This window comes from Schumannella sp. GW821-FHT10F01 (genome assembly GCF_058809295.1).
Map to the genome: position 1 here is coordinate 54,964 of NZ_JBXASM010000004.1, position 110,782 is coordinate 165,745.

General features: G+C 72.9%; 110 protein-coding genes and 1 tRNA gene (2 of these 111 running past the window's edge). 56 read left to right on the top strand and 55 right to left on the bottom strand.

Annotated elements, in window-relative coordinates; all coding sequences use genetic code 11:
• Both AC1RSJ_RS06575 and dnaE read left to right on the top strand, forming a co-directional pair.
• Positions 1-448 carry the final stretch of an RluA family pseudouridine synthase gene (locus AC1RSJ_RS06575; RefSeq protein ID WP_493117543.1) on the top strand. It extends 476 nt beyond the left edge of the window, so only the last 448 of its 924 coding nucleotides appear in the window; its start codon lies beyond the left edge, outside the window; the stop codon is at positions 446-448.
• A 98-nt stretch (positions 449-546) separates the two neighbouring features.
• Positions 547-4,017, top strand: coding sequence for a DNA polymerase III subunit alpha (gene dnaE, locus AC1RSJ_RS06580; protein WP_493117716.1), 3,471 nt, complete (start codon positions 547-549; stop codon positions 4,015-4,017).
• Between the two features lie 11 nt (positions 4,018-4,028).
• Here dnaE and AC1RSJ_RS06585 read toward each other — a convergent pair whose 3' ends face one another.
• Positions 4,029-4,541, bottom strand: a complete 513-nt coding sequence (locus AC1RSJ_RS06585; RefSeq protein ID WP_493117544.1) for a hypothetical protein — start codon at positions 4,539-4,541, stop codon at positions 4,029-4,031.
• Between the two features lie 56 nt (positions 4,542-4,597).
• The gene (locus AC1RSJ_RS06590; RefSeq protein WP_493117545.1) at positions 4,598-5,116 is read right to left on the bottom strand and encodes a flavin reductase family protein; all 519 of its coding nucleotides are present in this window, start codon (positions 5,114-5,116) and stop codon (positions 4,598-4,600) included.
• A 56-nt stretch (positions 5,117-5,172) separates the two neighbouring features.
• Between AC1RSJ_RS06590 and hisD the strand changes: the two genes are divergently transcribed.
• The 3 genes from hisD (at position 5,173) to AC1RSJ_RS06605 (ending at position 8,092) form a co-directional block, all read left to right on the top strand.
• Positions 5,173-6,477: a histidinol dehydrogenase gene (gene hisD, locus AC1RSJ_RS06595; protein WP_493117546.1), complete on the top strand. Its 1,305-nt coding sequence runs from the start codon at positions 5,173-5,175 to the stop codon at positions 6,475-6,477.
• Positions 6,478-6,539: 62 nt separating this feature from the next.
• Complete coding sequence (gene nrdR / locus AC1RSJ_RS06600) at positions 6,540-7,016, top strand: transcriptional regulator NrdR (protein ID WP_493117547.1); 477 nt, start codon at positions 6,540-6,542, stop codon at positions 7,014-7,016.
• A 44-nt stretch (positions 7,017-7,060) separates the two neighbouring features.
• On the top strand, positions 7,061-8,092 hold the full coding sequence (locus AC1RSJ_RS06605) for a quinone-dependent dihydroorotate dehydrogenase (RefSeq protein WP_493117548.1): 1,032 nt from the start codon (positions 7,061-7,063) through the stop codon (positions 8,090-8,092).
• Positions 8,093-8,104: 12 nt separating this feature from the next.
• Here the strand turns inward: AC1RSJ_RS06605 and AC1RSJ_RS06610 are convergent, their stop codons facing one another.
• Positions 8,105-8,671, bottom strand: a complete 567-nt coding sequence (locus AC1RSJ_RS06610; RefSeq protein WP_493117549.1) for a DUF3043 domain-containing protein — start codon at positions 8,669-8,671, stop codon at positions 8,105-8,107.
• Positions 8,672-8,711: 40 nt separating this feature from the next.
• Here AC1RSJ_RS06610 and AC1RSJ_RS06615 point away from each other — a divergent pair, with 40 nt between their 5' ends.
• The 6 genes from AC1RSJ_RS06615 to AC1RSJ_RS06640 all read left to right on the top strand — a co-directional run bounded on the left by AC1RSJ_RS06615 (position 8,712) and on the right by AC1RSJ_RS06640 (position 14,122).
• Entirely contained in the window at positions 8,712-10,121 is a 1,410-nt protein-coding gene (locus tag AC1RSJ_RS06615; protein WP_493117550.1) for a dipeptidase, read from the top strand.
• A 40-nt stretch (positions 10,122-10,161) separates the two neighbouring features.
• On the top strand, positions 10,162-10,515 hold the full coding sequence (locus tag AC1RSJ_RS06620) for a HesB/IscA family protein (protein WP_493117551.1): 354 nt from the start codon (positions 10,162-10,164) through the stop codon (positions 10,513-10,515).
• A 132-nt stretch (positions 10,516-10,647) separates the two neighbouring features.
• Positions 10,648-11,529 carry an aa3-type cytochrome oxidase subunit II gene (gene ctaC / locus AC1RSJ_RS06625; protein WP_493117552.1) on the top strand — a complete coding sequence of 294 codons (882 nt, stop codon included), beginning with the start codon at positions 10,648-10,650 and terminating at the stop codon, positions 11,527-11,529.
• Positions 11,526-13,268 (top strand): aa3-type cytochrome oxidase subunit I, encoded by a 1,743-nt coding sequence (gene ctaD, locus AC1RSJ_RS06630; RefSeq protein ID WP_493117553.1) that lies wholly within the window; start codon positions 11,526-11,528, stop codon positions 13,266-13,268. The genes ctaC and ctaD overlap by 4 nt, the downstream gene beginning before the upstream one ends.
• Positions 13,269-13,271: 3 nt before the next feature.
• Positions 13,272-13,694, top strand: coding sequence for a cytochrome c oxidase subunit 4 (locus AC1RSJ_RS06635; protein ID WP_493117554.1), 423 nt, complete (start codon positions 13,272-13,274; stop codon positions 13,692-13,694).
• On the top strand, positions 13,694-14,122 hold the full coding sequence (locus AC1RSJ_RS06640) for a GNAT family N-acetyltransferase (protein WP_493117555.1): 429 nt from the start codon (positions 13,694-13,696) through the stop codon (positions 14,120-14,122). Before AC1RSJ_RS06635 ends, AC1RSJ_RS06640 begins: the two co-directional genes overlap by 1 nt.
• Before the next feature lie 32 nt (positions 14,123-14,154).
• On the opposite strand, the gene AC1RSJ_RS06645 is transcribed toward AC1RSJ_RS06640, so the two are convergent.
• The 5 genes from AC1RSJ_RS06645 to ctaE all read right to left on the bottom strand — a co-directional run bounded on the left by AC1RSJ_RS06645 (position 14,155) and on the right by ctaE (position 18,886).
• The gene (locus tag AC1RSJ_RS06645; protein WP_493117556.1) at positions 14,155-14,532 is read right to left on the bottom strand and encodes a GNAT family N-acetyltransferase; all 378 of its coding nucleotides are present in this window, start codon (positions 14,530-14,532) and stop codon (positions 14,155-14,157) included.
• Positions 14,533-14,653: 121 nt separating this feature from the next.
• Positions 14,654-16,288 carry a cytochrome bc1 complex cytochrome b subunit gene (gene qcrB, locus AC1RSJ_RS06650; RefSeq protein ID WP_493117557.1) on the bottom strand — a complete coding sequence of 545 codons (1,635 nt, stop codon included), beginning with the start codon at positions 16,286-16,288 and terminating at the stop codon, positions 14,654-14,656.
• A complete protein-coding gene (qcrA, locus tag AC1RSJ_RS06655; protein WP_493117558.1) occupies positions 16,285-17,364 on the bottom strand; it encodes a cytochrome bc1 complex Rieske iron-sulfur subunit in 1,080 nt (359 codons plus the stop codon). The genes qcrB and qcrA overlap by 4 nt, the downstream gene beginning before the upstream one ends.
• Positions 17,365-17,384: 20 nt before the next feature.
• Complete coding sequence (qcrC, locus tag AC1RSJ_RS06660; protein WP_493117559.1) at positions 17,385-18,197, bottom strand: cytochrome bc1 complex diheme cytochrome c subunit; 813 nt, start codon at positions 18,195-18,197, stop codon at positions 17,385-17,387.
• Between the two features lie 59 nt (positions 18,198-18,256).
• Positions 18,257-18,886 (bottom strand): aa3-type cytochrome oxidase subunit III, encoded by a 630-nt coding sequence (gene ctaE / locus AC1RSJ_RS06665; protein ID WP_493117560.1) that lies wholly within the window; start codon positions 18,884-18,886, stop codon positions 18,257-18,259.
• An 80-nt stretch (positions 18,887-18,966) separates the two neighbouring features.
• On the opposite strand from ctaE, the gene trpD reads away from it, so the two are divergent.
• The 6 genes from trpD (at position 18,967) to AC1RSJ_RS06695 (ending at position 23,961) form a co-directional block, all read left to right on the top strand.
• Entirely contained in the window at positions 18,967-20,019 is a 1,053-nt protein-coding gene (gene trpD / locus AC1RSJ_RS06670) for an anthranilate phosphoribosyltransferase (RefSeq protein WP_493117561.1), read from the top strand.
• Positions 20,020-20,100: 81 nt separating this feature from the next.
• Entirely contained in the window at positions 20,101-20,850 is a 750-nt protein-coding gene (locus AC1RSJ_RS06675; RefSeq protein ID WP_493117562.1) for a TetR/AcrR family transcriptional regulator, read from the top strand.
• Positions 20,851-20,976: 126 nt separating this feature from the next.
• A complete protein-coding gene (dhaK, locus tag AC1RSJ_RS06680; RefSeq protein ID WP_493117563.1) occupies positions 20,977-21,978 on the top strand; it encodes a dihydroxyacetone kinase subunit DhaK in 1,002 nt (333 codons plus the stop codon).
• Between the two features lie 38 nt (positions 21,979-22,016).
• A complete protein-coding gene (gene dhaL, locus AC1RSJ_RS06685; protein ID WP_493117564.1) occupies positions 22,017-22,649 on the top strand; it encodes a dihydroxyacetone kinase subunit DhaL in 633 nt (210 codons plus the stop codon).
• A complete protein-coding gene (dhaM, locus tag AC1RSJ_RS06690; protein ID WP_493117565.1) occupies positions 22,646-23,410 on the top strand; it encodes a dihydroxyacetone kinase phosphoryl donor subunit DhaM in 765 nt (254 codons plus the stop codon). The genes dhaL and dhaM overlap by 4 nt, the downstream gene beginning before the upstream one ends.
• Positions 23,411-23,412: 2 nt before the next feature.
• On the top strand, positions 23,413-23,961 hold the full coding sequence (locus AC1RSJ_RS06695) for a dihydrofolate reductase family protein (RefSeq protein ID WP_493117566.1): 549 nt from the start codon (positions 23,413-23,415) through the stop codon (positions 23,959-23,961).
• A gap of 9 nt (positions 23,962-23,970) precedes the next feature.
• On the opposite strand, the gene AC1RSJ_RS06700 is transcribed toward AC1RSJ_RS06695, so the two are convergent.
• Both AC1RSJ_RS06700 and AC1RSJ_RS06705 read right to left on the bottom strand, forming a co-directional pair.
• A complete protein-coding gene (locus tag AC1RSJ_RS06700) occupies positions 23,971-25,275 on the bottom strand; it encodes an alpha-hydroxy-acid oxidizing protein (RefSeq protein ID WP_493117567.1) in 1,305 nt (434 codons plus the stop codon).
• A 69-nt stretch (positions 25,276-25,344) separates the two neighbouring features.
• Entirely contained in the window at positions 25,345-26,139 is a 795-nt protein-coding gene (locus AC1RSJ_RS06705; protein ID WP_493117568.1) for a class I SAM-dependent methyltransferase, read from the bottom strand.
• A 31-nt stretch (positions 26,140-26,170) separates the two neighbouring features.
• Between AC1RSJ_RS06705 and AC1RSJ_RS06710 the strand changes: the two genes are divergently transcribed.
• The 4 genes from AC1RSJ_RS06710 (at position 26,171) to AC1RSJ_RS06725 (ending at position 29,571) form a co-directional block, all read left to right on the top strand.
• Complete coding sequence (locus AC1RSJ_RS06710; RefSeq protein WP_493117569.1) at positions 26,171-27,124, top strand: nucleoside hydrolase; 954 nt, start codon at positions 26,171-26,173, stop codon at positions 27,122-27,124.
• Between the two features lie 51 nt (positions 27,125-27,175).
• On the top strand, positions 27,176-28,378 hold the full coding sequence (rlmN, locus tag AC1RSJ_RS06715) for a dual-specificity RNA methyltransferase RlmN (RefSeq protein WP_493117570.1): 1,203 nt from the start codon (positions 27,176-27,178) through the stop codon (positions 28,376-28,378).
• Positions 28,379-28,384: 6 nt separating this feature from the next.
• Positions 28,385-28,618 carry a hypothetical protein gene (locus tag AC1RSJ_RS06720; RefSeq protein ID WP_493117571.1) on the top strand — a complete coding sequence of 78 codons (234 nt, stop codon included), beginning with the start codon at positions 28,385-28,387 and terminating at the stop codon, positions 28,616-28,618.
• 134 nt (positions 28,619-28,752) lie between these two features.
• The gene (locus AC1RSJ_RS06725) at positions 28,753-29,571 is read left to right on the top strand and encodes an aldo/keto reductase (RefSeq protein ID WP_493117572.1); all 819 of its coding nucleotides are present in this window, start codon (positions 28,753-28,755) and stop codon (positions 29,569-29,571) included.
• On the opposite strand, the gene AC1RSJ_RS06730 is transcribed toward AC1RSJ_RS06725, so the two are convergent.
• Both AC1RSJ_RS06730 and AC1RSJ_RS06735 read right to left on the bottom strand, forming a co-directional pair.
• Complete coding sequence (locus AC1RSJ_RS06730; RefSeq protein ID WP_493117573.1) at positions 29,555-29,776, bottom strand: hypothetical protein; 222 nt, start codon at positions 29,774-29,776, stop codon at positions 29,555-29,557. The genes AC1RSJ_RS06725 and AC1RSJ_RS06730 overlap by 17 nt on opposite strands.
• A 90-nt stretch (positions 29,777-29,866) precedes the next feature.
• Positions 29,867-30,301: an iron chaperone gene (locus AC1RSJ_RS06735; RefSeq protein WP_493117574.1), complete on the bottom strand. Its 435-nt coding sequence runs from the start codon at positions 30,299-30,301 to the stop codon at positions 29,867-29,869.
• A 149-nt stretch (positions 30,302-30,450) separates the two neighbouring features.
• On the opposite strand from AC1RSJ_RS06735, the gene AC1RSJ_RS06740 reads away from it, so the two are divergent.
• From AC1RSJ_RS06740 to AC1RSJ_RS06750, 3 genes are all read left to right on the top strand, one after another.
• Complete coding sequence (locus AC1RSJ_RS06740) at positions 30,451-30,840, top strand: RidA family protein (RefSeq protein ID WP_493117575.1); 390 nt, start codon at positions 30,451-30,453, stop codon at positions 30,838-30,840.
• 98 nt (positions 30,841-30,938) lie between these two features.
• Positions 30,939-33,125, top strand: a complete 2,187-nt coding sequence (helR, locus tag AC1RSJ_RS06745; RefSeq protein WP_493117576.1) for an RNA polymerase recycling motor ATPase HelR — start codon at positions 30,939-30,941, stop codon at positions 33,123-33,125.
• 44 nt (positions 33,126-33,169) lie between these two features.
• Positions 33,170-33,811, top strand: coding sequence for a histidine phosphatase family protein (locus AC1RSJ_RS06750; RefSeq protein ID WP_493117577.1), 642 nt, complete (start codon positions 33,170-33,172; stop codon positions 33,809-33,811).
• Here the strand turns inward: AC1RSJ_RS06750 and AC1RSJ_RS06755 are convergent.
• From AC1RSJ_RS06755 to AC1RSJ_RS06785, 7 genes are all read right to left on the bottom strand, one after another.
• Positions 33,803-34,348, bottom strand: coding sequence for a GNAT family N-acetyltransferase (locus tag AC1RSJ_RS06755; RefSeq protein WP_493117578.1), 546 nt, complete (start codon positions 34,346-34,348; stop codon positions 33,803-33,805). The genes AC1RSJ_RS06750 and AC1RSJ_RS06755 overlap by 9 nt on opposite strands.
• 131 nt (positions 34,349-34,479) lie before the next feature.
• Positions 34,480-34,926 carry an NUDIX domain-containing protein gene (locus tag AC1RSJ_RS06760; RefSeq protein WP_493117579.1) on the bottom strand — a complete coding sequence of 149 codons (447 nt, stop codon included), beginning with the start codon at positions 34,924-34,926 and terminating at the stop codon, positions 34,480-34,482.
• A 69-nt stretch (positions 34,927-34,995) separates the two neighbouring features.
• Complete coding sequence (locus tag AC1RSJ_RS06765; RefSeq protein WP_493117580.1) at positions 34,996-36,084, bottom strand: hypothetical protein; 1,089 nt, start codon at positions 36,082-36,084, stop codon at positions 34,996-34,998.
• Positions 36,071-37,045: a hypothetical protein gene (locus tag AC1RSJ_RS06770; protein WP_493117581.1), complete on the bottom strand. Its 975-nt coding sequence runs from the start codon at positions 37,043-37,045 to the stop codon at positions 36,071-36,073. The genes AC1RSJ_RS06765 and AC1RSJ_RS06770 overlap by 14 nt, the downstream gene beginning before the upstream one ends.
• A 92-nt stretch (positions 37,046-37,137) precedes the next feature.
• Positions 37,138-37,620 carry a heme-degrading domain-containing protein gene (locus tag AC1RSJ_RS06775; protein ID WP_493117582.1) on the bottom strand — a complete coding sequence of 161 codons (483 nt, stop codon included), beginning with the start codon at positions 37,618-37,620 and terminating at the stop codon, positions 37,138-37,140.
• A 5-nt stretch (positions 37,621-37,625) separates the two neighbouring features.
• On the bottom strand, positions 37,626-38,111 hold the full coding sequence (locus AC1RSJ_RS06780) for an NUDIX hydrolase (protein ID WP_493117583.1): 486 nt from the start codon (positions 38,109-38,111) through the stop codon (positions 37,626-37,628).
• A 10-nt stretch (positions 38,112-38,121) separates the two neighbouring features.
• The gene (locus AC1RSJ_RS06785) at positions 38,122-38,898 is read right to left on the bottom strand and encodes an SDR family oxidoreductase (RefSeq protein WP_493117584.1); all 777 of its coding nucleotides are present in this window, start codon (positions 38,896-38,898) and stop codon (positions 38,122-38,124) included.
• Between the two features lie 113 nt (positions 38,899-39,011).
• On the opposite strand from AC1RSJ_RS06785, the gene AC1RSJ_RS06790 reads away from it, so the two are divergent.
• The 4 genes from AC1RSJ_RS06790 (at position 39,012) to AC1RSJ_RS06805 (ending at position 41,632) form a co-directional block, all read left to right on the top strand.
• Positions 39,012-39,485 (top strand): NfeD family protein, encoded by a 474-nt coding sequence (locus AC1RSJ_RS06790; RefSeq protein WP_493117585.1) that lies wholly within the window; start codon positions 39,012-39,014, stop codon positions 39,483-39,485.
• Positions 39,482-40,411, top strand: coding sequence for an SPFH domain-containing protein (locus AC1RSJ_RS06795; protein WP_493117586.1), 930 nt, complete (start codon positions 39,482-39,484; stop codon positions 40,409-40,411). Before AC1RSJ_RS06790 ends, AC1RSJ_RS06795 begins: the two co-directional genes overlap by 4 nt.
• Positions 40,386-41,168, top strand: coding sequence for a glycerophosphodiester phosphodiesterase family protein (locus tag AC1RSJ_RS06800; RefSeq protein WP_493117587.1), 783 nt, complete (start codon positions 40,386-40,388; stop codon positions 41,166-41,168). The genes AC1RSJ_RS06795 and AC1RSJ_RS06800 overlap by 26 nt, the downstream gene beginning before the upstream one ends.
• A gap of 110 nt (positions 41,169-41,278) precedes the next feature.
• Positions 41,279-41,632 (top strand): RNA polymerase-binding protein RbpA, encoded by a 354-nt coding sequence (locus tag AC1RSJ_RS06805; RefSeq protein WP_493117588.1) that lies wholly within the window; start codon positions 41,279-41,281, stop codon positions 41,630-41,632.
• 39 nt (positions 41,633-41,671) lie between these two features.
• Here the strand turns inward: AC1RSJ_RS06805 and lnt are convergent, their stop codons facing one another.
• The 9 genes from lnt to AC1RSJ_RS06850 form a co-directional block, all read right to left on the bottom strand.
• Positions 41,672-43,294, bottom strand: coding sequence for an apolipoprotein N-acyltransferase (gene lnt, locus AC1RSJ_RS06810; protein ID WP_493117589.1), 1,623 nt, complete (start codon positions 43,292-43,294; stop codon positions 41,672-41,674).
• Positions 43,294-45,753 (bottom strand): DEAD/DEAH box helicase, encoded by a 2,460-nt coding sequence (locus AC1RSJ_RS06815; RefSeq protein WP_493117590.1) that lies wholly within the window; start codon positions 45,751-45,753, stop codon positions 43,294-43,296. The genes lnt and AC1RSJ_RS06815 overlap by 1 nt, the downstream gene beginning before the upstream one ends.
• Positions 45,750-46,505, bottom strand: coding sequence for a twin-arginine translocase subunit TatC (gene tatC, locus AC1RSJ_RS06820; protein WP_493117591.1), 756 nt, complete (start codon positions 46,503-46,505; stop codon positions 45,750-45,752). The genes AC1RSJ_RS06815 and tatC overlap by 4 nt, the downstream gene beginning before the upstream one ends.
• 52 nt (positions 46,506-46,557) lie before the next feature.
• Entirely contained in the window at positions 46,558-46,800 is a 243-nt protein-coding gene (locus AC1RSJ_RS06825; protein ID WP_493117592.1) for a twin-arginine translocase TatA/TatE family subunit, read from the bottom strand.
• A gap of 83 nt (positions 46,801-46,883) precedes the next feature.
• Positions 46,884-47,930: a helix-turn-helix transcriptional regulator gene (locus AC1RSJ_RS06830; RefSeq protein ID WP_493117593.1), complete on the bottom strand. Its 1,047-nt coding sequence runs from the start codon at positions 47,928-47,930 to the stop codon at positions 46,884-46,886.
• Positions 47,923-48,924, bottom strand: coding sequence for a helix-turn-helix transcriptional regulator (locus AC1RSJ_RS06835; protein WP_493117594.1), 1,002 nt, complete (start codon positions 48,922-48,924; stop codon positions 47,923-47,925). Before AC1RSJ_RS06835 ends, AC1RSJ_RS06830 begins: the two co-directional genes overlap by 8 nt.
• A 79-nt stretch (positions 48,925-49,003) precedes the next feature.
• On the bottom strand, positions 49,004-49,936 hold the full coding sequence (locus tag AC1RSJ_RS06840) for an FKBP-type peptidyl-prolyl cis-trans isomerase (RefSeq protein ID WP_493117595.1): 933 nt from the start codon (positions 49,934-49,936) through the stop codon (positions 49,004-49,006).
• Between the two features lie 33 nt (positions 49,937-49,969).
• Positions 49,970-50,977 carry a tRNA (adenine-N1)-methyltransferase gene (locus AC1RSJ_RS06845; protein WP_493117596.1) on the bottom strand — a complete coding sequence of 336 codons (1,008 nt, stop codon included), beginning with the start codon at positions 50,975-50,977 and terminating at the stop codon, positions 49,970-49,972.
• Complete coding sequence (locus AC1RSJ_RS06850) at positions 50,974-51,642, bottom strand: HAD family hydrolase (RefSeq protein ID WP_493117597.1); 669 nt, start codon at positions 51,640-51,642, stop codon at positions 50,974-50,976. The genes AC1RSJ_RS06845 and AC1RSJ_RS06850 overlap by 4 nt, the downstream gene beginning before the upstream one ends.
• 109 nt (positions 51,643-51,751) lie before the next feature.
• Between AC1RSJ_RS06850 and AC1RSJ_RS06855 the strand changes: the two genes are divergently transcribed.
• Positions 51,752-52,615 carry a proteasome assembly chaperone family protein gene (locus AC1RSJ_RS06855; protein WP_493117598.1) on the top strand — a complete coding sequence of 288 codons (864 nt, stop codon included), beginning with the start codon at positions 51,752-51,754 and terminating at the stop codon, positions 52,613-52,615.
• A 3-nt stretch (positions 52,616-52,618) separates the two neighbouring features.
• The gene (locus AC1RSJ_RS06860) at positions 52,619-53,086 is read left to right on the top strand and encodes a VanZ family protein (RefSeq protein ID WP_493117599.1); all 468 of its coding nucleotides are present in this window, start codon (positions 52,619-52,621) and stop codon (positions 53,084-53,086) included.
• On the opposite strand, the gene AC1RSJ_RS06865 is transcribed toward AC1RSJ_RS06860, so the two are convergent.
• Together AC1RSJ_RS06865 and AC1RSJ_RS06870 are read right to left on the bottom strand one after the other, a co-directional pair.
• A complete protein-coding gene (locus AC1RSJ_RS06865) occupies positions 53,049-53,921 on the bottom strand; it encodes an undecaprenyl-diphosphate phosphatase (protein WP_493117600.1) in 873 nt (290 codons plus the stop codon). The two genes, AC1RSJ_RS06860 and AC1RSJ_RS06865, sit on opposite strands and share 38 nt — an antisense overlap.
• Positions 53,922-53,935: 14 nt before the next feature.
• Positions 53,936-55,258 carry a M20/M25/M40 family metallo-hydrolase gene (locus AC1RSJ_RS06870; RefSeq protein WP_493117601.1) on the bottom strand — a complete coding sequence of 441 codons (1,323 nt, stop codon included), beginning with the start codon at positions 55,256-55,258 and terminating at the stop codon, positions 53,936-53,938.
• Between the two features lie 110 nt (positions 55,259-55,368).
• Between AC1RSJ_RS06870 and AC1RSJ_RS06875 the strand changes: the two genes are divergently transcribed.
• Both AC1RSJ_RS06875 and AC1RSJ_RS06880 read left to right on the top strand, forming a co-directional pair.
• Positions 55,369-55,453, top strand: a tRNA-Leu gene (locus AC1RSJ_RS06875).
• An 87-nt stretch (positions 55,454-55,540) separates the two neighbouring features.
• Positions 55,541-56,020, top strand: a complete 480-nt coding sequence (locus AC1RSJ_RS06880) for a DUF4126 family protein (protein WP_493117602.1) — start codon at positions 55,541-55,543, stop codon at positions 56,018-56,020.
• A 47-nt stretch (positions 56,021-56,067) separates the two neighbouring features.
• Here AC1RSJ_RS06880 and AC1RSJ_RS06885 read toward each other — a convergent pair whose 3' ends face one another.
• Positions 56,068-56,940: an LLM class F420-dependent oxidoreductase gene (locus AC1RSJ_RS06885; protein WP_493117603.1), complete on the bottom strand. Its 873-nt coding sequence runs from the start codon at positions 56,938-56,940 to the stop codon at positions 56,068-56,070.
• A 219-nt stretch (positions 56,941-57,159) separates the two neighbouring features.
• Here AC1RSJ_RS06885 and AC1RSJ_RS06890 point away from each other — a divergent pair, with 219 nt between their 5' ends.
• A complete protein-coding gene (locus tag AC1RSJ_RS06890; RefSeq protein ID WP_493117604.1) occupies positions 57,160-60,942 on the top strand; it encodes an SCO7613 C-terminal domain-containing membrane protein in 3,783 nt (1,260 codons plus the stop codon).
• A gap of 20 nt (positions 60,943-60,962) precedes the next feature.
• On the opposite strand, the gene AC1RSJ_RS06895 is transcribed toward AC1RSJ_RS06890, so the two are convergent.
• Positions 60,963-61,145 carry a YegP family protein gene (locus AC1RSJ_RS06895; protein ID WP_493117605.1) on the bottom strand — a complete coding sequence of 61 codons (183 nt, stop codon included), beginning with the start codon at positions 61,143-61,145 and terminating at the stop codon, positions 60,963-60,965.
• Between the two features lie 143 nt (positions 61,146-61,288).
• On the opposite strand from AC1RSJ_RS06895, the gene imuA' reads away from it, so the two are divergent.
• Both imuA' and AC1RSJ_RS06905 read left to right on the top strand, forming a co-directional pair.
• On the top strand, positions 61,289-62,065 hold the full coding sequence (imuA', locus tag AC1RSJ_RS06900; RefSeq protein WP_493117606.1) for a DnaE2-dependent mutagenesis accessory factor ImuA': 777 nt from the start codon (positions 61,289-61,291) through the stop codon (positions 62,063-62,065).
• 100 nt (positions 62,066-62,165) lie between these two features.
• Positions 62,166-63,050 (top strand): alpha/beta fold hydrolase, encoded by an 885-nt coding sequence (locus AC1RSJ_RS06905; RefSeq protein ID WP_493117607.1) that lies wholly within the window; start codon positions 62,166-62,168, stop codon positions 63,048-63,050.
• 36 nt (positions 63,051-63,086) lie between these two features.
• On the opposite strand, the gene AC1RSJ_RS06910 is transcribed toward AC1RSJ_RS06905, so the two are convergent.
• The gene (locus tag AC1RSJ_RS06910) at positions 63,087-63,431 is read right to left on the bottom strand and encodes a VOC family protein (protein ID WP_493117608.1); all 345 of its coding nucleotides are present in this window, start codon (positions 63,429-63,431) and stop codon (positions 63,087-63,089) included.
• A 154-nt stretch (positions 63,432-63,585) separates the two neighbouring features.
• On the opposite strand from AC1RSJ_RS06910, the gene AC1RSJ_RS06915 reads away from it, so the two are divergent.
• The gene (locus AC1RSJ_RS06915; protein ID WP_493117609.1) at positions 63,586-65,208 is read left to right on the top strand and encodes a DNA polymerase Y family protein; all 1,623 of its coding nucleotides are present in this window, start codon (positions 63,586-63,588) and stop codon (positions 65,206-65,208) included.
• Between the two features lie 37 nt (positions 65,209-65,245).
• Here AC1RSJ_RS06915 and AC1RSJ_RS06920 read toward each other — a convergent pair whose 3' ends face one another.
• On the bottom strand, positions 65,246-65,848 hold the full coding sequence (locus AC1RSJ_RS06920) for a GNAT family N-acetyltransferase (protein ID WP_493117610.1): 603 nt from the start codon (positions 65,846-65,848) through the stop codon (positions 65,246-65,248).
• An 80-nt stretch (positions 65,849-65,928) separates the two neighbouring features.
• On the opposite strand from AC1RSJ_RS06920, the gene AC1RSJ_RS06925 reads away from it, so the two are divergent.
• Positions 65,929-69,402 (top strand): error-prone DNA polymerase, encoded by a 3,474-nt coding sequence (locus AC1RSJ_RS06925; RefSeq protein WP_493117611.1) that lies wholly within the window; start codon positions 65,929-65,931, stop codon positions 69,400-69,402.
• Positions 69,403-69,550: 148 nt separating this feature from the next.
• Here the strand turns inward: AC1RSJ_RS06925 and AC1RSJ_RS06930 are convergent, their stop codons facing one another.
• The 3 genes from AC1RSJ_RS06930 to AC1RSJ_RS06940 all read right to left on the bottom strand — a co-directional run bounded on the left by AC1RSJ_RS06930 (position 69,551) and on the right by AC1RSJ_RS06940 (position 73,031).
• On the bottom strand, positions 69,551-70,603 hold the full coding sequence (locus AC1RSJ_RS06930) for a DUF4037 domain-containing protein (RefSeq protein WP_493117612.1): 1,053 nt from the start codon (positions 70,601-70,603) through the stop codon (positions 69,551-69,553).
• Positions 70,603-71,061, bottom strand: coding sequence for an MSMEG_6728 family protein (locus AC1RSJ_RS06935; RefSeq protein WP_493117613.1), 459 nt, complete (start codon positions 71,059-71,061; stop codon positions 70,603-70,605). The genes AC1RSJ_RS06930 and AC1RSJ_RS06935 overlap by 1 nt, the downstream gene beginning before the upstream one ends.
• A 170-nt stretch (positions 71,062-71,231) precedes the next feature.
• On the bottom strand, positions 71,232-73,031 hold the full coding sequence (locus tag AC1RSJ_RS06940; protein WP_493117614.1) for a DEAD/DEAH box helicase: 1,800 nt from the start codon (positions 73,029-73,031) through the stop codon (positions 71,232-71,234).
• Positions 73,032-73,199: 168 nt separating this feature from the next.
• On the opposite strand from AC1RSJ_RS06940, the gene AC1RSJ_RS06945 reads away from it, so the two are divergent.
• Positions 73,200-73,907 (top strand): cyclase family protein, encoded by a 708-nt coding sequence (locus AC1RSJ_RS06945; RefSeq protein WP_493117615.1) that lies wholly within the window; start codon positions 73,200-73,202, stop codon positions 73,905-73,907.
• Position 73,908: 1 nt separating this feature from the next.
• Here AC1RSJ_RS06945 and AC1RSJ_RS06950 read toward each other — a convergent pair whose 3' ends face one another.
• Complete coding sequence (locus tag AC1RSJ_RS06950) at positions 73,909-75,153, bottom strand: DNA polymerase IV (RefSeq protein ID WP_493117616.1); 1,245 nt, start codon at positions 75,151-75,153, stop codon at positions 73,909-73,911.
• Positions 75,154-75,247: 94 nt separating this feature from the next.
• On the opposite strand from AC1RSJ_RS06950, the gene AC1RSJ_RS06955 reads away from it, so the two are divergent.
• The gene (locus AC1RSJ_RS06955) at positions 75,248-76,045 is read left to right on the top strand and encodes an SGNH/GDSL hydrolase family protein (protein ID WP_493117617.1); all 798 of its coding nucleotides are present in this window, start codon (positions 75,248-75,250) and stop codon (positions 76,043-76,045) included.
• Positions 76,046-76,061: 16 nt separating this feature from the next.
• Here the strand turns inward: AC1RSJ_RS06955 and AC1RSJ_RS06960 are convergent, their stop codons facing one another.
• The gene (locus AC1RSJ_RS06960) at positions 76,062-77,312 is read right to left on the bottom strand and encodes a D-alanyl-D-alanine carboxypeptidase family protein (protein ID WP_493117618.1); all 1,251 of its coding nucleotides are present in this window, start codon (positions 77,310-77,312) and stop codon (positions 76,062-76,064) included.
• A gap of 65 nt (positions 77,313-77,377) precedes the next feature.
• Complete coding sequence (locus AC1RSJ_RS06965) at positions 77,378-78,178, bottom strand: TrmH family RNA methyltransferase (protein ID WP_493117619.1); 801 nt, start codon at positions 78,176-78,178, stop codon at positions 77,378-77,380.
• Between the two features lie 56 nt (positions 78,179-78,234).
• On the opposite strand from AC1RSJ_RS06965, the gene AC1RSJ_RS06970 reads away from it, so the two are divergent.
• Together AC1RSJ_RS06970 and AC1RSJ_RS06975 are read left to right on the top strand one after the other, a co-directional pair.
• Positions 78,235-79,089 (top strand): Sir2 family NAD-dependent protein deacetylase, encoded by an 855-nt coding sequence (locus AC1RSJ_RS06970; RefSeq protein ID WP_493117620.1) that lies wholly within the window; start codon positions 78,235-78,237, stop codon positions 79,087-79,089.
• Positions 79,086-79,721, top strand: coding sequence for a histidine phosphatase family protein (locus AC1RSJ_RS06975; RefSeq protein WP_493117621.1), 636 nt, complete (start codon positions 79,086-79,088; stop codon positions 79,719-79,721). Before AC1RSJ_RS06970 ends, AC1RSJ_RS06975 begins: the two co-directional genes overlap by 4 nt.
• 114 nt (positions 79,722-79,835) lie before the next feature.
• On the opposite strand, the gene AC1RSJ_RS06980 is transcribed toward AC1RSJ_RS06975, so the two are convergent.
• Positions 79,836-80,927 (bottom strand): glycosyltransferase family 4 protein, encoded by a 1,092-nt coding sequence (locus tag AC1RSJ_RS06980; protein ID WP_493117622.1) that lies wholly within the window; start codon positions 80,925-80,927, stop codon positions 79,836-79,838.
• Positions 80,924-81,862, bottom strand: a complete 939-nt coding sequence (locus tag AC1RSJ_RS06985; protein ID WP_493117623.1) for an alpha/beta fold hydrolase — start codon at positions 81,860-81,862, stop codon at positions 80,924-80,926. The genes AC1RSJ_RS06980 and AC1RSJ_RS06985 overlap by 4 nt, the downstream gene beginning before the upstream one ends.
• Positions 81,863-81,946: 84 nt before the next feature.
• Here AC1RSJ_RS06985 and treS point away from each other — a divergent pair, with 84 nt between their 5' ends.
• The 3 genes from treS (at position 81,947) to AC1RSJ_RS07000 (ending at position 84,926) form a co-directional block, all read left to right on the top strand.
• On the top strand, positions 81,947-83,671 hold the full coding sequence (gene treS, locus AC1RSJ_RS06990) for a maltose alpha-D-glucosyltransferase (RefSeq protein WP_493117624.1): 1,725 nt from the start codon (positions 81,947-81,949) through the stop codon (positions 83,669-83,671).
• A gap of 122 nt (positions 83,672-83,793) precedes the next feature.
• Positions 83,794-84,507 (top strand): 3'-5' exonuclease, encoded by a 714-nt coding sequence (locus AC1RSJ_RS06995; RefSeq protein ID WP_493117625.1) that lies wholly within the window; start codon positions 83,794-83,796, stop codon positions 84,505-84,507.
• Positions 84,504-84,926: an NUDIX hydrolase gene (locus AC1RSJ_RS07000; protein WP_493117626.1), complete on the top strand. Its 423-nt coding sequence runs from the start codon at positions 84,504-84,506 to the stop codon at positions 84,924-84,926. The genes AC1RSJ_RS06995 and AC1RSJ_RS07000 overlap by 4 nt, the downstream gene beginning before the upstream one ends.
• 55 nt (positions 84,927-84,981) lie before the next feature.
• On the opposite strand, the gene AC1RSJ_RS07005 is transcribed toward AC1RSJ_RS07000, so the two are convergent.
• The 3 genes from AC1RSJ_RS07005 to glgA all read right to left on the bottom strand — a co-directional run bounded on the left by AC1RSJ_RS07005 (position 84,982) and on the right by glgA (position 87,356).
• Positions 84,982-85,236: a type B 50S ribosomal protein L31 gene (locus AC1RSJ_RS07005; RefSeq protein WP_493117627.1), complete on the bottom strand. Its 255-nt coding sequence runs from the start codon at positions 85,234-85,236 to the stop codon at positions 84,982-84,984.
• A 117-nt stretch (positions 85,237-85,353) separates the two neighbouring features.
• A complete protein-coding gene (locus tag AC1RSJ_RS07010) occupies positions 85,354-86,139 on the bottom strand; it encodes an ABC transporter ATP-binding protein (RefSeq protein ID WP_493117628.1) in 786 nt (261 codons plus the stop codon).
• A gap of 32 nt (positions 86,140-86,171) precedes the next feature.
• Entirely contained in the window at positions 86,172-87,356 is a 1,185-nt protein-coding gene (gene glgA / locus AC1RSJ_RS07015; RefSeq protein ID WP_493117629.1) for a glycogen synthase, read from the bottom strand.
• 46 nt (positions 87,357-87,402) lie between these two features.
• Here glgA and glgC point away from each other — a divergent pair, with 46 nt between their 5' ends.
• Positions 87,403-88,644 (top strand): glucose-1-phosphate adenylyltransferase, encoded by a 1,242-nt coding sequence (gene glgC / locus AC1RSJ_RS07020; protein WP_493117630.1) that lies wholly within the window; start codon positions 87,403-87,405, stop codon positions 88,642-88,644.
• Between the two features lie 157 nt (positions 88,645-88,801).
• Positions 88,802-89,437, top strand: coding sequence for a phosphoserine phosphatase SerB (gene serB / locus AC1RSJ_RS07025; protein WP_493117631.1), 636 nt, complete (start codon positions 88,802-88,804; stop codon positions 89,435-89,437).
• Between the two features lie 67 nt (positions 89,438-89,504).
• Here the strand turns inward: serB and AC1RSJ_RS07030 are convergent, their stop codons facing one another.
• The gene (locus tag AC1RSJ_RS07030; RefSeq protein WP_493117632.1) at positions 89,505-90,212 is read right to left on the bottom strand and encodes a beta-ketoacyl-ACP reductase; all 708 of its coding nucleotides are present in this window, start codon (positions 90,210-90,212) and stop codon (positions 89,505-89,507) included.
• 58 nt (positions 90,213-90,270) lie between these two features.
• Between AC1RSJ_RS07030 and AC1RSJ_RS07035 the strand changes: the two genes are divergently transcribed.
• The 3 genes from AC1RSJ_RS07035 to AC1RSJ_RS07045 are packed head-to-tail and all read left to right on the top strand — an operon-like array spanning position 90,271 to position 91,618.
• On the top strand, positions 90,271-90,567 hold the full coding sequence (locus tag AC1RSJ_RS07035) for a DUF3099 domain-containing protein (protein WP_493117633.1): 297 nt from the start codon (positions 90,271-90,273) through the stop codon (positions 90,565-90,567).
• Entirely contained in the window at positions 90,564-90,797 is a 234-nt protein-coding gene (locus AC1RSJ_RS07040; protein ID WP_493117634.1) for a hypothetical protein, read from the top strand. Before AC1RSJ_RS07035 ends, AC1RSJ_RS07040 begins: the two co-directional genes overlap by 4 nt.
• Positions 90,794-91,618 (top strand): SURF1 family cytochrome oxidase biogenesis protein, encoded by an 825-nt coding sequence (locus AC1RSJ_RS07045; RefSeq protein ID WP_493117635.1) that lies wholly within the window; start codon positions 90,794-90,796, stop codon positions 91,616-91,618. The genes AC1RSJ_RS07040 and AC1RSJ_RS07045 overlap by 4 nt, the downstream gene beginning before the upstream one ends.
• A 42-nt stretch (positions 91,619-91,660) precedes the next feature.
• On the opposite strand, the gene AC1RSJ_RS07050 is transcribed toward AC1RSJ_RS07045, so the two are convergent.
• Positions 91,661-93,259 carry an ABC-F family ATP-binding cassette domain-containing protein gene (locus AC1RSJ_RS07050; protein ID WP_493117636.1) on the bottom strand — a complete coding sequence of 533 codons (1,599 nt, stop codon included), beginning with the start codon at positions 93,257-93,259 and terminating at the stop codon, positions 91,661-91,663.
• A gap of 85 nt (positions 93,260-93,344) precedes the next feature.
• Between AC1RSJ_RS07050 and AC1RSJ_RS07055 the strand changes: the two genes are divergently transcribed.
• Positions 93,345-93,965, top strand: coding sequence for a biotin transporter BioY (locus AC1RSJ_RS07055; protein ID WP_493117637.1), 621 nt, complete (start codon positions 93,345-93,347; stop codon positions 93,963-93,965).
• A 21-nt stretch (positions 93,966-93,986) separates the two neighbouring features.
• On the top strand, positions 93,987-95,066 hold the full coding sequence (locus tag AC1RSJ_RS07060) for a DNA glycosylase AlkZ-like family protein (RefSeq protein WP_493117717.1): 1,080 nt from the start codon (positions 93,987-93,989) through the stop codon (positions 95,064-95,066).
• Positions 95,067-95,108: 42 nt separating this feature from the next.
• Here AC1RSJ_RS07060 and AC1RSJ_RS07065 read toward each other — a convergent pair whose 3' ends face one another.
• The 8 genes from AC1RSJ_RS07065 to AC1RSJ_RS07100 form a co-directional block, all read right to left on the bottom strand.
• A complete protein-coding gene (locus AC1RSJ_RS07065) occupies positions 95,109-96,929 on the bottom strand; it encodes a glycosyltransferase family 2 protein (protein ID WP_493117638.1) in 1,821 nt (606 codons plus the stop codon).
• A gap of 369 nt (positions 96,930-97,298) precedes the next feature.
• Positions 97,299-97,628 (bottom strand): metal-sulfur cluster assembly factor, encoded by a 330-nt coding sequence (locus tag AC1RSJ_RS07070; RefSeq protein WP_493117639.1) that lies wholly within the window; start codon positions 97,626-97,628, stop codon positions 97,299-97,301.
• 21 nt (positions 97,629-97,649) lie between these two features.
• Positions 97,650-98,408: a Fe-S cluster assembly ATPase SufC gene (gene sufC / locus AC1RSJ_RS07075; protein WP_493117640.1), complete on the bottom strand. Its 759-nt coding sequence runs from the start codon at positions 98,406-98,408 to the stop codon at positions 97,650-97,652.
• A 33-nt stretch (positions 98,409-98,441) separates the two neighbouring features.
• A complete protein-coding gene (locus AC1RSJ_RS07080; protein ID WP_493117641.1) occupies positions 98,442-98,768 on the bottom strand; it encodes a non-heme iron oxygenase ferredoxin subunit in 327 nt (108 codons plus the stop codon).
• The gene (sufD, locus tag AC1RSJ_RS07085) at positions 98,765-99,943 is read right to left on the bottom strand and encodes a Fe-S cluster assembly protein SufD (protein WP_493117642.1); all 1,179 of its coding nucleotides are present in this window, start codon (positions 99,941-99,943) and stop codon (positions 98,765-98,767) included. The genes AC1RSJ_RS07080 and sufD overlap by 4 nt, the downstream gene beginning before the upstream one ends.
• Positions 99,940-101,358 carry a Fe-S cluster assembly protein SufB gene (gene sufB, locus AC1RSJ_RS07090; RefSeq protein WP_493117643.1) on the bottom strand — a complete coding sequence of 473 codons (1,419 nt, stop codon included), beginning with the start codon at positions 101,356-101,358 and terminating at the stop codon, positions 99,940-99,942. The genes sufD and sufB overlap by 4 nt, the downstream gene beginning before the upstream one ends.
• A gap of 132 nt (positions 101,359-101,490) precedes the next feature.
• A complete protein-coding gene (locus AC1RSJ_RS07095; RefSeq protein WP_493117645.1) occupies positions 101,491-102,486 on the bottom strand; it encodes a COX15/CtaA family protein in 996 nt (331 codons plus the stop codon).
• 14 nt (positions 102,487-102,500) lie between these two features.
• Positions 102,501-103,433 carry a heme o synthase gene (locus AC1RSJ_RS07100; protein WP_493117646.1) on the bottom strand — a complete coding sequence of 311 codons (933 nt, stop codon included), beginning with the start codon at positions 103,431-103,433 and terminating at the stop codon, positions 102,501-102,503.
• A gap of 264 nt (positions 103,434-103,697) precedes the next feature.
• Between AC1RSJ_RS07100 and tkt the strand changes: the two genes are divergently transcribed.
• The 5 genes in view from tkt to AC1RSJ_RS07125 are tightly spaced (at most 47 nt apart) and all read left to right on the top strand, a layout consistent with a single transcriptional unit that may run on beyond the window.
• The gene (tkt, locus tag AC1RSJ_RS07105; RefSeq protein WP_493117647.1) at positions 103,698-105,794 is read left to right on the top strand and encodes a transketolase; all 2,097 of its coding nucleotides are present in this window, start codon (positions 103,698-103,700) and stop codon (positions 105,792-105,794) included.
• Between the two features lie 47 nt (positions 105,795-105,841).
• Positions 105,842-106,960 carry a transaldolase gene (gene tal, locus AC1RSJ_RS07110; RefSeq protein WP_493117648.1) on the top strand — a complete coding sequence of 373 codons (1,119 nt, stop codon included), beginning with the start codon at positions 105,842-105,844 and terminating at the stop codon, positions 106,958-106,960.
• A complete protein-coding gene (locus AC1RSJ_RS07115) occupies positions 106,957-108,555 on the top strand; it encodes a glucose-6-phosphate isomerase (RefSeq protein WP_493117649.1) in 1,599 nt (532 codons plus the stop codon). Before tal ends, AC1RSJ_RS07115 begins: the two co-directional genes overlap by 4 nt.
• 4 nt (positions 108,556-108,559) lie before the next feature.
• A complete protein-coding gene (gene zwf / locus AC1RSJ_RS07120) occupies positions 108,560-110,104 on the top strand; it encodes a glucose-6-phosphate dehydrogenase (RefSeq protein ID WP_493117650.1) in 1,545 nt (514 codons plus the stop codon).
• Positions 110,101-110,782, top strand: the 5' portion of a protein-coding gene (locus AC1RSJ_RS07125; protein WP_493117651.1) for a glucose-6-phosphate dehydrogenase assembly protein OpcA. Its footprint extends 260 nt past the window's final position; 682 of the gene's 942 nt are visible here — the first part of the coding sequence; its start codon is at positions 110,101-110,103; its stop codon lies off the right edge, out of view. The genes zwf and AC1RSJ_RS07125 overlap by 4 nt, the downstream gene beginning before the upstream one ends.

Genomic DNA, 110,782 nt, shown 5'->3' on the forward strand with positions numbered 1-110,782 from the left:
GCGGGCGTTCCACGACCGCGACGTCGACAAGGTCTACCACGCGGTCGTGCAGGGGCATCCGGATCCGCTCGCGGGCACCATCGACGCGCCGATCGGACGGCACCCCGGCAGCTCCTGGCGATTCGCGGTCACCGCCGACGGCAAGCCGAGCGTCACGCACTACGAGACCCTCGAGGCGATGCGCGCGGCGAGCCTGCTCGAGGTGCACCTGGAGACCGGCCGGACCCACCAGATCCGCGTGCACATGGCCGCCCAGCGGCACCCCTGCGTCGGCGATCCGCTCTACGGATCCGACCCGACGCTGTCGGCCCGTCTCGGCCTCGCGCGGCAGTGGCTGCACGCGAAGGAGCTCGCGTTCGCGCACCCGGGGACCGGCGACGAGGTGCGCTTCACCACGGGCTACCCGGACGACCTGCAACACGCCCTCGACGTCCTGCGGGCGGACTGACCCGCGCCTAGACTGGGCTCTCCCTCGAGCCCTTCGGAGCGGTGAACTTGTCGTCGAGCGATTCCTTCGTGCACCTGCATGTGCACACCGAGTACTCGATGCTGGACGGCGCCGCCCGGGTCGGCGAGCTGATCTCCTCGGCCGCCGAGCAGGGCATGCCGGCCATCGCGATGACCGATCACGGCAACATGTTCGGCGCGTTCGAGTTCTGGAAGGCGGCGACCGCGGCCGGCATCAAGCCGATCATCGGCACCGAGGCGTACATCACGCCGGGCACCGAGCGCGGCGACAAGACCCGGGTGCGCTGGGGCCGGCAGGACCAGTCGCAGGACGACGTCGGCGGCGCCGGCGCGTACACGCACATGACGCTGCTGGCCGAGTCCACGCAGGGCATGCACAACCTCTTCCTCGCATCGAGCTACGCGTCGAAGGAGGGCTACTACTTCAAGCCGCGCATGGACCGCGACCTGCTGTCGCGGTACTCGCAGGGCGTCATCGCGACCACCGGCTGCGTCGGCGGCGAGGTGCAGACGAAGCTCCGTCTCGGGCTCGTCGACGAGGCCTACAAGGCCGCCGCAGAGTTCCAGGACATCTTCGGCAAGGAGAACTTCTTCGCCGAGATCATGGACCACGGCATCCCGATCGAGCGCCGCACCATGACCGAGCTCATCGCCCTGGCGAAGAAGCTCGACATGCCGCTGCTGGCGACCAACGACCTGCACTACACGCACCAGCACGACGCCGGCGCCCACGCGGCGCTGCTCTGCGTGCAGTCCGGGTCGACGCTCGACGACCCGAACCGCTTCAAGTTCGACGGCGAGGAGTTCTACCTCAAGTCGCCGCAGCGGATGCGCGAGCTGTTCCGCGACCACCCGGAGGCCTGCGACAACACGCTGCTCATCGCCGAGCGCACCGACATCGCCTTCGACACGAGCGCGAACTACATGCCGCGCTACCCGGTGCCGGAGGGCGAGACCGAGGGCACCTGGTTCGTCAAGGAGGTGCAGGCGGGGCTCGAGTACCGCTACCCGGACGGCATCCCCGACGAGGTGCAGAAGCAGGCCGACTACGAGATCGGCGTCATCACGCAGATGGGCTTCCCGGGGTACTTCCTCGTGGTCGCGGACTTCATCAACTGGTCGAAGGACAACGGCATCCGCGTCGGACCGGGCCGCGGCTCCGGCGCCGGCTCGATGGCCGCCTACGCCATGCGGATCACCGACCTCGACCCGCTGCGGCACGGCCTGATCTTCGAGCGCTTCCTCAACCCGGACCGCGTCTCGATGCCCGACTTCGACGTCGACTTCGACGACCGGCGCCGCGGCGAGGTCATCCGCTACGTCACCGAGAAGTACGGCGACGCCCGCGTGGCGCAGATCGTCACCTACGGCACCATCAAGGCCAAGCAGGCGCTGAAGGACTCCTCGCGCGTGCTCGGCTTCCCGTTCGGCATGGGCGAGAAGCTCACCAAGGCGATGCCGCAGGCCGTCATGGGCAAGGACATCCCGCTCACCGGCGTCATCGACTCGAGCCACGAGCGGTACAAGGAGGCGAGTGAGCTCCGCGCCATCATCGAGACCGACATGGAGGCGAAGCAGGTCTTCGACACCGCGCTCGGCCTCGAGGGCCTGAAGCGCCAGTGGGGCGTCCACGCCGCCGGCGTGATCATGTCGTCGGAGCCGATCGACCAGGTCATCCCGATCATGAAGCGGGAGCAGGACGGCCAGATCGTCACGCAGTTCGACTACCCGGCCGCGGAGTCGCTCGGCCTCATCAAGATGGACTTCCTGGGGCTGCGCAACCTCACGATCCTCTCGGACGCGCTCGACAACATCCGGTCCAACCGCGAGGTCGAGCTCGACCTGGAGCACCTCGAGCTCGAGGACGAGGGCGCATACCAGCTGCTGCAGCGCGGCGACACGCTCGGCGTGTTCCAGCTCGACGGCGGGCCGATGCGCTCGCTGCTGCGCCTCATGAAGCCGGACAACTTCGAGGACATCTCCGCCGTCATCGCGCTGTACCGCCCGGGTCCGATGGGCGCCGACTCGCACACGAACTACGCGCTGCGCAAGAACGGCGCGCAGGCGATCACGCCGATCCATCCGGAGTTCGCCGAGTCGCTCGCGGACATCCTCGAGACCAGCTACGGCCTGATCATCTACCAGGAGCAGGTCATGGCCATCGCGCAGCGGGTGGCGGGCTTCTCGCTCGGCCAGGCCGACATCCTGCGCCGCGCGATGGGCAAGAAGAAGAAGTCCGAGCTCGACAAGCAGTTCGAGGGCTTCCAGGCCGGCATGCACGCGAACGGCTACTCGCAGGCGGCCGTCGACAAGCTCTGGGAGATCCTGCTCCCGTTCTCCGACTACGCGTTCAACAAGGCCCACTCGGCCGCGTACGGTGTCATCTCCTACTGGACGGCGTACCTCAAGGCGCACTACCCGCAGGAGTACATGGCGGCGCTGCTCACGAGCGTCGGCGACGCCCGCGACAAGCTCGCGCTCTACCTCAACGAGTGCCGTCGCATGGGCATCACCGTGCTCGCGCCCGACGTGAACGAGTCGATCGGCTTCTTCTCCGCGGTCGGGCAGGACATCCGCTTCGGCCTCGGTGCCGTGCGCAACGTCGGCAGCAACGTGGTCGAGCTGATCCGCGCCGCCCGCGAGGAGAAGGGCGCCTTCACCTCGTTCCACGACTTCCTCCGCAAGGTGCCGATCCCCGTCGCGAACAAGCGCACGGTCGAGTCGCTCATCAAGGCGGGCGCGTTCGACTCCCTCGGCTCGACTCGGCGCGCGCTGCTGGAGATCCACGAGGGCGCGATCGAGACGGAGGTGAAGCGCAAGCGCGAGGAGGCCAACGGCCAGGTCGGCTTCGACTTCGGCTCGCTGTTCGACGACCTCGAGCAGTCCGAGGACCAGGTGCCGGTGCGCCCGGAGTGGGCGAAGCGCGAGAAGCTCGCGTTCGAGCGCGACATGCTCGGCCTCTACGTCAGCGACCACCCGCTCGCCGGCCTCGAGCTGCAGCTGGCGAAGCTCGCGTCGACCTCCATCACCGACCTGCTCGCCTCCGAGTCGGCCACCGACGGCGACATCGTCGTCGTCGCCGGCCTGGTCACGAGCGTGCAGCACCGCGTGGCCCGCAACTCCGGCAACCAGTACGGGGTCATCAGCGTCGAGGACTTCGGCGCCGAGATCCAGGTCATGTTCATGGGCAAGACGTATCAGGAGTTCGCGCCGGCGCTGGCGGCGGACTCCGTCGTCGCCGTCCGCGGGCGCGTCAGCATCCGCGACGACGGGATGAACCTCCACGCGGTGAGTCTCAGCGTGCCCGACACCGGCACCTCGCTCGGCTCCGGCCCGCTCGTCATCTCGATGCCGGAGCAGCGCGCCACGACGGACGTCGTCACGCAGCTGGGCGACGTGCTCATCCGGCACGCGGGCGACAACGAGGTGCGCCTGCGGCTCGTGCGCGGCGACAACGCGCGGATGTTCGAGATCCCGTTCCCGGTGCGGGTGACCGCGGATCTCTACGGCGAGCTGAAGGGCCTGCTCGGCCCGAACTGCGTCGTCTGAGGCGCGGCGCGCTACGACGCGGCGCGGTCGAGCTCGACGCGGACGCGGCGCTCGACGTCGGCGACCGCGTCCCCGCGGCGGCCGAGCCGGCGCGACGCGCGGCCGAGCTCCTCGAACAGCGCGGCGAGCGGGGCCAGCACCGGATCGGACGGCCCGCCCGCGGCGACCGCCCAGGCCGCGGCCGTCTGCGGTCCGATCACGCCGTCGCGCACGTCGCGCGCCACGGCGCGGAGCAGCACGCGGCTGATCTCCTCGCGGGGCCGTCGGCGCGACATCCCGAGCTCGTGCAGCGCCTCGTCGAGGGTGCGCTCGAAACGCGTCGGCGCCGCGTCGAGGGGCAGCTCCTCGAGCGCCTCGAGCTGCGGGGTGCGCACTCCGGCGCGCAGCAGGGCGGCGGCCGCGGCGTCGATGCGCGGCCGGAGGGCGAGGGGTGCATGCGCACGTTCCCGGCCGCTCCACGCCGTCGCGGCGTCGAGCAGCTCCTCGCGGGCATCCGTGACGGCCCGAGTCCCGTCGTGCACCATCCTCGCCGACTCTACCCACCACCCGTGCCGGTGCCGAGGAGCGGCGCGGAGCCGGTTCAGATGTCGAGCAGGTGCGGACGGTGGTAGCCGCGCTCGTGGTAGACGAGCGCCTCGTCGGCGGTGCCGAGCCCGCCGTCCTCGATCTGCACGACGACCACGGCCGCGTCGGCGACCGGGTGCCGGGCGACGACGCGCCCCAGCATCCAGGCGGGCACGTCGCGGAGCAGCGGCAGGCCGAACGGGCCCGGCGCCCAGTGGTCGCCGGCGAACCGGTCGTCGTGCGGACCGGACATCGTGCGCGCGACCGCGGCGTTCCGGGAGCCGAGCAGGTGCACGATCACGTGGTCGGTGCCCTCGATCGCCGGCCAGGCCGACGCGACGCGGGCCATGTTGAACGTGGCGAGCGGCGGCACGGCGGCGAGGGACGCCAGCGAGGTCGCGGTGAAGCCGCGCGGCGTGCCGTCCGGCTCGAGCGCCGTGATCACCGAGACCCCGGCCGCGAGCCGTCGGAAGGCGAGCTTGAAGGCGCTGAGGTCGTCGACGACGGCCGGGACGGTGGGATCGCTCACGGGCATCCATCCTCGCACCGGGCGGGCGCGGGCGCCGGGTCCGATCGCCGTAGGCTGGAGCGGTGATCGCCTCGCTCGACCTCCGCGGCCGCCGTCTCGGACGCGCGGAGCTCGCCGGACTGATCACGCGCGCCGAGCAGGACGTCGCGACCGTGCTCGGCACGGCCGCCGAGCTCGTCGCCGCGGTGCGCCGCGACGGGTCGTCGGCGCTGCTCGAGCAGGCCGACCGCTTCGACGGCGGCCGGCCGGCCGCCATCCGGGTCGATCCGGCGCGCATCGCGGAGGCCGCCGCCGCCCTCGCGACGGATGTCCGCGCCGGGCTGGAAGAGCTCATCCGCCGGGAGCGGCTCGCCAGCGCCGCGCAGGTGCCGCCGCCCGCGGCCACCGAGGTCGGCCCCGGCGCCGTCGTGTCGCAGCGCTGGCAGCCCGTCGAGCGGGTCGGGCTCTACGTGCCGGGCGGCAAGGCCGTCTACCCGTCGAGCGTCGTCATGAACATCGTGCCGGCGCAGGTCGCCGGCGTGCGGCAGATCGCCCTGGCGTCGCCGCCGCAGCGCGACCACGGGGGAGCGATCAACCCGCTGATCCTCGGCGCCGTCGGCCTGCTCGGCGTCGACGAGGTCTACGCGATGGGCGGCGCGGGCGCGATCGGCGCCTTCGCCTACGGCGTGCCGGATCTCGGGCTCGATCCCGTCGACCTCGTCACGGGCCCCGGCAACGTCTTCGTCGCCGCCGCGAAGCGCGTCGTGCAGGGCGTCGTCGGCATCGACGCGGAGGCCGGGCCGAGCGAGGTGCTCGTGATCGCGGACGCGTCCGCGCGGCCGGCCGTCGTCGCCGCCGACCTCATCAGCCAGGCGGAGCACGACGAGACCGCGGGCGCGGTGCTCGTCACCGACTCGCCCGAGCTCGCCGACGCCGTGCGCACGGAGCTCGAGCGCCAGGTCGCCGGCACGTTCTCCGCCGACCGGGTGCGCGTCGCGCTCGGCGGCCCGCAGTCTGCGATCGTGCTCGTCGACGACCTGGCCCAGGCCGCCGCGTTCAGCGACGCCTACGCCCCGGAGCACCTCGAGATCCAGACCGCCGACCCGGACCGCGTGCTCGCGGCCGTGTCGAACGCCGGCGCGATCTTCGTCGGCGAGCACTCGCCCGTGAGCCTCGGCGACTACCTGGCCGGCTCGAACCACATCCTGCCGACCGGCGGCACCGCGCGGTTCACGTCCGGCATCTCGGCCGCGACGTTCCTGCGGCCGCAGCAGGTCGTCCGCTACGACCGCGACGCCCTCGCCGCGGTCGCGCCGCACATCCGGGCGCTGTCGGACGCCGAGGCGCTGCCCGCGCACGGCGACGCGGTGGACCGCCGCTTCGACTGAGGTCCGGTCGGCTCGCCGGCGTCCCGGAGATCCCCGGGCGGATCGTCTACCGTGGTCGCACCATGTTCTGCCCGTTCTGCCGTCACCCCGACAGCCGCGTCGTCGACTCGCGCACCAGCGACGACGGCACGAGCATCCGCCGGCGCCGGCAGTGCCCGGAGTGCGGTCGCCGCTTCAGCACGATCGAGACCGCCAGCCTCAGCGTGATCAAGCGCTCCGGCGTCGTGGAGCCGTTCAGCCGCGAGAAGGTCGTCGCCGGCGTGCGGAAGGCCTGCCAGGGCCGCCCGGTCACCGACGCGGACCTCTCGATGCTCGCGCAGCGGGTCGAGGAGATCATCCGCGCGACCGGCGCGAGCCAGATCGACGCGAACGACATCGGCCTGGCGATCCTGCCGCCGCTGCGCGAGCTCGACGAGGTGGCCTACCTCCGCTTCGCGAGCGTCTACCAGGGCTTCGACTCGCTCGAGGACTTCGAGGCGGCGATCACGCTGCTCCGCGTCGAGCACGCCGCCGCGACCGCCGAGGGCGACGCGGACTGAGCGCGGCGCGGAGGCCACCGCGCCGCCCGCTAGCCTGGGTCGACATGTACAGGACCCTGTTCCGCCTCGTGCTCCGGCGCCTCGACGCGGAGCAGGCGCACCATCTCGGCATGGCCGTGATCCGCGCCGCCGGCCTCCCCGTCGTCCGCTCGGTCGTCGGCTCCGCGCTGCGCCCGGCCGCCGCGGGTCGCGTCCTCGCCCTCGGGCTGGACTTCCCGTCGCCGTTCGGGGTCGCCGCCGGCTTCGACAAGAACGCGGTCGGCGTGCTCGGACTGGGCGCGCTCGGCTTCGGCCACATCGAGATCGGCACGGTCACGGCGATCGCGCAGCCCGGCAACCCGCGCCCGCGCCTGTTCCGCCTGCTCGCCGACCGCGCGGTGATCAACCGGATGGGGTTCAACAACGCCGGCGCCGAGGCCGTGCGCCCGCGGCTCGAGCGGCTCGCCCGACGTCGGAACCGACCCGTGATCGGCGTCAACATCGGCAAGAGCCGGGTCGTCGAGGTCGAGGACGCCGTCGACGACTACCTCGTCTCGACCCGGCTGCTCGCCCCGGTCGCCGACTACCTCGTCGTCAACGTCTCGTCGCCGAACACGCCCGGCCTGCGCGGCCTGCAGGAGCTCGACCGGCTCGGGCCGCTGCTCGCCGCCGTGCGGGACGCCGCGGGCACGACGCCGGTGCTCGTGAAGATCGCGCCGGACGTCGACGACGAGCAGGCCCGCCGCATCGCCGCCCTGGTCGTCGAGCTCGGCCTGCCCGGCATCGTCGCCACGAACACGACCCTCTCGCGAGACGGACTCCGCACGCCGGCCCGCGTCGTCGAGGCCGCCGGCGCCGGCGGGCTGTCGGGCGCGCCGCTCGCCGCCCGCGCACTCGAGCTGCTGCGCCTGCTCCGCGCGGAGCTGCCGGACGACGTCGTGATCATCTCCGTCGGCGGCGTCGACACGGCCGCGGACGTCGCCGAGCGGCTCGCGGCGGGCGCGACGCTCGTGCAGGGCTACACCGCGTTCCTGTACCGCGGTCCGCTCTGGGCGCGGCAGATCGACCGCGGCCTGCGCGCGATCCGCCGGCGCTGACCGGCCTCCGGCTCAGAGCTCCGGGTACGCCCCGCGCTTGACCTGGGGCTTCGGCATGCGCATGAAGCGCGGGTAGATGCCCCGCATCGCCGCGTAGAAGCGGATGCGCTCGGTCTTCGCGCCGTACTTCGAGCGGAGCTTCGTCGTGAGGCGGTGGCCGGTGATCGCGAAGTCGACGATCGCGATCGCGAACACGGCCCAGACGGCGTAGAGCACGATCTGCCCGATGACGACCGGGAGCGCCGTGCTGATGAGCACGATCACGGCGAGCGGCAGCACGGCCTCGCCGACCGACCAGCGGGCGTCCATCCAGTCGCGCACGAAGCGCTTCTGCGGGCCCTTGTCGCGGACGGGGAGGAACTTCTCCTCGCCGTTCTGCATGCCGATGCGGGCGCGGTCCCGGTCCGCGGCCTGACGGGCACGGCTGTCCTTCGCGGCGGCCCGGCGGTCCGTCGGCACGAGCGGGCGCTTGTTCGCCGCGACGCGCTCGGCGCGCGACGGCGTCGGCTTGCCCTTGCCGAGGATGGGCTCCTCGGGGGCGTCCGGCTCGACTCCGGCGTTTCTGGTGCTTCTGGCCACGGGAGGTCCTCGCTCTATCGGGGCTTCTAAGATTACCCGCATGTCTCCGAGCGCCTCCGAGCCCCGATCCACCCCCTCGGCGGAGGTCATCGCCGAGACCGTCCACGCGGCGCTGCCGTCGACGATCGCGGAGCTCTCGCGACTGGTGCGCATCCCGTCCGTGTCGTGGGACGGCTTCGATCCGGCGCACGTGCAGGCGAGCGCCGAGGCCATCGCGGCGCTCGTCGAGGAGACCGGGCTGTTCGAGCGGGTGTCCATCGAGCGGGCGGAGATCCCGGGCGCCGGCAGGGAGGGCCAGCCGGCGGTGCTGGCCACCCGCGCCGCCCGCAACGGACGCCCGACCGTGCTGCTCTACGCGCACCACGACGTGCAGCCCCCGGGCCAGGACGAGGACTGGGACTCCGCGCCGTTCGAGCCCACCGTGCGCGGGGAGCGGCTCTACGGCCGCGGCGCGGCGGACGACAAGGCCGGCGTGGTCTCGCACCTCGCCGCGATCCGCGCCCTCGCCGCCGCCCGCGACGGCGACCCCGACCTCGGCATCGTGCTGTTCTTCGAGGGCGAGGAGGAGTTCGGCTCCCGCAGCTTCGCCCGCTTCCTCGCCGACCACGAGGAGGCGCTCGCGGCCGACGTCATCGTCGTAGCCGACTCCGGCAACTGGTCGACGACGATCCCGGCGCTGACGGTCGCCCTGCGCGGCAACGTCACCTTCCGCCTCAAGGTCTCCACCCTCGAGCACGCATCGCACTCCGGCATGTTCGGGGGAGCGGTGCCCGACGCGATGCTCGCGACCATCCGCCTGCTCGACACGCTGTGGGCGGAGGACGGCTCGGTCGCCGTCGCCGGACTCACCTCCCGCGAGGCGGACACGCCCGCCTACGACGAGGCGCAGCTCCGCGCGGAGACCGGCCTGCTGCCGGGCGTGAGCCCGATCGGCGACGGCACGATCCTGAGCCGGCTCTGGGACAAGCCCTCGATCACGGTCACCGGGATCGACGCGCCGACGGTCGTCAACGCCTCGAACACGCTGATCCCGTCGGTCACCGTCCGCGTCAGCACCCGGATCGCGCCGGGGCAGGACGCGGAGGCCGCGGCCGCCGCGCTCGAGGAGCACCTCCGGGCACACGCCCCGTTCGGCGCGCAGCTGGAGATCAGCGACCGGGACCTCGGCTCGCCGTTCCTCGTCGACACGAGCGGCTGGGCCGTCGCCGACGCGCTGGAGACGATGCGCGAGGCGTGGGGCGAGGACCCGGTGCAGATGGGCGTCGGCGGCTCGATCCCGTTCATCGCCTCGCTCGTGGAGCGCTTCCCGGACGCGCAGATCCTCGTCACCGGCGTCGAGGACCCCGACTCCCGGGCGCACAGCCCGAACGAGTCGCTCGACCTCGGCGCGCTGCACCGCGCGATCCTCGCGGAGGCGCTGCTGCTGGCACGCCTCGACGCCCGAGCCTGATCTCCGGCGGGGATCCGGGATTCCGGGTTACGATTCCCGCATGTCCGACACGATCGCCGCCCCCGCACTGCACGGGGTCACCCTGACCGACTCCGCCGCCGAGAAGGCGTTCACCCTCATCTCGCAGGAGGGCCGCGACGACCTGAAGCTGCGCCTCATGGTCGAGCCGGGCGGCTGCTCGGGCCTCATCTACAAGCTGTTCTTCGACGAGCGCGAGCTCGACGGCGACGCGGCGGTCGAGTTCGGCGGCGTCGACGTCGTCATCGACCGCATGAGCGCCCCGTACCTCGACGGCGCCGTGATCGACTTCCAGGACACCATCGAGAGCCAGGGCTTCTCGATCGACAACCCGAACGCCCAGGGCAGCTGCGCCTGCGGCGACTCGTTCCACTGAGCGGCGTCACGCGATGACCCGCGTCGCCGGCACCGCCGGCTGACACTCCGAGAGGCTCCGACCGGCGAGGTCGGGGCCTCTCGTGGGTTATAGACTCGGAGGCGTTCCAGCACCCCGTCGGAGAGGTCCCCTGTGCGTCCGAAGTCCCGCAGTCGCCTGGCCCGGTGGGCCGTACTCCCGCTCGGAGTCGCGGTCGCCGTCATCCTCGCCGGATGCACCCAGGCGCAGCTCCGCGGATGGATGCCGGGGGAGCCGGGCATCACCAACCACACCGACAACCAGGTCGCCCTCTGGGTGAACTCCTGGGTCGTGCTGCTCGTGGTCGGCATCATCACCTGGGGTCTGATCATCTGGGCCGCGGTCGTCTACCGCCGCCGCAAGGGCCAGACGGGCCTCCCGGTGCAGCTCCGGTACAACATGCCGATCGAGATCTTCTACACGATCGTGCCGTTCATCCTGGTGATCGGCTTCTTCGCCTTCACCGCGAAGGACCAGGCGGCCCTCGAGAAGCCGTTCAAGAACCCCGACGAGGTCATCACGGTCTACGGCAAGCGCTGGGCCTGGGACTTCCAGTACGACACGCAGAACACGTACTACCAGGGCGTGCAGGCGCAGACCGACTCCGACCAGAACATCGTCGACGCGTCGCTGCCGACGCTCTACCTGCCGGTCGGCAAGAAGATCCAGATCGACATCAAGTCCCGCGACGTCATCCACGACTTCTGGGTCATCGACTTCCTCTACAAGAAGGACATGATCCCCGGCCAGACGAACCACGAGTACTTCATCCCCCTCAAGGAGGGCGAGTACCAGGGCAAGTGCGCCGAGCTCTGCGGCGAGTACCACTCGCTCATGCTGTTCACGGTCAAGGTCGTCTCCGTCGACGAGTACGAGGCCCAGATGCAGAAGCTGAAGGACGCCGGCAACAGCGGCAAGATCGGCGACGAGTACAACACGAACACGAACCTGCCCGGCAACGGGGAGAGCACCACCACCGTGGGAGGCAAGGGATGAGCGCCACGACGGCGGCTCCGACGCAGTCCAACCCGTCCGGCACGCCGGTCGGCACCCCGCCGCTCCAGGAGCGCAAGGGCAACGTGGTCGTCAAGTGGCTCACCACCACCGACCACAAGACGATCGGCTACCTGTACCTGATCACCTCGTTCGCGTTCTTCCTGGTCGGCGGCATCATGGCGCTGGTCATCCGCGCCGAGCTCTTCACGCCGCAGCTCGATGTGGTCGCGAACCGCGAGCAGTACAACCAGCTGTTCACGATGCACGGCACGATCATGCTGCTGATGTTCGCGACGCCGCTGTTCTCCGGCTTCGCCAACGTCGCGATGCCGCTGCAGATCGGCGCGCCGGACGTCGCGTTCCCGCGCCTCAACGCCTTCGCCTACTGGCTCTACCTCTTCGGCTCGCTCATCGCGGTCGGCGGGTTCTTCACCCCGCAGGGCGCCGCGAGCTTCGGCTGGTTCGCCTACGCGCCGCTCTCATCGACGACCTTCTCACCAGGGCTCGGCGGCAACCTCTGGGTGTTCGGCCTGGCGATGACCGGCTTCGGCACCATCCTCGGTGCCGTGAACTTCATCACGACCATCATCACGATGCGCGCGCCCGGCATGACCATGTTCCGGATGCCGATCTTCACCTGGAACATCCTGGTGACCTCGATCCTCGTGCTGCTCGCCTTCCCGGTGCTCGCCGCCGGCCTGTTCGCGCTCGGCGCCGACCGCGTGTTCGAGGCCCATCTGCTCGATCCCGCGAACGGCGGCACGATCCTCTGGCAGCACCTGTTCTGGTTCTTCGGGCACCCGGAGGTCTACATCATCGCGCTGCCGTTCTTCGGCATCGTGTCGGAGATCTTCCCGGTCTTCAGCCGCAAGCCGATCTTCGGCTACAAGACGCTGATCTACGCGACGATCGCGATCGCGGCCCTCTCCGTCACCGTGTGGGCGCACCACATGTACGTGACCGGCTCGGTGCTGCTGCCGTTCTTCGCCCTGATGACGATGCTCATCGCGGTGCCGACCGGCGTGAAGATCTTCAACTGGATCGGCACGATGTGGCGCGGCTCGGTGACGTTCGAGACGCCGATGCTCTGGTCGATCGGCTTCCTCATCACGTTCACGTTCGGCGGCCTGACCGGCGTCATCCTCGCGTCGCCGCCGCTCGACTTCCACGTCTCCGACACCTACTTCGTGGTGGCGCACTTCCACTACGTGGTTTTCGGCACGGTCGTCTTCGCGATGTTCGCCGGGTTCTACTTCTGGTGGCCGAAGTGGACCGGCAAGATGCTCGACGAGCGGCTGGGCAAGATCCACTTCTGGCTGCTGTTCATCGGCTTCCACACCACGTTCCTCATCCAGCACTGGCTCGGCGTGCTCGGCATGCCCCGCCGGTACGCGCAGTACCGCGTCGGCGACGACTTCACCTGGATGAACGAGGTCTCGACGGTCGGCGCCATGATCCTCGGCGTCTCGCTGCTGCCGTTCCTCTGGAACGTGTGGATCACCGCGCGACGCGGCCAGAAGGTCACGGTCAACGACCCGTGGGGCTACGGCCGCTCGCTCGAATGGGCGACCAGCTGCCCGCCGCCGCGGCACAACTTCACGTCGATCCCGCGCATCCGCTCGGAGTCGCCGGCGTTCGACCTCAACCACCCGGAGGCGGGCATCCCGGTCGGCATCGGCCCGGCCAAGGACGCCCCCGACGCCCCGACGGTCGACCTCGCCGACGGGAAGGTGAAGTAGTCCATGCGCGTCAACATCAACCTGTTCACGCTGCTCGCGGTCTTCTTCATCCTGGCCGACGCGGCCTACGTGATCTGGTCGCTCATCGACAGCAACGGCACCCACGTCGAGTGGGTCGGCTCGGTCGGCATCGGCCTGTCGGCGGTGCTGTCGTTCTTCCTGCAGTTCTACCTGCGCCTCGCCCGCAAGGCGCAGCGCGGCATCCTGCCGGAGGACCGCCTCGACGCGACCATCGACGACGGCGACGCCGAGCAGGGCCACTTCAGCCCGTGGAGCTGGTGGCCGCTCGTGCTCACCTCCGGCCTCGCGCTGATGTTCCTCGGCCTGGCCGTGGGCGTCTGGATCTCGATCATCGGCGCCCCGATCGTGCTGATCGGCGTGGTCGGCTGGCAGTTCGAGTACGTCCGCGGCAACTTCGCCCGCTGATGATCCGCGCCGCCCGCCCCGGAGACGAGGACGCGCTGTTCGCGCTCGTCACGCAGCTCGGCCACGCTCTGACACCGGAGCGCGCCGCGTTCGACCGCACGATCGCGGAGTACCTCGACGGCACGCACCCGAGCGTCGTGCTCACGGTCGCGGAGGACGGCGGACACGTCGTCGGCTACGCCCTCATGACGGTCGTGCCGCTGCTGGCCACGAACGGGCCCGCGGCGCAGCTGCAGGAGATCGTCGTCTCGGACGCGGCCCGCGGCTCCGACTGGGGGACGCGGCTCGTCCGCGCCATCGAGGAGGAGTGCGTCGCCCGCGGCGTCACGCAGCTCACCGTGGCCGCCCGGCGCGCCGGCGGCTTCTACGACCGCCTCGGCTACCACGAGAACGCCGAGTACATGCGGCGCTTCTTCGAGACCTCCTGAGCCCTCCCGCGGCGTCCTGAGGCCCGTCGGCTTCAGGCCGTGCCGGGCGGCGTGCTGTAGCGGTTGAGGATCGTGCGGCCGGATGCGAAGCCCGCGCGCTCGTAGAGCGGCACCGCGCCCTCCGAGGAGTGCACGACGACCCGCTCGAGGCCCAGCGAGTCCGCTTCCGCGAGCATCGCGTCGAGCATCCGCCGCCCGAGTCCTCCGCCTCGCAGGTCGGGGCGGATCCAGAAGCTCTGCACGTCGCCGGTCCAGCGGCCGGGGGAGTGCGGACGCGGCACGCGGGGAGTCGGCAGCAGCCACAGGATGCCGACCGGCTCGCCGTCGAGCTCCGCCAGCCAGGTCAGGTGCCGGGCGCCGTCGCCGGCCAGCCATTTCGCCAGCGCGCGCTCGAACTCGTCGCGGGTCATGACGGGCTCCCGCTGGGGATGCTCCGCGGTCACCTGCCAGAGCACCTCCGCCAGGGACGACGGATCCCCGGCACCCGCACGCCGGATGGACGCGCGGGCCGCCGGGGATCCGGACGGGCGATCAGTGGTGGTCGTGCGACCCTGCCTCGATCTCGGTGCGGGTGACCGGGGCGATGCGGTCCTCGAAGAACCAGTTCGACAGGCGGGCGCGCATGCGCATCCCGGCCGTGATGCGGCCCTTCGAGTCCGGGCGGAGCATGAGCGGCTGGTACTCCTCGTAGCTCACCAGGCGCCAGCGCTCGTACTCGCTGAGCTGCTGGTGCACCTCGATGTACTCGCCGCCGGGCAGGCGCACGATGCGGCCCGACTCGAAGCCGTGCAGGGCGATCTCGCGGTCCTTCTTCTGGAGCGCGAGGCAGATCCGCTTCGTGATGAAGAACGCGATGAACGGGCCGATCACGGCGGAGAACTGGATCGCGTGCGTCACCGCCTCGATCGAGAGCAGGAAGTGCGTCGCCAGCAGGTCGCTGGAGGCCGCGGCCCAGAGGGCGGCGTAGAACGTCACGCCGGCCGCGCCGATGGCGGTGCGGGTCGGGGCGTTGCGCGGACGGTCGGCGATGTGGTGCTCGCGCTTGTCGCCGGTCACCCACGCCTCCACGAACGGGTACGCGGCCACCGAGCCGAGCAGCAGGAGCAGCACGACGACGGGCACGAGGATGTTCATCGACACCGTGTACGGGCCGATCATGAACTCCCAGCCCGGCGGGATCAGGCGCAGGGCGCCGTCCGCGAAGCCGATGTACCAGTCCGGCTGGGTGCCCGCGGACACCGGCGAGGGGTCGTAGGGCCCGTAGTTCCAGATCGGGTTGATCGTCACCGTCGCGGCGATGAGCATGACCACGCCGAAGACGATGAAGAAGAAGCCGCCCGCCTTCGCCGCGAACACCGGCATGATCGGCGCGCCGACCACGTTGTCGTTCGTGCGGCCGGGGCCGGCGAACTGGGTGTGCTTGTTGACGATGAGCAGCACCATGTGGATCGCGATGAACGCGACCACGATCGCCGGCAGCAGCAGGATGTGCAGCGTGTACAGGCGTCCGACGATGTCGGTGCCCGGGAACTCGCCGCCGAACAGCAGGTACGAGATCCAGGTGCCGATCACGGGGATGCCCTTGACCATGCCGTCGATGATGCGGAGGCCGTTGCCCGAGAGCAGGTCGTCGGGCAGCGAGTAGCCGGTGAAGCCCTCGGCCATGGCGAGCACGAACAGCAGGAAGCCGACGACCCAGTTCAGCTCGCGCGGCTTGCGGAACGCGCCGGTGAAGAAGATGCGGAGCATGTGCAGGCCGATGGAGGCCACGAACAGCAGGGCCGCCCAGTGGTGCACCTGCCGGATGAGCAGGCCGCCGCGGATGTCGAAGCTGATGTCGAGCGCGGACTGCATCGCCGCGGACATCGCGATGCCCTTGAGCGGCGTGTACGACCCGTCGTAGTGCACCTCGGCCATCGACGCCTGGAAGAAGAACGTCAGGAAGCTGCCCGAGATGAGGATGACGACGAAGCTGTAGAGCGCGACCTCGCCGAGCATGAACGACCAGTGGTCGGGGAAGATCTTGCGACCGAGCTCCTTGACCAGTCCCGAGATGCTCGTGCGCTCGTCGAGGTAGTTGGCCATACGGCCGGTGACGCCGACGGATTCCGGCGTGGCGGGGCGGCCCGACGCGGTGGTGGGGCTGCCCGTCGTGGTGACGGTCATACGTGATCACGCTCCCAGAAGCTGGGTCCGACGGGCTCGTGGAAGTCGCTCTGCGCGACCAGGTAGCCCTCGCTGTCGACCGAGATCGGCAGCTGCGGAAGGGGACGCTTGGCGGGGCCGAAGATGACCTCCGCCTCGCGGGTGATGTCGAACTGCGACTGGTGGCACGGGCAGAGCAGATGGTGCGTCTGCTGCTCGTACAGCGCCACCGGGCAGCCGACGTGGGTGCAGATCTTGGAGTACGCGACGATGCCGTCGTAGTTCCAGTCCTCGCGGCCGGCGGAGACGTGCAGGTCCTCCGGCTTCAGGCGCATGAGCAGCACGGCCGCCTTGGCCTTCTGCTCGAGCAGGTCCTCGGCGTCGTTGAGGCCCTCCGGGATGACGTGGAAGGCCGAGCCGAGGGTGACCTCCGACGCCTTGATGGGCGTGCCGGAGGGATCGCGGGTGAGGCGGGTGCCCTGCTTCCACATGGTGTGGCGGAGGACGTCGTTCGGGTCCTCCTTCGGGGCGAGGCCGCGGAAGATCACGATGCCGGGGAGCGGGAACGCCACGAGCGCGCCGATCAGCGAGTTGCGGATCAGCTTGCGGCGCGAGAAGCCGGACTCCTGGTCGCCGAGCTTGAAGATCTCGGCGGCGCGGGCCCGGGTCGGCTCGCTGCCGCGGGTCGGGTGGCGCATCTCGACGAGGTCGTGGCCGTCCATGAGCGACTTGGCCCAGTGCACGGCGCCGAAGCCGGTCGCGAGCAGCCCGACGGCGATGAACATGCCGAACAGGAACGTGATCCAGCGGTTCACCGACGGGTCGGTGGTGCCCAACGGGAACGCGACGTACGACGCGACGGCCAGCACGGCCGAGACGGCCGCGAGCACGAACCAGGCGGCGACGCGGCGCTCCTGCTGCTTCTCCTTGGCCGGGTCGACGTCGGCGACGCGGTGGTGCTCGGGCTCGAAGCCCGGGTTCGCCAGCCGGTCCGACCGCACGACGGTCGACGGGCCGTGGTGGTAGGCGGTGTCCGAGTCGGAGTGGCTCGTGGTCGACACGGCCGTGCCGGTGCCGGCGCTGCCTTCGTCTGCCATGGTGGTCTCTCCCCTCTCGCTCAGTTGGACTTCGCCGTCAGCCACACGGTGATGGCCACGATCCCGCCGAGGGCGAAGATCCAGACGAACAGGCCCTCGGAGACCGGACCCAGGTTGCCCAGGTCGAGTCCGCCGGGAGAGTCGTGGTTGTTCAGGTACTCGAGGTAGCTGATGATGTTCGCCTTGTCCTCGGGCGTGATGTTCTGGTCGTTGAAGACCGGCATGTTCTGCGGGCCGGTGACCATGGCCTCGTAGATGTGCGCGGCGCTGACGCCCTTGAGGCTCGGCGCGTACTTGCCCTCGGTGAGCGCGCCGCCGGCGCCGGCCACGTTGTGGCACATCGCGCAGTTGATGCGGAACAGCTCCGCGCCCTTGGCCACGTCGCCGTCGCCGGTGAGGTACTTCTCGTCCGGCACGCCCGGGCCCGGGGCCAGGGAGTCGATGTAGGCCTCGAGCGACTTGATCTGGTCGTCGGTGAACTGCGCCGGCTTCTCCTGCGCCTGCGGCCCGTTGGCGGCCATCGGCATGCGGCCCGTGCCGACCTGGAAGTCGACGGCGGCGGCGCCGACGCCGAGCAGCGACGGCGCGACGGTGGTGCCGTCGACGTCGAGGCCGTGGCAGCTGGCGCAGTTCGCGGCGAAGAGCTTCTGGCCCTCGGAGATCTGGGCGGCGGTGTAGCTCGACGAGGCGGCCTCGGCGGAGGAGGCGCTCGAGAAGGCGGCGTAGGCGCCGCCGGTGGCCATGAGGCCGATCACGAGCAGAGCGGCCGACGCGAGCGGCGACCGGCGACCGCGCTTGGCGGTCCGTCGGGGGCGGGGGGCTGTCGTGGCCATCTCGGTGGGGATGTTCCGCTTCTCTCGTCGGTCGGAGGGGTCTGTGGTGCGCATCCGGATCACTTGAGGATGTAGATGACGGCGAACAGACCGAGCCACACGACGTCGACGAAGTGCCAGTAGTACGACACCGTGATCGCCGTGGTGGCCTCGCGGTGGGTGAAGTTCTTCACCGCGAAGATGCGGCCGATCACGAACAGGAAGGCGATGAGGCCGCCCGTCACGTGCAGGCCGTGGAAGCCGGTGGTGAGGTAGAAGGCCGAGCCGTAGGAGTCGGACTGCAGGCCGACGTGCTCGGAGACGAGGTTCGCGTACTCGTAGATCTGCCCGACGACGAACACCGCGCCGAGCGCGAAGGTCAGGTAGAACCACTCGACGGTGCCCCACTTGCGCAGGTCCCAGAGCCCGCCGGTGCGCCGGCCGCGCAGCTTCTCCGCCGCGAAGACGCCGAACTGGCAGCTGAACGACGACGACACCAGGATCAGCGTGTTCACGAGCGAGTACGGGATGTTGAGCTTCGCCGTCTGCTCCGCCCACAGCTCCGGTGACGTGGAGCGGAGGGTGAAGTAGATCGCGAACAGGCCCGCGAAGAACATGACCTCGCTGCCCAGCCAGACGATGACGCCGACCGACGTGACGTTCGGCCGGTTCACGACCACCGGGCTGCGTGACAGGGAGGGTGCGGACACGTCTCCCATTATGTCCCCTGTGGAGGGCCTCACGATCCCCTCGGCACGCCCGGATGCGCCGGATCGGTACGATTCCGACCATGTCGACCGACCCGACCTGGCCCGGAATCCTCACCTCGCTGCTGGCGCGCGAGGACCTCGCGATCTCGGAGGCGTCGTGGGCCATGGAGGAGGTCATGGCCGGGCGCGTCACCCCGGCGCAGCTCGGCGCCTTCCTCGTCGCCCTGCGGGCCAAGGGGGAGACGGTCGACGAGATCGTCGGCTTCCGCGACGCCGTGCTCGCGAACGCGCTGCCGCTCGGCGTGGATCCGATGGCCCTCGACATCGTCGGCACCGGCGGCGACACGTTCGGCACGGTGAACGTGTCGACGATGTCGTCCGTGGTCGCGGCGGCGGCCGGCGCGCGCGTCGTCAAGCACGGCAACCGGGCGGCGTCGTCCGCGTCCGGCTCGTCCGACGTGCTCGGCGCGCTCGGGATCGACCTCGGGCTCGATCCCTCGCGCGTCGCCGAGGTACTCGAGCGCACGGGCATCACGTTCGCGTTCGCCTCGCTGTTCCACCCCGGCTTCCGGCACGCCGGCCCGGTGCGCAAGGAGCTCGGCGTGCCCACCGTCTTCAACTTCCTCGGCCCGCTGTGCAACCCGGCCCGCGCGGAGGCGAACGCCGTCGGCGTCGCGTCGCTCGAGCGCGTGCCGCTGTTCGTCGGCGTCTACCAGACGCGCGGCGCCACGGCGCTGGTGTTCCGCGGCGACGACGGCCTCGACGAGCTGACCACCACCGGCCACAGCCGGCTGTGGGAGGTGTCGCGCGGCTCCGTCACCGAGCACGACATCGACCCGCTCGACCTCGGCATCCCGCGCGCCCGGATCGCCGACCTCATCGGCGGCGACGCCGGCCACAACGCCGCGATCGCGCGGCGCACGCTCGACGGGGAGACCGGCCCGGTGCGCGACATCGTGCTGCTCAACGCGGCGGCCGGGCTCGTCGCGTGGGATCTCGCCCGCGACCACGAGCAGGCGGAGCTCGACATCCGCGCCCGGCTCCGCGCCCGGGTGGCGGACGCGGCCGCGGCGATCGACACCGGCGCCGCCACCGCGAAGCTCGACGAGTGGGTCGCGGCGACGCACGCCTGAGCGACGCACGCCCGGGCGCGGGCACGGCCGCGCAGGGTCGCAGGCAGGACCGATCGCGGTCGTACGGCGTACACTCCCGCCATGTCCGACCCGACCGCGGCCGCCCGGCTCCTGGAGCTGCTCTGGTCCGGTGCGGATGAGCCCGTCCGGACCGGCGGCCTCGGCCCGATGCGGATCGTGGACGCGGCGCTCGAGCTGGCAGACGCGGAGGGCCTCGACGCGGTGAGCATGCGCCGGGTGGGCGGTGCGCTCGGCGTGGCGGCGATGTCGCTGTACACCCACGTGCCCGACAAGCACGCGCTCGTCGCGCTCATGACCGATCGCGCGCTGCTGCGGATGGCCGTCACCGAGCCGGCGGCGGGCACGGGCTGGCGCGAACGGCTCCGCCTCGTCGCCGGCGACAACCGCGCGCTGCTGCTCGCGCATCCGTGGCTGCTCGAGACGCCGCTGCGGCGTCCGGAGCTCGGGCCGGGACTGCTGTCGAAGTACGAGTGGGAGCTGGCCTCGTTCCACGGGCTCGGGCTCTCGGCGCTCGAGCGCGACTCCTGCCTGCGGCTGCTGCTCGAGTTCGTGCGCAGCGCCGTCGCCGACGAGATCGCCGCGCGCCGCGCCGCCGCGGAGCGCGAGCAGGCCGGCGAGGCGTGGTGGAGCACCGTCGGGCCGGTGCTCGATCGGCACGTGCACGAGTCGGACTTCCCGCTCGCGGTGCGCATCGGCGCCCAGGCGGGGGCGGTGCTCGGCGACCGCTACGACGCCGACTACGCCTACGCGTTCGGCGTCGACCGCATCATCGCCGGCATCGCGCTGCTCGTCTCGCGCGAGCGGGCGTGAGAATCCTCCCAGACCGCCCCGGGCCGCTTCCCGGCGCAGCCGCCCGGCGGTAGTTTCCGAGCAGGGCCGAGCGGGTCAGGGACGACCCACGCCACGGCGGCGTCGGCGCGTGAGAGGAACCCGAACGTGAAGAAGCTCATCAACGACCCGAGGAACGTCGTCGCGGAGGCCCTGGAGGGCGTCGCGCTCGCCCACGCGGGACTCCTGAACGTGATCGCGGACCCGGCGCACATCGTGCGCGCGGACGCGCCGGTGCAGGGCAAGGTCGGCCTCGTCTCCGGCGGCGGCAGCGGCCACGAGCCGCTCCACGGCGGCTTCGTCGGCTACGGCATGCTCGACGCGGCCGTGCCCGGCGCCGTGTTCACCTCGCCCACCCCCGACCCGATCGTCGCGGCCACGAAGGCCGTCGACGGCGGCAAGGGCGTGCTGCACATCGTGAAGAACTACACCGGCGACGTGCTGAACTTCGAGACCGCCGCCGACCTCGCGGCCGCCGACGGCATCGAGGTGCGCGCGGTCGTCACCGACGACGACGTGGCCGTCAAGGACTCGCTCTACACGGCGGGCCGCCGCGGCGTCGCCGGCACGGTCCTGGTCGAGAAGATCGCCGGCGCGGCCGCGCAGCGCGGGGACGACCTCGACGCCGTCGCCGCGATCGCCGAGCGCGTCAACGCGAAGGTGCGCTCCATGGGCGTGGCCCTCACCGCGCCGACGGTCCCGCACGCGGGTGAGCCGAGCTTCTCCATCGGCGACGACGAGATCGAGATCGGCATCGGCATCCACGGCGAGCCCGGCCGCGAGCGCATCGCGCTCGAGCCCGCCGACGCGATCGTCGACCGGCTCCTTGCGCCCATCCTCGAGGATCTGCCGTTCTCGAGCGGCGACCAGGTGCTGCTCTTCGTGAACGGGATGGGCGGCACCCCGCTCATCGAGCTCTACATCGCCTTCCGCCGCGCGCACCGGGTGCTCGCCGATCACGGCATCACCGTCGCGCGCTCGCTCGTCGGCAACTACGTGACCAGCCTCGAGATGCAGGGCGCCTCGATCTCCGTGCTGCAGCTCGACGACGAGTTCACCCAGCTCTGGGATGCGCCGGTGCAGACCGCCGCGCTCCGCTGGGGCCGGTGAGGCGGGCCGTCGAGGGATCGAGGGGGTAGGAAGGACCCATGGCACTCGGCATCGACTGGACCAGGGACTGGATCGCCCGCGCGGCGGCCGCGATCGCGGAGCACCGCGTCGAGCTCATCGGGCTCGACCGCGAGATCGGCGACGGCGACCACGGCGAGAACATGGACCGCGGGTTCCAGGCCGTCGGCCCGAAGCTCACCGACCTGCCGGACGACGCCACGCCGTCGGACGCGCTGAAGTCGGTGGCGACGACGCTCATCTCCACCGTCGGCGGCGCCTCCGGCCCGCTCTACGGCACGGCGTTCCTCAAGGCGTCCGGTGCCGTGGCCGGCGCCGCCGAGCTCGACGGCGCGGCGCTGGTCGCACTGCTCACCGCGGCGCGCGACGGCATCGTGCTGCGCGGCAAAGCCGAGGTCGGCGACAAGACGATGATCGACGCCTGGACGCCCGCGGTCGACGCGGCCGCGGCCGCCCAGGCCTCGGGCGCGGACGAGTCGGAGATCCTCGCGGCGGCGCTGGCGGCGGCGGAGGCCGGATCCGAGTCGACCGATGCGCTCGTCGCGCACAAGGGCCGCGCGTCGTACCTCGGCGAGCGCGCCGTCGGGCATCGCGATCCGGGGTCCGTCTCGACCGTGCTCATCCTCCGCGCCGCGGCCGAGGCCGCCGCGTGAGCGTCGGCCTCGTCGTCGTGTCGCACAGCTCGAAGATCGCCGAGGGCGTCGTCGAGCTCGCCGGGCAGATGGCCGAGGGCGTCGCGATCGTCGCGGCCGGCGGCACGGACGACGGCGGGATCGGCACGAGCTTCGACCGGGTCAGCGCCGCGATCGGGGCGGCGGAGTCGGGCGACGGCGTCGTCGTGCTCTGCGACCTCGGCTCCGCGGTGCTCACCGCCGAGACGGCCCTCGACTTCCTCGACGACGACGCCCGGGCGCGGGTCCGGATCGCCGACGCCCCGATCGTGGAGGGCGCGGTGGCCGCGGCCGTCGCGGCCCGCACCGGCGGCGACCTCGACGCGGTCGAGGCGGCGGCCCGGACGGCGAACGGCGCCGCCGACCCGGCACCCGCCGACCCGGCGCCCGCCGCTCCGGCACCGGACGCGCCGGCACCGGGGTCTCCGGTGCTCGCCGGCGCGGTCGTGTCCGGCGACCCGCCGGTCGCGGTCTCCGCGCCGGGGGAGGGCGCCGTCGTCCGGCGGGTGGCGCTCGTGAACCCGAGCGGGCTGCATGCGCGACCCGCCGCCGAGTTCGTGAAGACGGCGAGCCGGTTCGACGCCGCGATCACCGTGCAGGGCGTCGACGCGAAGAGCCTGCTGCGCATCATGGCGCTCGGGTTGGGCGTCGGCACCGAGCTGGAGCTCACCGCGCAGGGTCCCGAGGCGGCCGGCGCGCTCGACGCCCTCGTCGCCCTCGTCGACTCGGGCTTCGGGGAGTAGCGGTGGGCCGGCTGGCGTACTCCGCGATCGCCTCGCTCGACGGGTACACCGTCGACGCGGGCGGCCGCTTCGACTGGGCGGCGCCGTCGGAGGAGGTGCACGCGTGGGTGAACGAGGGCCAGCGCGGCATCGGCACCCACGTCTACGGCCGCCGGATGTACGAGACCATGCGCGTCTGGCAGGACATCACCGGCCCGTCCGACGCCGAGCGCGAGTTCGGCGAGCTCTGGCGCGGCGTCGACAAGGTGGTGGTGTCGACGACGCTGCCCGCGATCTCGACGCCGCGCACCGTGCTCGAACGCGGGCTCGACCTCGGCGGGCTGCGCGGACTGCTCGCCTCGGCACCGCGCGACGTCTCGATCGGCGGCCCGACGCTCGCCGCGCAGGCGCTGCGCGCCGGCCTCGTGCAGGACCTCGAGCTCGTGGTGGTGCCGTGGGTGATCGGCGGCGGCACCCGGGCGCTGCCGGACGGGCTCCGGCTCGCGCTCGAGCTGACGGAGGAGCGCCGCTTCGCGAACGGGACGGTCGGCCTCCGCTACCGGGTCGGCTGAGCGACCCGCTCAGCCGAGCGCGTCCGGTCCGAGCTCCGCGATCGTTCGGTGGCCGGTGAGCCCGAGCGTGAGGTCGAGCTCGGCCACGAGATCGCGCAGCACCTCGCGCGCACCCGCCTCGCCGGCGACGGCGAGCCCGTAGACCCAGGCGCGCCCGACCAGCACGGCCCGGGCGCCGAGCGCGAGCGCCTTCGCGACGTCCGCGCCGCTGCGCACCCCGCTGTCGAGCAGCACCGGGATCCGCCCCGCGACGGCGGCGACCACCTCGGGGAGTGCGTCGAGGGAGGCGCGGGCGCCGTCCACCTGCCGTCCCGCGTGCGTCGAGACGATGATCCCGTCGACGCCGGCTTCGACCGCGCGGCGGGCGTCGGCGGCGTGCTGGACGCCCTTGAGCAGGATCGGCAGGCGCGTCAGCTCCCGGAGCCGCGGCAGGTCGCTCCACGACAGCGACGAGCGGCTGAACACGTCGAGGAACGTCTCCACCGCGACGCGCGGCTCGCCGGAGCGGAGGTTCGCGAGCGTGCCGCCCGGATGCCGCCGGCTCTGCGCGAGCAGGGTGCGCACGGCCGCGCCGGTGATGCGGGGACGCGGGCCGACCGCACCTCCGCCTCGGGCCGCGGCGCGCATCCGCTCCGCGACGAGACCGCGGAAGACCGGATCGGAGGTGTACTGCGCCATGCCCATGCCGCGGATGAACGGCAGGTGCGCCAGATCGAGGTCGCGCGGCCGCCAGCCGAGCAGCTGGGTGTCGAGCGTGACGACGATCGCCTCGGCGCCGGACGCCTCGGCGCGCCGGACGAAGCTCGCCACCAGCTCGTCCGAGGTCGACCAGTACAGCTGGAACCAGCGCGGCGCGTCCGGCGCGGCGGCGGCGATCTCCTCCATCGGCGCGGAGGCCTGGCTCGACAGCACGACCGGCAGGCCGAGCGATCCGGCCGCGCGGGCGATCGCGACGTCGCCGTGCGGATGCACGAGCTCGAGCACGCCGATCGGCGCGGCGATCACCGGCGCGGGCAGCCGGCGTCCGAGCAGTTCGACGGAGAGGTCGCGGTGCGAGACGTCGCGGAGCACGCGGGGCACCAGCCGCCGAGCCTCGAAGGCGGCCTCGCCGGCGCGCGCCGTGGACTCGCGACCGGCCGATCCGGCGACGTAGGCCCAGGCCTCCGCGCTCATCGCCCGCTGCGCGCGGTCGAGCAGGGCGTCCCACGACGCGGGGACGAGCGGACGCGTGCCGAGCGCGCCGCCGCGGAACACCTCGGACTGCACGGCGCGGCCGACGCCGTCCTCGATCGGCCGGACCGGGTCGCCGCTCACGCGCCGCACCGCCTCGGCCGATGGCCTCGCCGTCGGATGACCGCCCCCTCGATGCTCCGTCGCATCCGCTCAGACTAGGCGGGCCCGCGGCGGTCGGGGCAGGGCGGTGACCAGCACGAGCGAGCCGAGGTACTCGGGCCGCGAGCGCAGCTCACCGTGGCGGACGTCCCACGAGCCGTCGTCGAGGTCGCGCCGGAGCTCGTGCTCGAGCCGCCGGGCGACGGCGTCGTCGACGAAGCTCCAGGCGGAGTTCGCGCGCCGGGCGCCGGGATCGAGGAAGGCCTCCGGACGTCCGTAGTACGCCTCCGAGAACCCGTCGAGGCAGTCCAGCGGGATCGGCAGCCGCCGGGACGCGACCCGGCCGCGGAGCGCGGCCGCGATCCGGTCGAGCGGCGGGTAGCGGCGCGCCTCGGTCTCGAGCACCTCCGGCGCGTACTCGCCGAGCCAGAAGCCCGGCACGAGGTCGGGGTCGCAGGTCAGCAGCACGACCGGACCCCGCGCGACGCGCCGCAGCTCGCGCAGGCCCGCGTCGAGATCGGCCCACTGGTGGATCGAGAACGTGCTCAGCGCCGCGTCCACGGCGCCGTCGGCGAGTGGAAGGCGCTCCGCGACCGCGTCGATCGCCGTCGCGAGACCCGCGGGCCGCTGCGCGCGCATCGACGCGGACGGCTCGATCGGCGTCACCTCGCGATCGGCCGGCTCGTACGACCCGGCTCCCGCGCCGACGTTCACCACCGTGCGGGCGTCGCCGAGTGCCGCCGCGATCGCGCGCTCGAACGCGGGCTCCGGTCGCCGGTGGTCGCGGTAGCCCGAGCCGATCGCCCCGTAGTCCGCATCGCCCACCGAGCCGTCCGTCCTGCGCATGCCCCCATCCTGCGCCGTATCGTGGGGAGCCGTGCCGCTCTACCTCGACTGCGATCCCGGGATCGACGACGCCCTCGCCCTCGGCTACCTGCTCGCCCATCCGGACGGCGACCTGGTCGGCGTCGGGACGGTGAGCGGCAACACCGACTCCGGCACGGCCGCCCGCAACGCGCTCGACCTGCTCGCGCTGTTCGGCCGGCCGGGCATCCCGGTGGCGACCGGCGCGCACGACTTCCTCGAGCGCCCGTACGCCGGGGGAGCGCCGCACGTGCACGGCGATCGCGGGCTCGGCACGGTGGAGCTGCCCGGCGCGGGCGCGGAGCCCGTCGCCGAGGATGCCGCGGACATGCTCCTGCGGCTCTCGCACGACCACGCCGGCGAGCTCCGCGTGCTCGCCATCGGCCCGCTGACGAACCTCGCGATCGCGCTCGACCGCGATCCCGCCGTCGCCGAGCGCGTGCGCGATGTCGTGATCATGGGCGGCGCGGCGCTCGCGCCCGGCAACGTGACCGCGGTGGCGGAGGCGAACATCCACAACGATCCGGAGGCCGCCGCGCGCGTGCTCGAGGCCGCCTGGGACGTGACGCTCGTGCCGCTCGACGTGACGATGGAGCACCGGCTCGAGGTGGAGGACCTCGCCGCGCTGGCCGACAGCACACGTCCGGCGGCGCGCGCCCTCGGGGCGATGCTCGACTTCTACAGCGACTTCTACGCGACCCGGTTCGGCCGCCGGCTGTCGGTGCTGCACGACCCGCTCGCGGCCGGCGTCCTGCTCGGCGAGGCCGTCGTCTCCCGTGCGCTCCGGATGCCGGTGCACGTCGACACCGGCTCCGGCCCGAACCGCGGGCGCACCACCGCCGACCTCCGCGACCTCTACGCGGCGGCACCGGCCGAGGATCCCGCCGGGGTGCGGGTCGTGCTGGCCGTCGCCGAGGACTTCGCGCCCGCCCTGCTCGCGCGGCTCCGCGAGGTCGGCCCGGCCTGAGCCCGCCCGGGCGGGGCCGGTTCCCGCCGCCTCGGCGGCTACCCTGGGGGCATGCCCTCCGAGACCGAGTCCGCGCGCCGTCCCCAGGTGCGACCGGCCGCCGAGGGCTGGGTGCAGCAGAAGGACGAGTCCGGCCGTCCGCTGCTCCAGTTCGCCTCGCCGAAGCGCGGCAAGCCGCCCGTGCACCTCGCAGACCTCACGGTCGCGGAGCGCGCCGCCCGGATGACCGAGCTGGGCCTGCCGGCGTTCCGCGCCAAGCAGCTCGCGACCCACTACTTCGGGCACTTCACCAGCGACCCCGCCGAGATGACGGACCTTCCCGCGGCCGGCCGCGAGGAGCTCGTCGCCGGCATGCTGCCGAGCCTGCTCACCGAGGTGCGCCGCCTGCAGACGGACCGCGGCGACACGATCAAGTTCCTCTGGAAGCTGCACGACGGCGCGCTCGTCGAGTCGGTGCTCATGCGCTACCCGGGCCGCATCACGCTCTGCGTCTCGTCGCAGGCCGGCTGCGGCATGAACTGCCCCTTCTGCGCGACCGGCCAGGCCGGACTGACCCGCAACATGTCGGCGGCGGAGATCGTCGACCAGATCGTGCGGGCCAACCGGGCGATCGCGGACGGCGAGCTCGGCGGCGGCCGCGCCGACGGCGGTCCGCAGCGGGTCACCAACATCGTCTTCATGGGCATGGGGGAGCCGCTCGCGAACTACGCCCGGCTCATGAGCGCCGTGCGCACCATGGTCGCGCCGCAGCCCGAGGGGCTCGGGATGAGCGCCCGCCACATCACGGTCTCGACGGTCGGGCTCGTGCCGGCGATCCGCAAGCTCGCCGCCGAGGATCTGCCGCTGACCTTCGCCCTGTCGCTGCACGCTCCCGACGACCAGCTGCGCGACGAGCTGATCCCGGTCAACTCGCGCTGGAAGGTCGACGAGGCGCTCGATGCGGCCCGCGAGTACTTCGAGACGACCGGACGCCGCGTCTCGATCGAGTACGCGCTGATCAAGGACATGAACGACCACGGCTGGCGCGCCGACCTGCTGGCCGAGAAGCTCAACGCGCGCGGCCGCGGCTGGGTCCACGTCAACCCGATCCCGCTGAACCCGACGCCCGGCTCGATCTGGACGTCGTCGGAGCCCGAGCAGCAGCAGGAGTTCGTGCACCGACTCGAGGCCGCCGGCATCCCGACGACCCTCCGCGACACCCGCGGCAAGGAGATCGACGGCGCCTGCGGCCAGCTCGCCGCCGCGGACGCGTAGGCGCCCGTGCTCGCCGCCCACGTGCTGACCTCCTGCGCGGCAGGGGTGGCCGACTGCCAGGACACCTCCTCCGACTCCGGCTGGGTCTGGATCGTGCTCGGCGCGCTGGCCGTCATCGCGGGGCTCGTGGCCCGGCGCGTGCACTCCCGTCGCCGGCTCCGCCCGGGGCGGGACGCCGAGCAGACCTGGATCTCGCACGCCGGCGACGGTCCGGCCGACAGCGGATCGCACGCCGACTGACGGTCGCCCTCGACCCGGCGGGTCGGCGCCTCCGAACCGCCTGGACGCCCCGTCGCCGACCCGGCGCGAGGTCGTGCCCGCGCGATAGCGTCGCCCCGGCGGTGCGGCCCGATCCGGCCGCCGGAGGAGGAGACATGACCGTGCTCACCGAGACGTTCCGACTGGCGAACGGCGTGGAGATCCCCAAGGTGGGGTTCGGCACCTGGCAGATCCCGGACGGACCCGAGACCTACGACTCCGTGCGCGTGGCGCTCGACGCCGGCTACCGCCACATCGACACCGCCGCGGCCTACGGCAACGAGGCGAGCGTCGGGCGGGCGGTGCGCGACAGCGGCATCCCGCGCGAGGAGATCTTCATCACGACGAAGCTCAAGGCGGAGCTGAAGACGGCGGCCGAGGCGCGCGAGGCGTTCGCGGGCTCGACGGCGGCGCTCGACCTCGGGGTGATCGACCTGTACCTGATCCACGCCCCGTGGCCGTGGAGCGACGCGGGCTCCGACCACCGCGCCGGCAACATCGAGGTCTGGAAGGTCTTCGAGGAGCTCTACGGCGACGAGAAGGTGCGCTCCATCGGCGTCTCGAACTTCGTGGTCGCCGACCTGGAGTCGCTCATCGACTCGACGTCGATCGTGCCGCACGCCGACCAGATCCGCTGGTTCGTCGGCAGCACCCAGGCCGAGACGACCGCGTTCGCGCAGGCGAACGACATCCTCGTCGAGGGCTACTCGCCGCTGCAGACCGGCGGACTGCTCGGCGACGACCGGATCAAGGCGATCGCCGACCGCGCCGGCGTCACGGTCGCGCAGCTCGCGCTGCGCTACCTGATCGAGAAGGACGTGCTCCCGCTGCCGAAGTCGGTGACGCCGGACCGCATCCGGGAGAACGCGCAGCTCGACTTCACGATCGCCGACGGCGACCTGGCCGAGCTCGACGGCATCACCGTCGAGGGCTGAGCCCGCCCGCCGGCCGCCGCTCGTCGCCATCGGGTCGAGCGCGGCCGGCGGGACTCGCGTACCAGCAGCCGATCCGCAGCACGCGCCGTGCGACATCCTCCGAACCGCCCGCCGCGACGACGGTCAGCACGGCCGCGAACGCGAGCAGCACCCACGCGACCGAGCGGCCGGTCGCCGTCTCGTCGTCCCCCTGGATACCCGTCACTCGTCGGACGCTATCCGGGGCGCCGGATCGCGGTCGTCATCCGCTCGGCCGATCCATCGGACCGGACGCGGAGGTGCGCCGGAGCGCGCGTCAGCCGACCGCGCGGCGGAGCAGCTCGGCGATGCGCCGCTCGACCTCCGGGGTCATCTCGGCGAGCGCCCAGCTCGTCGGCCAGAAGCCGCCCTCGTCGATGCTCGCCGCGTCCTGGAAGCCGAGCGTCGCGTAGCGGTACTTGAACTTGGCGGCGTCCTGGAAGAACACGACGGTCTTGCCGGCGGCGTTCTGATAGGCGGGCATGCCGTACCAGGTCTTCGCGCTGAGCTGCGGCGCGTGCTCCTTCACCAGCTCGTGCACGCGGGTCGCGAGGGCGCGGTCGTGCGGCGCCATCGCCGCGATCTTCTCGAGCTGCTCGGCCTCGAGCTCCTCCGGCGACGCCTTCGCGCGGCGGCGCGACTCGGCGGCGCGCTCCTTCATCGCGGACTTCTCCGCGTCGCTGAAGCCGTTCTCGCTCTGCTTCGTCGGCATGGCGACTCCTCCTCGTCGATCGATCCGCGCTCCGGCGGCTCGCGTCCAGTATGCGAAGGGCGCTCGACCGGCGCTTCTCCGATCCTGCTCGGATGGGGCGCCGGATGTCGGGGGAGCGCGGGAGGCTGACCGCAGCGGAAGGAGCTCCCATGACCAGCCTGCTCGTCGCCGTCGATCCGGCGTCCATCCCGACCAGCCCCGCCTTCGCGCAGGGGATGATCGCTCCGCCCGGCCGGACGCTGTACGTCGGCGGCCAGAACGGCATCGATGCCGACGGGACGCTGCTCGACGGGCTCGGGCCGCAGACCGCCCAGGCGCTGCGCAACGTCAAGGCCGTGCTCGAGGCGGCCGGCACGTCGCCGGCGAACGTCGCGCGGCTCACCATCCACCTCACGACGGGCGTCGATCCGACGGCCGCCTACGCCGCATCGCGGGAGGAATGGCCGTTCCGCACCGCAGTGACGGTGGTCGCCGTGATGCCGGCGCGGCCGGGCGTGCTCGTCGAGATCGACGCGATCGCCGCGGTCCCAGACCGATGATCCGGAGTCGGATCGTGCGGTCTCCGCCTGCATCTCCAGAGTAGCTCGCGACGGGGGACTTGCCGCAAGACCCCGGTGCGGGTGCAGGATGCCGAACCGTGCCCCGCCTCGACGCCCTCCCGTCCTCGCCCTTCGCCCTGCCCGACCGACTCGCCGCGAAGCGCGATCCGGCGCTGATCGGCGACGACGCGCAGCAGTTCGAGCGGCTCGCCGGGCACCTCGCGTCGACGGCCGCCGAGCTGTCCGACCGGCTCGCGGCGGAGCTGCGAGCCCCGGGAGGCGGCGGTCAGCGCGCGCTCGACCGCGACCAGGAGGTGCGCCGGCTGGAGTCGCGGCTTCGTGCGCTGCGTCGCTACGGGCTCGATGTCTGCCTCGGCCGGATGGTGCTCGAGGGCGAGGCGCGACCCGTCTACATCGGACGGCTCGGACTCGCGGACCCGGCGGGGGAGCGGTTGCTCGTCGACTGGCGCTCGCCCGCCGCGGCGCCGTTCTTCCGGGCCACGACGGCCGACCCGCTCGGGCTCGTGAGCCGGCGTCGGTACCGCTGGACCCGCGGGCGCATCACGGACTACTGGGACGAGGCGCTCGCCCCCGGCGCCGAGACCGCGGGCGCCGCACTCGACGACCAGTCCGCCTTCCTCGCGAGCCTCGCGGGGGAGCGGTCGGCACGGATGCGGGATGTGCTCGGCACCATCCAGTCCGACCAGGACGCGATCATCCGCGCAGACGGCCGCGGCGCGCTCGTCGTCGACGGCGGACCCGGCACCGGCAAGACGGTCGTGGCGCTCCACCGCGCCGCCTACCTGCTCTACTCCGACCCCCGGATGTCGCGCCGCCACGGCGGCGTGCTGGTCGTCGGGCCGAGCCCGGCCTACCTCGACTACGTCGCCGACGTGCTGCCGAGTCTCGGCGAGGAGGGCGTGCGCCTGGCCACGCTGCCCGAGCTCGTGGCGGAGGGCGTCGCCGCCGTGCCCGAGCCGGACGTGCGGGTCGCGGCGCTCAAGGGCTCGCGCGAGCTCGTCGACGCCGTCGAGCGCGCCGTCCGGTGGTTCGAGCGTCCGCCGGCGCAGCCGACGATGGTCGAGACCGACTGGGTCGACGTCGAGGTGGAGCCCGAGGACTGGCGGCGTGCGTTCGACGCCGCGGAGCCGGGCGTGCCGCACGACGATGCCCGGGAGGAGGTCTGGGCCGAGCTGCTCGCGATCGTCGCCGAGCGGGCCGCCGACGGCGAGCCCGTGGGGCCGGTGCACCGGGCGCTCGCGCAGAGCCCGGACCTCCGTGCGGCGTTCGCCGCGGCCTGGCCGGTGCTCGACCCGGCCGGCGTCGTGGCCGACCTCTGGTCGTCGCCCGGATGGCTGCGGCGCTGCGCGCCGGGGCTGTCCGACGAGGAGGTGCTCCTGCTGCAGCGCGCCGAGCCGCGCGCCTGGACCGAGGCCGACCTGCCCCTGCTCGACGCGGCCCGGCGCCGGATCGGCGACCCCGAGGACCTGCGTCGACGCCGACGTGACGAGGCCGCGGTCGCGCTCGAGCGGCAGCGTCGCGCCGAGGTCATCGACGACCTCATCGACGCGGACCGGCACGGCGAGGGCGTCATGGCGATGCTCGTGCACGACGATCTCCGCGAGCGGCTGCTCGAGGAGGGGCGGGGAGCGGCGCCGGACGAGCTCGCCGGCCCGTTCGCCCACATCGTCGTCGACGAGGCGCAGGAGCTCAGCGACGCCGAGTGGTCGATGCTGCTGAGCCGCTGCCCGTCGCGCAGCCTGACGATCGTGGGAGACCGCGCGCAGGCGCGACGCGGGTTCGCCGACTCGTGGACGGAGCGGCTCGCGCGTGCGGGCATCCCGCACGCCGAGGTCGCGTCGCTGACCGTGAACTACCGCACGCCGGAGGAGATCATGGCGGAGGCGGAGCCGGTCATCCGCTCGGCCGTCCCGGACGCGAACGTGCCGACCTCGGTGCGCGCGAGCGGGCTGCCGGTCCGCCGGGTGCCCACCGGCGCTGTCCGAGGAATCCTCGACGACTGGGTCGTCAGTCACGATGAGGGCACCGCCTGCGTGATCGCGGCGGACGCGGGGGAGGAACGGGTGCCCCATCCGTCCGGACGCGTCCGGACGCTGACGCCGGCGGCGGCGAAGGGGCTCGAGTTCGATCTCGTCGTGCTGATCGAGCCGGAGCGCTGGGGGAGGGGTGTGACCGGGGCCGTCGACCGCTACGTCGCGATGACGAGGGCCACGCGCGAGCTCGTCATCGCGGGGGAGGGACCGGTCGGGGGGCCGGGGGAGTAGCGCCGGGATGGAGCCGCATCGGCGGGGACTGGCACGCTGGGGACATGGCGACGATCTACGCGGTGGTGCATCCGGAGGCGGCGCATCACGTCGAGCGGCGAGTCGGCGGCTGGACCGACTCGCACCTGACGGACCGGGGCCGCGCGCACGCCGCGGCGATCGCGGCGCGCCTGCGTGAGCTGATCCCGGCGGGCGAGTCGGTGTCGGTGCGCACCTCGACGCTCGTCCGGGCCCGGCAGACCGCCGAGCCGATCGCTGCGGCGCTCGGCGTCGGGACGATCGAGGATGCGGATCTGCGGGAGAAGTCGTACGGCGATGCGCACGGCCGTCCGCAGGCCTGGCTGGATGAGCGCTTCTCATTCCCGCCCGGGGGAGCGGCCACCGCCGATCAGCGCCTCGATCACGACGAGGGGATCGACGGTGCCGAGACGAAGCGCGAGTGGATCGAGCGCGTCGACCGGGCCGCCCGCCGCGTGGACGAGGATCCTGCCGCGCACCGCGTCGTCGTCACCCACGGCGGCAGCGTGACGCCGCTGATCGCGCACTGGCTGCGGCTGCCGGTCGAGGCCGGCGCCTGGGCGGCGTTCCGCGCGCCGACCGGCAGCATCACGGTGCTCAGCGACGAGAACCCGTTCGGCAACCGGGAGCTGCGGCTGCTGGGGGACGTGCGGCACCTGTCAGGATGACAGCCCGCCGTTCGCCTCGGCGTCGAGGTCGATCCAGTAGCGCTCCTTCGCGCCGACCGTGTTCTCGAGCACTCCGCCGGCGGCCAGGATCGTGCTTCGCGAGGCCGGGTTGTCCGACTCGCACACGACGAGCACGCGATCGAGACGGAGGTGACGGGCCTCCCGGAGGATCAGCAGGAGGGCTGCCGTCGCCACGCCGCGACCGCGGGCGCTCGGCCGGATCCCGTAGCCGATATGCCCGCCCTCGGCGAGCAGCCAGTCGTTCAGCCGGTGGCGGAGGTGGATCGAGCCGAGCACCTCGGACGGGGCGTCGTCGTCGACGATCCACCAGGCGGTCGCGGGCACGAAGCCGTCCAGTCCGCGGGTGCGCTGCGCGATCTCGCGCTCGAGCCAGCGGTCGAAGACGTCCGGCTCGTGCAGCTCGAGCGCGTCGAAGCCGACGGCGGCGAAGCCGTGCAGGACCGCCCCGTCGAACTCGTCGATCGCCGCCAGCCACGAATCGCGTCGGTCGCGGTCGGGGAGGACGAGCGAGATCATGCGCTTCAGGGTACGGAACCCGTCCTGCGGAGGGGGATCCTCAGACGCCGTGATCTGTTCGTACTGACATAATGCGCATTATCGGTACAGTGGCTCGAGAGGTGGAGTCGTCGCGATCGCCGAGATCCTGCTCAGCCGCCGAGTGGATCGAGCGTGCCGCGCACGACGCCCCACGTCGTCCGGCTGCTCGGCCACGACAGCGCGGGCTCGACCTGGTCCGGTGCGCACCAGCGCCAGTCGTCGTGCTCGACGCCGTCGAGCTCCACCTCCGACCGGGCCGTCCACGCCGTGAAGACGCGCCGGCGCACGGTGAGCTCGGCGTCGACGACCACCTCGAACTCCGGCACGGCGACCGACAGGGCGTCCGCGTCGATGCCGATGCCGGTCTCCTCGAGCACTTCGCGCCGGGCGGCGTCCTCGTGCGATTCGCCCGCCTCGACTCCCCCGGTCACCGGCTGCCAGAACGGCGGATGCGGGCGCGGCCCCTCGGTGCGGCCGCGCTTGCGGAGCAGCAGCACGCGGTCGCCCTCCGCCGTCGCGCGGACGATCCAGACCTCGACGCTCGTGCGGACGGCCACGGACGCATTCGACCACGGCGAGCACCCGCGGTGCGAGCGATGACGTCCGTGCGGACCGCGTGTCGCGGGTCAGTACCCCATGCCGGAGTCGTCGCGGCGCTTCGGCTCCTCGGCGCCATCCGACGAGCCCCAGGTCGGCGTCGCCGAGTCGGCGGTGCCCGACACCCCCCAGGCCGGCGCGACGGCCTGGATCTCGCCCGACTCGATCGCCTCGATGCGGCGGTCGGCGCGCGACGCCGCGACGACCTGCAGCACGGCCGCGCCGAGGAGCAGCAGCACGGCGGCGCCGATGACGATCCCGACCCACATCGGCATGCCGACCGGGTTCACGAGGAAGGCCAGCGGTGCCGGGGCGCTCGTGGCGTAGCCGATGTCCTCAGCCTGCGTCGTCGCGATGCCCGGCGCCAGCCAGATGGCCGGCGCGAACACCGCCGCGACGCGGTACCGGCGCCCGGGGTCGGTGCGGTACCCGAACGGGATCGAGATCGTCGCCGCGGCCTCGGGCTTCTGGATGAGCCCGCGGCGCAGCACGGTCTTGCCGCTCGCGGCATCGGTGACGGTCACGGCCCAGGTGCCCTCGGGGGCCTTGCCGTCGTGGCCGTCGAGCCAGGTGCCGTCGAGGGCGAGCTGGAGCGTCGGCTCGGTCACGGTGGCCGGGTCGTCGACGATGCGCGACTGCACGTCGATGGTGAAGCCCTTCACCTCGATCGTCAGCAAGCCCGCCGTCTTGCTCGACGCATAGCCGGATCCGGCCGCCGGGTTGTAGATCGCCTCGAAGGTGTGCGTGCCGGTGCTCAGCGGCGCCATCGCGGCCGGCTGCGACAGGTAGGCGACGCCGCCGGGCTGCAGCGGCAGCTGCGACGCCCAGACGCCGGGCGCGCCGTCCATCGTCACGTCGATCGTGCCGGAGTTGGACGGCACCGGCGGCAGCGGCACGTTCGCGCTCGGCACGGACCCGTCCTGGTAGACCGCGCGCACCGTGACCTTGATCGGCACCACCCAGGCGTCGCCGAAGGCGATGCTGACGGTGCTCTCCGACGGGAACGAGGTCACCGTCGACACCCCGTCCGCGGCGCTCGCCGGGGTCGCGACGAGCAGACCCGCGAGGGCCAGGACGGGGACGAGGACCGCCGCCGCGATCGCATCACGCCGACGCACGGGGAGCCTCCTGGATCAGCGCGGACTCGAGCTCGTCGAGTCGGTGGAGCCGGCGACGCAGCCGGACGGCGAACACGACGCCGACCGCGACGGCGGCGGCGGCCAGCACCCCGGCGGCGAGCAGCGACCAGAACGGCAGCGTGAAGCCGGTCGGCGTGGTGCTCCGCGGCGGACCGTCGTCGGCCGGCTTCGTGAGGCCCGCGTTCGTCGACTGGCCGGTCGTGTAGCCGAACGGATCCGGCTGGGTGACGTCGAAGTCGCCGGCCGTCGAGCCGGACGGCGTGAAGTCGACCGACGCGGTGAGCTTCGCGTCCTCCGGCGCCTGCAGCCAGTAGGCGCTCACGTAGCCGGGGTCGCCGAGCTTGCCGGTGATCGTGTCGTCGTGCACGACGGCGCCGGTGTCGTCGATCACCGAGATCTTCCAGGTGCCGGCCGGGAAGCGGGCGCTGTTCGCGTCGCGGTAGATGGCCGGCGTCAGCCGGTCCATGAAGTCGCCGATGCCCTGCGAGGTGATGATCGCGTTGCCGGGCGCGTTGGGGTCGGCCGCGATCCGCGCGTCGAACGTCAGCGGCGCCTTCGTGATCGTGACCGACACGGTCCCGCTCTCGACCGAGCAGCCGAAGGCGGGCTGCACGGTGATGGTGAGCGTGTGCGTCCCCACGGAGAGCGGCGCGAAGTAGAACGAGCCGAAGCCGAACGTGGGCGAGTAGAAGCCGCTGTAGGTCGTGCTGTAGAGCTGCTTCGCGTTCTCGGCGACGGACAGGGTGCCCACGCTCCCGCAGCTGATCGAGCCGTCGACGGTCCAATCCTGGCCGTACTCGGCCTTGATCGCCCCGCCGCCGACCGACAGTGCCTTCGCCCGGCCGGCGATCGGCGCTGCGGAGGCCGGTGCCGCCGCCAGTCCGAGCAGGCCCGTCGCCAGCACGGCGACGACCGCGATCCTGGCCAGAGAAGTCCTCATGACCCGAAGCTAGCGGACCGGATCGACCCCGGATGCCCGTGTCGATAACGAGCGGATATCAACTACATGCCGCTCGGGGCATGGGCTCAGGGTCAGCCCTCAGGCGCCGGCTCCTTGAGGAACTGCATCATCGCGTCGAGCACGAGCGCGTGGTCGTCCGCCTGCGAGAGACCGGACACCCCGACCGTCCCGAGCAGGGCTCCGGCGGCGGTGCGGATGGGCACGCAGCCGCCCGCGACCGCGTACAGGGAGCGGTCGAGCTCGGCGTAGTCGCGGCCCGACGCATCGCCGCGGGTGCGGAGCAGGAAGGTGCTCACGCCGAAGCGCCGCACGGTGCGCTCCTTGCGGGCGAGCCAGTCGTCGTTGTCCGCGCTCGACCCCGGCATCCCGACGTGGAAGGCGATCTGATCGCCGATCGTGATGCGCACGGCGACCGGCAGGCTCCGCTCGGCGGCGATGCCGACCAGCATCGTGCCGAGGCGCCACGCGTCGGCATGGGAGAAGTCGGGGAAGACGAGCTTGCGCTCCTGGTCCTCCAGGCGCTTGAGGCGCCGGCGGTGATCGGTCTCGGCCATCGGGTTCAGCCCTTCTCGTCGGGTGTCGTGGTCCTGGCGATCGCATCCCGCGCCAGTGCGGGCAGGGTCAGCGGCTCGTAGGGCTCGCCGCTGCGCTCGAGGTCGGCTGGCACCCACCAGCGCCAGCCGCTGACGTCCACGCGCTCCTCGTCGGTCCAGTGCGCGCTCGAGGGCTCGAAGGCCGCGGTGCGCAGCGCGTAGAACTCGACGTGGCCGGTGTCGTGGTCGGCGGAGTCCCAGGCCACGATGAAGTCCTCGGCGAGCACCGGATCGCCGAGCTCGGCGCCGTCGACGGCGAGCCCGGTCTCCTCGAAGAGCTCCCGCACGGCCGCCGCGCGGTGGTCCTCCCCCGGATCCACTCCCCCGCCGGGCGTGATCCAGCGCGATGCGCCTGAGGTGTCCGGCGCCGCGGTCAGGAACAGCAGGATGCGGCCGTCCTCGTCGGACAGCAGGACCCGGCTGGTGAGCCGGTGCGCGCGGGCGTTCGGCATCGCGGGCGGGTCAGGCCTGGAAGTCGCTGATGTCGCCGACGTAGCGGGTGTGGCCGGCCGGGATCGGGTCGACGGCCGCCGCGGCGACCTCGGCCGCGAACTCGTCGACGCGGTACAGCCGCCCCGCGGTGTCGCGACGCGACTGGATGGCGCCCGGGTTCGCCCGCTCGAGCAGCGTCGCCGTGATCGTGCCCTCGATCATGTCGCCGGAGACGACGACGAACTCGACGCCCTTCGCCGCCAGCTCGGGCAGCCGCTCGCGCAGCGCGTCCTCGCCGGCGCGCTTCGAGCGGGCGACCGGCTCGTACTCCGGCATCGTCGGCGTGGTGGCGATGAAATGGGCCTGGTGGCTCGTGACGAACACGACACGGGCGCCGGCGGGCATGAGCGGCAGGGCCGCCTCGAGCACGTTCACCTGCGCGTCGCGGTTGAGCCGCAGGGCGTAGTCCTCGCCCATGCCGGACTCCATGCCGCCGGAGGCGTTGAGCACGAGCAGGTCGAGGCCGCCCCAGTGCTCGGCGACGGTGCCGAGCATCTCGCCGACGGAGGCCGGATCGGTCAGGTCGGCCGCGATCGCGATCGCCTCGCCGCCCGCCTCCTCGATGCCCGCGACCACCTTGAGCGCGCGGGGCGCCTTCTGGCGGTAGTTGACGACCACCTTCGCGCCCGCGGCGGCCAGGTAGCTCGCCGTGTCGGCGCCGATGCCGCGAGACGAGCCGGTCACGAGGGCGCGGACGCCGTCGAGCGCGCCGGGGGTCAGGGGGCCGGGGGTCTGGGGGTCGCTCACGGGGTCCGACACTACCAACGGCGGGACCGCCGGACGCTCGCGGGTCCCGGCTCGCGCACACCTCCGCCGTCTATGCTGGGAGTCGAGACATCATCGACGCTGGGAGGTGCCGGATGGACGGCGACCTGATCACATCCTGGGCGTGGGTGGCGTGGATCGCGCTCATCCTGATCTTCGCGGTCATCGAGATGCTCACGCTCGACTTCACGTTCCTCATGCTGTCGATCGGCGGCATCGGCGGCCTCGTCAGCGGCCTGGTCGGCGCGCCCTGGTGGCTGCAGGTGATCGTCGCGGGCGTGCTCGCCGTGATCCTGCTGTTCCTCGTGCGCCCGCCGCTGCACCGTCGGCTGCACCGCGGGGCGGATCCGGCGAGGAGCAACGTCGACGCCCTGCTCGGCCAGAGCGGCACCGTCGTGCGCCGCTTCGTCGACGGCGCCGGCCAGGTGAAGCTGGCGAACGGCGAGACGTGGACGTCGCGCCTCCAGACCGCCGGGGGCATCGCCCCGGACGAGGGCGACCGCGTCGTCGTCATCTCCATCGAGGGCGCCACGGCCGTGGTCTCCCCCGCAGAAAGGACCGTCTCGTGAACTCCGGCGATCTGTTCGGCGCGATCATCCTCGTGATCGTCGTCATCGTCGTCGTCATCTTCGTGCTGACGACGATCTTCCGGTCCATCCGGATCATCCCGCAGGCCTATGCCGGGGTGGTCGAGCGGCTCGGCCGCTATCACAAGACGCTCACCCCGGGCCTGAACCTCCTCGTGCCGTTCATCGACCGGCTGCGGCCGCTCGTCGACATGCGCGAGCAGGTCGTCAGCTTCCCGCCGCAGCCCGTCATCACCGAGGACAACCTCGTGGTGTCGATCGACACGGTCGTCTACTTCCAGGTCAACGACGCGCGTGCGGCGACCTACGAGATCGCCAACTACCTCGGCGCGGTCGAGCAGCTCACGATCACGACGCTCCGCAACGTGGTGGGCGGTCTGAACCTCGAGGAGGCGCTGACCAGTCGCGACAACATCAACGGCCAGCTCCGCGTCGTGCTCGACGAGGCGACCGGCAAGTGGGGCATCCGCGTGGGCCGCGTCGAGCTCAAGTCCATCGAGCCGCCGTCGACGATCCGCGAGGCGATGGAGAAGCAGATGCGCGCCGAGCGCGACCGCCGCGCCCAGATCCTCACGGCCGAGGGCACGAAGCAGGCCGCGATCCTCCAGGCGGAGGGCGCCCGGCAGGCGTCCATCCTCAACGCGGAGGGTGACGCGAAGGCCGCCGTGCTGCGCGCCCAGGGCGAGGCGGAGGCCATCCAGACCGTCTTCAGCGCCATCCACGAGGGCGACCCGGACTCCAAGCTGCTGGCCTACCAGTACCTGCAGACCCTGCCGAAGCTCGCGGAGGGCGAGAGCAACAAGCTCTGGATCATCCCGAGCGAGCTCACCGAGGCCCTCAAGGGCATCGGCGAGGGCTTCTTCGCGCCGCGCGATCAGCCGCGTGACACGCCGCCGGCAGCCGGCTGAGGCGGGCGCGGGCTGGTTCGCGCCCGCGACGCCGCGCGTGCTGGCCCATCGCGGTCTGCACACGACCGCGCCCGAGAACACGCTGCTCGCGTTCGCCTCGGCGCTCGCCGCGGGCGCCGAGTACCTCGAGACCGACGTGCACGTGACGGCGGACGGCGTCGCGGTGATCGCGCACGATCCGGACCTGCGGCGGATCGCCGACCGCGACGTGCGGATCGACCAGCTGACGATGCGCGAGCTGCGCGACGTTCCGCTCGGCGAGGGCCAGGGGTTCTGCTCCCTCGCGGAGCTGCTCGACGGCTTCCCCGACGCCCGGCTCAACATCGACGTGAAGACGGCCGGCGCGGCGGCGCCCGCGGCCGCGGCCATCGCCGAGGCCCGAGCCGTGCACCGCGTGCTCATCGCGTCGTTCGACGACACCCGCCGCCGTGCCGCGGTCGCGCTGCTGCCCGGCGTGGCGACCTCTGCGTCGTCGCGCGGCTCTCTGCTCGCGATCGTCGGCGGCGTGCTCGGCTGGGCCGGGCTGGCGCGGCTCGGGCTGCGCGGCGTCGACGCGGTGCAGATCCCGTCGCACTACGGGCCGCTGTCGACCTCGAGCCCCCGGATCATCGCCGCCCTGCACCGCGCGGGGGTGGAGGTGCACTACTGGACGATCGACGATCCGGCCGAGATGCGGCGGCTCCTCGACGCCGGCGCGGACGCGATCATCAGCGATCGCGCGGACCTCGCGCTCGAGGTGGTCGCCGCCCGGAGGTGAGGCGGCGCCCCGCATCCGCTGGGAAAGCCCTGGAACGGGCCGCCGACGGGCATGTCCGGGACGAATCTGTCGTTAGAACGGAGTCGGCACAGACAGAAGGAGGCCACACGATGGCTGATCGCAGTCTGCGGGGGATGCGGCTCGGATCACAGAGTCTGCAGAGCGAAGAGGGCGTCGAGTTCTCTCCCCGCAAGAAGAGCATCTACCGCACGGACGACGGCACCCTCTTCGAGGTGATGTTCGCGGCTGACGCGGACGTCCCGGAGAAGTGGGAGTCGCCGAAGAACGGACTCGAGGGGCGCCTCGTCGGCGACGACGGCGAGCTCGTCGAGTTCGAGCAGGCGGAGGCGAAGGCCCCGCGCACCCATTGGGACATGCTGCTGGAGCGGCGTACCATCCCGGAGCTCGAGGAGCTCCTCGAGGAGCGCCTTCAGGTGCTCCGCGCCCGGCGCGGCGCGGCCTAGACCGCACCAGCACCAGCACACCTCAGCGCGCCGGCGGGCTCAGCCCCGCCGGCGCTTCGGCGTGCCCGGAGGCCGGGTGGCGCGGCGGCCGCGCGTCGCGGCGAACGCCGCGAGCAGCACGGTGAGGCCCACGCCGCAGACGAGCTGCTCGAACTGGCGCCCGAGCAGCACCGCGGGCGTCGTGCCCGTGCGCACCGGCACATCCGTCACGATCGTGTACGGGGTGTCGATCGGGCCCTGGCGGGTCACGCGCCCGTCGGGCAGGATCACGCCGCTCGTGCCGACCGTGGAGATGTTGACGACCGCGCGGCCGGTCTCCATGGCGCGGATGCGGGCGATGGCGAGCTGCTGCAGGTTCTCGTCGGTGCCGATGAAGTCGGCGTTGTTCGTCTGCGCGAAGATGACGCCGGCGCCCTGGTCGACCGTGTCGCGCACGAGCTGGTCGTCGACGATGTCGAAGCAGATCGAGATGCCCGCGACGACCCTGCCGAGATCCATGACGGCATCCGTCGTGCCGGGTGTGTACTCGCGCTGCACCAGATCGATGAGGTCGGGTGCGAACGGGCGCCAGAACGCGCGGTCGGGGATGTACTCGCCGAACGGCACCGGGTGGCGCTTGTCGTAGTGGTCGACCATGCCCTTGCCGGCGACCCACTCGAACGACGTGTTGAAGTACTCGCCGCCGTGGGTCGTGACCGTCGCCGCGATGACCGGGCCGTCGATCCGCTCGGAGAGCCCGTCGAACACCCGCGCCGCCTCGGCCACCCGGTTCGGGTCGAGGTCGGACGAGCCCTCCGGCCAGAGCAGCACGTCGAGGTCGTCGCCGAGGATCGGCGTGGAGGCCTGGAGCTGCGCGCGGAGGATGTCGCCCTGGTACTCGGGCGGGTCGAAGTAGCCGGACTTCGGGTTGCCCTGCACGGCCCCGACCCGCACCGTGCCGTCGGGCGTCGTCGGGAAGCGCGGCACCCCGACGAGCAGGATCGCGACGAGCACGACGACCGCGCCGCGGAGCAGGCCCGCGATCCGGGCCTCGCGCGCCGCCTCGAGCGCGACGGCGGTCGCGGCGACGATCGCGAACGTCACGCCGGCGACGCCGAGCCACGAGAACAGCGGCGCGATCGGGCCGCTCGCCTGGCTGAACGCGACGCGGCCCCACGAGAAGCCGCCGTAGGGCCAGGTGCTCGAGATGCCCTCCCGCAGCGTCCAGAGCCCGCCGACCACGACCGGGAGCAGCAGCAGGCGGGTCCAGGCGCCCGGCCAGGCGCTCGGGAGCCACCGGTAGGCCAGGGCGATCAGCACGGCGCCCGCGGCGCTCCAGAGGGTCATCAGGGTCGCGAGCGCGCCCCACGGCAGCAGGCCGAGGAACTCCGTCGCCCAGAAGATGTGCGCGTACCAGAACGCGGCGCCGAACACCGCGCCGACGAGGGCGGCGCTGCCGGCGCGGCGACCCTGCAGCGCGAGCAGCTGCAGCGCCACCCCGACGATCGCGAGCGGCCAGACGTCGTACGGCGAGGAGGCGGCGAGCAGCGAGGCGCCGCCGGCGGCGGCCGCGACGAGGGCGGCGGGGAAGGGCAGCGGCGGCGCGCTCGGCGGCGCGGCCTCCGCGGCGATGCCGCGTCCGAGCCCGGGCACGCGGGCGCCGCGCCGCAGCAGGTCGGCCATCAGGCGACCATGCTGTCCGCGACGATGCCGCGCCGGATGCCGTCGATCGCCTTCCTGGCGGTGCGGCCCGTCTCCCCCGCCGCGACGAGCGAGATCTGATCGAGGAGGTCGATGGCCTGCTTCATCCAGCGCACGAAGTCGCCGGCGGCCAGATCGGCGTCGCGGAGCACGCTGTCGAGTCGCGCGCCCTGCGCCCAGCGGTAGGTGGCCAGCGCGATGCCGGGGGCCGGCGCGTCGCTCTCCGGCAGGCGGTGCTCGGCCTCGAGGACGCTGAGGCGCTGCTGCACCGTCTCGGTGGCCTCGAGCGCCTCGCGGAAGGGTCCGCGCGGCAGCTGGGTGCCCGAGTCGGGCGACTCGCGTCGCGGCTCGTAGACGAGCGCGCTGACGATCGCGGCGAGGGCTGCCGCGTCGAGGTCGTCCCACAGTCCGAGGCGCAGGCACTCGGCCACGAGCAGGTCGCGCTCGCCGTAGATGCGGCGCAGCAGCCGCCCGTCGGGCGCGACGGTGATCTCCGAGCCGGAGCCGGTCAGGTAGCCGAGCTCGAGCAGCACCTCGCCGACGCGGTCGAAGACCTGGGCGACCGCGCCTGTGCGGCCGTCGATCTGGCGGCGGAGGCCGTCCGTCTCGCGCTTGAGGCGCCACCAGCGCTCCGCCCACCGCGAGTGCGCCTCGCGCTCGGCGCAGGCGTGGCACGGGTGCTGCTTCATCCGGCGGCGCAGCTCCTGCATCCGGCGCTGGCGCTTGTCCTGGTCGGAGCGGCTCGCGGCGCGGTCCCGCGACGCCTTGCGCTCGAGGTCGCTGAGCTCGCGGCGGATGCCGGAGTACTCCGCGAAGTCGCCGAGATGGCAGGTCATCGCCTGCCCGTAGCCGGCGAGCGACTCCTCCTGCGACCGCACCATGCGCGCCAGGTCGACGACGGCTCGGTCGGCCTGGAACTGGGCGAACGACGACTCGAGCACGTCGCGGGTGCGATCGCGGCCGAACTGCTCGATGAGGTTGACCGCCATGTTGTAGGTCGGCCGGAAGCTCGAGTTGAGCGGGTAGCTGCGGCGGGAGGCGAGCGAGGCGACCGCCTGCGGGTTCATCCCGTTCGTCCACTGGATGACGCTGTGGCCCTCGACGTCGATGCCGCGGCGGCCGGCGCGGCCGGTGAGCTGGGTGTACTCCCCCGGCGTGATCGGCACCCGGCTCTCGCCGTTGAACTTCTCCAGCTTCTCGAGCACCACCGTGCGCGCGGGCATGTTCACGCCGAGCGCGAGCGTCTCGGTCGCGAAGACGACCTTGACGAGCTTGCGCTGGAACAGCTCCTCGATGACCTCCTTGAAGGCCGGCAGCAGCCCGGCGTGGTGGGCTGCGACGCCGCGGGTCAGGCCCTCGAGCCACTCCCAGTAGCCGAGCACGCCGAGGTCCTCGTCGCGGATGCTCCGGCAGCGCTCCTCCGCGATCGCGCGGATCTCGTCGCGCTCCCACGCCTCGGTGAGGCGGAGGCCGGAGCGCACCACCTGCTTCACGGCGCTGTCGCAGCCGATGCGGCTGAACACGAAGAAGATGGCGGGCAGCAGGTTGCGCCCCTCGAGCATCTTGATGATCTCGGGCCGCTCGACCCGCTCCCCCCGCGTCTCGCTCCACGAGCGCGTGCCCTCCGAGCCGGATCCGCCCGATCCGCGCCGGTGGTTGCCGCCGCGGCCCCCGCCCCGGTAGCCCCCGCTCTCGCGGACGCCGATCGAGGCCTGCCGCGCGAGCTCCGGATTCACCCGGTTCGTGGCCGCCGTGCCCGACGAGTCGAACAGGTCGAGCAGCTTCGCGCGCACGAGCACGTGCTGGTCGAGCGGCACCGGCCGCTCCTCCGACACGATCACGTCGGTGTCGCCGCGCACGGCCTGCAGCCAGTCGCCGAACTCCTCGGCGTTCGAGACGGTCGCGCTGAGGGAGACCATCCGCACCTCGGGCGGGAGGTGGATGATGACCTCCTCCCACACCGCCCCGCGGAAGCGGTCGGCGAGGTAGTGCACCTCGTCCATGATCACGTAGCGGAGGTCGCGCAGCAGCGGCGAGTCCGCGTAGAGCATGTTGCGGAGCACCTCGGTCGTCATCACGACGATGCGCGCCGAGCTGTTGACGTTGCTGTCGCCGGTGAGCAGCCCGACCTGATCGCTGCCGTAGTCGCGCACGAGCTCGCCGTACTTCTGGTTCGACAGCGCCTTCATCGGCGTCGTGTAGAAGACCTTGTCGCGCGCCTCGAACATCGCGAGGTTCACCGCGAACTCGGCGACCACCGTCTTGCCCGCGCCGGTCGGGGCGGCGACGAGCACGCTGCGGCCCTCCTCCAGCGTGCGGCACGCCGCGAGCTGGAACGGGTCGAGGTCGTAGCTCAGCCCCGCCCGGAACGCCTCCAGCCGCTTCGACCCGCGCCCCGCGCGGAACGCCGCGTAGCGCTCCGCCGGGGACGGAGCGCTCATGCGTACTGGCCGGCTTCGAGCGCCGCCCTCCTGCGCGCGGCGATGCGGTCGTGGCCCATGCTGATGCCCACTGCGGCGAAGTAGAGGATGACCATCGGCACCGCGAGCAGGAACATCGACAGCACGTCGGCGGCCGGGGTCGCGATGGCGGTGAACAGGGTGATCGCGAGGATCGCCCAGCGCCAGCTCTTGAGGATGGTCTTGCCCTCGATGATGCCCATGAAGTTGAGCAGCACGAGGAACACCGGCAGCACGAACGCGATGCCGGTGGCGATCACGAGCTTGAGCACGAAGTCGAGGTAGTTCTTCGCGTCGATGATCGTGGTGTCGTTCGGCGGCGCGAAGCTCGTCATGAGCTCGACGATGTGCGGCATCACGAAGAAGCCCGCCGCGCAGCCGAGCAGGAACAGCGGCACGGCCGAGAAGAAGAACCCGAAGATGTAGCCCTTCTCGCGCCGGTTCAGGCCCGGCACGACGAAGGCGAACACCTGATAGAGCCAGACCGGGCTCGAGACGACCAGCCCGATCGTGATCGCGACCTGCATGCGCACGTCGAAGGCACCCGAGATCGACGTGTAGTTGATGCTCGAGAGCCCGTGGTTCTTCGCGTTCGCGACGACGCGCATCGGGGTCTGCAGGTACTCCCATGCGGGGTCGAACAGGAAGAACCCCGCGACGGCGCCCAGCAGGACGCCGAGCGCGGCGAAGAACAGTCGTTTGCGGAGCTCCAGCAGATGCTGGATGAGGGACATCCGTCCTTCGGGATTGCGGCTCCGCCTGGTGCCCGCGGCCACCGTCGCCAGACTAGGAGGTCTTGTCGGAGGAGCCGCTCGTCGTCGACGCGGCCTCGCTCTTCGGGGCCTCGGCGCTCGTGGACTCGACCTTGGTGTCGTCCTTCGCGCCGTCCTTCAGCTCATCGCGGAGGATCTTGGTGGACTGCCCGAGGCTGCGAGCCAGAGCGGGGAGCCGGGTCGCGCCGAAGATGAGCAGCACGATGATCAGCACGATCAGGAAGTGCCAGCCGGTCAGGTTGCTGAAGATGCCCATGGCCTCAATCCTCGGGTCGGGACGACGTTGTCGGGACAGTGTAACCCGGGAACCACCGGTTCGCCGGTGCGCCGGGGCCGCGTTCAGCCCGCGTAGTGCGAGGCCGCGGCGCGCGCCCAGGCCGCGACGGCCGCGCGGGCTTCCGGCGGCTCGACGACGCGCGCGACGCCCGACATCCCGGCCACCAGCCGGGCGAGCGCCTCGTACGACGTGACGTGCAGGCTCGCCCGCACCATGCCGTCGTGCTCGCTCGTCGGCGCGTCCTGCAGGTAGTCCTCGACGAGCGGCAGGGCTGACGGCGCGACCTCGATCACGACCGGCAGGTCGTCGGGCGACCCTTCGAAGAGCGTCTCCGGCAGGGCGACCTGGTCGGCGCGGTGCTCGATCGGCGCGTCGGTGACCTGCACGTCGGCCATCCGGTCGAGCCGGAAGGTGCGCAGCGCCTCGCGGGAATGGCACCAGCCGCGGAGGTACCAGTCGGTGTCGACGCTCTCGAGGCGCAGCGGGTCCACCCGGCGGCGCTCCGTCTCGCCGCGTGCGCTGCGGTAGTCGAGCTCGACCTGCACCCCGCGCTCGAGCGCCGACCGGATGAGCGCGAGCGTGGCGTCCGTCTCGGGCGCCCGCTCGACGCCGAACGGCGCGATCTCGCCGCTCGCGCCGAGCGAGAGCTTCGCGGTCAGGGTGGCGATCACCGCGGAGTCCGCGTTCTCCGGCAGCGCGGAGAGGTACTGCAGGCCCGCGATGAGCGCGGCCGCCTCGCGGGCGGAGAAGCGCGGCGAGTCGTCGATCGCGACGAGGTTCGTCAGCACGATCTCGTCGCGCTCCTCGAAGTCGTCCCAGGCGATGTCGAACAGGTCGTCGGGCTGGTACGCGGCGGTGTCGCCGGGCACGCCGCTGATCGCGATGAGGCGCACGGACTCGCGGATGACCTCCGGCGCCACCCGGAAGTGGGCGGCGGCGCGGTCGACGGTCACCCGGTCGTTCTCGACGAGCCAGGGCACCAGGGTCAGCAGGAAGCCGAGGCGGTCGCGGGCGGTCAGCGGCGGCGCGGCCTGCTTGCGGCGCCCGGGATTCTTCGCGGCGGCCTTCGCGCTCCGCTTCGGCTGCTCCGGCTGCTCCGGCTCAGGCATGCTCGGCCTCCGTCCGCTCGAGGCGCTCGAGGACGGCGGCGCGCAGCTCCGGCGGCGAGAGCACGACCACCTCGGGGCCGAAGGCGGCGAGCTCGTCGGCGAGGATCGCCAGGTCGACCCAGTGCAGCCGCAGCCGTCCGTCGCCGAGGTCCTCCGCGCCGCGACGGCGGCCCAGCCGGCGCGCTGCGTCGGTGTCGGGCTCGGTGCGCACCTCGGCGACGCTCTCGCTCCAGACCCGCTCGAGGCCGGCGACGGCCTCCGCGTAGAAATCGCCCTCCGTGCGCGGCGCGGGCGCCGCGCCCTTCAGCACGACCTTGCCGACGATGCGGCGCAGCAGGAAGTTCTTGCGCAGCCCGGTGTCCGGCTCCTCGGCGGAGAGGTGCCAGCGGCCCTGGTACTGCACGACCGCGAGCGGGATCACCTCGCGCTGGCGCGCCTCGGCCTCCCCCGGCTTGAGGTACGGGAAGCGCACGAGCTGGTGGCGCTCGAGGGCGTCGCGGAGCGGGCCGAACGCGGGGTCCCGCAGCCGCAGCCGGGGCTCGATCACCGGCAGCGGGCCGGTCGCCTCCCCGGCCGCCGACAGGCCGCGCAGCTTGATCAGCGCGCGGCGGGACTCCCCCGCCACCTCGCCCTCGCGCCACACCATCGCGGCGAGGTCGAGCAGCGCGCGCTCCTCCGGCGAGAACTGCACGTCGCGCGGCAGGTCGTAGGCGCCCTTCGGGATGCGGTAGCGCAGGTTCTGGTTGTTGCCGGGGTCGCCCGGGTCCTCGATCGTCTCGAGCGGCACGCCGAGGTCGCGGATGTCGTCCTTGTCGCGCTCGAACTGGCGCTCGAGGGCGGAGTTGTCGTGCCCGGGCCGGTAGCGGCCGCGGTAGCCCTGCACGACGGTCAGGATCTCGGACTTCGTGAGTCCGGCGTCCGACGCGAGGAGCGCGAGCACGAGGCTGAAGAGGCGCTCTTCGACGGGGATGCGCGGGGCGGGGGTGTCCGACACGAGAGGAATCCTATGGTCGAGGAGGACACCCGGCCGTGTCCATGCGGCGAGCCGTCCGCCGCGGAGTCAGGCTAGCGCGTCAGCCGACGACACCGAGGATGTCGACCACCCAGACGGTGGTCTGCGAGCCCTGGCTGGCCGGGTAGACGAACATCACCTGCGAGCCGACGGTCTCGCCCGCGAGGCGGGTCGGGAACGGCAGCGACGTGCCGTCGCTCCCCGTCAGCACCTCGCCGACCTTCGCGACCTGCGGGCGGGCGGTCGTCCACGACGACTGGCCGACCGTCGCGGTCGAGTCCCAGGTCCACGACTGGTACTGCACCAGGGCGCTCTCGCCCTTCTTCAGCTCGGCGCCGCCGCCGGCCTTCACGACCGCGGTGCGGAACGTGGTCGGCGGCTTGTTGACGTTCGGCAGCACGATGCCGGGCTGGCCGTCGGTCGCGGTGACGACCGCGGGCAGCGAGTTGTCCTGGAGGCGGTTGACGCCGTCCGCCTTGCCGGGGAACGCGTCGAGCACCTGGAACGCCATGACGAGCACGGTGCTGCCGGCGATGCCGGCCTGCTCCGCCTGGGCCTTGCCGAGGAGGTCGTCGGCCGTCGTCACGAGCGAGACCCGGGTGCCGACGGTGCGGCACTCGAGCGCCTTGCCGATGGCGTCGTCGTGGCCGACCGTGCGCGGGAAGAAGACGTCGTAGCCGTAGGTCTCGATCGCCTCGCCGGTCTTGCCGACGGAGAGCGTGTAGCCGACCTGCGCGATGTCGCCGTCGTGCAGCTGCGTGCCGGTGCCCTCGCGGAGCACGGAGAGCTGCGTGCGCTTCGTCTCGAGCGGCGTCGGGAAGCTGACCTTCGGGCCGGCGGCCGACCAGCGCGCGCTGACGGCGTCGCTCGAGGAGCCGGACGTGTACGGACCGCAGACGGCGTTGTCGCGCGACTCGTTGACCGTGGTCGAGCAGGCGGTCAGGCCGGCTGCGAGCACGACGGCGGCGGCGAGCACGGAGGCGATGCGGCGCACTGAGGGTCCTTCCGGAGGATGAGCGGATCGAGTCTATCGGCTGGGATCCGGTGAGATCCCCGGGTCGGCGCCCGTGCCGCGGGCGAGCGCCTCGGCGTCGCGGACGACCCGGCGGAGCCGCTTGTCGCTGCGGTCGCGATCGCCCAGGGCGCCCGGGGTCCAGAGCTCCACGTCCTCGTCGTCGTACTCCGACTTCGAGGCCCGGCGCTGCAGGGACGGCAGCACCGCACCCGGTGCCAGGCGGCGGGCCGTGACCAGGAAGCCGGTGTGCCCGACCATCCGGTGGTCCGGTCGCACGGCGAGCCCCTCGACGTGCCAGCCGCGCACGAGCGTCTCCACCGGATCCGGGTGCGTGTAGAGCCCGGTCGAGCGGATGGCCTCCGCGACCCGCGAGAGCTGGGTCACCGTCGCGACGTAGCAGATGAGCACGCCGCCGGGGCGGAGGGCGTCGGACACGGAGGGCAGGCACTCCCACGGCGCGAGCATGTCGAGCACGACCCGGTCGACGGTGCCGGGCTCGACGGCCTCGGGCAGCGCCTCGGCCAGGTCGCCGATGCCGATCGACCAGTTGTCCGGCACGGCGCCGAGGAACGCGGCGACGTTCGCCCTGGCGATGTCGGCGAACTCCTGCCGGCGCTCGAAGGAGAGCAGCCGGCCCTCGGGCCCGATCCCGCGCAGCAGCCAGAGCGACAGCGCGCCGGAGCCGACGCCGGCCTCCACGACCGTGGCGCCCGGGAACACGTCGGCGAGCGAGAGGATCTGCGCCGCGTCCTTCGGGTAGACGATCGCGGCGCCGCGCGGCATCGACATCACGAAGTCGCCGAGCAGCGGGCGCAGCGCGAGGTAGTGGTCGCCGCTCGAGCTCGCGACGACCGAGCCGTCGGGCTGCCCGATCAGGTCGTCGTGCGCCACGAAGCCTCGGTGCGAGTGGAAGTCCTTGCCCGCCTCGAGCGTGATCGTGTTGAGGCGGCCCTTCGGGCCGGTCAGCTGCACGCGGTCGCCCGGCGCGAACGGGCCGCTCCGGCGGCGCTCGCCGCTCATGCCCGGCTCCTCGTCGCGTGCACGGCCACGAGGTCGGCCAGCCCGCGGCCGGCGGGACCGTCGGCCCACAGCGTGTACGCGGGGCTCTCCGGCAGCGCGATGTGCATCGGCACCGCGATCGTCGAGGCGCCGGCGGCGACCGCCGAGGCGACGCCGGGCTCCGAGTCCTCGATGGCGACGGCATCGCGCACGTCGATGCCGAGGCGCTCGGCGGCGAGGAGGTACGGATCGGGCAGCGGCTTGGCCGGGATGCCGTCGCCGGGCACGATCACGTCGAACGAGCCCTCCGGCATCGCCGCGACGACGCGCTCCGCCATCCGGCCGATCGACATCGTGACGAGTGCGGTCGGGATGCCGGCGGCGCGCACCTCGGCGAGCAGCTCGCGGGCGCCGTCGCGCCATGGCACGTGCTCGTCGATGCGCGCCAGCACCCGGTCGGTCAGCAGGTCGATGATCGCCTGCGGCTCGAGGTCGACCCCGCGCGAGCGCAGGATCATCGCCGAGTCCATGAGGCCGTTGCCGACGAGGCTCAGCGCGTCCTCGTGCGTCCAGGTGCCGCCCCAGCTCTCGATGAGCTCGGTCTCGGCCTCCATCCAGTACGGCTCGGTGTCGACGAGCGTGCCGTCCATGTCGAAGAGGACGGCGGCGGGGAGGTCGTCGGTCACGACGGATGAGTCTACGGCGGACGGACGGCGGTCCCGGCGGCTCCCGAGCAGGGCGTCCTATCCTGGTGGGATAGCCGGCGACAGCCGGCGGGAGCAGGAGGGCCACCGCGTGGCAGAGCAGAGCGCCTTCGGCAGCGGACCGGTCGTCGTCGTCGCCTTCGAGGGCTGGAACGACGCCGGCGAGGCCGCCAGCGGGGTGCTGCGCGCGCTGCGCGACCAGCTCGAGGCGCACGTGATCGCGTCCGTCGAGAGCGAGGACTACTTCGACTACCAGTTCAACCGGCCGAGCGTCGCGATCGACGACGACGGGCGCCGGCGGCTGGAGTGGCCCGAGGTGACGCTGTTCGCGCCGACCGCCGACGGGCCGCACCTGCTGCTCGGCACGGAGCCGTCGCGGGGCTGGAAGACGTTCGCGGCGGAGATCGTCGACAAGCTGCTCGCCATCGACGCGACCGGCGTCGTGTTCCTCGGCGCCATGCTCGCCGACGTGCCGCACACCCGACCGATCTCGGTGTTCGCCTCGAGCGAGGACGACGACCTGCAGGAGCGCTTCGGCCTCGAGGCCTCGAGCTATGAGGGCCCGGTCGGCATCCTCTCGGTGCTCGGCGACGCCGCCGAGCGCGCTGGCATCCCGTCGCTGTCGATCTGGGCGAGCGTGCCGCACTACGTGCACAACGCGCCCTCCCCCAAGGCCACCCTCGCGCTGATCCAGAAGCTCGAGGAGTTCCTCGCGCTCAGCGTCGACCGCGGCTCGCTCGTGGAGGACGCCGCCGCCTGGGAGAGCGGGATCGACGCGCTCGCGAAGGACGACGAGGACATGGCGGCTTACATCGAGCAGCTCGAGCAGGCGCGCGACACGGTCGACGCCCCGGAGGCGAGCGGCGACGCCATCGCCGAGGAGTTCGAGCGCTACCTGCGCCGCCGTGACGGCCGCGGCGGCCCCGAGCGCCCGCCGGGCCCCGCCGGGATCTGAGCCGTGACGGCCGTGGACGCGGCCGCGCGGCACCGGCGTGCCCGCGGCGCGGGGATCGCGCTCGCGGCGCTGTACGCGGTGGCGCTCGCCGCCATCCTGTTCTGGCCGGAGCACGTCGACGGCCCGGGCGGGGAGCGGGCGCGCTGGCTGGTCGACGTCGTCGCCGGTGTCGGGCTCGACCGGCAGACCGCCTACGCGCTCATCGAGTCGGCGGCGAACGTGGCGCTGTTCGTGCCGGCCGGCGTCATCCTCGCCCTGCTCGCCGGCGGCCGGCTCCGCTGGTGGGTCCCGGTGGCCGGGATCGCCGGATCGGCCGCGGTCGAGTTCGCGCAGGGTGCGCTGCTGCCGGGTCGGACCGCGGACTGGCGCGACATCGCGGCCGACTCCGCGGGCGTGATCCTCGGCGCCCTGGTCGTCGCCGTGATCGCGCTGCTCAGGCGGCGATCGCGCCGGTCGAGAGCAGCACGATGAGCACGCCGCCGAGCAGCACGCGGTAGATCACGAACGGCAGGAACGAGCCGCGGTTCAGGTAGCGCAGCAGGAAGTGGATGACCGCGAAGCCCACCAGGCCGGCCACGACCGTCGCGATGCCGGTCTCGAGCGGCGAGAACACCTCGGCCGTGCAGGTGCCCGCCTTCACCAGCGCGTCGGTGCAGGGCTCCTTCACCGCCTTGTACAGCTCGTAGAGGCCGCTGCCGAAGACGGCCGGCAGCGCCAGCAGGAACGAGTAGCGCGCGGCGGCGGGCCGCTCGTAGCCGAGGAACCGCCCGGCGGTGATCGTGCCGCCGGAGCGCGAGACGCCCGGCACGAGTGCGAGCGCCTGGGCGAGTCCGAACACGACGGCGTGCGGCCAGGTCAGGTCGCGGAGGCGCCGCTCGCGGCTGCCGATCGCGTCCGCGACGCCGAGCAGCAGGCCGAACACGATGAGCGTGATCGCGACCACCCAGAGCGAGCGGAACACCGTCTCGATCTGGTTCTGCAGCAGCAGTCCGAGCACCACGATCGGGATCGACCCGACGATGATGAACCACCCCATCCGGGCGTTCGGGTCGCTGCGCAGCTCCGTGTGCCGCAGCGACCTCGCCCACGTCGTCACGATCCGGACGATGTCGCCCCAGAAGTAGACGAGCACGGCGAGCTCTGTGCCGAGCTGGATGATCGCGGTGAAGCGAGCGCCCGGATCGCCCTGCGCGTCGCCGACGCCGAGCAGCTCGCCGACGATGCGGACGTGGGCGCTGGAGGAGATCGGCAGGAACTCGGTCAGGCCCTGCACGAGCCCGAGGATCACCGCATCGAGGAAGTTCACGAGGGCCGAGTATGTCAGCCCTCGCGCAGGAGGTCGGTGAGCACCGCGCGTCCGAAGCTGAGAGCGTCCAGCGGCACGCGCTCGTCGACGCCGTGGAACATGCCGGGGAAGTCGAGGTCGGGGCCGAGCTTGAGCGGCGCGAAGCCGTACCCGGTGATGCCGAGCCGCGACAGCGCCTTGTTGTCGGTCCCGCCGCCGAGCAGGTACGGCAGCACCGGCGCGCCGGGGTCGTGCCGCTGGAGCGCGCCGACCATCCGCTCGACCAGCGGTCCCGAGAACGGCGTCTCGAGGCCGACGTCGCGGTGCACGACGCGGATCTCGATGCCCGGACCGACGAGCTCCTGGATCTCGGCCAGCACGCGGTCCTCGTCGCCAGGGAGCGTGCGGATGTCGATGCGCGCGGTCGCCGTGTCCGGCACGACGTTGTGCTTGTAGCCGGCCTGCAGCACGGTCGGGTTCGAGGTGACCCGCAGCGTGGAGAGCAGGAATCCGGCGCCGGTGCCGGTGCGCAGCACGAGCTCGTCGGGATCGGTCGTCGCGGGATCCAGCCCGAGCATGCCGCCCAGCCGGTCGATGAGCTCGCGGGTGGTGCCCGTCCACTCGACGGGCCACTCGCGGCCGCCGACGCGGGCCACGGCCTCCGCGAGCTTCACGATCGCGTTGTCCTTCACCACGCGGGAGCCGTGCGAGGCGCGGCCGCGGGCGACGAGCTCGATCCAGACGAGCGACTTCTCGCCGGTCTGCAGCAGGTAGGAGCGCGTGCCGTCGACGTCGATCGAGTAGCCGCCGACCTCGCTGATGGCCTCCGTCGCGCCGGCGAACAGCTCCGGGTGCTCGGACACCAGCCAGTGCGCGCCGAACACGCCGCCGTTCTCCTCGTCGGCGAAGAACGCGACGACGAGGTCGCGGTCGGGCTGCTCCCCCGCGCCGAGGATGTCACCGAGCGCGGTCAGGATCATGGCGTCCATGTCCTTCATGTCCACCGCCCCGCGGCCCCACAGCATCCCGTCGCGGATCTCGCCGGCGAACGGGTCGACGCTCCAGTTCGCCGGATCGGCCGGCACGACGTCGAGGTGCCCGTGCACGACCAGCGCGGGCCGCTCCGGATGGCGTCCCGCGACCCGTGCCACGACGCTCGTGCGTCCCGGGGCGGACTCGAACAGCCGCGGCTCGAGCCCGAGCGCGCGCAGCCGCGCCTCGACGTATCCCGCGGCCTCGGCCTCGCCGTTCGAGCGGCCGTCGCCGTAGTTCGTCGTGTCGATCCTGATGAGGTCCCTGGCGATCGCCGCGGTCTCCTCCAGGGTCGACTCGAGCGGGGTGCCGGTGTCGTCGCTCATGCCCTTCACGCTACCCGCGCCGGCCCCGCCGCCCTGGTCATCCCGGCTCCGTCCGCCGTGCTATCGTCGTACCTCGGCCCGCCGGGGGAACCCGGATCGGTGCTGGACTCGCGCGGGTGGCGGAAATGGCAGACGCGCTAGCTTGAGGTGCTAGTGCCCGTATAGGGCGTGGGGGTTCAAGTCCCCCCTCGCGCACGCGAGTCAGAACGGCCCCGGAGCATCGCTCCGGGGCCGTTCTGCGTCTCCAGCCGACTCGCGTCGGACCCCGGTAGCGTCGGCTGCATGACTCGTCGACCCCGGCACATCGGCACCCGCGCATTCCTCCTCGGCGTCCTCAGCGGCGGCCGGGCGGCGACCCCGCTCGCGGTGCTCGGCACGCATCAGGACGACCGGCGGCTCCGCGGCGACTGGCAGCAGTGGCCGATGTTCGCGACGCCGCTCGGCCGGGGCCTCCTGCTCGTGGCGGCAGTCGGCGAGCTCGTCGGCGACAAGCTGCCGCAGACGCCGTCGCGGATCGCCCCGGCCGGGCTCGTGGGCCGCGCGGGCGCCGGTGCGCTCGTCGGCGCGGCGATGGGCACCACCGCCCGCCGGGACCGCCGGGTCGAGGGCGCGATCCTCGGCGCGGCCGGCGCGCTGGTCGGCAGCTTCGCGGGCTGGCTCATCCGCACCCGCGCCTCGAAGCGACTGCCGGGCACGCTCGTGGCGCTCGCCGAGGACGCGGCCGTCATCGGCGGGAGCGTGAAGGTGCTCTCGCCGCGCTGACCGCGACCGCGCCCGTGTCGCTGACCCGCGACGCGACGGCCTCCGGCTCAGCCCAGCTGCGCGAGCTTCGGGGCCCACTCCTCGCCGAAGCGGCGGATCGTGCCCGGCACATCCGGTCCGAGGCCGCCGAAGTGGATGTGCTCGATGCCGATCTCCGCGAAGCCCTCGATCATCCGCTGGAAGGCGTCCGCGTCCTGCGTGAGCTGGATGCGGCCCTGCACGGTCTTCTCGATCGCGTCGTAGTCTCGGCCGAGGTCGTCGCAGTGGCCCCGGAGCACCTCGAGCTTGTGCGCGGCCTCCTCGACCGAGGCGACGATGAGGTTCGTCGCGTCGGCGTACTGCGCCACGAGGCGGAGCGTCTTCCGCTCCCCCGCGCCGCCGATCACGATCGGCGGGTGCGGGCGCTGGATCGGGTGCGGCACGTCGATCGTCTCCGCGAGGTGGAAGTGCTTGCCGTCGAACGGCCCCTCGTCGTCGCTCCACATCTGCAGGGCGATCTGCAGGGTCTCCTCGAGCAGCTCGAAGCGCTCCTTGAGCGGCGGATACGGCACGCCGAGCGCGAGGTGCTCGCGCTCGTACCAGGCCGCCCCGATGCCGAGGAACGCGCGGCCCTTCGACAGCACGTCGAGGCCGGTGACGATCTTCGTCAGGAGTCCGGGATGGCGGTACGTGACGCCCGTGACGACGGTGCCGAGCTTCACCCGCTCGGTGACGGCGGCCAGGTAGCCGAGCTGGAGGTAGCCCTCGAGCATCGGGTCGTGGGCCGTGCGGAACTGCTCCATCTGGAAGTAGTGATCCATCACGGTGAACCAGCTCGCGCCGACGTCCTCCGCCGCGCGGGCGCTCTCGGTGAGGAGGTCGGGGATGGAGGCCGGCTCGCCCGGCAGGTTGTAGTCCATGAAGTGGAATCCGAAGCGCATGCTCCGATCCTGCTCCCGACGGCGGCCCGCGCGCCGGGTCTCGCAGGTGCACGGGAGGTGACGAGCGGCATCCGGGACCGCCCGGAGTCGGCGTCCGGGGCTGCGCGGAGGGTCGTCCTGGCCTGTGCGGAGAGCGCGTCCACGTCATCCCGGAGGACGACCCGCACCTCCCCCGGACGGGCGATGCCGAGCAAAACAGAGGATGCCTAGACTCCGGCCATGACGCGTTCCTGGACCGCGGGGGTGGCCGCACGTCTGCGCCGCTCCGACCTCTGCCCGGTGTGCTCCGCCGCGCTCGCCGACACCGTCTGCCCGGTCTGCCGGCACGATGTCGGCGGTCCGGACGGAGCCGCCCTGCTCGCCGTCTCGATCGAGATCGCCGAGCGGCTCGAGGCGCGTGAGCGGATGCTGGAGGCGCTGCCGCTCGTGCCGGCCGGCGCGGGCTCCCCGGTGGGCTACGCGCCGACGCCGGATCCGACGCCGGCGCCGGGGCCCGCCCCCTCCGCGCTGTCCGGGTCGTGGCCCTCGTCGTATCCCGCGACGCCGGGCCCGCCCTCCCTCTCCCCGGTGCAGGGCCCGGTGCCGAGTCCGGTCGCGGCGCCGCGCCGCGAGTCGGTGAGCGTGCAGTCGGTGCTCGCCGTAGCCGGCGCGGGACTGGTCGCGATCGCCGCCCTCGTGTTCGCGTTCTTCAATCCCGACCTCCGTGACGCGTTGACCCGCAACGTCGTCCTGCTGATCGTGACCGCCGTCTTCCTGGCCGGTGCCGGCCTGCTCGCGCGACGCGGCGTGCGCTTCTCCGCCGAGGCCCTCGGGGCGCTCGGCGGCGTGTTCGTGGCGATCGACCTCCCGTCGATCGTGTCGGCGGCGCTGCCGTCCGACTCCGTCCGGCTGCTCGCCGGCGGCCTCGGTGCGCTGCTGTGCTCGGCCGGCCTGCTGGCGCTCGGCGCCCGGATGCGCCTGCGCACCTGGATCTGGCTCGGCGTCGTCGGCCTCGTCACCGCGCCGGCGCTGGTCGGCGGTTCCGGCGACGACGCCTGGTCGCCCGTGGCCGGCTTCGTCGTCGCGGCGGCCGTCGCACCGCTGCTCCAGCCGCTCCTGCGCTGGGTCGGGCGCCGGATCGACTCGCCGCTCGCCGCGGACCGCTGGACCGCGGTGGTGCTGCAGGGGCTGGCCATGACGGTGGCCTCCGTGCTCGTGCCGCGGGCGGAGGTGCTCCACCCGGACCGGGTGGCCTCGGTGCTGATCGGCGCGGCGGTCATCGCCGTGCTCGCGGGGATCGCGGCCGTCGCCAGCCGCACCGGGCTGCTCCCCCGCGCCTGGATGGCGATCGCCGGACTGCTCGCCGGGGCGGCGGCCCTCCACGCCGCCACCGTGGTGTCGGCCGTCGGCCCCCGCAGCCCGCTCGACGCCTCGACCGGCCTGGCGGCGCAGACGCTCGCGATCGCCGGGGCCGTCGCCCTCGTGCCGGTGCTGCTCGCCCTGCTGCCGGTGCCGCACGGTGCGCGCCGCACCCCGCTGCTCGGCGGGGCGCTCGCCGTCGCCGTGCTCGCCGCCGGACCCGTGCTGATCGCCCAGCCCATGCTGTCGTGGTCGGCGGCGACCACGCCGCTGCCGACCGCCCTCACCGTGCTCGCGCTCGTCCTGCTCGGCGGCGCCGCCGCCGGGGTCTGGGCGCTCGGCCGGCGGCGCCCGGACACGGCGCGGCTCGCCCGCGTCGCGCTCGGCATCGCGGTCTGGACGCCGCTGCCCGTCGGCTTCGTCATCCCGTCGTGGGCCGCGCTGCCGGACTGGGCGCCCGGCGCGATCGAGCTGATCCCGGCCGTCGCCTGCGCCGCGCTGCTGCGGTTCCACCGCTGGACCCGGCGCGGCCCGGCGTTCGCGCGGGTGCCCCTGCAGCTGGCGGCCCACATGCTGACGGCGTTCGCGGGGATCTCCGCGGCGATGGCCGGCGCCACGCTCGTCGTCGGACCGGCGGTGCTCGCCGTCTGGGTGCTCGTCGCCGCCTCGGCGGGGCGCCGCGGCCGCTTCGTGCACGTCGGCCTCGGCACGGCGTATGCGCTCGCCGTCGTCGCGACCGGGTTCTCGCAGGCCGGGCTGCCGGTCGTCGCCGTCCTCGCGCTCACCGCGACGGTCGCGAACCTGGCGATGGTCGGCCTCGCGCTCGTGCGCCGCCTCCCGCGCGACCTGTGGTGGTCCGCGATCGCCGTGTCGATGGTGCCCACGGGCTTCGCGGTCGCCTCCGTGCTGCTCGAGCACAGCGGCTGGACCGCGGCCTCCACCGGCTCGCTCTTCGCGCTCGCGGCCGTGCTCGTCGGCCTCCGCCGGCCCGGGATGACGCGCGAGCTGCGCGCGCTCGCCGCCGGCGTGCTCGTGCCCTCCCTCGCCGTCGCGCTGGTGTGCCTCGGCGCCCAGCTGCTCTCGGGCAGTGCCTCGCTCGTCGTGCTGCCGGTGATCGCCGGCCTCGTCGCCGTCGTGCTGCCGCTGACCGCCGCGACCGGCCGGGTGCTCGGCGGCCGGCTGCCCGCCGACGAGGTGCGCGTCGTGCGGCTCGGCGTCGAGGCCTCCTCGCTGGTGACCGGCGCGATCGCGGTGCTGCTCACGATCGTCGGCAGCGCCGCGGGCGCCGCGACCGCGTTCGAGGTGCTGCTCCTCATCGGGCTCGGCTCCGCGGCGCAGGCGCTGCTCGCGCGCCGGCGCTACGGCTGGATCGTGTCGTTCTGGTCGTTCAGCGGCGCGCTCTGGGCGCTGCTGAGCCTGAACGGCGTCGACGTGGTCGAGCCCTACGTGCTGCCGCCGGCGCTCGCGGCCGCCGCGGTCGCCGGGCTGCTCCTGGTGCGGACGCGCGGACGGGTCCGCCGGGCGGCGCTCGGCCTCGCCTGGCTCGCGCTGCTCGTCGCCCCGCTGCCCAGCCTCGTGCTGCTCGCCGCAGGCCCGGTCGAGCTGCCGGGACCCGGCGGCGTCCGCGCGATCGCGCTGCTCGGCGGCGCGGTGCTGCTCATCGGGCTCGGCGTCGTCGCCGCGCGCCTCCGGGGCGGGCTCGCCCCGCTGCGGGCGCTCGCCTCGCCGCTCCTCGTCACCGCGCTGCTCGCGGCGGCCGCCGGAGCCGTCGTCGGCATCCGCGTCGGCCGGAGTCTCGACGCCGCCGCCGTGCCGGAGCTCGGCCCCACCTGGGGCGCGCTCGCGTCCGGCGTCGTGGCCGCGCTGCTCGCGGGCATCGCCGGGCGGCGCCTGGCCGCGCTGGCCGCCCCGGCGACCTCCCGCCTGCCCGACGACCTCCGGCGTCGTTGGACCCTGCTGCCGGCCGCGGTGCTGCTCGTCGCCCCGACGGTGTCGGGCGTCCGTCGCGAGTGGGGCGCCATCGTGCTGCTCTGGGTGCTCATGGCCCTGCTGCTCGTCGCGATGCTGCTCGTGGTGCGGCGGGCGCGCACCGTCGCGACGACGCTGCCCCCGGCCTGGACGCTCTGGGCGCTCGCCTGGGTCGCCGGCGTGGCGGGCTGGAGCCCCCGCGACCTCCGCGTCGAGGTGTTCTCGCTGCCGCTGGGGCTCGCGCTGCTGGCCGCGGGCTCGCTCGGCCTCCGCGCGGCGCGCGCGGGCACGCCGCCGCGGACCGGCTGGTCGGCGGTGGACGCCTGGCCGGTCGGGCCGCGGCGCTCCTGGGCGCTGCTGGCGCCGGGGCTCGTCGCGACGCTGCTGCCGTCGATGCTCGCCACGGGCACCGACCCGCAGACCTGGCGCGCGATCACCGTGCTCGGGCTCGCGCTCGCCGCGATCCTGCTCGGGTCGCTGCTGCGGCTCGCGGCGCCGTTCGTGCTCGGCATCCTGGTGTTGCCGATCGAGAACGTGATCGTGTTCGCCGTGCAGGTCGGCGGCACCATCAGCGCCACCTCGTGGTGGATCACGCTCGCCACGGCGGGCGCCGTGCTGCTGGTGATCGCCGTCAACTGGGAGCGCCGCACCGGCGGGGCCGCCGGCATCGGCGCACGCCTCCGCGACCTCGGCTAGGCCGGGTCGCGTCGTCGTGATCAGGCGGACTGGTCGTCGAGCACGGCGTCGGCCGCGTTCGTGCGCACCGACTCGATGCCGTTCAGCGCGCTCGCCTTCGACGAGTAGCCCTCCGACACCGCGATCGTCTGGCCGTTGCCCGACTTGAGGCGGAAGCGGAACTCGCCCCGCGCGTCCTTGTACAGCTCGAACGTCCCGGCCATGTCGACTCCTTCATCGCGACGGTGGGTGGAGAGCGCGGAGGGTGGTGCTGATTCTGCGCCGGATGCTACTCGCGCCCGGTGTCCGGCGGGCGGACATGTCGGGGGCGATTGACACACTCGAACACGTGTTCGAACATGGAGGGATGAGCCCCTCCCCGTCCGCCGCCGCGGCCCTCGAGCTGCCCGCGGGCGCGCTCGACGGCGGCGCCGGCGTCGGCGATGTGGTCCGGGAGCTGCAGGACCGCATCCGGGGCATGCAGCGGCGCACGCTCGACACGCGGGAGCTGCCGACGCACGCGGCGCTCGGGGCGCTGCTGCCCGGCGGCGCGCTCGCCGCGGGGTCGAGCTACGCGGTGGAGGGCTCCACCTCGCTGGCGCTCGCGCTGGCCCAGGGGCCGAGCGCCGCGGGCTCGTGGTGCGCCGTCGTCGGCGTGCCGGACCTCGGCATGCGCGCCGCGGCCGGGCTCGGGCTCGACCTCGAGCGGCTCGTCGCGGTGCCGTATCCGGGCGAGCAGTGGCTCGCGGTCGTGTCCGCGCTGATCGACGTCGTCTCGGTGGTGATCGTGCGGCCGCCGGTGCGGGCGGCCGGGCAGCGGATGCCGCGCATCGGCGACGCCGCCGCCTCCCGCCTCGCGGCGCGGCTGCGCCAGCGCGAGGCGGTGCTCGTGGCGCTCGGCGACTGGCCCGGCGCGGCCGCGAGGCTCAGCGTGGGCGAGGCGAGCTGGAGCGGCATCGGCGCCGGGTTCGGGCATCTCGCCGGCCGGCAGGTGACGGTCGCGTCCGCCGTCCGCGCCGGCGAGGGCCGCCCGCGCTCGCGACGGCTCTGGCTCCCGGCTCCGGACGGCTCGGTGGCGCCCGTCGTCGCGGCGGTGCGGCCCGTGGGGTCGGACGCGCCGCCGTCGCTGCGCCGGATCGGCTAGGCCTCCGCGCCCGCTGCTCCGGCGCTCCGGCGCTCCGGTGCTTCCGGCGCTTCGGGTGCTCCGGTGCTCCGGTGTCGTCCGTCCGCGGGAGGCTGGCCGCATGGGAGAGATCAGGACGGTCAGGACGCCCGTGCTCGACGTCGCGGTGCTCGAGCGCGGCGACCCCGCCGGACCGCCGGTCGTGCTGCTGCACGGCTTCCCGTACGACGTACGGAGCTACCAGGAGGTCGCCGGCCTCCTCGCCGGCCGCGGCGCCCGGGTGATCGTGCCCTGGCTGCGCGGCTACGGCGGCACGCGGTTCCTCGACCCGGCGACGCCGCGATCCGGGCAGCAGGCGGCGATCGGCCGCGACCTGCTCGACCTGCTCGACGCGCTGGAGATCGAGCGGGCCGTCGTCGGCGGCTACGACTGGGGCGGCCGAGCGGCGTGCGTGCTCGCGGCGCTGCATCCCGAGCGCGCGGCGGGGCTGGTGACCGTCGACGGCTACGCCATCCAGGACATCGCGAGCTCCGGCGAGCCGCAGGCGCCGCACGAGGAGCGGATGAACTGGTACCAGGACTACTTCCAGTCCGAGCGCGGGCGGGCGGGCCTCGCGCGGCACCGGCGCGAGCTCTGCGGCATCCTCTGGCGCGAGTGGTCGCCGACCTGGTCGGGCGTCGACGCCGCGTTCGAGCGCAGCGCCCCGAGCCTCGACACCCCCGACTTCGTCGACGTCGTCATCCACTCCTACCGGCACCGCCGGGCGGCCGCCGTCGGCGACCCGGCCTATGAGGACGACGAGCGGCGGCTCGCCGCCCTGCCGCCGATCACGGCGCCGACCGTGATGCCGACCGGCGGGGACGACGGGTTCGGCGCCGAGGACCCGGAGGAGCATCGCGCCCGCTTCGCCGGTCCCTTCTCCGGCCGCGTGCTGCCCGGAGTCGGTCACAACCCGCCGCAGGAGGCGCCGGAGGAGTTCGCCGCCGCGGTGCTCGAGCTGCTCTAGGCGACAGCTGCTCGAGGTGCTGCTGTCGGGAAGAGCTCAGCGCTGCACGACGCAGAACGGGTTGCCGTCGGGGTCGCGCAGCACGATGTAGTCGGCCTCGTCCGGGTAGTCCCAGGCCTCGTCGCGCGTCGCTCCGATCCCCACCAGCCGCTCCACCTCGGCCGCCTGATCGTCGGCGTAGAGGTCGAGGTGGTGCCGGCGCGGGCGGTCCGACTCGACGAGGTCGAGGGCGAGCTGCGGCCCCGTTCCCTCCCGCGGCACCAGGACCTGCCACGTGCCGTCGCCCGGCTCGCGGTCGACGTAGTCGAGGGCCTCGCTCCAGAACGTCCGCGCCCGCGCCACGTCGCGCACGCCCCACACCATCGATCCGATCTCCAGCATGCGGGCACGCTAGCGCGGGCCGCGGACGCCGGCATCGGGTGCCCGGCCTGCTCGCAGGCGCGCCTGCGCCCACCGGGCCGACCGCGGCGCTCCCATCCCCCGTGCCGATGTCGGCGCTGCGTGGCACAATCGAACACATGTTCGAGGATCCGAGATGAGCGCCGCAACGGGCATCCCGCCGCGCATGCTCGTGCTCTGGGCGCCGGACTGGCCGGTGCACGCGCACGCGCGGTCGCTGCGCGTGCCCGCCGGCGAGCCGCTCGCCCTCGTGCACAAGGGCGAGGTGCTCGCCTGCTCGGCCGCCGCCCGGGCCGACGGCGTGCGCCGCGGGCTGCGGGTCCGGGAGGCGCAGGCGCGCTGCCCGCGGCTCCGCGCCGTCGACTACGACCCCGCCCTCGACGCCCGCGCGTTCGAGCCGGTGCTCACGGCCCTGGAGCGCGCGCTCCCCGGCGTGCATCCGCTGCGTCCCGGCGCCGTCGCGGTGCGCGCCCGCGGTCCGGCGCGCTACTACGGCGGTGAGCGCGCCGCCGCGCTGAGCCTGATCGGCGTCGTGCGCGGCGAGGGGGTCGAGTCCGTGCGGGCCGGCGTGGCAGACGGGCTGTTCGCGGCCGAGCGGGCCGCGCGCACCGCGCCGGCCTCGGGCGGCCCGGTGCTGCTCGTGCCGCCGGGCGGATCGGCCGGGTTCCTCGCGCCGCTGCCGGTGTCGCTGCTCGGCGACCCCGAGCTGGCCGGGCTGCTCCCCCGGCTCGGCATCACCACGCTCGGCGGGTTCGCCGCGCTCGCCCCGGACGACGTGGCCGGGCGCTTCGGACCGGACGGCGCCCGCCTCCACGCGCTCGCCGGCGGCCGCGACGCCCGGTCGGCGATCCCGCGCGAGCCCCCGCGCGACGTGGAGGAGGTCGTGGACTTCGATCCGCCGCTCGACCGGGTCGACCAGGTCGCGTTCGGCGTGCGCACCGCGGCGGACGCCCTCGTCGAGGCGCTCATCACCCAGCGGCTCGTCTGCACGGCGCTGCGGGTGGAGCTCATCGGCGACCGCGGCGAGCTGAGCGAGCGGGTGTGGCTGCATCCGCGCTCCTTCTCCCCCGCCGAGGTGGTCGACCGGGTGCGCTGGCAGCTCGACGGCGCACGGCCGCGCGACGGCGCGGGCGGATCGGGCGCCGCGGCCGCCTCGTCCGGGGCCTGCACCCGGCCGGACCAGGGCGAGCTGCGCTCCGGCGTCGTCCGCGTGCGCATCGCGCCGGATGCGGTCGACCCGGCCGCCGGACACGAGCGCGGGCTCTGGGGCACCGGTCCCGACGAGCGCGTGCACTCCGGGCTCTCCCGAGTGCAGGGCATGGTCGGGCACCGCGGCGTGCTCACCGCCGTGCCGTCGGGCGGCCGCTCGCCCGCCGACCGGCAGACCGCGGTGCCCTGGGGCGACCGCCCGCTCGTCACCCGCGACCCTGCACGGCCGTGGCCGGGGGCGCTGCCGGATCCGGCGCCCGCGACGGTCTACGAGCTGCCGCGCGAGATCGCGGTCGGCGATGCGGCCGGGCGGCCGGTGTCCGTCGACGAGCGCGGCGTGCTCAGCGCGCCGCCCGCCGTGCTCGTCTCGCCGACGGGCGCGCGGCGCGAGGTCACGTCGTGGGCCGGCCCGTGGCCGCTGTCGGAGCGCTGGTGGGATCCGGAGCACGCCCGCCGCGCCGACCGGTTCCAGGTGGTCGACGCCACCGGCGCCGCCTGGCTGCTCGTGCTCGACGAGGCCGGCTGGTGGGCGGAGGCGCTGTATGACTAGTCAGGTCCGGTCGACCGGACCGGTCCGGCCGCCGCGCTCAGTCCAGCTCGAGCCGCATGATCCAGCGGGTCCGGCCGCCGCTGTGCGCGGTCGTCTCGGCGGCGCGGGTGAAGCCGGCGCGCTCGAACATCCGCGTCGTGCCGACGTAGCCGGAGATCACATCGATCCGCCCGGGGCTGTCGCTCTCCACCGGGTAGCCCTCGATCACCGCGGCGCCATTCGCGCGCGCGTGCTCGACAGCGCCCTCGAGCAGCTCGTGCATGAGCCCGTGCCCGCGGAAGCCGGCGCGCACGACGAAGCACACCGCGACCCAGGCGTCGCGGTCGTCGAGCATCGGGATGGTGCGCGAGTGCATCAGCCGCCGGTAGCTCGAGCGCGGGGCGATCGAGCACCAGCCCGCGACCTCGTCGTCGACGTAGACCAGCACGCCGGGCCCGGGCTCGCGGGAGCACTCGTCGCGCATGTACAGCGGGCGCTCCTCGTTCGACAGCCGCGCGTCGCGATAGCTCATGCACCAGCACCCGCCGCCGCCCGGCTTCTTCACGCCCACCACCTCGGCGAAGTCGTCGAAGCGGCCGACGGCGGGGCGCACCTCGATCACCGGATCGGAGTCCACGGGGTAGCGGGGCCGCGTCGCCATGCCCGCAGTGTAGGGGCCGCTCCGGACGTCGTCGCCGCGGTCGGCACGGCCGGCACCACGACCGGGGCGGAGGCGCGCTGATGGGCTGGACGAACCCCCCGATCAGCTGGTCGGAGTTCGAGCGCGCGCTGAGCGACCAGCGGAGGCCGGTCGACCGCCCGCCGGACGTCGACGGCGGCGACAGCCCGGCCTGGTCGCTGAAGCGCCCGCGCTACGTCGCGCCCGAGGTCGAGCGGCCGGCCGACGTCGTGCCGTACGCCGAGTTGCACGCCCACTCGAGCTACAGCTTCCTCGACGGCGCATCCGGTCCCGAGGAGCTCGTCGAGGAGGCCGAGCGGCTCGGGCTGCACGCGCTCGCGCTGACCGACCACGACGGCTTCTACGGCATCGTCCGGTTCGCGGAGGCCGCCGAGCAGGCGCGGCTGAAGACCGTGTTCGGCGCGGAGCTGTCGCTCGGGCTGCCGGGTCCGCAGAACGGCGAGGCGGATCCGGAGGGCGACCACCTGCTCGTGCTCGCCCGCGGCGAGGAGGGCTACCACCGGCTGTCCGCCGCCATCACCGATGCGCAGCTCGCCGGCGGCGAGAAGGGCAGGCCGGTCTACGACCTCGACGATCTCGCCCGGCGGGCCGTCGACGCCGACGGCACGAGCCACTGGGTCGTGCTCAGCGGCTGCCGCAAGGGGGCGGTGCGGCGGGCGCTCGAGCCCGGGCTCGGCCGCGGCCCGGCGGGCGCTGACGATACCGCCGCGGCCGCCGCGGAGCTCGACCGGCTCGTCGCGCTGTTCGGCGCCGGCAGCGTGCTGGTCGAGCTCATCGACGTCGGCGAGCCGCTCGACTCGGCCCGCAACGACGCGCTCGCGCGACTCGCGGCGGAGCGCGGGCTGCCGGTGATCGCGACCGGGAACGTGCACTACGCCGTGCCGTCGCGCGCGCGGCTCGCCACCGCCGTCGCCGCGGTGCGCGCCACCCGCGGGCTCGACGACCTCGAGGGCTGGCTGCCGGCCTCCGGATCCGCGCACCTCCGCAGCGGGGCGGAGATGCGCGCGCGCTTCGCCCGCTACCCGGGTGCCGTCGAGCGCACCGTGCAGGTCGCCGACGAGCTCGCGTTCGAGCTGCGGCGTGCGAAGCCGGCGCTGCCGAAGCAGGAGGTGCCGGAGGGCCACACGCCGATGTCGTGGCTGCGGCAGCTGGTCTGGGACGCGGTGCCCGAGCGCTATCCGGACGCCGACGACGACGTGCGGGCGCGCATCGAGCGCGAGCTCGCGGTGATCGAGGAGAAGGACTTCCCGGGCTACTTCCTCATCGTCCACGAGATCGTCGCGTTCGCCCGGGGCCGCGGCATCCTCTGCCAGGGCCGCGGCTCGGCCGCGAACTCGGCGGTCTGCTACCTGCTCAACATCACGGCCGTCGACTCGATCTTCTACGGGCTGCCGTTCGAGCGCTTCCTCTCCAGCCTCCGCGACGAGGAGCCGGACATCGACGTCGACTTCGACTCCGACCGGCGCGAGGAGGTCATCCAGCACGTCTTCGAGAGGTACGGTCGCCGCAACGCCGCCCAGGTCGCCAACGTCATCCAGTACCGGCCGAAGAACGCCGTGCGCGACATGGCGAAGGCGCTCGGCCACTCGCCGGGGCAGCAGGACGCCTGGTCGAAGCAGGTGGAGCGCTGGGGCGCGTCGCTGACGACCGGCGACGACAACGACATCCCGACGGCCGTGGTCGACCTGGCGATGGAGCTGCTGAAGTTCCCGCGGCACCTCGGCATCCACTCCGGCGGCATGGTGCTCACCGACCGTCCCGTCGGCGAGGTGGTGCCGATCGAGCACGCCCGCATGGAGGACCGCACCGTCATCCAGTGGGACAAGGACGACGCCGCCTGGATGGGCCTGGTCAAGTTCGATCTGCTCGGCCTCGGCATGCTGGCCGCGCTGCAGCACTGCTTCGACCTGGCGCACGAGGCGACCGGCGAGCGCTGGGAGCTGGCGACCCTCCCGAAGGAGGAGGCGGGCGTGTACGACATGCTCTGCCGCGCGGACTCGATCGGCGTGTTCCAGGTGGAGTCGCGCGCGCAGATGGGGCTGCTCCCCCGGCTGCAGCCGCGCCGCTTCTACGACCTCGTCGTGCAGATCGCGCTCGTGCGTCCCGGGCCGATCCAGGGCGGCGCCGTGCACCCGTTCGTGCGCCGCAAGCTCGGGCAGGAGCCGGTCACCTACCTGCACCCGAAGCTCGAGGGGCCGCTCGGGCGCACGCTCGGCATCCCCGTGTTCCAGGAGCAGCTCATGCAGATGGCGGTGGCCGTCGGCGAGTGCTCCGGCGAGGACGCCGACCTGCTGCGCCGGGCGATGGGCTCCAAGCGCGGGCTGGAGAAGATCGACCGGCTGCGCGACAAGCTCTACGAGGGCATGGCGAGCAACGGGCTCGTCGGCGACGTGGCCGACGAGATCTACCGCAAGATCCAGGCCTTCGCGAACTTCGGCTTCGCGGAGAGCCACTCGCTGAGCTTCGCGCTGCTGGTCTACGCCTCCAGCTGGCTGAAGCTGCACTACCCGGGCGTGTTCCTGGCCGGGCTGCTGCGCTCGCAGCCGATGGGCTTCTACTCCCCCGCCTCGCTCATCTCGGACGCGCGGCGCCACGGCGTCGAGGTGCGCCGCCCCGACCTGCAGCGCTCCGGCGTGCTCGCGGGCGTGGAGCCGCTGGCCGGGTTCGACGGGGATGCGGAGACCTGCGGGATGCCGGCGCCCGTCACCCCGACCGGCCGCGACGGCTGCGGTGACCGCCTCCAGCATCCGGTCGGCGAGTTCGTGCCCGGCGCGCCGTCGGAGGATGCCGCGCACCGGCGCGACGGCGGCGTCGCCGTGCGCCTCGGCCTCGCCGCGGTCACCCGGATCGGCGAGAAGGTCGCGACGCGGATCGTCGCCGAGCGCGAGGCGGCCGGCCCGTTCCGCGACATGGAGGACCTGGTGCGCCGGGTCGGGCTCGACACCCGCCAGCTCGAGGCCCTCGCCGCCGCTGGCGCGCTCGACGGGCTCGGGCTGAGCCGCCGGGAGGCGATGTGGCGCGCGGGCAGCGCGTCGCAGGACCGCGCCGAGTTCCTCGCCGGCACGGTGGTGGCCGTGCAGCCGCCGCTGTTCGCCGACCAGAGCGGCTTCGAGCGGCTCGCCTCCGACCTCTGGGCGACCGGCGTCAGCGTCGACGACCATCCGATCGCGCACCTCCGTCCCGGGCTCGACGAGCGCGGCGTGCACACCTGGCGCGCCCTCCACGAGACGGAGAGCGGCACGCGGGTCGAGGTCGCCGGGGTGGTGACGCACCGGCAGCGCCCGGCGACGGCGTCGGGCATCACGTTCCTCAACCTCGAGGACGAGACCGGCCTCACGAACGTCATCTGCTCTGTCGGCGTGTGGACGCGCTACCGCCGCACCGTCCGCGACTCCCCCGCGCTCGTCGTGCGCGGCATCCTCGAGCGCAGCGACGAGGGGGTGATCAACATCGTGGCGGATCGCTTCGAGGCCCTCAGGGTCGGCGTCGCGCACCGCAGCCGCGACTTCCAGTGACGCCGCCTCGGATGGCTGAGCCTGTCGAAGCCCGCGCCTCGGATGGCTGAGCCTGTCGAAACCTCCCCTCGGATGGCTGAGCCTGTCGAAGCCCGCGCCTCGGATGGCTGAGCCTGTCGAAGCCTCCCCCTCGGACCGCTGAGCCCCGCTACCCCGCGAGTCCCGCGTACAGCGCCCGCGTCATCGCCATCCGCAGCTCGCCGTCCATGAGCACGTGGTAGTCGTCCGTCCACTGCTCGGGCACGCCGACGAGCGGCAGGCTGCGGACGGCCGGATCCGCGATCGACGCCTGGCTGAGCTCCGGGATGCCGCCCTGCTCCCCCTCGACGCGGAGCCCGGCGAACGGGCGGTCGTGGAACCGCTCCGTGGCCGGCAGGAGGGTCGGCAGGCCGAGCTCGCCCTGGAATCGCGCGAGTCCGTCGAGCGCCGTGATGAGCGCGGCCTCCCGGTCGCGCGCCTGCGTCGAGGCGACCGCCCGGCGCAGCGGTGCGACGAGCCGCCCGACGTGCGGGAGCGCGGCGAAGCCGGTCCCGAGCCACTTCGCGTACGGCGCCCACCGGCCCTCGAGCAGGAAGCCGACGAGCATGGCCTGCCGCACGAGCCGGGCGACGAGCACGCGCGTCCCCGCCTCGTCGCCGCGCTGCGCCGTCCGCCCGACGAACGGCAGCTCGCGGCCGATCGCCTGCCAGCCGGACGCGATCGCGAACCGCCGGACGTCGTCCGGGTACCCGGCGAGCCGCGCCCGGATCGCCGTCAGCGTCCCGTCGTCGTCGCGGAACACCGGCCCGCCGGCGATCTCGAGCGCCGCCTGCCCGGTCAGCGAGAGCCACTCGAGCACGGTCGGCTCCCGCGAGAGGTCCAGCCCCGTCCTGGACCGGGCGAACCCGAGCGGCGACACGACCTCGGCGCGCTGGTGGACGCGCTGGTCCCAGGTCACCGGGAAGCGCACCGGATGACCGCGGAACGTCTCGGGGAGCCCGGCTTCGAGCACCGCGTCGAAGCGGTCGATCTCGGCCTCCGGCACCAGGACGGTGAGCCGTGCGCCCCAGTCGTGATCGCGGGAGGTCGCGTCGTCGAAGCCGAGTACGTCCGATCCGGATCCGAGCCGGGCGAGCGCGATCGGCACGCCCGGCGCCGCGCGGGCGAGCAGCGGCCCCACGAGCTCGGCGGCGTACGCGGCCGCGAGGTCGCCGCCGCGCATCAGGCGGGCTCCGTCGTCAGCGGGTGCAGCGGCGCCGGCCAGACGTACGGGAGGTCGTCGGGCACGTCGCCGAACCGCGGGCGGTAGAACTCCGGGTCCTTGCGCACGAGGTTCGACCGGTGCGAGCGGTGCAGCGCGTCGTCGCCGAGCCAGGGCGGCGTCTCGAGCTCGTCCTGCGGCACGCCGTCCACCTCGGGCGCGAAGGCGAGCAGCTGGTCGCGGACGGTGTCCGCGTGCCCCTCCGCGATCCAGCGATCCGTCATCGCGAGTCCGTACGCCGTCAGGGCGGGCAGGAAGCCGGTCCACATCCGCGCGGCCGGATGGTTGCGCCAGCCGTAGCCGGGCACGGTGTTGGCGCGGAGCAGCTGCAGCGTCTCGACCCGCTGCTTCCCGAGCCGCGCGCGGTCGAGCACGGCGGCCGAGTCGGCGAACGACGGGTACGGCAGGAAGGTCTGCATCGCCACCAGGCTAGGCATCCCCTCGGTTCTGCAGGACTTCCGTGCACGGTTCACAGCGTCCGGGACGGATCGGTCCTGCAGAACGGGGATGTCCTGCAGAACGACAGTGCGCGGGCACCGGCGCGCGCCGACCCGCCCCTCAGTCCGCCCGCCCCTCAGCCGGCCCGCTCTCAGCTGTGCAAGCGCCGGCGCAGGTGGTCGATGCGGGCCTGGAGCTGCACGACGGTCGCACGCGACACCTCGGGGCCGCCGCAGAGCCGCCGCACCTCGGCGTGCACCATCGCGTGCGACTGACCGGTGCCTCGCGACCGGATCGACACGAGGCTGTTGAGCAGCGCGCGCTGCTCCTTGAGCGTGCGGTGCAGCGGGGCCGGCTCGGCCTCCCGCTGCTCCGGAGGCAGGCTCTCGCGGCGCTCGGTGCGGCGGCGGGACTGCCGCGCCTGGCGGTGCCGCAGCAGCTCGCTCACCTGCTCCGGCTCAAGGAGCCCCGGGATGCCGATGAAGTCCCACTCCTCGTCGCTGCCCGGCTCGGCGAGGTCGCCGAACTCGTGGCCGTCGAACAGCACCTTCTCGAAGGTCGCGACCGAACCGAGCGCCTGCCAGGTGAAGTCGTCGACGAGCTCCTCGCTCGCCCGCTCCTCCCGGTTCGCCTCGTCGAGCAGAGCGTCGTCGAGCAGCCCGTCGTCGCCGCTGTCCTCCCTGTCGAGCGCGTGGTCGCGCTCGCGTTCCATCTCGGAAGCCAGCGCGAGCAGGATCGGCACGCTCGGCACGAAGATCGACGCGAGCTCGCCGCGGCGGCGCGCCCGCACGAAGCGGCCGATCGCCTGGGCGAAGAACAGCGGAGTGGACGCGTTGGTCGCGTACACGCCCACGCAGAGCCGCGGCACGTCGACGCCCTCCGACACCATCCGCACGGCCACGAGCCAGCGCTGGGTGCCGCGCGCGAACTCCTCGATCCGCTCGGACGCGCCGGCGTCGTCGGAGAGCACGATGACGGGCGGCGTGCCGGTCAGCCCGGTCAGGATCTCGGCGTACGCCCGCGCCTGCGCCTGATCGGAGGCGATGACGAGCCCGCCGGCATCCGGCACCGTGTGCCGTACCTCGCTGAGCCGCCGGTCCGCGGCGGCGAGCACGGCGGGGATCCAGTCGCCGCCGGGGTCGAGCGCCGCGCGCCAGGCCTGCGCGGTGACGTCGGCGGTGTCGTCCTGGCCGAGGGCGGCCTCCATCTCGTCGCCCTGCTTGGTGCGCCAGCGCATCGAGCCGGCGTAGGAGAGGAACAGCACGGGGCGCACGACGCCGTCCCGCAGCGCGTGCCCGTAGCCGTAGCTGTAGTCCGAGCGCGAGAGTCGGATGCCCATCTCGTTGCGCACGTAGTCGACGAACGGGATCGGCGAGGTGTCGCTGCGGAACGGGGTGCCCGAGAGCGACAGCCGCCGCACGGCCGGCTCGAACGCCTCGCGCACCGCGTCGCCCCACGACAGCGCGTCGCCGGCGTGGTGCACCTCGTCGAGGATCACGAGGGTGCGCGCGGACTCGGTGAGCTGGCGGTGGAGCGCCGCCCGCACGGCGATCTGGGCGTAGGTGACGACGACGCCGTGGAACTGCCGCGACTCCCGGCCGAGGCGGTTCGCGAAGCGCGGATCGAGGCGGATGCCGGCGCGGTGCGCCGCGTCCGCCCACTGCACCTTGAGGTGCTCGGTCGGGGCGACGACGGTGATGCGGTCGACGACCCGCTCCTGCAGCAGTCGCGACGCGAGCCGCAGCGCGAAGGTCGTCTTGCCGGCGCCCGGGGTCGCGGCCACGAGGTAGTCGCGGGGCGCCGCGTCGAAGTACCGCTCGAGCGCCTCCTGCTGCCAGGCGCGGAGGCTCTGCACCGTGCCGCGCGCCGCACGCTCGGGGAAGGCGGGCGAGAGATGATCCGCGGCGGCGGTGGCGCGGAACGCGGCACCGGGGCTCGTCGGATCGGTCACCGGACGAGGCTAGACGACTCCGGCGACACCGTCGGGCGTGTCGCCGACAGCGCCGCGCGCGGCCGCGGCATCCCGCGCGTGTCGGGCGCCGGCGGACGCCGCCGGACATCGACGGCCTCCGGCAGGAAGTCGCACGCACCGCCCTCCGCGGGCCACCAGGATGGCCTCATGAGCACCGAGCCCTCGCGCCGCATCGTCGACCTGAGCCACCGCATCCGCGCGGGCCTGATCACCTATCCCGGGCTCCCCGCGCCGGTCATCACCCCGCACCTGACCCGCGAGGAATCGCGCTCGCGCTACGCGCCCGGCACCGAGTTCGCGATGGACGTCATCACCATGATCGGCAACACCGGCACCTACCTCGACTCGCCGTTCCACCGCTACCCGGACGGCGCCGACCTCGCGGGCCTCGACCTCGCGACGCTCGTCGACCTGCCGGCCGAGGTGCTCCACCTGACGGACGCCTGGACCCCCGAGCGGCGCGGGATCGCCGCCGCGACCTTCGCCGCCGCGAACTTCGCCGACCGCGATCTCGCGGGCGCCGCCGTGCTGCTGCACACCGGGTGGGACGCGCACTTCGGCACGCCCGCCTACGGCACCGGGGCGCCGTTCCTCACCGGCGACGGCGCGCGGCTCCTCGTCGAAGCCGGCGTGGCGCTCGTCGGCATCGACTCGCTGAACATCGACGACGTCGAGTCGGGCGGCGAGCGGCCCGCGCACACGCAGCTGCTCGCGGCCGGCATCCACGTCGTGGAGCACCTCACCGGGCTCGGCGGGGTGCCGGCCAGCGGCGCGCGCTTCACGGCCGCGCCGCCGGCGGTCGAGAGCTTCGGCACGTTCCCGGTCCGCGCCTACGCGACGGTGCCGCGGGGCTGAGCTACTCCTCGATCCGCATGCGGCGCCGGCTCGAGCCGCCGAGCAGGGTCGCCGGCCGGACGGCATCGCGCCCGAACCGCTCGGCGACCTGATCGACGACGCTCTCGGCGTCGCGCCACTGCTCGTCGTCGTCCCAGAGGCCGAGCGCGGTGGCGCCGCCGCCGGAGGCGAGCCCCTCGCCGCGCACGCCGATGAGCCGCACCGGCCGTCCGCCCTCGGCGGCGGCGTCGTAGAGCGAGCGGGCCTCCTCGTAGAGCCGGCGCCCGAGGTCCGTGGGATCCGCGAGCGTGCGCGAGCGCGTGATCGTCGTGAAGTCGGAGAACCGGAGCTTCAGCACGACGGTGCGGGCCGTGACGCCGGCCGTGCGCAGCCGGGCGCCGACCCCGTCGGAGAGCCGCAGCAGCTCGCGGTGGATCTCGCGCGCGTCGACGACGTCGTGCTCGAACGTCGTCTCGTGTCCGACGGACTTCTCCTCGCGCTCGGTGCTGACGACGCGCGGGTCCCGCCCCCAGGCGAGATCGTGCAGGCGCTGCGCCGCCGCCGGGCCGAGCGCGCGCGTGAGGGCGTCGAGCGGCACCTCCGCGATGTCCTGCACCGTGCGCAGGCCGAGGCGAGTGAGCTTCTCCTCCGAGCCCGCGCCGACGCCCCAGAGCGCGGACACGGGCTGCGGATGCAGGAACGCGATCGTCTCGGCCTCGGGGATGACGAGCAGCCCGTCGGGCTTCGAGCGCCCGGAGGCGAGCTTCGCGACGTACTTCGTCGCCGCCGCGCCGACGGAGCAGTGCAGGCCGGTCTCGCGGAAGACCCGCTCGCGGATGGCCGTGCCGATGCGCCACGGCGTGCCCATGAGGCGCAGCGCGCCGCGCACGTCGAGGAAGGCCTCGTCGATGCTCAGCGGCTCGACCAGCGGGGTGACGTCGCCGAGGATGCGCATGACGTGGCGCGAGGCCCGGCTGTACGCCTCGAAGTGGGGCTCGAGCACGATCGCGGTCGGGCACAGCCGGAGCGCGACGGCCATCGGCATCGCCGAGTTCACGCCGTACTTGCGGGCCTCGTAGGTCGCCGCCGTGACGACCGAGCGCTTCGAGTCGTGCCCGACGATCACCGGCTTCCCGATCAGCTCGGGGCGCTCGAGCAGCTCGACCGACGCGTAGAACGCGTCCATGTCGACGTGCAGGATGTGCGCCGACAGGTCGTCGAGCGGCTCGGCCGAGACCAGCCGGCCGCTGCCGTCCTGCTTGCTCACCGCCCGCTCACCGTGCCATCCTCCCATCCGCCGCCGACGTCGGCCCGGATCGCGGGCGTCCGCGAGCTCGGGCTCGCCGTGCCAGGCTGGACGCATGAGCGCGCATCCGTGGTCCCGCCTCGTGGCGCTGGGCGACTCGTTCACCGAGGGCATCGGCGACCCGGAGCCGCGGGCGCCGGGCGGCCACCGCGGCTGGGCCGACCGGGTCGCCGAGGTGCTCGCCGCGGGTGCGGGCGAGCATCCGTTCTCCTATGCCAACCTGGCGATCCGCGGACGCCTGCTTCGGCAGGTGCTCACCGAGCAGGTGGAGGCCGCGCTCGAGCTCGGACCGGACCTCGTCACGCTCTCGGCCGGCGGCAACGACGTGCTGCGGCCCGGGACCGACCCCGACCAGATCGCCGCCCGGCTCGAGGTCGGCGTGAAGCGGCTCCGCTCCGGCGGTGCGGACCTCGTGCTCTTCACCGGACCGGATGTCGGCGCGAACGCCGTCATGGGGATGCTGCGCGGCAAGGTCGCGATCCTCAACGAGAACCTGCACGCGATCGCCGCGGCGCACGGCGCGCGGCTCGTCGACATGTGGGCGCTGCGCGAGCTCGTGGATCCGCGGATGTGGGCGCCCGACCGCCTCCACCTCTCCCCCGTCGGCCACCACACCGTCGCCCGCGCGGTGCTCGCCGCGCTCGGGGTCAAGAACGAGCTCGCGCCGTCCGCGCCGGAGCCGATGCCGGCCCGCCCCTGGCGCGAGGCCCGCGCCGAGGACCTGGGCTGGGCGCGCGACTACCTGCTGCCGTGGGTGATCCGCCGGCTCCGCAACCAGTCGTCCGGCGACGGGGTCTCGCCGAAGCGGCCCGTGCCCGAGGTCATCGACCTCTCGGCCGAGTCCGCGGACTGAGCCCGGGCCGAGCGCGTCAGCCGCCGAACCCGCCCGGGTTCGTCAGGCGCCACCACGGACCCGGATCGGCGATCGACTTCGACAGCCCGAGCGGCACGACGACGCTGGTGCCGCTGCCGACCGTGTAGGTGACCGTGCCGACCTGCGTTCCGAGCGCCGCGACGCCGATGCGCTGCGTCTCGACCTTCGCGCTGATCGGCGTGCTGCTCCAGACGACGACCGTGGCCGACTTCGTGGCGACCGCCTGCGCCTGCTGGCCCCAGGTGGTCTTCCAGGTGGCGAAGCCGGCGCCCTTCTCGGTCAGGGTCACCGCGTGGAAGCCCGACTTCGTGCTCTTCAGCAGCGCCTTCACGTCGGTGTTGACCGACTTGCCGTCCGCGCCGCCGAGCACCGCGCCGACCACGGTGACCGTGCGGCCGCCGATCCTCCAGTCCGCCGAGAACAGCAGGTTCGCCCCGTACGTGTAGAGCGTGCCGGTCTTGATGCCGTCGACGCCGCCCTTGCCGAGCAGCTTGTTGGTGTTGTCGATCTCGCCGACGCCCGGGATGGTCGCCTTCTCCGTCTTCACGATGTCGGAGATCACCGGGTCCTTCAGCGCCATCTTGCCGAGCGCCACGAGGTCGGTGGCGGTGCTCGTCGACGCGGACGACATGCCGCAGGTGTCGTCGATGTGGGTGCCCGCGAGACCGTGCGCCGCCGTCCACGCCTGCGCCGCCGTGACGAACGCCTTCTCGGAGCCGAACGCCCAGACCGCGAGCGAGGTCGCGTAGTTGTTCGCCGACTCGACCAGCGCGACCTCGAGCATCTCGCGCTCGCTGAGCTTCCAGCCGGCCTTCATGTCGACGACCTTGCCGAGCTGCGAGCGGTACCGGTCGATGTAGCCGACGTCGGTGCTGGTCAGCGTGATGGTCGGCCCCTGCTCGCCGGCCGCGAGCGGCTTCTTCTCGAGCACGGTGAACGCCATCACGATCTTCGTGATGCTCGCCATCGGCTGCGGCGAGGTGCTGCCGGCCGAGCCGAGCACGCCGTCCCAGCCGACCGCGCCGATCGCGCTGGCGCCGTACGAGGGGAACACCGGCTGCGCGGCCGCGGGCGTCAGCGCCGCGGTCTTCGCGATCACGGCGGAGGCCCCGGGCACGGGCGCCAGGAGCGTCATCGCCAGGTACAGCAGCGTGACGAGGACGACCCCGCCGCCGCCGAGGACGGTGACGCGCCGACGCCGGTACATCCGGGCGCGGGCGCGCCGGGCGGCATCGGTCGAGGTCACCCGGAAAGGGTAGTCGGCACCCGCCGGGAGGCCGCCGAGGCGGGCGGCGCGCTGCGGATCCCGGCTCAGACCCGCAGCGCCCAGAGCGCCACGGCGGCGGCCGCGGCGACGTTGAGCGAGTCGACCCCGTGCGCCATCGGCATGGTCACGACGCGGTCGGCGCCCTGCAGCGCCGCGCTGCTGAGCCCGTCGCCCTCCGTGCCGAGCAGGATCGCGACGCGCTCCGGCGGATCCGCGGCGTACTCGTCGAGGGTGACGGCGTCGTCCGCGAGAGCGAGGGCGGCGATCTCGAACCCGGCCTCGTGCAGCTGGGCCGCGCCGTCGGGCCACGCCGCGAGCCGCGTCCACGGCACCTGGAGCACCGTGCCCATGCTCACGCGGAGGCTGCGGCGGTAGAGCGGATCGGCGCAGCGCGGCGTGATGAGCACCGCGTCCGCGCCGAGCCCGGCCACGGAGCGGAAGATCGCGCCGACGTTCGTGTGGTCGACGACGTCCTCGATGACGACCACGCGCCGGGCGTCGCGGAGCAGCTCGACCGGGTCGGCGAGCTCCGGCCGCTGCATGGCGGCGAGGGCGCCGCGGTGCACCACGAAGCCGGTGACGGCCTCGAGCACGTCCGACTCCCCCACGTAGACCGGCACGTCGTGGTCGGCGAGCATGGGCTCGAGATCGGCCAGCCACCGGCGCTGCAGCAGCACGGAGCGCGGCCGGTGGCCGGCCTCCAGCGCGCGCTGCAGCACCTTCGACGACTCGGCGATGTAGAGCCCGGCGGCGGGCTCCGAGACGCGCCGGAGGGCGACATCCGTCAATCCGATGTAGTCGGAGAGCCGCTCGTCGGCGGGGTCGTCGATCTCCACCGTGTGCACCGCGGAAACATATCCGAAAACCGGTGCGTTTACCCTGGCAGGAGACAGGAGGTCGGATGTCGCAGACGGCGGGGCCGGTGGTGGTCGAGGCGGGGCTCGACGAGGCGGTCGAGCGCGCGACCGAGCTGCTGCGCGGCCGCACGATCGGCGTGCTCACCGGCGCGGGCGTCTCCACCGACTCCGGCATCCCCGACTACCGCGGCGAGGGCGCGCCGGTGCGCCGCCCGATGACGTTCCAGCAGTTCCTCGCCGACGAGCGCTCGCGCCAGCGCTACTGGGCCGGCAGCCATCTCGGCTGGCGGCGGTTCACGGCCGCCGCGCCGAACGACGGGCACCGGGCGCTCGCCCGGCTCGAGGAGTCGGGCGCCGTCAACGGGATCGTCACCCAGAACGTCGACGGCCTCCACCTCCAAGCCGGATCCCGCCGGGTGGTGGAGCTGCACGGCACCGTGTCGCGCATCCGCTGCCTCGACTGCGGGCAGATCTTCGCCCGCGACGACATCGCCGACCGCATGACGGTCGAGAACCCCTGGCTGGCCGAGCCGGAGTCGATCGAGCTCAACCCCGACGGCGACGTCACGATCGAGGCGGTCGAGCACATGGTCGTGCCGGCCTGCACGGTCTGCGGCGGCACCCTGAAGCCCGAGGTCGTGTTCTTCGGCGAGTTCGTGCCGACCGAGACGTTCGCCGAGGCCAGCGCGCTGCTCGGCCGTGCGGATGCGCTGCTCGTCGCCGGCTCCTCGCTCGCCGTCAACTCCGGCATCCGCCTCGTCGAGCAGGCCGCACGGCGCAAGCTGCCCATCGTGATCGTGAACCGCGGCTCGACGAAGAGCGACCGCCGCGCCGCGCTGAAGATCGAGGCCGGCACCACCGAGGTGCTCTCCGGTCTCGCGGAGCGGCTCGCGCGATGACCGAGCTCTTCCTCGTCCGCCACGGCGAGACCGACTGGAACCGCGCGCGCCGCATCCAGGGCACGACCGACATCCCGCTCAACGCGACCGGCCGGGCCCAGGCGACCGCGACCGGGCGCCTGCTGCGCCGCCGGTCCTGGGACGGCATCTACGCCAGCCCGCTGTCGCGCGCCCTCGACACCGCGCGGCTCATCGCCGCGGAGACCGGGCTCGGCGAGCCGGTCGCGGTGCGCGAGCTCATGGAGCGCGACTACGGCCGCGCCGAGGGCCTCACCTGGCAGGAGATCGAGGCCCGCTATCCGGAGGGCACGCCGGTGCCGGGGCGCGAGACCCGCGAGGCCGTGGCGCTCCGCGTCGTGCCGGCCCTGCTCCGTCTCGCCGGCGACCACCCGGGCGAGTCGCTCGTGGTCGTGAGCCACGGCGGCGCCATCCGCTCGGTGCTCAACGCGGTCGATCCGGATGCCCGCTTCGGCATGATCACGAACGGCTCGGTGCACTCGTTCCGGGTCGTCGACGGCGACCTGCGGCTGCTCGCGTTCGACGACCCGATCGAGGCGGAGTCGTTCGGCGAGGACTGCGGCGACATCGACGAGCAGAACGCCCTCGAGCAGCGCGACGCCGCGACGCGCTAGCGCAACCCGCCGGCTGAGGAGTCGCGCCAGCGCCGTCTCGAAGCCTCCCGCATGCCGACCTGAGGCTTCGAGACGGCCCCAGACGGCGCTCCTCATCCGGCACGATGCGGTCGTCTACCGCCGCGGGTGCGCCGCGTGGACGCGCTCGAGCACCTCGAGCAGGGCGGCCCCGGCGTCGTCCCAGTCGTACTTCGCGGCCTCCTCGAGCGCGGCCGCGGACTTCTCCGCCCACAGCGCGGGGTCCTCCAGCCGGCGCAGCTCGCCCGCGACGCCCTCCGGGTCGCCGACCGGGAAGTACAGCGCGGCGTCGCCGCCCACCTCGCGGAAGATCGGGATGTCGCTGGCGACGACCGGCAGCCCGTGCGACATCGCCTCCACGAGCGGGATGCCGAAGCCCTCCGCGCGGGACGCGTGCACCATGGCGAAGGCGCTGCCGAGCAGCGCCGCGTAGTCCTCGTCGCTCGTGCCGTCGTGGATGACCAGCGATCCCGCGGGCGCGAGCGCCTCGAGCCGCGGGCGCTCCTCCGCGGGCATCCGGCTCAGCAGGTGCAGCCGCCAGCCGGGCAGCGAGTGCATGGCCCGCGCGAGCGTGTCCGCGCCCTTGTACGGCCGGATCTCGCCCATGTAGAGGATGTCGCGGTTGTCGGGCAGCGTGCGCGGCGCCGCATCCTCTACCGGCTCCGCGGCGTTCGTGACGATGCTCACCCGCCGCCGGGTCAGCCGGTGCCGCGCCATGAGGTCGCGGGTCGTGGCGGAGACGGTGACGATCTCGTCGGCCCGGTTCAGCAGCAGCCGCTGCGGACCGTAGGCGAGGTGGTAGAGCCGCCAGAGCACCCGCACGAAGCCGGGCAGGTTTCGCGGCGGCGTGCGGTGCTCGTAGTAGATGAGGTCGTGCAGCGTCAGCACGAGTCCGTAGCGCCGGCCGAGCGATCCGATGGTCTGCATCGGCGACCAGACGACGTCGGGCTTCAGGCGGTCGATGCGGAGGCCGACGAGCGGCTCGAGCGGACTCGTCGGCCCGCTGACCTTCCGCCACGGCAGGTCGGGCAGCATGGCGAGCTGCCGCTCGTCGCTGATGAGCATCGCCACCTCGTGGCCGTCGGCCCGGGCCGCGCGCGCGAGAGCCTCCGTGACGCGTGCGCCGTAGCGGCTGATGCCGTCGTGGTGCCCGAGGCGGGTGTAGCGGCAGTCCGCGAGGATCCTCACGCGCCCTCCCCCGCGCTCCCGGCGCGCGCGGGGTCGGCGGCCGGGCCGGACTCGGCCAGGAACGCGGCGATCTCCTCGGCCGCCTCGGCGGGCTTCTCGTAGTGGATGAGGTGACCGACGCCCTCGAGCACGACGAGGCGGGCGTCCGGCAGCGCCTCGAGCAGCGCGTGCTGGCCGGCGAGCGGCGCGATGAGGTCGTCGGAGCCGGCGAGGAGCAGCGTCGGCACCGCGATCCGTGCGGCCGCCTGCGAGACGTCCGTCGAGAGCGACGCGTCGAACCCCTCCGCGAGCGTGTCGCGGTCGGTGAACGCGCTGAAGTAGCGGCCGTGCTCCTCGTGGATCCAGCGCCGCAGCACGGGGTTCGGCGTCTTCGCCAGCGTCAGGCTCATGAACCGCACGATCGCCGGGTTGCCGAGCCAGGCGGCGCCGGCCGCCGACGGCAGCGCGCGGCCGACCCGGTAGTAGAGCCGCGTCAGCCGCGCGAGCGCGCCGTTGACGCCGGACATCGGATCCGTCGAGATCGGGTTCACGAGCACGAGGCGCGGCGCGGGGAGGCCGCCGGCGACGGCGTGGGCGACGACGATCGAGCCGAACGAGTGGCCCAGCAGCGGCACGGCGCCGCGCAGCCCGATCGCGTCGAGGAAGCCGTCGAGCCAGCGGCCGTAGCCCGCGATCGAGTGCGCCTCCTCGGTCATCGCCGACGAGGCGCCGAACCCCGGCAGGTCGGGCGCGAGGATGCGGAGGCCGGGCAGCTGCGCGACGACCGGCTCGAGCCCGTGGTGGTCGCCGCGGTAGCCGTGCACGAGCACGACGGCGACGTCGGCATCCGCGGGGCCGTAGTCCCAGTAGGCGGTGCGGGAGCCGAGCACCGCGACCTCGCCGGTGCGGGTCGGGATGGCGCCGAGTCGGGCGGCGTAGGGCGACGGGACCGGCATCGCTCCAGGGTAGCCGGGGAAGTCGGGTGACCCGCCCCCCCCGGATCCCTGAGCCTGTCGAAGGGCGCTCCTAGACTGCGGAGGGTGACGTTCACCGCGCCGATCACCCTCCCCGGGCTCTCCCTCAATCCGCAGTGGTACCGCCGCTCGGTGTTCTACGAGGTGATGGTCCGCTCGTTCGTCGACTCCAACGGCGACGGCACCGGCGACCTCGGCGGCCTCATCGGCAAGCTCGACTACCTGCAGTGGCTCGGCGTCGACGCGCTGTGGATCCCGCCGATCTACACGTCGCCGCTCAAGGACGGCGGCTACGACGTCGCCGACTACACCGGGATCCTGCCGGAGTTCGGCACGCTCGACGAGTTCCGCGAGCTCGTGACGAAGGCGCACGAGCGCAACATGCGCGTCGTGATCGACCTCGTGATGAATCACACCTCTGACCAGCACGACTGGTTCCAGCAGTCGCGCGAGGATCCGGAGGGACCGTACGGCGACTTCTACGTGTGGAGCGACACCGACGAGAAGTACCGCGACGTGCGCATCATCTTCGTCGACACCGAGGAGTCGAACTGGACGTTCGACCCGGTGCGCCGACAGTTCTTCTGGCACCGGTTCTTCTCCCACCAGCCCGACCTCAACTTCGAGAACCCGGCCGTGCACGACGCGATGTTCGACGTCGTGCGGCACTGGCTCGACCTCGGCGTCGACGGCCTGCGCCTCGACGCGATCCCGTACCTGTACGAGTCCGAGGGCGGCAACGGCGAGTCGGAGCCCGAGACGCACGAGTTCATCCGCCGCCTCCGCGCGATGGTCGACGTCGAGTACCCGGGCCGGATGCTCATCGCCGAGGCCAACCAGTGGCCGGCCGAGGTCGCGGCCTACTTCGGCACCGACGAGGAGCCGGAGTGCCACATGGCCTTCGACTTCCCGGTGATGCCGCGAATCTTCTACTCGCTGCGCTCGCAGTCCGCCCGCGAGCTGACCCGCGTGCTCTCGGAGACGAAGGACGTGCCCGAGGGTGCCGCCTGGGGCGTGTTCCTGCGCAACCACGACGAGCTCACGCTCGAGATGGTGAGCGAGGAGTACCGGCAGGCGATGTACGGCTGGTACGCCTACGACCCGCGGATGCGGTCGAACATCGGCATCCGCCGCCGCCTCGCTCCGCTGCTCGACAACTCGCGCGCGGAGCTGGAGCTCGCCCACGCGCTGCTGTTCTCGCTGCCGGGCAGCCCCTTCCTCTACTACGGCGACGAGATCGGCATGGGCGACAACATCTGGCTGCCCGACCGCGACGCCTCGCGCACGCCGATGCAGTGGACGCCGGACCGCAACGCCGGCTTCTCGTCGTCCGACCCCGGCAAGCTCTACCTCCCCGTCGTGCAGTCGCTCGTCTACAACTACACGCTCGTCAACGTCGAGTCGCAGCTCGCGCAGTCGCGCTCGCTGCTGCACTGGGTGCGCAACGTGATCCACGTGCGGAAAGCGCATCCAACGTTCGGGCTCGGCTCGATCCAGGTGCTCGAGACGGACCACGAGTCGGTGCTCGCGTTCGTGCGCGACTACCGGGGGTCCGGCACGCCCTTCGGCGACGCGCCGGAGCGCATCCTCTGCGTGTTCTCGTTCGCCCACAACCCGATCTCGGTGCGGATCGCGCTGCCGGATGACGCCGGCGCCCCGCTCTACGACCTGTTCGGCGGCGGCGAGTTCCCGACGGTCGGCGACGACGGGCGTCTCGAGCTCACCCTCGCGACGCAGTCGTTCTACTGGCTGCACCTCGGCGAGGTGCGCTACCAGCCCCAGCGCTACTGACCCGCCTCGCGCCGGACGGCTGAGCCGTGCCCGGATGGCTGAGCCCCGCTTCGGATGGCTGAGCCCGTCGAAGCCCCGCGCGCCTCGGCGGCGCTGTCGTCCGCTCTGCCTACCTTCGGAGCATGCGCAGCTGGCACGAGCGTCTCGCGGTCTTCGACCTCGAGACCACGGGCGTCGACACCGACACCGCCCGGATCGTCAGCGCGCACGTCGGCGTGCTCGACGCGCGCGGCCGGGTCGTCGACCGGCGCGACTGGCTCGCCGATCCCGGCGTCGAGATCCCGGAGGGCGCGGCCGCGGTGCACGGCATCACGACCGAGCGCGCCCGGGCTGAGGGCCGCCCCGCGGATGTCGTGGTGGCCGAGATCGTCGATGCGCTGCGGGCGCTGCTGCGCCGCGGTCTGCCGCTGACGATCTACAACGCGCCGTACGATCTCTCGCTGCTGCAGGCGGAGGCCGAGCGTCACGGGCTGTTCCCGCTCCTCGCCCCCGCGCCGATCGTCGACCCGCTCGTCATCGACAAGGCGATGGACCGCTACCGCCGCGGCAAGCGCACGCTCACGGCGACGGCCGAGCTGTACGGCGTCGAGCTCGTCGACGCGCACGATGCGAGCTCCGACGCGATCGCGGCCGGCCGGGTGGCGCAGGCGCTCGCGTCGCGGTTCCCGGACCGGATCGCCGCGCTCACCGCGCACGAGCTGCACGAGCGACAGTCGCGCTGGTACGCCGGGCAGGCCGCGGGCTTCCAGGAGTGGAAGCGCCGCACCGAGCCGGAGTTCACGACGTCGTTCGAGTGGCCGCTGCGGCTCCCGACGGCGGTGGAGGCGGCCGCGTGAGCACCGGAGCGCATCCGGCGCCGATCCGCATCGCCGCGGCCGTCATCGAGGACGCGGAGGGCCGCCTGCTGTTCGTGCGCAAACGCGGCACCACCGCGTTCATGCAGCCCGGCGGCAAGCTCGAGGGCGACGAGCCGGCCGACTGGGCGCTGAGTCGCGAGCTCCACGAGGAGCTCGGCGTCGCGGTGCCGGCCTCCGACCTCGTGCCGATCGGACGCTTCTCCGCGCCCGCGGCCAACGAGCCGGGGTACTCCGTCGACGCCTGGGTCTTCGACGCCCCGCTGCCGTCGTCCCCGGCACCGCAGGCCGAGATCGAGGAGCTGGCCTGGGTCGACCCCGAGCGCCTCGAGGGGCTCGACATCGCCCCGCTGAGCCGCGACGTGCTCATCCCGCTGCTGCTCCACCGTCGCCGCCGCTAGACGAGAGACGGGCGACCGGACCGAGGTCCGATCGCCCGTCGCGGCAGAAGCAGATCTACTTCTTGGTGCCGAAGCTCTTGAAGCGCTGGTTGAACTTCTCCACGCGGCCGGCGCTGTCCATGATGCGCTGCTTGCCGGTGTAGAAGGGGTGCGAGGCCGAGGAGATCTCGACGTCGATCACCGGGTAGGTCTCGCCGTCCAGCTCGATGGTCTTGTCGCTGGTCGCGGTCGAGCGCGTCAGGAAGGTCTCGCCGCTCGCGAGGTCGCGGAACACGATCTGCGCGTACTCGGGGTGGATGCTGGACTTCATGGCGTACCTCGGTCGATTCGATGGGTGATTCGGGGAAAGTCGTCCGGCCGCATGGGCCAAGGGTCGATGCTACCAGGCTTCGACAGGCTCAGCCATCCGAGCGGGCGGCTCGGCCGGTCAGGCCGCTCGGGCCGTGAACCGGCCCTCCTCCGAGCGCTCGACGGTGAGGTCGAGGCCGAAGGCGTCGCTGAGGCGGTCGGCGGTGACGACGTCGCCGATCGGACCCGACGCCTGCACGCGGGCGTGGGCGAGCAGGAGGGCGTGCGTGAAGCCCGGCGGGATCTCCTCGACGTGGTGCGTGACCATCACCATCGCCGGGGCGTCCGGTGAGGCGGCGTAGTTGCCGAGCAGCTGCACGAGCTCCTCGCGGGCGCCGAGGTCGAGGCTCGCGGCCGGCTCGTCGAGCAGCAGCATCTCGGGGTCGGTCATGACCGACCGGGCGATCTGCGCGCGCTTCTGCTCGCCGTCGCTGAGGGTGCCGAAGCGGCGCTCGGCCAGGTGGTCGAGCTTCCACTCGGCGAGCACGCGGCGCGCCCGGCGGATGTCGACCTCCTCGTAGACCTCGTTCCAGCGGCCGGTCACCGAGTACGCAGCGGTGAGCACCGAGTCGAGCACGGTCTCGTCGGCCGGGATGCGCCGGCTCAGCGCGCTCGACGCGAAGCCGATGCGCGGACGCAGCTCGAAGACGTCGACGCGGCCGAGGTCGCTGTCGAGCAGCTGCGCGGTGCCGTGCGTCGGGTGGATGCTCGCGGAGACCACCTGGAGGAGCGTCGTCTTGCCCGCGCCGTTGGGGCCGAGGACGACCCAGCGCTCGTCCGGATTCACCGTCCAGTCCACCGAGTCGAGGATGCGGTTTCCGTCGCGGACGACGGAGACGTCGGTCAACTGCAGGACGCTCGACATGATCGTCAAGCCTAGTGCGCCGACCCTGTCGATCAGCGGAGCACGCGGCCGTAGATCTCGAGCGTCTTCTCGGCGATGCTCGCCCACGCGAACTCCGCCTCCGCGCGGGCGCGGCCGGCCTCGCCCATGCGCCGAGCGGCATCCGGGTCGGCGACCACCTCGGTGAGGGTGCGTGCGAGGTCCGCGACGAAGCGCTCGGGGTCGATCGGCGTGCCGGTGCCGTCGTCCACCTGCTCGATGGGCACGAGTCGGCCGGTCACGCCGTCGTCGACGACCTCGGGGATGCCGCCGGTCGCGGTGCCGACGACCGCGGCGCCGCAGGCCATGGCCTCGAGGTTCACGATGCCGAGCGGCTCGTACACCGACGGGCAGACGAACGTCGTGGCCTTCGACAGCACGGCCGAGAGCTCGTGCTGGCTGAGGATGCGGTCGATCCAGACGACGCCGGTGCGCTCGGCCTGGAGCGCGGCGACGCCCTGCTGCACCTCGGCGAGGATCTCCGGGGTGTCGGGCGCCCCGGCGCAGAGCACCAGCTGCACCTCGGGCGGCAGCGACCGGGCGGCGGCGAGCAGGTACGGCAGCCCCTTCTGGCGGGTGATGCGGCCGACGAAGACGACGCTCGGGCGGTCGGGGTCGATGCCGAGGGCGCGCACGGTCTCCGGCTCGTCGATGCGCTGCCAGCGCTCGAGGTCGATGCCGTTGTGGATGACGTGCACGCGGGTCTCGTCGAGGTCCGGGTAGCTGCGCACGATGTCCAGGGCCATGCCGTTCGACACCGCGATCACGGCGTCGGCGCCCTCGAACGCGGTCTTCTCGATCCAGCTCGACACGCGGTAGCCGCCGCCGAGCTGCTCGGCCTTCCACGGGCGCAGCGGCTCGAGGCTGTGCGCGGTGACGACGTGCGGGATGCCGTGCAGCAGCCCGGCGACGTGGCCGGCCATGTTCGCGTACCAGGTGTGCGAGTGCACGAGGTCGGCACCCGCCACGTCCTGCGCGATCTCGAGGTCGACGCCGAGCGTCGCCAGGGTGGGGTTCGCCGTCGTCAGGCTCGCCGGCACCAGGTAGGCGTGCACGTCGGGCTCGTCGCGCGGCATCCCGAAGGCCCGCACGACCACGTCCGCACTGCCGCGGAGCGCCGCGACGAGCTCCGCCACGTGGACGCCCGCGCCACCGTAGACCTCCGGCGGATACTCGCGGCTCAGCACATCCACTCGCATGCCGTGAACGCTAGTACAGCGGTTCGGGCTCGCGTACATTCGTGCCATGGCATCGAAGAAGATCTTCGGAATCGTCCTCGCCGGCGGAGAGGGCAAGCGGCTGATGCCATTGACCGCCGATCGCGCCAAGCCCGCCGTGCCGTTCGCCGGCGGCTACCGCCTCATCGACTTCGCGCTGTCGAACCTCGTGAACTCCGGCCTGCGCCAGATCGTCGTGCTGACCCAGTACAAGTCGCACTCGCTCGACCGCCACGTGTCGCAGACCTGGCGCCTGTCCGGGATGCTCGGCGCGTACGTCGCCTCCGTGCCGGCGCAGCAGCGGCTCGGCAAGCGCTGGTTCTCCGGCTCCGCCGACGCGATCCTGCAGAGCCTCAACCTGCTGCGCGACGAGAAGCCCGACATCGTGGTGGTGGTCGGCGCCGATCACGTCTACCGCATGGACTTCAGCCAGATGATCGAGGCGCACATCGAGGCCGGCGCCGGCGTCACCGTGGCGGCCATCCGCCAGCCGATCGTGCTCGCCGACCAGTTCGGCGTCATCCAGACGGACGCCGACGACCCGACGCGCATCGCGGAGTTCCTCGAGAAGCCGAAGCACGCGACCGGCCTCGCCGACTCCCCCGACGAGATCCTCGCGTCGATGGGCAACTACGTGTTCGACGCCGACGTGCTCATGGACGCGGTGATCCGCGACGGCGAGAAGCCGGATTCCGATCACGACATGGGCGGCGACATCGTGCCGGACTTCGTCAGCCGCGGTGAGGCGTACGTCTACGACCTCAACCGGAACGAGGTGCCCGGCTCGACGGATCGCGACAAGTTCTACTGGCGCGACGTGGGCACGATCGACTCCTTCTTCGAGGCGCACCAGGACCTGATCTCGGCGCTCCCCGTCTTCAACCTCTACAACACGCAGTGGCCGATCTTCAGCCAGCAGCTCAACTCGCCGCCGGCGAAGTTCGTGCGCGACGGCCAGAACCGCACGGGCGTCGCGATCGACTCGATCGTGTCGCTCGGCTGCGTGGTGAGCGGCGGACAGCTCGAGCGCAGCGTGCTCGGCCCGTGGGTCACCGTCGGACCCGGCGCGTCGGTCGTCGACTCGGTCGTGTTCGAGCGCGTCGACATCGGCGAGGGCGCCGTCGTGCGCCGCGCCATCCTCGACAAGGAGGTCGTCGTCGAGGCCGGCGCGAGCGTCGGGGTGGACGCCGAGTCCGACCGGGCACGCGGCTACACCGTGACCGAGAGCGGCATCACCGTCGTCGGCAAGGGCGAGCGCGTCAAGGCCTGACCGCACCGCGGATCCCCGAGCCGCCCACCCCGATCCCCGAGCCGCGCACCCGGATCCCCGAGCCGCACACCCGGATCCCCGAGCCGCACACCCCGATCCCTGAGCCTGTCGAAGGGCCCGGTCCGAGCGCCCTCCCCCGCGCCGGTAGCCTGATGACGTGCCTCGCTTCCTCGTCGTGCTCGACGTCGACTCCACGCTCATCGAGAACGAGGTGATCGAGCTGCTGGCCGCGGAGGCCGGCGCCGAGGACGCCGTGCGGGAGATCACGTTCCGCGCGATGAACGGCGAGCTCGACTTCGCCGAGTCGCTGCGCGAGCGCGTCGCCGCGCTCGCCGGGCTGCCGGAATCGGTGTTCGCGACGATCGGCGAGCGGGTCGAGGTGACGCGCGGCGTGCCCGAGATGGTGGCCGGCGTGCAGGCCGCGGGCGGCCGGGTCGCGGTCGTCTCGGGCGGGTTCCACGAGGTGGTCGATCCGGTGGCCGATCGGCTCGGCCTCGACCACTGGCGCGCCAACCGGCTCGAGGTCGCCGACGGCCGGCTCACCGGCGCGCTGACGGGCCCGATCGTCGACGCGCCCGCGAAGGCGGATGCGCTCCGCGAGTGGGCGGCCGCCCTCGGCGTGCCGTTGTCGCAGACGGTGGCGATCGGCGACGGCGCGAACGACCTCGAGATGATGGCGATCTGCGGACTGTCGATCGGCTTCGACGCGAAGGCGCCGGTGCGCGACGAGGCCGCACTGCTCGTCGACGAGCGCGACCTCTCGGTCGTGCTCGACCTCCTCGACCTGCGCTGACCCTTCGGCAGGCTCAGGGAGCCGGATGGATGCGGCCGAGGGCCGGGTGCGACTCAGGGAGGCGGGGCTAGTGGCCCATCCCCAGGCCGCCGTCGACGGGGATGACCGCGCCTGAGATGTACGCGGCATCGTCAGAGGCGACCCACGCCACCACCTTCGCGACCTCCGACGGCTCGGCGAAGCGGCCCGCCGGGATGCTCTTGCGGTACTGCGCCTGCTGCTCCTCCGGCAGCACCGCGGTCATGTCGCTGACGATGAACCCGGGGGCGACCACGTTGGCGGTGATGCCGCGCGCGCCGAGCTCGCGGGTGATCGAGCGGGCCATGCCGACGAGGCCGGCCTTCGACGCCGAGTAGTTCACCTGGCCGGCGCCGCCGAACAGGCCGACGACGCTCGAGATGAGCACGATGCGGCCGTAGCGGGCCTTGAGCATGCCCTTCGACGCGCGCTTGATCACGCGGAACGTGCCGCCGAGGTTCGTGTCGACGACCTGCTCGAAGTCCTCGTCGGTCATGCGCATCAGCAGCGTGTCGCGGGTGATGCCGGCGTTCGCGATCACGACCTCCACCGGGCCGAGCTGCGCCTCCACCTCGGTGAAGGCGGCGTCGACCGCGGCCGTGTCGGTGACGTCCGCGCGAACGGTCAGCGACCCCTCAGGTCCCTCGCCGGAGCGGGCCGTCACGGCCACGCGATGGCCCTGGGCCACGAACTCCTCTGCGATCGCGCGGCCGATGCCGCGGTTGCCGCCGGTCACGAGCACGGTGCGAGAGGTCACGGTCCGAGCCTATCGGCGGCGGTGCGGGGCGGTCGGACGTACCCTGAGGGGACAGCCCATGCGCAAGCCCACCAGGTACGTCGCCACCGAGCTCCCCCCGTCGCCCGACCGGGAGCTGCACACGCGCGAGGTCAAGTACCTGGTGATGATGGGCATCCGCGTGATCTGCGTCATCCTCATCGCCGTGCTCGCCGGCACGGTCGGCGGCTGGTGGTGGGTGATCCCCGCCATCGGCGGCGTGTTCCTGCCGTACTTCGCGGTCGTCGTGGCCAACGCGGGCGGCCCGGGCACCGGCAGCACGGTGGAGCGGCCGGGCGGCATCGTCTTCGTGAAGCGCGAGGACAACGAGGGATGAGCATCGGCATCCCGGGCGGCGACGCGCCCGTGCAGTGCTCCGCGGCCGGATGCCGTGCCGACGCCGTCTGGGCGGTGCACTGGCGCAACCCGCGCATCCACGGCATCGAGCGCGTGAAGACCTGGCTCGCCTGCGACGACCACCGCGAGCACCTCGCCGACTACCTGTCGACCCGGGGGTTCCCGGTCGCGGTGACGCCGGTCGGCGAGACGGTGGAGCAGGTCTCGTGAGGCTCCCCGCCGCCGTGCGCCGCTGGGGCGGGTACGCGATCGTCGTCGTCGTGTTCGCGATCGCCTGCGGGCTGCTGTCGTGGTGGCAGTGGTCGCGCAACGCGGAGGCCCAGGCCGAGGTCGACCGGGTCGCCGCGAACTACGACGAGGCGCCGGTCGCGCCCGCGTCGCTGCTGCCCGATCTCGACTCCTGGCGGCTCGACGACGAGTGGCGCCCCGTCGAGCTGACCGGCGTGTACCTCCGCGACGAGCAGACGCTCGTGCGCAACCGCCCGAGCGGCGGCATCCCCGGGTTCGAGGTGCTCGTGCCGTTCCGCACCGACGACGGCCGCGTGCTCGTCGTCGACCGCGGCTGGATCGGGCTCGGCTCGAAGGACGACGTGCCCGACCACATCCCCGCGGCCCCGTCCGGCCGAGTCACGGTGGTGGCGCGGCTCCGGGAGGGCGAGCCCGTGCTGCCGGGCCGGAGCGCGCCGGCCGGGCAGATCCCGAGCATCCAGCTCGACGAGATGGCGGACCGCATCGGCGAGCCGACCTGGACCGGTGCGTACGGGCTGCTCTCGAGCGAGGACCCGCAGCCGGCGGAGTCGCTGCAGCTCGCCGTCCGGCCGGACCCGGACCTCGGCCCGCACATCTCCTACGCCCTGCAGTGGATCGCATTCGGCGTGCTCGCGTTCGTCGGCCTCGGCTGGGCGGTGCGGCACGACCGCCGCGTGCGCCGCGAGGAGCTGGAGGGCGCTCCCCCGGCTCCCCCGCGCCGCCGGCGCGGGCCGACGGACGCCGAGATCGAGGACGAGCTGCTCGACGCCGCCGGGCGCTGACGCGCCGCTCCCCGCGACTCGGTGGAGCGGGGGCCGGTCCGCTCAGGCGAGCGAGATGAGGTCCGCGTAGTCCTTGTTCCAGTGATCCTCGACGCCGTCGGGCAGGATCAGCACGCGCTCGGGGTTCAGCGCCTCCACAGCGCCCTCGTCGTGCGACACGAGCACCACGGCGCCCGCGTAGCCGGCCAGCGCGCCGAGGATCTCCTCGCGGCTCGCCGGGTCGAGGTTGTTCGTGGGCTCGTCGAGCAGCAGCACGTTCGCGCCGGAGACGACGATCATGGCCAGCGCCAGGCGGGTCTTCTCGCCGCCGGACAGCACGCCCGCGAGCTTGTAGCCGTCGTCGCCGGTGAACAGGAACGAGCCGAGCACGCGCCGCGCCTCCGTCTCGGTGAGCTGCGGCGACGCGCTGACCATGTTCTCCAGCACGGAGCGCTTCACGTCGATGGTCTCGTGCTCCTGCGCGTAGTACCCGACGCGGAGCCCGTGTCCGGCATCCACCACGCCGGTGTCCGGCCGGTCGACGCCCGCCAGGATGCGCAGCAGCGTCGTCTTGCCGGCGCCGTTGAGGCCGAGGATGACGACCTTCGAGCCGCGGTCGATCGCGAGGTCGACCGCGGTGAAGATCTCCAGCGAGCCGTAGCTCTTCGACAGCCCGTTCGCGGTGAGCGGGGTGCGGCCGCACGGCGCCGGGTCGGGGAAGCGCAGCTTGGCGACGCGGTCGACCTGGCGCACCTCCTCGAGGCCGGAGAGCATCTTCTCGGCGCGGGCGACCATCTGGTGCGCGGCGGCGGCCTTCGACGCCTTCGCGCCGAACTTCGCGGCCTGCAGCTGCAGCTGGGTGGCCTTCTTCTCGACGTTGACCCGCTCCTTCTTGCGGCGGTCCTCGTCGGCCTCGCGCTGGCGCAGGTAGTGCTTCCAGCCCATGTTGTAGATGTCGATCACCTGGCGGTTGGCGTCGAGGTAGAAGACCTTGTTGACGACCTCCTCCACGAGCTCGATGTCGTGGCTGATCACGATCACGCCGCCCGGGTAGCCCTTGAGGAACTCCCGCAGCCAGACGACCGAGTCGGCGTCGAGGTGGTTGGTCGGCTCGTCGAGGATCATCGTGTCGGCGTCGGAGAACAGGATGCGCGCGAGCTCGATGCGGCGGCGCTGACCGCCCGACAGCGTCTTCAGCTGCTGGTCGAGGATGCGGTCCGGCAGTGCGAGGTTCGACGCGATCGACGCGGCCTCCGCCTCCGCCGAGTACCCGCCGGCCGCCTCGAAGCGATCCTGGAGCCGGCCGTAGCGGGCCATCGCCTTCTCGGCGACGTCCGCGTCGGCGGACCCCATGGCCTCGGTCGCCTCGGTCAGCTGCAGCACGAGCGTGCCGAGCCCGCGGGCGTCGAGGATGCGCGTGCGCGCCGTCTGCTCCGGGTCGCCGGAGCGCGGGTCCTGCGGCAGGTAGCCGATCTCGCCGCTGCGGTCGACCGAGCCGGCGTTCGCGGCGAGGTCGCCGGCGAGCACCTTCGTCAGGGTCGTCTTGCCCGCGCCGTTGCGACCGACGAGCCCCACCTTGTCGCCGCGGTCGACGCGGAAGGAGACGTCCTCCATGAGCAGGCGCGCGCCGACTCGCAGTTCGAGGTTCGAGACGGCGAGCACGACGGACTCCTGACGGGAGGGGGTGGGATGACCGCGCGAGACGGCGGTCGCGGGACGACGTCGGCCAGCCCGATAGTCTACGGGCATGACGACCCCCGCCGCCGCCACTCCCCGTCTCGTGCTCGCCGACCGGCTGTTCCCCCGCGTCGACAGCCGTGCCGCGAGCCTCGCCCGCGATGCCGCCCTCGTGCTGGCCGGAGTCGCCCTCACCGCCGGGTTGGCGCAGCTGTCGATCCCGCTCTGGCCCGTGCCGATCACCGGCCAGACGCTCGCCGTGCTCATCGTGGGCTCGGCCCTCGGCGCAGCCCGCGGCGCGATCTCGATGATCGCGTACGCCGTGCTCGGCATGATCGGCCTCCCCATCTTCAGCGACGCCTCGTCGGGCCTGTCGGTCGTGCTCGGCCCGACCGGCGGCTACATCGTCGGCTTCATCGCCTCCGCCGCGCTCGTCGGCTGGCTCGCCGAGCGCTCGTGGGACCGCAAGGTGCTCAAGGCGGCTGCGACCTTCGCCGCCGGCACCCTCGTGACCTTCGCCTTCGGCCTGCCGTGGCTCTCGATCGCGCTGCACCTGAACCTCGAGCAGACGCTCCAGGGCGGCCTCTACCCGTTCCTCGTCGGCGGCGCCGTGAAGGCCGCCGTCGCCGCGGGCATCATGCCGCTGCTGTGGGCCGTGTCCGGCCGGAGCGCGTCGGCCCCGCGCGACTGAGGCCGGACTCCCCGCTCCGTGGTGCACCGCCTCTCCCGCGACGAGGCGCGCCGCATCGCGGTGCGGGCGCAGCTGCTCGACGCGGCGCGTCCCGGTGACGTCGTCGAGGTGGCCGAGCAGCTCGGCAGCATCAAGATCGATCCGACCGCGACGATCGCACCATGCGAGCACACCGTGCTGTGGTCGCGCCTCGGCTGGGGCTACGAGTCCGGTCAGCTGAACGACGTCGTCGAGCGCGACCGCCTGCTGTTCGAGCACGACGGGCAGTTCCACGCCGCGAGCCTGCTGCCGCTGATGCTGCCGGCGATGCGCGAGTGGCAGCCGCATCGGGAGTCGAATCGCGAGTGGCTCGCGGCGAACGACCGCTTCCGGCGCGACGTGCTCGCCCGGCTCCGCGCGGACGGTCCGCTGCTCGCCGCCGAGATCCCGGACACCGCGGCGGTCGCGCGCGAGTCGGACAGCTGGTCGGGCCCGAACCAGGTGCCGATCATGCTCGACCTGCTCGCCAGGAGAGGTGACGTCGCCGTCGCCGGACGCGAGGGCCGGCACCGCCGCTGGGACCTCGCGGAGCGCGTGTACCCGGCTGACCTGCCGGAGCACGATCGTGATACCGCGGCCCGCCTGCTCCAGGAGCGCCGTCTGCGCGCCGTCGGCATCGCGAAGCGGAACAGCCCGTGGTCGCGGGTCGGCGAGGCGGGCGAGCCCGCCGAGGTCGAGGGCTCGCGGTGGCGCTGGCGGGTGGACCCGGATGCGGTCGCCGCGCTCGAGCAGGACGACGACGGCCGCGTCGCCTTCCTCAACCCGTACGACGGCATGCTCGCCGACCGGCCGCGGATCGAGGAGCTGTTCGGCTTCAAGTACGTGCTCGAGCAGTTCAAGCCGGCGCCGCAGCGGGTGTACGGCTACTTCGCGCACCCGATCCTCATCGGCGACCGGTTCGCCGGCATGCTCGACGCGAAGGCGGATCGCGAGCGACGCCGCCTGACGGTCACGGCCGTGCACGAGCTGCTGCCGTTCGAGGACGAGGAGCACGACATGGTGCGCGCCGAGATCGCGGACCTCGCCGAGTGGCTCGGCGTCGAGGTCGTCGGCGACCGCTGACCCGCGGCGGCGCGTGCCGCCACGGGTCGGCCGGCGCCCGGATCAGGCGATGGCGCGCGTTCCGAGCGGCGGCACCGGGCGCGGCAGCGGGTACGCCGTCCCGGCGAGGGGCGGCGGCAGCATGTCGAGCAGGTCCTGCTGCACCGATTCGCGCGCGGCGGCGAGGAACAGAGGGTCGGCGGCCGGTGCGCGCGCGGCGGCACGGACCGAGCTCGAGACCTCGGCCAGTGCGGACTCGAGCCGGTCGAGCACGCGCCGGTGACGCCGTCGCATCCGCCTCACCTCGAAGCGGACGATCTGCCACTTCGGGCGGAACAGCACGATCACGGCAGGAACCGACGCGGCCGCGGTCCACAGCAGGCCGATCGGGTCGAGGTTGCCCAGCACCAGACCCGCGAGCGCGCCGCCCGCCGCGACCATCGTCACGACGAGGTGCGGATGCAGCGCGCCGCCCTTCCGGCGTCCCGTCTGACGGGGCGCGGCCGACGCGCCGGAGCCCTTCTGCGTCACCTCGAACTCCGTGTGCTTGCCGAGGTCGCGCAGTGCGGCCAGGAAGGCGGCGAGGTACACGGGCATGGCCGCCACCGTGAGGAGCCGTCCGCGGATCAGCAGTCCGGATTCCGTGCGGGGCCGGACGTTGAACCGCTGCGTCCAGAGCGCCGACGCCTCGATGACGAGCAGCAGCGGCAGGTAGACGCCGAGGAAGCCGACCGCATCGCCGCGGATGGCCTGCCAGCCGAGCAGCTGGTGCAGCAGCAGGAGCACGATGCCGAGGCCGAACGCCGCGCCGTTCCAGTAGAACGACAGCAGCCAGGCGTAGACGGCGATCTGCGCGGGTCGCATGCGCCGGACCAGCCCTGGCGAGCGGGTCAGGTGGAGGTCGATGCTGCCCTTCGCCCAGCGGAACTGCTGCTTGAAGAACGCGCCCCACTGGGTCGGCCCCTCCCCCACGGCGAGCGGCTCCGCGACGTACACCGACCGCCAGCCGCGCGCGTGCAGCGTCATGCCGGTCGCGAGATCCTCCGTCAGATGCGCGAAGTACAGCCCCGCCTCGCGCAGCGCGGCGACCCGGATGACGTGGTTGGCGCCGATCAGCAGCGCCGAGTCGATGGTGCTGAGGCCGCGCATGACGGGCCCGTAGAAGCCGTAGGTCTGCTCTGCGGCTCCGCGCGCGAGGAAGCTCTCGGTGTTCCCGTAGATCTGAGGGGTGCCGACCCAGGCGATCCTCTGGTCGGAGAACTCGCGCAGCGTGCGGGTGAGGAAGTCGCGCCGGGGCAGGAAGTCGGTGTCGATCTGCGCCACGAAGTCGTAGGAGAGCCCGTGCGCCTCGTACCAGGCGTTGTGATTGCCGCCCTTGGTCTTCGCCGAGTAAGTGCCGCCGATGGTGTTCCAGCGCGCGACGCCCTTCCGGCTGAAGTAGCGCACGCCGAGCAGGCGGCAGAGCCGCCGCACCCGGTCGTCGCCGCCCTCGTCGAGCACCCAGGTGTCGTGCGGGTGGTCGGCCCTCGTCATCGCCTTGAGGGTCTGCGCGAGCATCTCGAGCGGCTCGCTGCCGGGCACGAACGTGGTGATGAACGCGACCCGCGTGTCCGCCGGATCGGGCAGCTCAGGCAGGCCGCGGCGGCGGCGCACCGGCCTGCGCTGCAGGAGTCCCGTCATGACCCACGTGAGGAGGGCCATGACGGTGTTCTGCAGGAGGACGAAGCAGAGGAGGGCGAGGAGGACGCCGTCGAGCGGCGACGGATCCGGCCCGAGATTCGCGGCGAGCCGCGCGGGGTCGAGCACGTAGAGGGCGAAGCGGAGGGCGCAGAGGAGGATCACGGTCGTGATCCCCCAGTAGGCGACGCGCTGGAGGACGGTCATCGGGGGCACCTGTTCTGCCGGCGGGGGCCGACGGGTGAGCAGCAGGCGAAACGGGTCGACGGGGGGCGTCGTGGTCGAGGCGATCGGGTCGGGTGCGCCGGGGCGCGGCGCCGCGGATCGGGCGCCGAGAGACGGGGATGCCGCGGCGATCGGGGAGGTCGCGCGCGGGTTCGGGTCGTGCTCGGATCGCGACCCCGTCCGCTGCGCCGTCGAAGCCTCTCGAACGCGACCCTGCGCTCAACCTAGCGGAGCGGCGCGGCCACCGGGAGGCCGGGCTCACCGGGAGGCCGGGCTCACCGGGACTCGCCCCCAGCGCGACGGAGCCCCTCCCGGGATCCCGGGAGGGGCTCGCAGGCTGGCGGCGTCCGCTCAGATGCTGAAGCCGAGCGAGCGCATCATGTCGCGCCCGTCGTCGGTGATGCGCTCCATGCCCCACGGCGGCATCCACACCCAGTTGATGCGGAAGCGCTCCACGACGCCGTCGAGCGCGTCGGCGATCTGCTCCTCGATCACGTCGGTGAGCGGGCAGCCGGCGCTGGTCAGGGTCATCGAGATGATGAGCGCGTCGTTCTCGTCGTCCCAGGCGAGGTCGTAGATGAGGCCGAGGTCGACGATGTTGACCCCGAGCTCGGGGTCGACGACGTCCTTGAGGCTCTCCGACACCTGGTCGAAGAGCGCGGGTGCGAGTGCGGTGGGCATGTGCGACCTCCGGTCCGGAGCCTACGCCGGAGCGGCGAGGTAGCGGTCGTAGCCCTCGTCCTCGAGACGGTCGGCCAGCTCGCGGCCGCCCTCCTCGGCGACCCGGCCATCGACGAAGACGTGCACGAAGTCGGGCTCGATGTAGCGCAGGATGCGCGTGTAGTGCGTGATCAGCAGCACGCCGAGGTCGGTCGCGGCGTGGGCGCGGTTCACGCCCTCCGACACGATCTTCAGGGCGTCCACGTCGAGGCCGGAGTCGGTCTCGTCGAGTACCGCGAGCTTCGGCTTGAGCAGCTCGAGCTGCAGGATCTCGTGGCGCTTCTTCTCGCCGCCCGAGAAGCCCTCGTTGACGTTGCGGCCCGAGAACGACGAGTCCATGCGCAGCTCGGCCATGGCCTGGCCGACGGTCTTCGCCCAGCCGCGGATGGCCGGCGCCTCGCCGTCGATCGCGGTCTTCGCGGTGCGCAGGAAGTTCGCGACCGTGACGCCCGGGATCTCGACCGGGTACTGCATCGCGAGGAACAGGCCGGCTCGGGCGCGCTCGTCGATCGTCATCGCCAGGACGTCCTGGCCGTCGAGGGTGATCGAGCCGCCGTCGACCTTGTAACGGGGGTGGCCGGCGATCGTGTACGCCAGGGTCGACTTGCCGGACCCGTTCGGGCCCATGACGGCGTGGATCTCGCCCTGGCCGATGGTCAGGTCGACGCCCTTGAGGATCGGCTTCGTGCCCTGATCGGTCTCGATCGAGACCTGCAGGTCGCGGATCTCCAGTGTGCTCATGTCTCTTCGCTCCAGCGGTGGTTCGTGTTCAGCTCAGACCGCGACCGTGACGGCCGGGTCGATGTAGACGTCGCCGTCGCGGATCTCGACCGCGAAGACGGGGACCGGCTCGTAGGCCGGCAGGGTCAGGGGCTTGCCCGAGGTCAGGGAGAACTTCGACCCGTGCGCCCAGCACTCGAGCGTGTCGTCCTCCACGAAGCCCTCCGACAGCGAGATGTCGCCGTGGGTGCAGGTGTCGCCGATGGCGTGGATGTCGCCGGCTGAGTCCTTGACGACCGCGATGGACACGCCGTCGAGCACGACCTTGCGCGCGCTCTCGACCGTGATCTCATCGGCGCCGCAGACCCGCTGCGCGCTCACCGCGCCGCCTCGAGCTCCGCGACCAGCGCGGCCTGCAGGCGCTCCTCGAGGGCCGGCTCGCCGATCCGCTGCACGACCTCGCTGAGGAAGCCGAGCACGACGAGGCGACGGGCCTCGTCCTCCGGGATGCCCCGGGCGCGGAGGTAGAACAGCTGCTCGTCGTCGAAGCGGCCCGTCGCGCTCGCGTGACCGGCGCCGGCGATGTCGCCGGTCTCGATCTCGAGGTTCGGGATGCTGTCGGCGCGGGTGCCGTCGGAGAGCACGAGGTTGCGGTTCTGCTCGTAGCTGTCGGTGCCGGTCGCGGTGCGGCCGATCAGCACGTCGCCGATCCAGACCGTGTGCGCGCCCTGGCCGTTCAGCGCGCCCTTGTAGGTCACGCGGCTCTTCGTGTGCGGGGCGTCGTGGTTGACGTACACCTGCTGCTCGAGGTGCTGCGCCGCGTCGGCGAAATACAGGCCGAGCATCTCGACGTCGCCGCCCTCGCCGGCCAGGTGGGTCTGCGGGTTGACGCGCACGATCGAGCCGCCGAGCGACACGACGATGTGCTTGAGCACCCCGTCGCGCTCGACGCGGGCGAAGTGCGTGGCCAGATGGGCCGCCTCGTCGTCCCACTCCTGCACGCTGACCACGGTCAGGTGCGCGCCGGCGCCGACGACGATCTCGACGTTCTCGGCCAGGCGGGCCGGCCCGCGGCTGTCGAGCACGACGAGCCCGCGCGACTGCGGCGCGGCGTCGACCACGACGTGGGCGGCACGCGGGGCGGCGTCGAGGTGCGCCCGGGTGACGGTGAGCACCTCGGCCTCGCCCTCGACGCTGATCAGGAGGGCCCTCTCGAAGGACGACCAGGCGTTCGCGGAGGCCTTGTCCTCGGGGGTGCCGGCGCGGCCGATGCGGGCGTCGTCGCGCTCGATCCACTCGACGTCGGTGCCCGCGGACTCCGGGTACTGCACGGCGTACGGCGCGCCGTCGAGCTCGCCGTCGATGAGATCGCGGATGCGGTCGACCGGCGTGAACTTCCAGTCGACCTCGCGGCCCGTGACCTCGAAGTCGGCCGGGTCGTGGCTCGTCGGCCGCGCGGAGCGCGTCTGGACGGGGACGCGCCGCTCGCCGGCGTCCCAGCCCCCGTCGCTGTGCGGCTTCGCGCCGTGCTGCTCGGGAGTGAGGGTGCTGCTCAACCGACGCTGCCTTCCATGCTCATCTCGATGAGCTTGTTCAGCTCCAGGGCGTACTCCATCGGCAGCTCGCGCGCGATCGGCTCGATGAAGCCGCGCACGATCATCGCCATCGCCTCGTCCTCCGGCATGCCGCGGGACTGCAGGTAGAACAGCTGCTCCTCGCTCACGCGCGACACGGTCGCCTCGTGGCCGAGCTGCACGTCGTCGACGCGGATGTCGATGGCCGGGTAGGTGTCGGAGCGCGAGATCGTGTCGACGAGCAGCGCGTCGCAGCGGACCGTGTTGGCCGCGTGGTGCGCGTTCGCGTCGACGCGGACCTCGCCGCGGTAGCCGGCTCGGCCGCCGCCGCGGGCGATCGACTTGGAGACGATCGACGACGTCGTGTGCGGCGCCATGTGGATCATCTTCGCGCCGGCGTCCTGGTGCTGGCCGGGGCCGGCGAACGCGACGGACAGGGTCTCGCCCTTGGCGTGCTCCCCCATCAGATAGATCGAGGGGTACTTCATCGTCACCTTGGAGCCGATGTTGCCGTCGATCCACTCCATGGTCGCGCCCTCGTGCGCCACGGCGCGCTTGGTGACCAGGTTGTAGACGTTGTTCGACCAGTTCTGGATCGTCGTGTAGCGAACGCGGGCGTTCTTCTTCACGATGATCTCGACGACGGCCGAGTGCAGCGAGTCCGAGGAGTAGATCGGGGCGGTGCAGCCCTCGATGTAGTGCACGTAGCTGTCCTCGTCCGCGATGATCAGCGTCCGCTCGAACTGGCCCATGTTCTCGGTGTTGATGCGGAAGTACGCCTGCAGCGGGATCTCGACGTGCACGCCCTTCGGCACGTAGACGAACGACCCGCCAGACCACACGGCCGTGTTCAGCGCGGCGAACTTGTTGTCGCCGGCCGGGATGACCGTGCCGAAGTACTCCTCGAAGATCTCGGGGTGCTCCTTGAGCGCGGTGTCGGTGTCCATGAAGATGACGCCCTGCGCCTCCAGGTCCTCCTGGATCTGGTGGTAGACGACCTCGGACTCGTACTGCGCGGCGACGCCGGAGACGAGGCGCTTGCGCTCGGCCTCCGGGATGCCCAGCCGGTCGTACGTGTTGCGGATGTCCTCGGGGAGGTCCTCCCACGAGCCCGCCTGCTTCTCGGTCGAGCGCACGAAGTACTTGATGTTGTCGAAGTCGATGCCCGTGAGATCGGCACCCCACGTCGGCATCGGCTTCATGCCGAAGAGCTTGAGGGCCTTCATGCGGTTGCGGAGCATCCACTCCGGCTCGCTCTTCAGCGCCGAGATCTCGGACACGACCTGCTCGGAGAGCCCGCGCTTGGCGATGGCGCCCGCGGCGTCCGAGTCGGACCAGCCGAACTCGTACTGCCCCAGGCCGTTGAGCTCCGGCCGGTCGATGAGCACATCTGACATGGCAAACCTTCTTCCTCCCGAAGCGGGCCATTCCGCCCGTGTCGGTGTCGTTGCGGTCCAGCATGCGAGGCATCCGACGGGCGTCGCGAAGCACACGAGCCCCGGGCCGCGTCGCGCCTGAACCCACCCAGCCTACAGGGAGGGCGCCGGAGATCTCCGGACCGCCGGCTGGGCATCCGCCGCGGACGCCCGCACCGAGAACAGGGCGGTGTCGGTGTCGAGCAGCACGCGGAGGGCGCCGACCCAGACGAGCGCCGAGCCGAGCACGTGGAGGGCGACGAGCGCTTCCGGCAGCCCGGTGACGGCCTGCACGAGCCCGAGAGCGGCCTGCAGCAGCACGACGATCACGAAGAACGCCGCGCGGCGGGCGGCGAGCGGGTACCCGCGGCGGCGCGCCACGACGAGGAGCACGACGCCGAGCACGAGCACCGCCGTGCCGAGCACGCCGTGGATCGCGGCCGTCGACGTCCAGTCGAGGCCGTTGCGGCGCACCTCCTCCGAGTCGCCGGAGTGCGGCCCGGCGCCGGTCACGGCGGTGCCGATGAGGATGAGCGCGAGCGTGACCGCGACGAGCACCCAGGCGAGCGAGCGGAGCGCGCGCGGCGCGCGCGGCGGCACCTCGGCGCGGAGCAGGGCGCGGGCGCGATGCCAGGTCAGGGTGGCGGTCGTGAGCAGGCCGATCGCCAGCGCGAAGTGGAGCGCGACGACCCACGGGTTCAGCTGCACGAGCACGGTGATGCCGCCGGCGACCGCGTTCGCGACGACGAGCCAGAACTGCGACCAGGCGAGCCGGGTCAGCATCCGGTCGTCGCGGCGGCCGGGACCGGGGTGCACGCGCTGCAGACGCGCGGCGACGATCGCCCAGCCGACGGCGACGATGAGCACGCCGGTGAGCATCCGGTTCGTCTGCTCGATGATGAGGTGCACCGAGTCCGGCACGACGAGGATGACGCTCGTGCCGTCGCAGGTCGGCCACGTCGGGCAGCCGAGGCCGGATCCGGTCACCCGCACCACGGCGCCGCCGAGCACGATGAGCACGCTCATGACGAGCGCCGCGGTGGTGCCCCAGCGCAGCGCGCGGCCGCCGAGGCCGACGCGCGCGGCGAGCAGGGAGAACGGGGTGGGCATCCGGGGCTCGCCGATCAGAGCGGGAGCGGCAGGTGCACGATCGGGTCGAGCCCGACCGCCACGAAGACGACCGTGAGGTAGGTGATGCTCGCGTGGAACACCCGCATCGGCTTGATCTCGGCGCCCGAGATCGCGCGGCCGTAGAGGCGGTGCGCCTCGACCGTGAACCAGATGCCGGCCGCGGCCGCCGCGATCGTGTAGATCATGCCCATGCCGGCCAGCGGGATGAGCAGCAGCGAGCAGGCCACGGTCGCCCACGTGTAGAGCACGACCTGGAGCCCGACGGCGGTGCCGCCGCGCACGACGCCGAGCATCGGCACGGAGACCGACGCGTAGTCGTCGCGGTACTTCATCGACAGCGGCCAGTAGTGCGGCGGCGTCCAGAGGAACACGATGCCGAACAGGATGACCGGCGCCCAGTCGAGCGAGCCGGTGACGGCCGCCCAGCCGATGAGCACGGGCATGCAGCCGGCCGCGCCGCCCCAGACGATGTTCTGCGGGGTGCGGCGCTTGAGCCACAGCGTGTAGACGAAGACGTAGAAGAGGATCGCGGCGACCGAGAGCGCGGCGGCGAGCGGCGTCGTGAAGACGAGCAGCCAGACCGTCGAGACGATGCCGGTGATCCAGGCGAAGGCGAGCGCCTCGCGGTCCGAGAGCTCCCCCGTCACGAGCGGGCGCTTGCGGGTGCGGTGCATCACGCGGTCGATGTCGCGGTCGATGTAGCAGTTGAACGCGTTCGCGCTGCCGGCCGAGAGCGAGCCGCCGACGAGCGTCGCCAGCACGAGCCAGAGGTTCGGGATGCCCTGCGCCGCGAGCACCATGACCGGCGCGGTGGTGATGAGCAGCAGCTCGATCACGCGCGGCTTCGTCAGGGCGGTATAGGCGAGCGCCTTGCGCCGGAGGCCGATGCGCTCGGGCGCGACCGGGGGTGCGACAGCGAGCGGCATGGTTCTCCGGAAGCGGGGGTGGGGACGGCTGCGAGTCTACGTGATGTAGAAGTCGTGGAGGTGCCTGGACGACCACTGGCGATTCGGCGGGAGACCCCTCGCTGTCACTAGAGTGAAGGTGCTCGCCAGCGCCCAGCGCGGCCCCGGATCGCCTCGCGCGGACCGGAGCAGCGGACTGCGGCGTGCCGAAGACGTCGACGGGCGAGTGACACCCGCGCGGCGCATCGGCCATGCTCTGCGCAGCAACTGAAAGGCCGCGCACGCGTGACTGCTCTCTCCTGGGACCCGATCGACGAGAAGGCCGTGGACACGACTCGTGTCCTCGCCGCCGACGCAGTGGAGAAGGTGGGCAACGGGCATCCCGGCACCGCCATCTCCCTGGCTCCCCTGGCCTATCTGCTCTTCCAGAAGGTCATGCGGCGCGATCCGTCGGACAGCACCTGGATCGGCCGTGACCGCTTCATCCTCTCGGCGGGCCACAGCTCGCTGACCCAGTACGTCCAGCTCTACCTCGGCGGCTACGGCCTCGAGCTCGAGGACCTCGAGGCCCTCCGCACCTGGGGCTCCAAGACCCCGGGCCACCCGGAGTACGGCCACACCGACGGCGTCGAGATCACCACCGGCCCGCTCGGCCAGGGCCTCGCCTCCGCCGTCGGCTTCGCCTACGCCCAGCGCTACGAGCGCGGTCTGTTCGACCCGGACGCCGCGGTCGGCGAGAGCCCGTTCGACCACCACGTCTACGTGATCGCCAGCGACGGCGACATCGAGGAGGGCGTGACGAGCGAGGCCGGCAGCCTGGCCGGCACGCAGGAGCTCGGCAACCTCATCGCGTTCTACGACAGCAACCAGATCTCGATCGAGGACGACACCGACATCGCCCTCAGCGAGGACACCGCGGCGCGCTACGCCGCGTACGGCTGGCACGTGCAGGTCGTCGACTGGAACACGAAGGACGGCTACGTCGAGGACGTCGCGGCGCTCTACGACGCGATCGAGCACGCGAAGGCGAACACCACCCAGCCCTCGCTGATCATCCTCAAGACGATCATCGGCTGGCCGTCGCCGACGAAGAAGAACACCGGCAAGATCCACGGCTCCGCGCTCGGCGGCGACGAGGTGCGCGGCCTCAAGGAGGTGCTCGGCTTCGACCCCGAGCAGCACTTCGCGGTCGCGCCCGAGGTGCTCGAGCGCACCCGCGGCGCCGTCGAGCGCGGCCAGGCCCTGCACGCCGAGTGGAACGAGGCGTTCGACGCCTGGGCCGCGGCCAACCCCGACCGCAAGACGCTGCTCGACCGGCTCGAGGCCGGCGAGGTGCCCGACCTGACTGACGCGCTCCCCGTGTTCGAGGCCGGCAAGGACGTCTCGACGCGCGCCGCGTCCGGCAAGGTCATCAACGCCATCGCGCCGCTGCTCCCCGAGCTCTGGGGCGGCTCCGCCGACCTCGCCGAGTCGAACAACTCGACGATCGAGGAGGGCGGCTCGTTCGGCCCCGCTGAGCGCTCCACCGCCATGTGGAAGATGAACCCGTACGGCCGCGTGCTGCACTTCGGCATCCGCGAGCACGCGATGGGCTCGATCCTCTCCGGCATCGTGCTGCACGGCCACACCCGCGCGTTCGGCGCGACGTTCCTCATCTTCAGCGACTACATGCGGCCGGCCGTGCGCCTCGCCTCGCTGATGAAGGTGCCGACGATCTACATCTGGACGCACGACTCCGTCGCGCTCGGCGAGGACGGCCCGACGCACCAGCCGATCGAGCAGCTCACCGCGCTCCGCGCCATCCCGAACCTCGAGATCATCCGCCCCGCGGACGCGAACGAGGTCGCCTGGGCCTGGAAGACGATGATCGAGCGCCGCGAGGGACCGCAGGGCATCGTGCTCAGCCGTCAGAACCTCCCCGTCTTCGCCCGCGGCGAGGGCGCGGCCGAGGGCGACACGCTCGCCGCCGCGTCGAACGTCGCGAAGGGCGCCTACGTGCTCGCCGAGGCGCCGGGCGGCACGCCGGACGTGATCCTGCTCGCGACCGGCTCCGAGGTGCAGATCGCCGTCGACGCCCGCGAGGCGCTGAAGGCGGAGGGCGTCAACGCGCGCGTCGTCTCCGTGCCGAGCCAGGAGTGGTTCGCCGAGCAGAGCGCCGAGTACCGCGAGTCGGTGTTCCCGGCCGCGGTGAAGGCGCGCGTCTCCATCGAGGCGGGTCTCAAGCTCACCTGGGCGCCGTTCCTCGGCGATGCCGGGCGCAGCGTCTCGATCGAGCACTACGGAGCCTCCGCGGACTACAAGACCCTGTACCGCGAGTTCGGGCTCACCACCGAGGCCGCCGTCGCGGCCGCCAAGGACTCCATCGCCGCCGCCGGCGCCTGATCACGCAGCCGACCGGCCCGCAGCACTCGAGGAAGCGAAACAGCACAATGACCGACACCACCACCAGCCCCACCGCGGAGCTCTCCGCGCTCGGCGTCAGCATCTGGCTCGACGACCTGTCGCGCGAGCGGATCGCATCCGGGAGCCTCCAGCGCCTGATCGACGAGCGCAACGTCGTCGGCGTCACGACGAACCCGACGATCTTCGCCGCGGCGCTCGCCAAGGGCGAGGCCTACGACGAGCAGGTCGCGTCGCTCGCCGCCGCCGGCGCGAACGTCACCGAGGCGGTCTTCCAGATCACCACCGACGACGTGCGCTCCGCCTCCGACGTGTTCGCGCCGGTCTACGCCGCCACCGACGGCGAGGACGGCCGCGTCTCGATCGAGGTCGAGCCGGGCCTCGCGCACGACGCTGCCGGCACGATCGCCCAGGCCGAGCAGCTCTGGAGCACGGTCGACCGTCCGAACGCGATGATCAAGATCCCCGCCACGGTCGAGGGCCTCGAGGCCATCACCGAGACGATCGCGAAGGGCATCAGCGTCAACGTCACGCTGATCTTCAGCCTGGACCGCCACCGCGCCGTCATCCACGCCTACCTCGACGGGCTCGAGAAGGCGCGCGCCGCCGGCATCGACCTCTCCACGATCCGCTCCGTCGCCTCGTTCTTCGTGTCGCGCGTCGACACCGAGACCGACAAGCGCCTCGTCGCCATCGGCACGGACGAGGCCCTCGCCCTGAAGAGCAAGCTCGGCGTCGCGAACGCCCAGCTCGCCTACCGCCTCTTCGAGGAGGAGTTCGCCACCGACCAGGCCAAGAGCCTGCTCGCCGACGGCGCGAACCTGCAGCGCCCGCTCTGGGCGTCGACCGGCGTGAAGGACACGGCGCTGCCGGACACGCTCTACGTGACGGAGCTCGCCGTCGACGGCGTCGTGAACACGATGCCGGAGAAGACGCTCGAGGCGACCTTCGACCACGCCCCGCTCCACGGCGATGCCGTGCACCCGGCCTACGCGGCCGCGCAGCAGGTCTTCGAGGACCTCGCGGCCGTCGGCGTCGACTACGACGACGTGTCCGCCGTGCTCGAGAAGGAGGGCGTCGAGAAGTTCATCGTCTCCTGGAACGAGCTGCTCGACACCGTCACGGCGGCGCTGGAGGCGGCGAAGTGACCGTCTCCGTCCACGCCACCGGCGCGGCGGCGGAGGCCGTGGAGCGCTGGGTGCCGCAGCTCGTCTCCGACGGGGTGGCGAGCGGCATCTCGGCCCAGGACGCCACGCTGTGGGGTCCTGATGCCGAGGCGGAGTCGGCCAAGCGCCTGGGCTGGACCCAGGCGGCCGCGATCTCGGCTCCCCTGGTCGACGACATCGTCGCCCTGCGCGAGAAGCTCGTCGCCGACGGCGTCACGCACTGGGTGCTCGGGGGCATGGGCGGCTCGTCGCTCGCGCCCGAGGTCATCACCGCCACCTACGGCGTCGCGCTGACCGTGCTCGACTCGACCGACCCGGAGCAGGTGCGGGCGGCGCTCGACGACGGCCTCGAGCACACCGCCGTCGTGATCTCGTCGAAGTCCGGCTCCACGCTCGAGACCGACAGCCAGAAGCGCGCCTACGAGGCGGCCTTCCGGGGTGCGGGCATCGACCCGACCGAGCGCATCGTGGTCGTCACCGACCCGGGCTCGCCGCTCGACCAGTCCGCGCGCGCCGACGGCTACCGCGTCTTCAACGCCGACCCCGAGGTCGGCGGCCGCTACTCGGCGCTGACCGCGTTCGGCCTCGTGCCCTCCGGCCTCGCCGGCGCCGACATCCGCGAGCTCCTCGCGGAGGCCGACGCCGCCGCGTTCGAGCTCGGCCTCGACCAGGACTCGAACCCGGGCCTCGTGCTCGGCGCCGCGATCGGCGGCACGAAGCCGCTGCGCGACAAGCTCGTCATCGTCGCGGACGGCACCCACATCGTCGGCTTCGGCGACTGGGTGGAGCAGCTCATCGCCGAGTCCACCGGCAAGCTCGGCCGCGGCCTGCTGCCGGTCGTCGTCGGCACCGACGCGCCGGAGCTCGACTCCGACGCGGCCGACCTCCAGATCGTGCGGCTCGTCGCCGACCGCCGCGCCACCCGCGAGGTGCGCGAGGGCGAGATCGAGGTCGCCGGCTCGCTCGGCGGCCAGATGCTGACCTGGGAGTACGCGACCGCGATCGCCGGGCGGCTGCTCGGCATCAACCCGTTCGACCAGCCGGACGTCGAGAGCGCCAAGTCCGCCGCGCGCGGGCTGCTCGAGAAGACGCCGGAGCCGGAGGCCGCGCTGTTCACCGACGGCGCCGTCGAGGTGCGGGTGCAGGGCGACCTCTCCCCCGCCACCGAGACGGTCGGCTCCGCGGTCGACGCGCTGCTCGCCGCGCTGCCGGAGCACGGCTACGTGGCCGTGCAGGCCTACCTCGACCGGCCCGCGAACCCGCACCTCGCCGAGCTCCGCGACGTGCTCGCCGAGCGCAGCGGGCGCCCGGTGACCTTCGGATGGGGACCGCGCTTCCTGCACTCGACCGGCCAGTTCCATAAGGGCGGCCCCGCCGTCGGCGTGTTCCTGCAGATCGTCGGCTCGCACGAGCGCGACCTGCAGATCCCGGACCGGCCGTTCACGTTCGGGCAGCTCATCGCCGCCCAGGCGGCGGGCGACGCGACCGTGCTCGCCGAGCACGGCCGCCCGGTCCTCACGCTCACCCTGACGGACGTCGCGGCCGGCATCGCCGAGCTGCGCGCCGCGATCGGCTGACCGGATGGCCCCCGTGAACATCGACGCCGAGCACAATCCGCTCCGCGTCCCGGAGGACCGTCGCCTGAACCGCATCGCGGGTCCGTCGAGCCTCGTGATCTTCGGCGTGACGGGCGACCTCGCGCGCAAGAAGCTCATGCCGGCGGTCTACGACCTGGCCAACCGGGGTCTGCTGCCCCCGGGCTTCGGCCTCGTCGGGTTCGCGCGACGCGACTGGGACGACCAGGACTTCGAGAAGGTCGTCCACGACGCCGTCGCGCAGTACGCGCGCACCCCGTTCGACGAGGACGTCTGGCGCCAGCTGGCCGAGGGCATCCGCTTCGTGCAGGGCGAGTTCGACGACGACGCGGCGTTCGACCGCCTCAGGGCGACGCTCCAGGGCCTCGACACCGAGCGCGGCACGCTGGGCAACCACGCGTTCTACCTGTCGATCCCGCCGAAGTCGTTCCCGCAGGTCACGGAGCAGCTCCGCCGCAGCGGGCTGGCCGAGCAGAACGAGGACTCCTGGCGCCGCGTCGTCATCGAGAAGCCGTTCGGCTCCGATCTGCGCACGGCCCGCGAGCTGAACGACGTCGTCGAGAGCGTGTTCCCGCCGGACAGCGTGTTCCGCATCGACCACTACCTCGGCAAGGAGACCGTCCAGAACATCCTGGCGCTCCGCTTCGCGAACATGCTCTACGAGCCCCTGTGGAACGCGAACTACGTCGACCACGTGCAGATCACCATGGCCGAGGACATCGGGGTGGGCGGCCGCGCCGGCTACTACGACGGCATCGGCGCCGCGCGCGACGTCATCCAGAACCACCTGCTGCAGCTCCTCGCGCTCACCGCGATGGAGGAGCCGATCTCGTTCGACGCCGCGGACCTCCGCGCCGAGAAGGAGAAGGTGCTCTCCGCCGTCCGCCTGCCGAAGGACCTCGGCGAGGCGACCGCGCGCGGGCAGTACGCGGGCGGCTGGCAGGGCGGCGAGAAGGTGCTCGGCTTCCTCGACGAGGACGGGATGAACCCCGAGTCGACGACCGAGACCTATGCCGCCATCAAGCTGGAGATCGATACCCGGCGCTGGGCGGGTGTGCCGTTCTACCTCCGTGCCGGCAAGCGGCTCGGCCGCCGCGTCACCGAGATCGCGGTCGTGTTCAAGCGCGCGCCGCAGTACCTGTTCGCCGACAGCCAGACCTCCGAGCTCGGCGAGAACGCGCTCGTCGTGCGGGTGCAGCCGGACGAGGGCGTGACGCTCCGCTTCGGCTCGAAGGTGCCCGGCGCCGGCATGCAGGTGCGCGACGTGACGATGGACTTCGGCTACGGCCACGCGTTCACCGAGGCGAGCCCGGAGGCCTACGAGCGCCTCATCCTCGACGTGCTGCTCGGCGACCCGCCGCTGTTCCCGCGTCACCAGGAGGTCGAGCTCAGCTGGAAGATCCTCGACCCGATCGAGGAGTACTGGGCGGCCCAGGGTGGACCGCTCGAGCAGTACAAGCCGGGGACCTGGGGCCCCGAGTCCGCCGACGCGCTCCTCGGGCGCGACGGCCGCGTCTGGAGGCGCCCGTGATCGTCGAACTGCCCGGCACCACCACCAGCGCGGTGGGCAAGGCGCTCGTGAAGATCCGCGAGGAGGGCGGCGCCGTCGCCCTCGGCCGCGTGCTCACGCTCGTCATCAGCTGCCACCTCGGCGAGGAGGAGGAGGCCATCGAGGCCGCCAACGACGCCTCGCGCGAGCATCCGATGCGCGTCATCGTGATCTCGGTCGCGCCGGACGACGCCTCCACCCACCTCGACGCGCAGATCCGCGTCGGCGGCGACGCCGGCGCGAGCGAGGTCGTGGTGCTCCGTGCCTACGGCGACACCGCGAGCGACGAGGAGGGGCTCGTCACGAGCCTGCTGCTGCCGGACGCCCCGGTGGTGGTCTGGTGGCCGCACGAGGCCCCCGACGACGTCAGCGGCTCGCCGCTCGGCCGGATCGCCCAGCGCCGCATCACGGACGCCGCGACGGCCGCCGACCCGAATGCGGAGATCGAGCGGCTCGCCGCCGGCTACGCACCGGGCGACACCGACTTCTCGTGGACCCGCCTCACGCTCTGGCGCGCCCAGCTCGCCGCGGCGCTCGACCAGGCGCCGTACGAGCCGGTGGACCGCGTCGAGGTGACGGGCGCCGCCCAGTCGCCCTCGACGGAGCTGCTCGCGGCCTGGCTGCGGCTGCAGCTCGACGCCGAGGTCTCGCTGGAGATGG

What these genes read in the sequence shown, in the direction of transcription:
- qcrB (WP_493117557.1), bottom strand. Translation starts at nt 16,288, where the DNA reads ATGACCGTCACCACGACGGGCAGCCCCACCACCGCGTCGGGCCGCCCC.
- AC1RSJ_RS07055 (WP_493117637.1), top strand. Translation starts at nt 93,345, where the DNA reads ATGACGACCCCCGCCGCCGCCACTCCCCGTCTCGTGCTCGCCGACCGG.
- qcrC (WP_493117559.1), bottom strand. Translation starts at nt 18,197, where the DNA reads ATGGCCACGACAGCCCCCCGCCCCCGACGGACCGCCAAGCGCGGTCGC.
- AC1RSJ_RS06830 (WP_493117593.1), bottom strand. Translation starts at nt 47,930, where the DNA reads ATGCCTGAGCCGGAGCAGCCGGAGCAGCCGAAGCGGAGCGCGAAGGCC.
- AC1RSJ_RS06750 (WP_493117577.1), top strand. Translation starts at nt 33,170, where the DNA reads ATGGCGACGATCTACGCGGTGGTGCATCCGGAGGCGGCGCATCACGTC.
- AC1RSJ_RS06885 (WP_493117603.1), bottom strand. Translation starts at nt 56,940, where the DNA reads ATGCGCTTCGGATTCCACTTCATGGACTACAACCTGCCGGGCGAGCCG.
- AC1RSJ_RS06805 (WP_493117588.1), top strand. Translation starts at nt 41,279, where the DNA reads ATGGCTGATCGCAGTCTGCGGGGGATGCGGCTCGGATCACAGAGTCTG.
- AC1RSJ_RS06870 (WP_493117601.1), bottom strand. Translation starts at nt 55,258, where the DNA reads ATGAGCGACGACACCGGCACCCCGCTCGAGTCGACCCTGGAGGAGACC.
- imuA' (WP_493117606.1), top strand. Translation starts at nt 61,289, where the DNA reads ATGAGCCCCTCCCCGTCCGCCGCCGCGGCCCTCGAGCTGCCCGCGGGC.
- AC1RSJ_RS06770 (WP_493117581.1), bottom strand. Translation starts at nt 37,045, where the DNA reads ATGAGGACTTCTCTGGCCAGGATCGCGGTCGTCGCCGTGCTGGCGACG.
- AC1RSJ_RS07070 (WP_493117639.1), bottom strand. Translation starts at nt 97,628, where the DNA reads ATGCCCACCGCACTCGCACCCGCGCTCTTCGACCAGGTGTCGGAGAGC.
- AC1RSJ_RS06970 (WP_493117620.1), top strand. Translation starts at nt 78,235, where the DNA reads ATGTCGCAGACGGCGGGGCCGGTGGTGGTCGAGGCGGGGCTCGACGAG.
- AC1RSJ_RS06925 (WP_493117611.1), top strand. Translation starts at nt 65,929, where the DNA reads ATGGGCTGGACGAACCCCCCGATCAGCTGGTCGGAGTTCGAGCGCGCG.
- AC1RSJ_RS07095 (WP_493117645.1), bottom strand. Translation starts at nt 102,486, where the DNA reads ATGCCCACCCCGTTCTCCCTGCTCGCCGCGCGCGTCGGCCTCGGCGGC.
- AC1RSJ_RS06705 (WP_493117568.1), bottom strand. Translation starts at nt 26,139, where the DNA reads ATGCGCAGGACGGACGGCTCGGTGGGCGATGCGGACTACGGGGCGATC.
- AC1RSJ_RS06645 (WP_493117556.1), bottom strand. Translation starts at nt 14,532, where the DNA reads ATGACCCGCGACGAGTTCGAGCGCGCGCTGGCGAAATGGCTGGCCGGC.
- AC1RSJ_RS06985 (WP_493117623.1), bottom strand. Translation starts at nt 81,862, where the DNA reads ATGCCGGTCCCGTCGCCCTACGCCGCCCGACTCGGCGCCATCCCGACC.
- dhaL (WP_493117564.1), top strand. Translation starts at nt 22,017, where the DNA reads ATGGCACTCGGCATCGACTGGACCAGGGACTGGATCGCCCGCGCGGCG.
- AC1RSJ_RS06635 (WP_493117554.1), top strand. Translation starts at nt 13,272, where the DNA reads ATGCGCGTCAACATCAACCTGTTCACGCTGCTCGCGGTCTTCTTCATC.
- AC1RSJ_RS06815 (WP_493117590.1), bottom strand. Translation starts at nt 45,753, where the DNA reads ATGAGCGCTCCGTCCCCGGCGGAGCGCTACGCGGCGTTCCGCGCGGGG.
- AC1RSJ_RS06590 (WP_493117545.1), bottom strand. Translation starts at nt 5,116, where the DNA reads ATGCCCGTGAGCGATCCCACCGTCCCGGCCGTCGTCGACGACCTCAGC.
- nrdR (WP_493117547.1), top strand. Translation starts at nt 6,540, where the DNA reads ATGTTCTGCCCGTTCTGCCGTCACCCCGACAGCCGCGTCGTCGACTCG.
- qcrA (WP_493117558.1), bottom strand. Translation starts at nt 17,364, where the DNA reads ATGGCAGACGAAGGCAGCGCCGGCACCGGCACGGCCGTGTCGACCACG.
- dnaE (WP_493117716.1), top strand. Translation starts at nt 547, where the DNA reads ATGCTGGACGGCGCCGCCCGGGTCGGCGAGCTGATCTCCTCGGCCGCC.
- trpD (WP_493117561.1), top strand. Translation starts at nt 18,967, where the DNA reads ATGTCGACCGACCCGACCTGGCCCGGAATCCTCACCTCGCTGCTGGCG.
- glgC (WP_493117630.1), top strand. Translation starts at nt 87,403, where the DNA reads ATGGCATCGAAGAAGATCTTCGGAATCGTCCTCGCCGGCGGAGAGGGC.
- AC1RSJ_RS06945 (WP_493117615.1), top strand. Translation starts at nt 73,200, where the DNA reads ATGAGCACCGAGCCCTCGCGCCGCATCGTCGACCTGAGCCACCGCATC.
- tal (WP_493117648.1), top strand. Translation starts at nt 105,842, where the DNA reads ATGACCGACACCACCACCAGCCCCACCGCGGAGCTCTCCGCGCTCGGC.
- AC1RSJ_RS06780 (WP_493117583.1), bottom strand. Translation starts at nt 38,111, where the DNA reads ATGCCGAACGCCCGCGCGCACCGGCTCACCAGCCGGGTCCTGCTGTCC.
- sufC (WP_493117640.1), bottom strand. Translation starts at nt 98,408, where the DNA reads ATGAGCACACTGGAGATCCGCGACCTGCAGGTCTCGATCGAGACCGAT.
- AC1RSJ_RS06735 (WP_493117574.1), bottom strand. Translation starts at nt 30,301, where the DNA reads ATGCCGACGAAGCAGAGCGAGAACGGCTTCAGCGACGCGGAGAAGTCC.
- zwf (WP_493117650.1), top strand. Translation starts at nt 108,560, where the DNA reads ATGGCCCCCGTGAACATCGACGCCGAGCACAATCCGCTCCGCGTCCCG.
- AC1RSJ_RS07035 (WP_493117633.1), top strand. Translation starts at nt 90,271, where the DNA reads ATGCGCAAGCCCACCAGGTACGTCGCCACCGAGCTCCCCCCGTCGCCC.
- AC1RSJ_RS06910 (WP_493117608.1), bottom strand. Translation starts at nt 63,431, where the DNA reads ATGCTGGAGATCGGATCGATGGTGTGGGGCGTGCGCGACGTGGCGCGG.
- AC1RSJ_RS06845 (WP_493117596.1), bottom strand. Translation starts at nt 50,977, where the DNA reads ATGAGCGGCGAGCGCCGCCGGAGCGGCCCGTTCGCGCCGGGCGACCGC.
- rlmN (WP_493117570.1), top strand. Translation starts at nt 27,176, where the DNA reads ATGCCCTCCGAGACCGAGTCCGCGCGCCGTCCCCAGGTGCGACCGGCC.
- AC1RSJ_RS06915 (WP_493117609.1), top strand. Translation starts at nt 63,586, where the DNA reads ATGAGCGCCGCAACGGGCATCCCGCCGCGCATGCTCGTGCTCTGGGCG.
- AC1RSJ_RS06725 (WP_493117572.1), top strand. Translation starts at nt 28,753, where the DNA reads ATGACCGTGCTCACCGAGACGTTCCGACTGGCGAACGGCGTGGAGATC.
- AC1RSJ_RS06920 (WP_493117610.1), bottom strand. Translation starts at nt 65,848, where the DNA reads ATGGCGACGCGGCCCCGCTACCCCGTGGACTCCGATCCGGTGATCGAG.
- ctaD (WP_493117553.1), top strand. Translation starts at nt 11,526, where the DNA reads ATGAGCGCCACGACGGCGGCTCCGACGCAGTCCAACCCGTCCGGCACG.
- AC1RSJ_RS07100 (WP_493117646.1), bottom strand. Translation starts at nt 103,433, where the DNA reads ATGCCGCTCGCTGTCGCACCCCCGGTCGCGCCCGAGCGCATCGGCCTC.
- AC1RSJ_RS06905 (WP_493117607.1), top strand. Translation starts at nt 62,166, where the DNA reads ATGGGAGAGATCAGGACGGTCAGGACGCCCGTGCTCGACGTCGCGGTG.
- AC1RSJ_RS06585 (WP_493117544.1), bottom strand. Translation starts at nt 4,541, where the DNA reads ATGGTGCACGACGGGACTCGGGCCGTCACGGATGCCCGCGAGGAGCTG.
- glgA (WP_493117629.1), bottom strand. Translation starts at nt 87,356, where the DNA reads ATGCGAGTGGATGTGCTGAGCCGCGAGTATCCGCCGGAGGTCTACGGT.
- lnt (WP_493117589.1), bottom strand. Translation starts at nt 43,294, where the DNA reads ATGGCCGACCTGCTGCGGCGCGGCGCCCGCGTGCCCGGGCTCGGACGC.
- AC1RSJ_RS06895 (WP_493117605.1), bottom strand. Translation starts at nt 61,145, where the DNA reads ATGGCCGGGACGTTCGAGCTGTACAAGGACGCGCGGGGCGAGTTCCGC.
- AC1RSJ_RS06620 (WP_493117551.1), top strand. Translation starts at nt 10,162, where the DNA reads ATGTCCGACACGATCGCCGCCCCCGCACTGCACGGGGTCACCCTGACC.
- AC1RSJ_RS06790 (WP_493117585.1), top strand. Translation starts at nt 39,012, where the DNA reads ATGGACGGCGACCTGATCACATCCTGGGCGTGGGTGGCGTGGATCGCG.
- AC1RSJ_RS06605 (WP_493117548.1), top strand. Translation starts at nt 7,061, where the DNA reads ATGTACAGGACCCTGTTCCGCCTCGTGCTCCGGCGCCTCGACGCGGAG.
- AC1RSJ_RS06930 (WP_493117612.1), bottom strand. Translation starts at nt 70,603, where the DNA reads ATGCGCGGCGGCGACCTCGCGGCCGCGTACGCCGCCGAGCTCGTGGGG.
- AC1RSJ_RS06755 (WP_493117578.1), bottom strand. Translation starts at nt 34,348, where the DNA reads ATGATCTCGCTCGTCCTCCCCGACCGCGACCGACGCGATTCGTGGCTG.
- AC1RSJ_RS06995 (WP_493117625.1), top strand. Translation starts at nt 83,794, where the DNA reads ATGCGCAGCTGGCACGAGCGTCTCGCGGTCTTCGACCTCGAGACCACG.
- AC1RSJ_RS06880 (WP_493117602.1), top strand. Translation starts at nt 55,541, where the DNA reads ATGACTCGTCGACCCCGGCACATCGGCACCCGCGCATTCCTCCTCGGC.
- AC1RSJ_RS06825 (WP_493117592.1), bottom strand. Translation starts at nt 46,800, where the DNA reads ATGGGCATCTTCAGCAACCTGACCGGCTGGCACTTCCTGATCGTGCTG.
- AC1RSJ_RS07005 (WP_493117627.1), bottom strand. Translation starts at nt 85,236, where the DNA reads ATGAAGTCCAGCATCCACCCCGAGTACGCGCAGATCGTGTTCCGCGAC.
- AC1RSJ_RS06640 (WP_493117555.1), top strand. Translation starts at nt 13,694, where the DNA reads ATGATCCGCGCCGCCCGCCCCGGAGACGAGGACGCGCTGTTCGCGCTC.
- AC1RSJ_RS06975 (WP_493117621.1), top strand. Translation starts at nt 79,086, where the DNA reads ATGACCGAGCTCTTCCTCGTCCGCCACGGCGAGACCGACTGGAACCGC.
- AC1RSJ_RS06775 (WP_493117582.1), bottom strand. Translation starts at nt 37,620, where the DNA reads ATGGCCGAGACCGATCACCGCCGGCGCCTCAAGCGCCTGGAGGACCAG.
- AC1RSJ_RS07010 (WP_493117628.1), bottom strand. Translation starts at nt 86,139, where the DNA reads ATGTCGAGCGTCCTGCAGTTGACCGACGTCTCCGTCGTCCGCGACGGA.
- AC1RSJ_RS07065 (WP_493117638.1), bottom strand. Translation starts at nt 96,929, where the DNA reads ATGACCGTCCTCCAGCGCGTCGCCTACTGGGGGATCACGACCGTGATC.
- AC1RSJ_RS06615 (WP_493117550.1), top strand. Translation starts at nt 8,712, where the DNA reads ATGTCTCCGAGCGCCTCCGAGCCCCGATCCACCCCCTCGGCGGAGGTC.
- AC1RSJ_RS06890 (WP_493117604.1), top strand. Translation starts at nt 57,160, where the DNA reads ATGACGCGTTCCTGGACCGCGGGGGTGGCCGCACGTCTGCGCCGCTCC.
- tatC (WP_493117591.1), bottom strand. Translation starts at nt 46,505, where the DNA reads ATGTCCCTCATCCAGCATCTGCTGGAGCTCCGCAAACGACTGTTCTTC.
- AC1RSJ_RS06955 (WP_493117617.1), top strand. Translation starts at nt 75,248, where the DNA reads ATGAGCGCGCATCCGTGGTCCCGCCTCGTGGCGCTGGGCGACTCGTTC.
- AC1RSJ_RS06935 (WP_493117613.1), bottom strand. Translation starts at nt 71,061, where the DNA reads ATGCAGACCTTCCTGCCGTACCCGTCGTTCGCCGACTCGGCCGCCGTG.
- sufB (WP_493117643.1), bottom strand. Translation starts at nt 101,358, where the DNA reads ATGTCAGATGTGCTCATCGACCGGCCGGAGCTCAACGGCCTGGGGCAG.
- AC1RSJ_RS07040 (WP_493117634.1), top strand. Translation starts at nt 90,564, where the DNA reads ATGAGCATCGGCATCCCGGGCGGCGACGCGCCCGTGCAGTGCTCCGCG.
- AC1RSJ_RS06740 (WP_493117575.1), top strand. Translation starts at nt 30,451, where the DNA reads ATGACCAGCCTGCTCGTCGCCGTCGATCCGGCGTCCATCCCGACCAGC.
- AC1RSJ_RS06675 (WP_493117562.1), top strand. Translation starts at nt 20,101, where the DNA reads ATGTCCGACCCGACCGCGGCCGCCCGGCTCCTGGAGCTGCTCTGGTCC.